Here is a 115343-nt window from a genome sequence, read left to right as displayed (position 1 = left end):
GGCGCCCGCGCTGATCCGGGCGACGCCGAGCGCGGCGAGTTCGGCGACCGACGGCGCGCCGGGGAACACCATCACGTTGACCGGACCGTCGATGCCCGCGACGAGCGCCTCGACCGTCTCCGGGTCGACGGCCCCGGGGACGAAGATCCCGTCGGCGCCCGCGGCGAGGAAGGCCGCGGCCCGTTCCAGGGTGCCGTCCACTCCCCCGGCACCGCGCAGGAAGGTGTCGATCCGGGCGTTGACGAACAGCGGCACGCCCGCCTCGTCGGCGGCCTCGCGGGCCGCGGCGATCCGCTCGGCCTGCTCGGCGACGGGCCTGAGCGGCTCACCGCCCGCCCCGTGCCGCGCGTCCTCGATGTTGACGCCGACCGCGCCTGCGGCGAGCACGGCCCGGACGGTGCCGGCGACCCCTGCCGGCTCCTCGGCGTAACCGCCCTCGATGTCGGCGCTGACCGGAACGCGTACGGCGGCGGTGATCCGGGCGACGGCCTCCAGCGCGCGATCCCGGTCCAGCCGGTCGCCGTCGGCGGCGCCGAGCGCCCAGGCGAGCCCGGCGCTGGTGGTCGCGACGGCCGCGGCGCCGGCCTCGGCCACGACGGCGGCGCTGACCGCGTCCCAGGCGTTCGGCAGGACGAGCGGGCGGCCGGGCACGTGCAGGGCGCGGAAGGCGAGAGCGGACTCGTGCAGCGGGTGCCGAAGCGTCATGGGCCAACCCAAACACCCGCGACGGGGCGGACGCTGGCAGGAATCCGACATGTGCGTCGGCCCGCGCGGGGCGGACGCCGGGGAATGCGACCGGTGCGAGGCACCACGCGGAGCGCACCGGGAGGCTCGGCAGGCTCACCCCGCGACCGTGGGCCGGGTGAGCCGCGCGAGGTGCACGTCGATGGCCGAAACACGGCCGGACAGCGGCGCGTTCAGGTCACACCAGCACATGGCGCCGATCTCCGCGTTGGCCTCGAACGGGCGTCGGACGAGGGCCGGACCGGTGAACAGCGCGCCGTACTCGGCGCGTTGCGCGGGCGCCAGCAGAAACCCCGCCCAGCCGACGAACCGCAACGGCCCGTCCGGCTCCTGCCCGCTCTCCTCCAGCAGTTCGCGCACGGCTGCCCGACGCGGGCTCTCCCCCGGTCGATCGTGCCGCCGGGCAGTTCCCAGTGCCTCCGGAACCGGTCGTGCGCCATGACGACCTCGCCCCGGTGCCACAGCGCCGTCAGCGCCACGGGTGCCGGGGCATCACCGGGGGGCGCACCCTCCGCGCCCCGTGTGAAGGAGATCGGCGCATTGCCGTGACCGTCGAAGGCCGGCGGTCCGTTCAAGGCATGAGGCACTCTGACATCCTTCCCCGGCCCCGTCATGTCCGACCCCGCCCGAGGAGGCGCTCCGGTGCCCTTCGCTGGACACGCGCCGCTCCACCCTCACCTCGTCCGGGCCGGGAGGCGTAATCGCGTTGACAGCCCCGTGGACCCCTCGTACGGTTACAGCGGTTCTGTTGCCGTCGATTGGAGAAGGACGTTGCTCGTCTGAGGTCCTGAGGCACCGCGTCGCACCGGTGAGGTGTGCGCGGCGTACGACCTCGGCGTCCGAGCCGTCCTCCGGCACAGGCCTTTTCCCGTGGCCTCCTGAGTGCCCAGACCTTCGGTTTCCGCCTCGCGGTGTCTCGACACGCGTTCACCCGACCGCACACTCCCCTCGCGAGGCCCTCATGTCCGCTTCCCTCACCTGTACCTCCCTGTCCTTCGCCTGGCCCGACGGCACCGCCGTCTTCGACGGCCTCGACATCGCCTTCGGCCCCGGCAGGACCGGGCTCGTCGGCGTCAACGGATCCGGCAAGTCGACCCTGTTGAAGCTGCTGGCCGGGGAACTCACCCAGGCCGACGGCACGGTCAAGGTGGCCGGCGAGGTCGGCTACCTCCCGCAGAACGTCACCCTCGACACCACCCTCCGCGTCGATCAGGCCCTCGGCATCGCCGCCCGGCGGGCCGCGCTGCACGCCATCGAGGCGGGCGACGTGGCCGAGGAGCACTTCGAGACGGTCGGCGACGACTGGGACGTCGAGGAGCGCGCCCTGGTCACCCTCGGCGAACTCGGCCTCGGCCACATCGGCCTGGACCGCACCGTCGGGGAGGTGTCCGGCGGCGAGTCGGTGCTGCTTCGGCTCGCCGCACTGCTGCTGCGCCGCCCGGACGTCCTGCTGCTGGACGAACCGACCAACAACCTCGACCTGTACGCGCGCCGGCGGCTTTACCAGGCGGTCTCCACTTGGCCGGGCGTGCTGGTCGTGGTCAGCCACGACCGGGAACTGCTCGACCTGGTGGACCAGATCGCGGAGCTGCGCTCCGGAGAGGTCGCCTGGTACGGCGGCAACTTCTCGGCCTACGAGGAGGCCCTCGCCGTCGAGCAGGAGGCCGCCGAGCGGATGGTGCGCGTCGCCGAGGCCGATGTGCGCAAGCAGAAGCGCGAACTGGCCGACGCCCAGGTCAAACTGGCCCGCCGCAAGCGGTACGGGCAGAAGATGTGGGACTCCAAGCGCGAGCCGAAGATCGTCATGGGCGCACGCAAACGGGCCGCCCAGGAGTCCGCGGGCAAGCACCGCATCCTGCACGAGGAACGGCTCGCCGAGGCCAGGGAGCGCCTGGACGACGCGGTGGAGGCCGTGCGGGACGACGACGAGATCCGCGTCGACCTGCCGTACACGGCCGTACCGCCCGGCCGGCAGGTGCTCACTCTGGAGAACCTGGCGATGGCCTACGGAGCGCGGGCCGAGGGCATCCTCGATCTGCGCGGCCCGGAGCGGATCGCGCTCGTCGGCCGCAACGGGGCCGGCAAGACAACGCTGCTGCGGACCGTCGCCGGGGAGCTGGATCCGGCGGCGGGCGAGGCGAGGGCGCATGTCCCGCTGCGGTTCCTGCCCCAGCGGCTGGACGTGCTCGACGACGCGCTGACCGTCGCCGAGAACGTGGCCCGGTTCGCGCCGGGCACCACCAACAACCGGATCCGGGCCCGCCTGGCCCGCTTCCTGTTCCGGGGCGCGCGGGCCGACCAGAAGGCGGCCACGCTGTCGGGCGGCGAGCGCTTCCGGGCGGCCCTGGCCGCGCTGATGCTCGCCGAGCCCGCACCCCAGCTGCTGCTGCTCGACGAGCCGACCAACAACCTCGACATGGCCAGCGTCCGGCAGCTGACCTCGGCCCTGGAGTCGTACGAGGGCGCGCTGCTCGTGGCCAGCCACGACCTGCCGTTCCTCGAGTCGATCGGCATCACCCGCTGGCTGCTGATGGAGGAGGGGGAACTGAAGGAGATCTCACCGGAGGACATCGACGCTTCGGCCTAGGACCTGACGTCTCAGGAGGGCCACAGCCTGACAACGAGGGTTTTGTCCTGACCGGAGCGCCCTGCATGATGGCGGACCGGTGCCGCATCCCCGGCACCGGAAGCCGCACCATCGACCCGACCGATTCGAAAGGCCCCTCGTGCCCAGCAAGAAGGCCCTCGTCCGCCGCCCCAGCCCCCGCCTCGCCGAAGGCCTGGTGACGCACGTCGAGCGGGAGAAGGTCGACGTCGGGCTCGCCGTCGAGCAGTGGGATGCCTACGTCGAAGCACTGCGCACACACGGCTGGGAGACCATCGAGGTCGAACCGGCCGACGACTGCCCGGACTCGGTGTTCGTCGAGGACACCGTCGTCATGTACAGGAACGTGGCGTTGATCACCCGGCCCGGCGCCGAGTCCCGGCGGGAGGAGACCGCCGGCGTCGAGGAGGCGGTCGCCCGCCTCGGCTGCTCGGTGAACTGGATCTGGGATCCGGGCACGCTGGACGGCGGTGACGTGCTGAAGGTCGGCGGCACGGTCTACGTCGGCCGGGGCGGACGGACCAACGCGGCCGGCGTGCAGCAACTGCGGGCCGCGTTCGAGCCGCTGGGCGCGCGCGTGGTGGCCGTACCGGTGAGCAAGGTGCTGCACCTGAAGTCGGCGGTGGCCGCGCTGCCGGACGGCACGGTGATCGGGCACATCCCCAAGGTCGACCGGCCCTCGCTCTTCCCGGGCTTCCTGTCGGTGCCGGAGGAGTCCGGCTCGCACGTGGTGCAGCTCGGCGGCAGCAAGCTGCTGATGGCCGCGAGCGCCCCGAAGACCGCCGAGCTGCTGACCGACCTCGGCCATGAGGTGGTCACGGTGGACATCAGCGAGTTCGAGAAGCTCGAAGGCTGTGTGACCTGCCTCTCGGTACGCCTTCGAGAGCTGTACGCCTGATCGGGCACGCCGCCCGAACAGCCCCGGGACCCGCGGGTCCCGGGGCTGTTCGGCATGGTCCCGGCGCGCTGAGCCAGGCCGCCTGATCAGCACCCTTTACGGTGGCTTAACCTACGGCTTCGTAACCTACGGGTTCGTAGCCTACGATCTCGTAGGTCCCGGCACCGCTCGCCGGGCATCCCCTTCTCCCTTCCTTTGTTCGGCGTCCCCCTGGAGTTCCCGTGACGATCACTTCCCCTCACCTCGGCAGCCCGTCCGTCTGGACCGACGCGCGGCTGCTGTACGCGCTGGAGGAAGTGGTCGAGCAGGAGCTGAACCGGCATCTGAAGGTCGCCAAGGACTGGATGCCGCACGAGTACGTGCCGTGGAGCGACGGCCGCAACTTCCCGGGCCTGTTCGAGGACGGTCAGGCCTGGGACAAGGAGCAGTCCAAGGTCACGGAGGTCGGCCGCATCGCCCTCGTGGTCAACCTGCTGACCGAGGACAACCTGCCCAGCTACCACCACGAGATCGCCTCGCTGTTCGGCCGCGACGGCGCCTGGGGCACCTGGGTGCACCGCTGGACGGCCGAGGAGGGCCGCCACGGCATCGTGATGCGCGACTATCTGCTCACCTCGCGCGCGGTGGACCCGGACAAGCTGGAACAGTTCCGCATGTCGCACATGAGCGAGGGCTTCGAGTCCGACAACCGGCACTCGATGCTGCACTCGGTCGCCTACGTCGCCTTCCAGGAGCTGGCCACCCGGATCTCGCACCGCAACACCGGCCACCAGTCCGGCGACCCGGTCTGCGACCGCATGCTCGCCCGTATCGCGACCGACGAGAACCTGCACATGGTCTTCTACCGCAACCTGCTGAAGGCCGCCTTCGAACTCGCCCCCGACCTGACCATGCAGGCGGTCCGGGACGTCGTGGTGAACTTCCGGATGCCCGGCCACGGCATCCCCGGCTTCGAGCGGGCCGCCGCGCAGATGGCCATCGGCGAGGTCTACAACCTGCGCATCCACCACGACGACGTGCTGCAGCCGGTGCTGCGTTTCCTGAAGGTCATGGAGATCGACGGCCTCGGCCCCGAGGGGCGCCAGGCGCAGGAGGAACTCGGGGTGTTCCTGGGCGGCCTGGACGCGGAGGCCACCAAGTTCGACGAGAAGCTGGCCGCCCGCAAGGCCCGCATGGCGGCGCGCGCCGGCGGCTGACGCCTGCCGGTGCGGGCGGGGGTGGTCAGAGGGAGGTGCGCCTGAGGGCGAGGCGCTCCTTCTCGGACAGGCCACCCCAGACGCCGAAGCGCTCGTCATGGGCGAGCGCGTACTCCAGGCAGGCCGGACGCAGCTCGCACAGGGCGCAGATGCGCTTCGCCTCGCGCACCGAGCTGCCGGGCTCGGGGAAGAAGAAGTCCGGCCCGGTCTGCGCGCACAGAGCCTGTGCCTGCCAGCCGTCGTCGGCCGGGGTGATGGTTTCGAAGTGCATGCCCAGGATCGTGCCGCGCGGCGAAAAACGTTCGATCAACGCGAGGTCAACGCCACCGTCAGGGCCTCCGGCCGCCCCGATGATGCCCCCGACCCGCACGCCCGCGCACGGCGGCGCGCGGAACAAGCGGGAAACCGGGAGAACACATCCGGTCACCCAGGGTGAGGACGGTTCCCGTCCGGCGCGTCGTGGTGCTCCGGCGGCGATTGTCAGTGGGCAATGCCAGACTCGGCAGTGCACAGGACGGGACCTTCCGAGGAGGGCGAACATGCTCACCACCCGTTTCGTCAACGGCGCCCCGAACTGGATCGACATCCAAACCCCCGACATCGACGGCGCCCTGTCCTTCTACGGCGGTCTCTTCGGCTGGCAGTTCCGGTCGGCGGGACCGGACGCCGGCGGCTACGGCTTCATCCAGCTGGACGGCAGGACCGTCGCGGGCGGCATGCAGACCGGCCCCGAGGAGGGCCCGCCGGCCTGGAGGGTGTACTTCCAGAGCGAGGACGCGCAGGCCACCGCCGAGGCGGCCGAACAGGCTCACGGCAGGGTGCTGTCCCAGCCCAGGGACGTGATAGGCCAGGGACACATGGCGGTCCTCGCCGACCAGGCGGGCGTGCCGTTCGGGATCTGGCAGCCCGGCCGGACCAAGGGCGTGGACGTGGCGAACGAACCGGGCGCGCTGTGCTGGGTCGAGCTGTACACGCGGGACATCGCGGCGGCCGCCGCCTTCTATCACCAGGTGCTCGACCTGGAGACGTCGGCCGTGCCCTTCCCGGGCGGGACGTACACCTGTGTCAATCCGGGTGGTGCCGGGGAGGACGCGATGTTCGGCGGTATGGTGCCGCTGGCCGATGCCCCCGCCGAGGCGGAGGCCGGGCCGTACTGGCTGCCGTACTTCGAGGTCGAGGACACCGACGCCGTGGTCGAGAAGGTCCGGCAGCTCGGCGGGACGGTGCGCATGCCCGCGACGAGCCTGGAGGGCGTGGGCCGCATGGCCAAGCTCGCGGACCCGTACGGGGTGCGCTTCGCGGTGATCAGAAGCGAGTCGCCGCAGGGCTGACCCGTCCCGGCCACGGGCCGCGCAGGCGCCGGCCGCCGAGGGCCGAGGCGGTGGAGGCCGGCGACCCGCCGTTGCGCCACGGGTCGCCGGCCGACCGCGGCCCCGTCGTGGCCGTTCGCGCCCACGCGGCGGAGCCGCATGGCGATACCGCCCCGCGCCCCGGGGAGCTGCGGTCGCCGTACTCGTGGGGGCGCCGCAGGTGCGGGGGCGGTCGCACGCCGTCGCCGGCCCCGCCGTGGCTACGCGGACGCGCGGCGTATCAGCGTCGTCGGCAGGATCATTCCGGCGTCCGATGTCGCCCATGTGTGCGATGCGGCCGGTGCGTCTGCCGTGGTCCCCTCCCGGCCGCGCCCACCGGGCAGGCCCCGCAGCAGCAGGCGGGCCATCAGCCGGCCCATCTCCTCGATGTCCTGACGGACCGTCGTGAGCGGCGGGTCGGTCTGTTCGGTGACGGGCACCATGTCGTCGAAGCCGATCACGGCCACGTCCTCGGGCACGCGCCGGCCGTGCTCGCGCAGCACGCGCAGGGCGCCGAGCGCGGTGAGGTCGTTGGCGGCGAACACGGCGTCCACGTCCGGGCAGCGGTCGAGGAGCAGGCGCATGGCACGCTCGCCGCCGGCCGGGGTGAAGTCGCTCTCCACGACCAGCCGGGGGTCGCTTCCGCCCAGGACGTCGTCCATGACGTCCCGGTAGCCGTCGAGCCGGTCCACCGCCGAGGTCTGGTCCAGGGCGCCGGTGAGGTGCGCGATGCGTCTGCGGCCGAGGTCCACGAGATGCCGTACGGCCGTGCGGGCCCCGCCCCGGTTGTCACAGTCGACGTACACCACCTGCGCGTTCCTGCCCGGCGAGCCGTCGGCGCCCTCGCCCCAGCCGGGCCGCCCGCCGAACACGGTGGGGACACCGGCGTCCTGGATGAGCCCGGGCAGCGGGTCGTCCAGATGCAGGGAGAACACCAGCGCGCCGTCCACATGGCCTCCGGCGAGATACCGGGCCACGCGCGCGTGGTCGTCCCGGCCCTCGGTGAGCAGCAGCACCAGCTGGTTGTCGTGGGCGGTCAGCTCCTTGCTGATGCCGCGCAGTTGGAGGGCGAAGAAGGGGTCGGCGAAGACCCGGGTCTCCGGTTCGGCGATGACGACCGCGACGGCGTCGTGCCGCTTGGTGACGAGGCTGCGCGCCGCCTGGTTGGGCACGTACCCCAGCTCCGCCACGGCCTGCCGGACCCGCTCGGCCAGGAGCTCCCGTACCCCGTCCCCGCCGTTGACCACCCGCGACACGGTGGCCCGGGACACCCCGGCCCGTGCGGCCACGGCCTCCAGCGTGGGACGCGACACTCCCTCGGTCACTTCGGGACTCCTCATCGGCGGCTGCCGGTCAGGATAACCGGGCGCCCACCGCCCCACGTGGCACAACAGCGGCCCGCGGGCCCCGGAAGACGGCTCGCGTCGCGTGCCTGCCGCCACCGGCGCATCCTGCACAGCTCGGTCGACGCGGCCCGCCGGCCCCACTGGCCGCTCGCCCGACACCCGCCCCCGCAGCGGATCCGGGACGATCCCCAGGACGTCCTGGAGGTGTCCGTCGACGACGGCGCCCCGTACGAGACGCACCTGAGCGCGCCGCGCGGAGCTGCCCCCGATTCCCCCGGGCCCAAGCACCGCCCGACGGCGGCTTCCTGCTCCTGGGCCCCCATGCGTACTACACACGGCCTGGGCGTGCCCGTACACCGGCTTCCCGCTGCTGCGGACCGGTGCGAGCGGGGCCGTTTCCGGTACGGCGGAAACCGGTGCGCGGCGCGCGGTCTCGCCCTGCGCGGCGGCCGGCTGGTGTCCTTCGGCGGGCACGGGGAGGAGTACGACCGGCTCACCGGCTGCCGGCTCACGGAGGAGAGCGTCGAGATGGTCGCGGAGCGTCACCCGGCCCGGCCTCGACGGCGGCTCGCCCGGCCGCATCCGGGCCGTCTCCCGCGGCCCCGTCTCTGCGTCCGGGCACAGCCGGTTCACCGAGTGGTCCGTCCTCGACCTCACACGAGCCGGGGCTCGCCCGCACGAGGGACCGCCGGTGCCGTACTCCGTGCTCGCTCGCTGCCGGCTAGGACGTCGCCTCGCGTCGCGCACGGCTTGGCTGGACCCGTTTCGGTTCGCCCGGCATCTTCGGGTACTCCGGCGGGTACGGCAGGTCGCCCAGGCCGTGGTCGTGTTCGTCGCGGCGGGCCAGCTCCAGCAGCGCGTCCAGGGAGTAGGCGTGATCGTCCATGTCGGCGTGGACGTCGCCGAGTTCGGCGAAGCGGGCCGGCATGGTGGCGAGGTCGAAGTCGGCGGGGTGAGCCACGCCGACCTCCTCCCAGCGCAACGGAGCCGAGACGGGCGCGTGCGGGCGGGGGCGTACGGAGTAGGCGGAGGCGATGGTGCGGTCGCGAGCCGTCTGGTTGTAGTCGAGAAAGATACGGCGCCCGCGTTCCTCCTTCCACCACTTGATGGTCACGTGGTCCGGCATCCGGCGTTCCATCTCACGGCCGACCGCGATCGCGGCGCGCCGCACCTGGGTGAAGGTCCAGCGCGGTTCGATGGGGACGAAGACGTGCAGGCCACGGCCGCCGGAGGTCTTGGGCCAGCCGCGCAGCCCACCGAACTCGTCGAGCACGGCGCACAGTTCGCGGGCGGCGCGGACGGCGTCGTCGTAGTCGGTGCCGGGCTGCGGGTCGAGGTCGATGCGGAGTTCGTCGGGATGGTCGACGTCGGTGGCGCGCACCGGCCAGGGGTGGAAGGTGAGGGTGCCGTACTGGGCGGCCCACACCACGGCGGCCTCCTCGGTGGGGCACATCTCGTCGGCGCTGCGCCCGCTGGGGAAGGTGATGTGCGCGGTCGGGATCCAGTCGGGCATGCCCTTGGGGGCCCGCTTCTGGTAGAACCACTCGCCGCCGACCCCGTCCGGGTAGCGCTCCAGGGTGGTGGGCCGGTTGCGCAGGGCGCGCAGAATGCCGGGGGCGACGGAGGCGTAGTACCGGGCTAGGTCCAGCTTGGTGAAGCCCCGCTCAGGGAAGAAGACTTTGTCCGGGCTGGACAGCCGTACGGTCCGGCCGGCCACCTCCAGTTCCACCGCAGCACCCATGCGGCCACGGTAGGCGCACCCAGCGCCACTCGCATACCGGGCGCCGGCGGACGTATGCGCGCAGAATCGGACCATGGATCTACCGGTGATGCCGCCCGTGAAGCCCATGCTCGCCAAGTCGGTGGCGAAGATCCCGCCGGGTATGCACTACGAGGCGAAGTGGCTGCGGTCCCGTCCTGACCTGCGTGAATAGCCCGATCGGGCGATCTTCAGGGCACACACGGCTCCACCCATCATGAGATGGGCGGGGCCGCCCTCGCATCTGAGACCACCCCGCGAACGGGTCAGTCGATCAGGTGCTTGAGGAAGTCGGTCACGAACTTCTCGACCTCTTCCTTCGTCGTGCTGTCTTCGACGCAGAGCCGGTCTACGTCCCGGACCCCGGCGTGCTTGAACAACCGGTCCCGGCTGCGGTCGGCCGACACCCGGCTCTTGTGCTGCGGCCCGTCCACCTCGATGACGCCGACACGTCCGCGATAGGTGATCAGGAAATCCGGCTCAAAGGTGTGGCCGGGGACCCGCAACGCGCCGAGCGGCATGATCCCGATGGTGTCGTTGCTGGGAAGCCGGGCTTGCTGTTCCTTGAGTACCTGGTAGACCCGCTGTTCCCACTCGTTCGTGAAGTGGAGGCCGTCCTCGATCGGGTGCCGGGGCTCCAGCCGGACCTTACGGGCATGGTTCGTCTGGTATCCGCCCTTAAGTTCGCGCGCCAACTGCTCCCGCCAGTTCGGGCCCACCCTGGGGATGACCTCGCGGATGTGGACGTCATCGATGTTCCGCCCGCACCCAGCGCCGACGGTCTCGAAGGCTGACTTGATGTCGTTGAGGAGATAGCCGGTGTTGTGGATGAGGTGCGGCTCTAGCTCAAGGATGACTTCCTGGTACTCCCGCTCGAAGGAGTAGGACATCGTCTCTTCGTAGGTGGAGTGCCTCTCGATCCGGACACTTGACACGTCCAGCATCAGAGCGGCTGCCTTCGCATGCCCACGCTGGGCCATAAGCACGGATGCGGCACCGATCATCTCGTCGTCGCTCAGCTCGACGTCACGCGAGCGCACGTCTTCACTCATGGTCGGATTGTCTCATCCTGCACTGACAACCGAGAGGACTCACAAGGCAGTTACTGGGGATCCGAGGCCCGCATGGCCTCGGCCATCTTCTCGGCTGCCTCCACGCGAACCATGCCCAGGTGGACGTACGGGCTCCCTCTGTGCGTGACCACTGGCCGGATGGTTCCCCAGACGCTCTCCGGGATGCCGAGTGAGGCCAAGGCCGCCCGGATCGCCTCAGCGGCGTCGGTGGCCCTGGCCCGGCCCTCCCGGTACGTCTGCATGTCCATCAGTGCACTCCGGCAGCGTGTGAGCGGATCTCGTCGGCGTGCTTGGCGGCCTGCGTAATGTCGCCCTTGTTCTTCGCGGCCGTGAGCTGCCTCCAATTGGCGGCGCACACCTTGCAGTCCGGGGCCGGAGCACAATCGAGCAGCCACGCGTTGAACCCCACCGGCAGGACAATGGGCCTTTCCTGCGTCGTCTTGTGTCTGGCCATGGCATCTCCCCGGCTCGTGTGGCTCCGGTCACGGACCGTAGAGAACCGCGCACCGACCGGTCTACGAAGTTGCACGCGGTTGCACGGTCGGTGCTGGCGCCTTGACCATGCGTGATGACGCCGGAAGGCTCAGGCCGTGCAACCGGCCGCAACCGGCTCGACTGAGGGAGGGACGATGGAACTACGGTTCGTCGGCAAAGATCCGGAGTCTGGAGATCACGGCTGCCCGGCGGTGTGGGTGGACGATGAGACGAAGGATCTGGTCATCCAGGGCGTGAACGCCGACGCCGAGACTCTGGCCAGGACCACGCAGGACAGTCCGCTACCGAATCACGAGGGTGTGATCCGGCTGCCGCAGCGCATGATCCCGCTGCTGAGGGAGGCACTTGATGGCGCAGAGCCTCAGTAACTTCGCCGACCTGATCAGGTCCGTGGAGCACTCGGCCGTGCACCTTGAGACACGGGATGTCTACGCCATCCCGGACGAGGACGAGGGTTTCGCGGCGTGGCAGCAGGGCCACCGGCTCGACCCCGACGACCGCGCGTCCTGGTGGCGTCCCTGGCTCGACCTCGTCCAGGAAGTCACCGCCAAGGGTGTCGTCGTGCGCCGGGCACGGATCGTGTCAGAGCCTGTGAGCGAGTACATCCGGTACGAGCACTCCTTCACGTTCACCAACGTCGCCGCTGGCGAGGAGATCCGCTGGCTCCCGAGACGGCAGGCGTCCGACCTCGCGCTACCCGGGAACGACTTCTGGCTGTTCGACGGCAACCTCGTTCAGTTCAACATCTTTGACGGTGACGGGGGTTGGGTCCACACCGACCAGACGGACGAGCCGGCCGTCGCCCGCCTCTGCACCAGGGCATTCGAAGCCGTCTGGGAGCGAGCCATCCCGCACGAGAAGTACGCCATCAACTAAGAAGCCCGGTGCGCCAGTTCAATGCCCACATCTCCGCTCTCGACCGCCCAGGCTGCGCGCGCGGCCATAGCGTCTCGACTGGTCGCATTAAGGCAGGATGCCGGTCTTACCGGGCTTGAACTGGCACAGCGGTGCGGCTGGCACAAGTCGAAGTCATCCCGCATCGCACGGGCCAAGACCGCGCCGTCTGACGACGACATCCGGGCATGGTGCCGGGCATGTGGCGCCGAAGATCAGGCAGCAGATCTGATCGCCGCCTCCCGTACCGCAGAGTCCATGTACGTCCAGTGGCGGCAGATCCATCGCGACGGGATGCGGCGCGTCCACGAGAAGACTTTGCCGCTGTACCAGCGCACGCGTCATTTCCGTGTCTACGCCTCGAACGTGGTCCCCGGCATGCTCCAGACCGCCGACTATGCGATAGGGCTCCTGCGGTCCATCACGGCCTTCCAGGGCACCCCTGACGACGTAGCTGACGCCGTCCAGGCACGCGTCAACCGGTCCCGCGTGGTTCACGAGGGGGACCATCGGTTCGCGCTCGTCCTCGAAGAGGCGGTGCTCTACTACCGGGTGAGCGACGAAGCGGCTATGGCCGGGCAGCTCCGGTACTTGCTGGAAATCATGTCCCGGCCGAACGTGTCCCTGGGGATCATCCCGTTCTGTGCTCCGCGCCGCCCTGTCTGGCCACTGGAAGCGTTCTACGCCTTTGACGACGCCCAGGTAGCTGTCGAGACGCTGACGGCGGAGGTCAACATCACGGCGCCGGGTGAAGTCCGCACCTATCTCAAGGCGTTCGCCGAACTGTCCGGGATCGCCGTCCATGGCAGGGAGGCGAGGGAGCGCATCAGGCAGGCGATCGCGTCACTCGGCTGATCACCAGTCGCGGGACCCTCCGCAGCCGTCGACCCAACGGCCGCCAACCAGTGCCCACCAACGGCCACGGCAATACGGCGGTGCCGTTGACGCGCAGAACTGGCACGAGCAGTGGACGGCCCCCGTGGGCGACACCGGGCCGTTGGGGACGTGGTCGGTGGTCTGGGCCGGGGAAGGCTCCCAGGGGCGCCCAGAAAGGCCCCTACGGGCCGCGTTGGCTTTCCTGGCCCCTGCCGCCCGGTTGCACGAAGCGTGCGCCGGGCCGTTGTAGTCGGCGAGGCCTCCGCCGTCGGCGTGGTCGAGGTCCCAGGGATGGCCGTCCAGGATCGGGCGACCGCAGCGCGCGCACGGCATGCCGGTGACGTCGCCCAGCGCGGCGCGGGCATCCTGATGACGGCGGTGACCGTGGCGGGGCCGGTGTTCGTCGCAGTAGCGCCGGGGTCGCCCAGGGCCGACCTGCTCGAAGCTCTGGCCGCATGCCTCGCATTGCCTGGTTGTCATACCCTTTCACCTCCTTTTCGAAGATCAAAAGCCCGGAAAAACCGCGAGTGAAAAATCACTTTGAACCGAGCGGGGGTCGCCAATGGATCTTCTACGTGATCACCCCCTCCCCCCAGGGGGTGGCCATAGCGCCTCTGACCTGCAGCGATGCTGCTTGATCGTGTGATGCTCAGTCACCTGGTGCGGCAGGCGACCGAGCCGAGTGGTGCCCGTACCGGTCGCCGTAACGGAGGCGCTACAGGCCCACCTGGAGGCGTTCCCGGCCCGTTCTCAGACCCTGGGCGACACCACCGACGGCAGTCGCCGCGAGCGCAAGCTCCGGCTGATCTTCACCACCGATTCCGGCGAACCCGTCCAGCGCTCGCCCTGGGCAAGGACTTGGCGCAGGATCGTCAAGGAAGCCAGCACGATGGAGGCGATGCCGGATGGGATCACGCTGCACACCCAGCACGGCGAGTCCGTCAAGGTCGTGCAGAAGCGTCTCGGGCACTCGTCGGCGGCGGTCACACTGGACACCTACAGCCACCTGTGGCCGGACTCGGACAGCACGACCCGGCTGGCCGTTGAGCAGGGGCTCGGCGCAATCCTTCAGGGCACACCGCAGCTCGATTCCACTCGCAGCGACTAATCGTCAGTGGCAGCATCCGACGCGGTCACTATGCGTAGTTGGCAGGTGAGACACTATGGATCTACCGGTCATGCCGCCCATCAGGCCGATGCTGGCGAAGCCCGTCAACGCCATCCCAGAAGGCATGCACTACGAGGCGAAGTGGGACGGGTTCCGTTCGATCGTGTTCCGGGACGGGGCCGAGGTCGAGCTGGGCAGCCGTACCGGAAAGCCACTGACCAGGTACTTTCCCGAGCTGGTCGGAGCGCTGCGGGAGCGGGTGCCCAAACGGTGCGTGCTCGACGGGGAGATCGTGATCGCGCGCGGCGGCCGGCTTGACTTCGACGCGCTGACCGAGCGTATCCACCCGGCGGACTCCCGGGTGCGGACGCTGGCCGAGAGGACCCCGGCGTCGTTCGTCGCCTTCGACCTGCTGGCGCTGGACGACCACTCCCTGCTCGACGTTCCGCTGACCGACCGGCGGTCCCTGCTGGAGCGGGCTCTCGCCGAGGCTACGCCGCCGGTGCACATGGCGCCCGCGACGACCGACATCGAGGTGGCCAGGCAGTGGTTCGAGCAGTTCGAGGGCGCCGGGCTCGACGGGGTCATCGCCAAGCCGCTCGCCTTGCGCTATCTGCAGGACGAGCGGGCCATGTTCAAGATCAAGCACGAGCGGACGGCGGACGTCGTCGTGGCCGGGTACCGCTTCCACAAGAGCGGCCCGGTGGTCGGCTCACTGCTGCTCGGGCTGTACGACGAACACGGAAGGCTCCAGCACGTGGGTGTGTCGGCAGCCTTCCCCATGAGGCGGCGGGCCGAGCTGATCGAGGAACTGGAGCCGCTGCGCATGGACGACGTGGCCGGGCACCCGTGGGCGGCCTGGTCGGACGAGGCCGCCCACGAGACGGCCCGGCTGCCGGGTGCGCCGAGCCGCTGGTCGGGCAAGAAGGACCTGTCCTGGGTGCCGCTGAGGCCCGAGCGGGTGGCCGAGGTGGCCTACGACCACATGGAGAACGGGCAGCGTTTCCGGCACACGGCCCGTTTCCGCCGCTGGCGCCCGGACCGCGTGCCGGACAGCTGCACCTACGCGCAGTTGGAGGAGCCGGTGCGGTACGACCTGGCGGAGATCCTCGGCGAGAAGGGCTCTCCCGGCCGACCGCTTCCGTGACTCACGCACTCACGGCTGTACGACGACCTCACGGCTGCATGACGACCTTGACGGCGCCGTCCTGCTTGCGCTGGAACATCTCGTAGGCGTGCGGCGCGTCGGCGAGCGGCAGCCGGTGCGTGGCGAAGTGGTCCACGCCCAGCGGGTCCTCGTCCGTGAGGTAGGGCATGATCTGGTCGCTCCAGCGGCGGACGTTGGCCTGCCCCATGCGCAACTGGATCTGCTTGTCGAACAGGGTGAGCATCGGCATCGGGTCGGCCATGCCGCCGTACACACCGCTCAGTGAGATCGTGCCGCCGCGCCGGACCAGGTCGATGGCCATGTAGAGGGCGCCGAGCCGGTCGATGCTGAAGCGTTCCGCGAAGGGTGCGCTGAGCTTGCGCGGCATGAGCGCGGTGGCCTGCTGGGCGAGCTTGGCGGCCGCGCTGCCGTGGGCCTCCGTGCCGACGGCGTCGATCACGGCGTCCGGGCCCCGGCCGCCGGTCTCGTCGCGGATCGCGTTGACCAGAGCCTTCTCGTCGTCGAAGGCCCTGAGGTCGTACGTCTCCACACCCCGGCGGTTCGCCCGGGCGAGCCGCTCGGGCACCAGGTCCACGCCGAACACCCGCTCCGCGCCGCGCGCCTTGGCGATTCGGCAGGCCATGTCACCGATCGGGCCTAGGCCGAGGACGGCGAGCGTGCCGCCGGGCGGGACGGCGGCGTACTCGACGGCCTGCCAGGCGGTGGGCAGCACGTCGGAGAGGTAGAAGAAACGGTCGTCCGGCGGGCCCTCGGGGACCTTGATCGGGCCGAACTGAGCCTGCGGGACCCGCAGGTACTCGGCCTGGCCACCGGGCACGGCACCGTACAGGCGGGTGTAGCCGAACAGGGCGGCGCCCATGCCCTCGCCGGTGACCTGGGTGGTCTCGCACTGGGTGGGCAGCCCGGTGTCGCACATGAAGCAGTGCCCGCAGGCGATCTGGAACGGCACCACGACCCGGTCGCCGGGCCGTAGGTTCGTCACCTCGGAGCCGACCTCTTCGACGATGCCCATGGGTTCGTGGCCGAGGATGTCGCCCGGGGTCATGAACGGGGTGAGCACTTCGTACAAGTGCAGGTCAGAGCCGCACAGTCCGGTGGACGTGATGCGGATGACGGCGTCCGTGGGCTCCTCGATCCGGGGGTCGGGCACGTCTTCCACCCGTACGTCCCGCTTGCCCTGCCAGGTGACTGCCTTCATGGGCCGTGCTCCCTTGCCTCGCCTGCGCCCCGGATCGCCCGGGCGCATCCGGTGCGCAGTGTCTGCGTCCTGTGTGCGATGGCGGCCGGGTACCCGTGCGTACCTGCGCGAACCCCTTCCCCGGCCCGTTCGGCCCACCGTCCGCGGGCGATCGGAGGCGATCGCAATGGCCAGCAATGACCTGATGGGCGCATAATCGGACAATGCGGACGGGGTGGCAACGGTGGGCATGGGACACAGAGCGCACTCGCGACGCGCCGCACTGACGGCGGCTCTCCTGGCGGCCACACTGACGGCGTCCCTCGCGGCGGGCTGCACCGGTCAGGGCGGGGACGACGCCCGCGCCCCGCACCACACCCCGACGCGGGTCCCACCACCGAACCCCTCGCTCACGGCGGCCGGCTCACCGCTCGCCGTGAAGATCGACAACGTCCCCGCGGCCCGTCCGCAGACCGGACTCGGGGCGGCCGACGTGGTGTACGCCGAGCAGGTGGAGGGCGGCCTGAGCCGGTTGATGGCGGTGTATGCGACCAAACTCCCCCAGGCCGTCGGACCGGTGCGCAGCGTCCGCGAGTCCGACCTGGAGTTGCTGCGCCAGTTCGACCGGCCGACCCTCGCCTTCTCCGGCGCCCAGCGCAAGCTGCTGCCGCTGATCGACAAGGCACCCCTGCGGGCGGAATCGCCCGACGAGGCCCCGGAGGCCTACTACCGGGGCACCGGCAAGGCCGCACCGCACAACCTCTATCTGCACCCCGCCAGACTGCTGCCCGCCGCCCCGGGCAAGACCGCGCTGACGACCGGCTTCCGCTACGGCCCGGCCCCCGCCGGCGGCACACCCGCGACGTCACGCACCGTGCGCTACCCGGCCGCCCGCTTCACCTTCACCTGGTCCCCCGAGCGGAACGGCTGGCTCGTCGCGATGGACGGCACTCCCACGGTGACGACGGACGGCACGCGGATGGCGCCGGCGACGGTCGTCGTGCAGCACGTGAAGATCCGCACGTCCCGGTACCACGACATGCTCGGCAACCACACCCCCTACACCGAGACGGTCGGCTCCGGGCAGGCGGAGGTGCTGCGCGACGGGCGGTCCTTCACCGCCACCTGGTCGCGACCGGCCGCGGCGGACGGTACGACGTTCACGGCGGCGGACGGCAGCCGGATGGACTTCGCCGCGGGCCAGGTGTGGGTGGTGTTCGCTCCGGCGCCGTAGGGCACGGTCGGCTCCGGGCGGCCGACGGCTCGGCGGTCGGCTACGGGCTGCCGACGGCTCGGCCGGTTGCGCAGGTCCTCGGCCGCGTCCGCGACCCGGCGGATCAGTCGAAGACCGAGGCCGCCACCGCCGTGACCGAGGCGGCCGATCCCGGCCGCTTCGACGCCCGCTCCCTCGCCGGCCGCGCCCGCGCGGCGGGAACCCGGTCATCCCGCTCGTCGCCGCGGCGCAACGGGCCGGCACCGGCGCAGACCGGCACGGTGGTGCTGCAGGCCGCCGTGTACTGCGGGGTGCCGGCCGCCGACTCTGCCTTCGCGCCGGCCCAGCGGGTGCCGGCCGAGGAGGAGCCGCCCGAGGGGTGGGGGGCCCGGTCCTGGCCGTATGCCGTCACCCCGCGGTCGGCCGTCCTACCGCGCCCGTCCCGACTCCAGCGCCTCCCGCGCCTGCGCCACCAGCCCGTCCGCTCCGCATGCCCGGGCGAGGTCCAGGCCCCGGTTGAGTTCCGCGACCGAGCCGGCGGCGATGCCGTACTCGACCCGGGCCGCCGCGTGTTCGTACTGGCAGGGTGAGGCCTCCAGGTAGGCGACGGCCTGGCCGGCGAGCCGGACCGCGCGGGGTCCGGTCTCCAGGGCGGCCGCGCAGCGCAGGGCCTCGCCTATGGCGGTTTCCGTGCCGAAGCGCTCGGCCTGCCGGCGGGCGTCCGCGGCGAGTTGGACGGCGCGGGCCGGGTCCTGGCCGGCGAGGGCCTTGGCGAGGTCGATGGACCAGGGTGCGAGGACGGGGTTGTGGCCGCCACGGGAGGCGGCGGTCTTCTCGGCGGCCTCGAGTTCGTTGATGCCCTCCTCGGTACGGCCTACGGCAAGCAGCAGCCGGCCGCGCACGGAGCGGATGTCGGGCAGCACGATCGTGGAGGGGTACGGCGGTGCGAAGCCGTACCGTTCGGCGATCGACCAGGCCTCGTCGACGCGGCCGCGGGCCAGCAGGGTGTCGACGAGTCCGCAGGTGGAGGACCAGTACAGCGGCAGGCCCCGGCCGACGCGTTCGGCGAGGGCCAGACCCTCGCGCAGGGTGGTTTCCGCGTCCTTCAGCCGGCCCTGTCTGCGGTAGGCGAGGCCGAGGAAGGCGTTGGCGAGGGAGAGGTGGCCGCCGCGCCAGCCGGCGCCGGTATAGACGCCGCGGGCCTCGGCGAAGAGGCTCTCGGCGCGGTCGAGCCGGTCGGCGTAGGCGTATGCGCTGCCCAGCATCATCAGCAGCTCCATGCCCCATTCGGGGTCGGTCCAGCCGAGGCCGGGCGCGAGGCGGCCGTTGACGAGGGCCCGGTCGCACAGTTCGAGGACCTCGGCGGCGCTCTCGCCATGGGTCATCGCGTCGAAGCCGCGCAGGATCAGCAGGGCGCGTTCGGCGTTGTCGCGGCCGGCGCAGGTGCGGGCGAGTTCGGCGAGGCTCTGGGAGCGGGCCGGGGAGACGGTCTCGCCGTGGATGCCCTCCCACATGTACTGGAAGGCCTGCAGCCGCATCCGGAGGGGGCCGGCGTCGTGCCTCGCGGCCTCGGCCTCGACCGTGCGGACGGCCTCTTCCAGCTGGTCGTTGTGGAGCAGCGCCTGGGAGAGACGGACGACGGCGCCGACGCGGTCGTCCCCGTCGAGGCCGGGCATGCCGAGCGCGCTCTGCAGGTGGCCGATGGTGACGGCGGGTGCGGTCAGCAGGGTGGCGCAGCCCAGTTCGTAGAGGACGTGTGCGTGGACCTCGGGGCGGGGCGGCTCCTCCAGGGCGCGTTCCAGGCAGCGGCGGGCCGCGTCGGGCGCGCCGACGGCAAGGTGCTCGCGGGCGGCCTCGCGCAGCTGGTCGACGAGTTCCTCGTCGTCGTCCGGGTGGACCTTGAGCAGGTGCCGGGCGGCCTCGGCGGCGCCGCGGCCCAGCTCGGTGATGATCTGGGCGGCGACGCCGTGCATGGCGGTGCGCACGCCCGGCGGGATGGAGTTGTAGACGGCGGTGGCGATCAGCGGGTGGACGAACTCCAGCTCGCCGTCCTCGGGTTCGGTGCCGGTCGCGGGGTCGGGTTCGGTGAGGATGCGGGCGCTGCGGAGGAGTTCGGCGCACTGGCGGGCGATGCCGTCGTTCATGGTGGCGAGGCGGGCGACCATGTCGACGGTGATGTGGGTGCCGAGGATGGCTGCGGCCCAGGCGAACTGGGTGGCCTCCAGACCGAGGCCCTTGAGCCGGTCGACCAGTCCGCCGCCGCGCGCCGCGCGGTTGAGGGCGCGCAGTTCTCCGGCCCGGGCCTCGACCGGCTGGAGTTCGCTGCCGTAGACCTTGGCGAGGAGTTCGACGGTGTCGTAGGGGTTGCCGGCGGTGACGGCCCAGACCTCACGGCAGAAGGCGTCGTCGGCGTGCCGGCCGACGGTGGCACGGGTGAGCCCGGCGGTGGCCTCGGGGGTGAGCGCGCTGAGGGTGCTGACGGGGCGGCCCGCGGCGGCGGCCACCGCGTCGAGGTGGCGGGCGCTGTCCCCGCCGACCTCGCCGGGCCGCCGGGCGACCACGACCAGGACGGGCAGGTCCTCCAGGCGTTCGACGAACGCGGCGAGCCAGCGCAGCGTCTCCTGGTCGGCCCAGTGCGCGTCGTCCACGAGCAGCACGAGCGGCCTTGCGCGGCGGGCGAGCCGGCGCACCGCCGCGACGAGTCCGTCGCAGACGTACTGCGGGTCGGGGCTGCCTTCCTGGGGGTCGACTATGCCGAGGGCTGGGCCCGCGATGTCGTACCAGTCGCCGAGGTATTCGCGGGCTTCCTCGGGCGGTAGGGACAGCAGCGCGGGCTGGAGCAGCCGCCGTACCACGTTGAACGGGACGGATCTCAGGGTCTCGGCGCCACGGGCGGACCAGACCGTGCAGCCGCGGCGTTCGGCGATGCGGCGCGTCTCGGTCAGCAGTGCCGTCTTGCCGAGCCCGGCCTCGCCGCGGAAGACGAGCAGGCTGCCCCCGGACGACTGGCCGGCGCACAGGACGTCGAGGGCCCGTGCGACGGCGGCGATCTCCGCGTCCCGCTCCCACAGGGAGGCCGAGGCGGCCGCCGGCGGACGTCCCTCCGTCATCCCGTTACCTCCCCAGGTCGCCCGAATGACGTACAGACCACGAGCGTAGCCGTCCGGTGGGATGTGTGGTGGCCGGTAGGGGCGCCTGTTGCCCCGCCGGGTGACAGTGGGTGCGGGCAGGCGACGTGCACTCGGCCCGACCAGCCGGTCAGCAGCGGACGGAGCGTCAACATGGCGGGGACGAAGCCGGTTTCCGGCAGTCGTGCGGTGACGCGCGGGCCGACGGTGCGGGCGGTGGCGGCGGGGTCGGTGGGGAACCTCGTCGAGTGGTACGAGTTCGGCGTCTACGGTTTTCTGGCCACGGTGCTGGCGGAGCGGTTCTTCGCCCCGGCGGGCGGCGGCGCGGCCGGGGCGCTGGTGCGGACGTACGCCTCGTTCGCGCTGGCGTTCTTCTTCCGGCCGCTCGGCGCGGTGCTGTTCGGCAGGCTGGGTGACCGGTGGGGGCGGCGACCGGTGCTGATCGGGGTGGTCGCGCTGATGTCGGGCGCGACGGCGTTGATCGGCGCACTGCCGACGTACGACACCGCGGGAGTGCTCGCGCCCTGGCTGCTGACTTCTCTGAGGATCCTTCAGGGACTCGCCGCGGGCGGGGAGTTCGGCGGGGCGGTGGCATTGCTGACGGAGTACGCGCCGCCGGGCCGGCGCGGGCTGTACGGGGCGTGGCAGTCGTTCACGGTGGCGCTGGGCCTGCTCGGCGGGGCGGGGGTGACGGCGGTGACGGCGACGGCGCTCACCGACGCCCAGCTGTCCGCGTGGGGCTGGCGGTTGCCGTTCCTGCTGGCGTTGCCGCTGGGGCTGGTGGCGTTGTGGCTGCGGGCGGGAATGGCGGAGACGCCGTCGTTCCTGGAGCACGGAGCGGGACGGGAGGCGGCGGCCGTGCGGCTCGGGCGCGGGGCGGTCGTGCTCGCGGCGGCGCGGGTGATGGGCTGGGCGGCGGCCGGATACACGTTCCTGGTCGTGCTGCCGTCGTATCTGCAGGTCGCGCTGCACGCGGACGTCCGGCACGCACTGCTCGCCGCGGTGCCGGCCAACGCCGGGTTCGCGGCGGCGATCCTCCCGGCGGGCCTGCTCAGCGACCGGGTCGGGCGGCGGCCGGTGCTGCTCACGGGGGCCGTACTGGTGACGGCCACCTCGTTGCCCCTGCTCCATCTCCTCCGGGATCCCGGCACGTCGAGCGCGGCGAGGGGCTGGGCCCTGTGTGCCGCGGGCGCGGTCGTGGGGCTGATGGCGGGCCCGGGGCCCGCGCTGCTCGCCGAGATGTTCCCGACCCGGGTGCGCTGGACGGGACTCGGGCTCGCCTACGCCCTGTCCAACGCGCTGTTCTCCGGCTGCGCGGGCCTGATCATCACAGAGGCGGTACGGCGCACCGGCAACCCCGACGTACCCGCCTACTACGCGGCGGCGGCCTGCGCGGTGAGCACCGCGGCCCTCCTGACACGCACTGCCGGAGAGGTGAGTTGAAGGTGCTGGTGATCGGGCTGATGTCGGGGACGTCGTACGACGCGGTCGATGCCGCGGCGACGGAACTGCGCCTCGACGGGGATACGCTGGCGCTGCGGCCCCTGGGGATGACGAGCACCCCGTACGGCGACGGTCTGCGCGCGGCCCTCGCGGCGGCGCTGCCGCCGGCCGCCGTGCCCCTCGCCGAGGTGTGCCGGCTCGACACCGGCATCGGGCGGGCGTTCGCGGCGGCGGCCGTCCGAGCGAACCGTGAACTGTGCGCGGGCCGGGCGGAGTTGGTGGCTTCCCACGGGCAGACGGTGTTCCATTGGGTGGAGGACGGCCGGGTGCACGGCACGCTCCAGCTCGGGCAGCCGGCCTGGATCGCGGAGGCGACCGGGCTGCCGGTGGTCGCCGACTTCCGCGCCCGGGACGTCGCGGCGGGCGGCCAGGGCGCGCCGCTGGTGAGCCTGGTCGACCTGCTGTGGCTGCGAGGCAGGCCGGGCAGGCCGGTGGCCCTGAACATCGGAGGCATCGCCAATCTGACCGCCCCCGACGGGACGGCCTTCGACACCGGGCCGGGCTGCGCGCTGCTCGACGCGGCGGTACGGGAGTTCAGCGGCGGGCGCCTCGCGTACGACGTGGACGGCGCGCTGGCCGCGCGTGGCAGGGCGGACCGGCGGTTGCTGGAGCGGCTGCTCGCGGAGCCGTACTACGCGCTGCCGGCGCCGAAGACGACCGGCAAGGAGCTGTTCCACGCCGGGTATCTGCGGACCGCCGGGCTGCTCGACGGCACCCGCCCGGAGGAGGTGCTGGCGACGCTCACCGTACTGACGGCGCGGACGGTCACGGACGCGGTACGGTCCGTCGGCGCCACCGAGGTGATCGCGTCCGGCGGGGGCATGCGCAACCCGGTGCTGGCCGGGACGCTCCGGCGGCTGCTCGACGAGATCCCGGTACGTGCCTCGGACGAGCTGGGGCTGCCCGCCACCGCGAAGGAGGCGTACGCCTTCGCGGTCCTCGGCTTTCTGACCGCCCACGGCCTGCCGGGCACCGATCCACGCAGCACGGGCGCCCGGCACGCCCGTGTGCTGGGGTCGCTGACCCCGGGCAGGAACGGGTTCGGGTTGCCGCCGGCCGCGGCGCGCGGGCCCGAGCGTCTGGTGGTGGAGGCGGACGATACCGGGGCTGCGGGGGAGCGCGGAGCCGTGACAGCCGACGAGTGATGACGAGTGACGGAAAAAACCCGTGGCGAAATGTTCCGGTCCGCGGGATTGGTGACGGATCCTCTCATCCCGCTTTCACCGTCGCCTCATACGGTGGGGACATGACGCAGGTGACTCCTCCCGGGTGGTACCCCGACCCCGGGCAGACGAATGACGGCCCGCCCACCGAGCGCTGGTGGGACGGCAGGGCCTGGACGGACCAGACCCGCCCCGCCGGGACGGCCGCCGCGTGGGGTCCCCCGACGCACTCGCCGGCGCCCGGCGGCCCGCAACCGGCCTACCCGGTACAACCGGCATACCCGGCGCAACCCGCGCAACCGGCCGGACCGGCGTCCTCGGTTCCCGCGGGCTACGGCGCCTACCCGGGTTATCCGGTGTATCCCGCCCAGCCGGCGGCCGGGTCGCGGCGCGGTCTGCGCACCGGCATAGCCGTCGCGGTGGCGGTCGCGGTACTGGCGAGCATCGGAGTCGGCGTGTACGCCCTCTCCAGGGACGGCGGCGGTGACCGCGCCGGGTCGCAGCAGGGGCCGGGAGGCGGGCGCGACGGCGGCCAGGGCGGATCAGGGGGGTCCGGAGGCACGGGCGGTTCCGGTGGCTCCGATGGCCCGGGCGGCGCCTCGCCCTCGCCGAACCGGTCCGAGGCGCCCAAGGTCAAGGGCGGCGGCACGGTGCCGGACCCGGTCAACGGAATCAGCCTGCCGGTGCCCGAGGGCTGGACCGGCGAGACGATCAGCGCCGGTGTGCAGGTGACCTCCGACAAGTCCTACAAGTGCCCGGGCGACAGCTCCAAGACGTGCACCGCGGGCGGCGCCTACACGGCTCCGGCGGTGGCGCTGGGGATCAACGACGACACCGCCGAGAGGGTCGCCAAGGCGGACATCGCGGCCAACGTCAAGCAGTCGTACGGCGGCACCACCTACGGCAGCGTCACCTCGCACGAGGTGCTGGCGTCCAAGGCGGTGACGGTGGCCGGGCAGAAGGGCTATCTGGTGCGCTGGAAGGCGGTCACCAGCAAGGGCGCCGACGGCTATGTGGAGTCGGTCGCCTTCCCCTCCCCCAACGACGCCAAGCAGATCGTGGTGGTGCGCTTCGGCGTGGACGTCGGCCAGAAGGTGTCCGTCATCGACGAGATCCTCAAGGGCATCAGGGTCTCGTCCGGCGGCGGCATCGGCCAGGACATCTGACGGCTTCCGGGAAAGCAGTCGGCCGGGCGGGGCGCCCCTCCGCTCAAGAGGAACCCCACCCGGCCGGGGGTGCGCGCCGCCCCCGTCCCCACGGTGCGGCGCGAGCAGGTCACCGTTCAGTCATCCCGTGAACGGCGGCCTGGGTCCTACGTCAGTCCGAGCGCGGGCAGCACGGTGGCCTCCACGAACCGGACGAGGTAGTCGGCGTCGGCGTACTGACCGCTGAGCACGGGCCGCACGCGCAGGACGCCGAACATCATGGCGGGGACGTACTCCAGCGCGGGATGGCCCGCCCGGACCTCGCCCCTGGCCACACCGCGGTCGAGGATCTCCCGCAGCGCGGCGATCTCCGGGTACACCAGCGCCTCGCGCAGCGCCTCCGCCAGCTCCTGATCCGCCGTCACCGCGTGCCCCAGCGCCTGCATCAGCTTGGTGTCCTTGCCGGACCAGTCGCCCGCGGCCCGTGCGGCCTGGCGCAGGTCCTCGGCGAGCGACCCGGTGTCGATGCCGGCGAAGCGCACCCGCCGACTGGCGCGCAGCGCGGCCGCCACGAACTGGGGCTTGGTCTTCCACTGCCGGTAGAGCGTGGACTTGCTGCACCGGGTGCTGGCGGCGACGCCCTCCATGGTGACGGAGTCGTAGCCGCACTCGCGGATCTGCTCCAGCACGGCGTCGAAGAACTCCCGCTCACGCTCGGGCGTGATCTTGGAGCGGCGCGAGGCGGCGACCGTCTCCGGTCCGTCCGCGGCCTGCGACGTCATGCGGTACTTCCCCTCACTCGTGTGGGCCGGGCCTTCGTGCGGCGCGCTGGAGCGGGGCTCGAGCGGGGCACCAGGCCGTGTCTCCAGTGTGGCGCACATCAATCGATACGCCAGTGTACCGGTACCCAGGCGTATCGGTACACTGGCGTATCGGTACGCAGCCGTATCGATTACTTCCGGGCGCGGCCCGGGCTCGCAGCACCACCACACGCACCACCGTCAGCGAAGGGGCCGGGGGATGAATGCCCGCACCGAGCCTGCAGAGGCAGAAGCGGAGCCGGACGCGACCGCGCGCCCGGCCCTGATACGTGAGTTTCTGCTGGTCGCGGGGCTCTTCCTCGTTTACAAGCTGGGGCGGCGGCTCGCCACCGGGCACACCGGGGAGGCCTTCCGCAACGCCCACCACGTGTGGCACCTCGAACGAGCGGTGCGCCTCCCCGACGAGATCTCCGTGCAGTCCGCTCTGCTGCGCGGCGACGCCCTGGTCCACCTGGCGAACACCTACTACGCGACCGTCCACTTCCCGGCCACGCTGGCCTTCCTGGTCTGGCTGTACCTCAGGCGGCCCGCGCACTACGTGTGGGCCCGCCGGGTGCTGGCGGTGGTCACCACGGCCGCCCTCGTGCTGCCGTTCACGTTCCCGCTGGCCCCGCCGCGCATGCTGGCCGGGACGGGCCTCGTGGACACGGCCCGCGTATACGGGCCGTCCGTGTACGGTCCGCCGTCCAGCGACCACCTGTCCAACCAGTTCGCGGCGATGCCCTCGCTGCACTTCGGCTGGGCGCTGATGGTGGCGATCGGCCTGATCGCGGCCACCCGGTCGCGATGGCGCTGGCTGTGGCTGGCGCATCCGCTGATCACCCTGCTGGTGATCGTGGGTACCGCGAACCACTACTGGCTGGACGCGATCGTCGCGACGGCCATGCTCGCTCTCTCCCTCGCGGCCCTCCAGCCGCGGCGGCGGAGGGCCACCACGGCGGGGCGCGGCATGGACCGGCTCGCCTCCGGGACGTCCGTCCTGGCGGGAGCGGGCCGATGAGCCCCGCCGCCCTGGTCGCCGTGGGCCTGTCGTTGATCTCGGCCGTCGCCTATGCGCTGGCCGCCGTCGCCCAGGAACGCCTCGCCTCCTGCCACACCGGCGCCGGTCTGCCGCGACTGCTGGGCACCGGTGCCTGGTGGTCGGCGGTCGGCCTGAACGCGGCCGCGGCCCTGCTGCACGGCGTCGCCCTCAAGTACGGCCCGCTGACCGCCGTCCAGCCGCTGGGCGCGCTCACCCTGGTCGCGGCCGTGCCGCTCGGGGCGCGGGCTGCCGGGCGGCGGGTCAGCCGCGCGGAGTGGCGCGGTACGGCGCTGACGCTGCTCGGGCTCGCGGGGCTGCTGGTCAGCGCCTCCGGTCCGGCGCCCGCGCGGGTGCTGTCGCTGACCGAGGCGCTGGCGGTCGCCGGTACGACCGCTGCCGCGATCGGCGTGCTGTCCCGGCCCGGCGCCCGGCCGGGACTGCGGCACGCGACCGCGTCCGGGTTCGCCTCCGGTGTCGCCTCGGCGCTGACCCAGACGGTGACCGTTGCGGCCACGGACCGCTCCGGCCCGGTGCTCGGCGCCGAGGTGATCGTGGTCGCGGTGCTCGTCGCCGCGTTCGCCGTCGGCGGCCTGCTGCTGTCGCAGACGGCCTATCGGGGCGGCCTCGGCGCACCGCTGGCCGTGGTCACCCTGACCAACCCGGTGGCCGCGGCGGTGATCGGTCTCAGCCTGCTCGGGCAGGGACTCCGGGGCGGCGCCACCGGCGTGCTGCTGGCCCTGGCCGGGGCGGGCCTGGCCGCCCGGGGCGTGCTCCTGCTGACCCGCGCGGCCCCCGGACCCGAGCGCACCGGGCTCCCCGACGAGCACGAGGGGCACCACCGCCACGACGAGCACGACGGGCACGAGGGGCATCCGGTCGCGGCGGTGCTCGCTCTGGAGCCGGGGACGGCGGCGGTGGAACCGGCACTGAGGCCACGCCGGCCGGAGCAGCCGGGGCATCTCACCGCCCTGTGATCACATACGGCGGCGGCCGGTGCGCGGGAGTGTCCACGTGCACCGGCCGCCGTGGCCGTGCTGTTCGGGTGCGGCTCGCTCAGCCCCAGCCGCGCGCGTCCTGCTTGAGGGCGGTGTCGACGGTCAGGGCCGTCGCCACCACGAGGCTCAGCAGCGGCTCGGGCAGCTGGTAGTGGACCTGCAGGACATAGTTGTCCGCGGTCGTGAACAGGGTCTTGGCGAGACCCTCCCAGGTCTTGGTGATCCGGGCGACCTCGTTGTCCGCGTGGTCGACGATCGCGAAGTTCCAGGCCCGCCAGTTCTCCGCCTTGATCGCGCCGACCTGCTGGCCGTTCGCGTTCATCGCGAAGTTGATCTTGCCGATCATGTTCTTCTGGACGATCTCGCCGACCGGCGAACCGTCCGGACGGGTCACGATCACCCGGGACTTGAAGATCTTCGCGGGCCGGGTCAGCAACAGCTGCGGCTGGCCGTAGGCGTCCCGGATCTCCAGCTTGTGGGTCATGAACTGGTCCAGGCTGGAGACGAAGCGCAGGATCTTCTTCAGCACACCCTGCCCGACCTGCGTGACCGAGCCGATCTCCCGGCCGTTCTGATCCATGACCTTGTACTCGTTGGTCAGCTCGATCAGCTTGGCCTTCTGGTTCACGACCAGGACGGGCTCGGTGAAGAGGGTGCCGCCGCCGGGGCCGCCGGCCGCGACACCGGCCTGTTGCTGCACCTGGCGCTGCACCTTGGCGTCGGGGCCCTGCTGCTGCGGGAACTGGGGGGCGGCGGGCTGCTGGGGAACCTGCCCGGCGCCCTGCTGCGCCGGGTTGGTGTGCTCGGTCCACTGCGTGCCGTCCCAGTAGCGGAGCGTCTGGGACGCCCCGTGCGGATCCGGGTACCAGCCTGCAGGAGTGTTCGATTGCGTGGTCACCGGGGCACACTACCCTGATGTGACCGGTACCTGACCAGTCCGCACGGAGCGGTGTTCATCGCCCGTTCACTCCGTGACGATCGCCGGGTCGCTGACGCCGGGCAGCCCGTTCTCGACGTGACCGGCGAAGCCGCGCAGGAACGCCGGGTCGGCCTCGGAGGTGACGGTCAGGTCGTACCAGCGCCTGCTCGCCGTGAGGTCGACCATCTGCTTCACGGTGGCCCCGGGCCGTAGGCTCACCACGACGGGGCTGCCGCCGTAGCCGCTCACCACCTTCAACTTCACCGTGCCGGAACCCTTGTTGGCGAACGTCAGCTCCAGGCGGTCGCCGGCGTGCCGGGCGGTGACCTCGGGCCCCGCGACCTTGTTGCGGCCCTTGAAGAGGCGCAGGAAGCCGTTCGGGCCGTGCACGGCGAGGTCGTAGAGGCCGCCGGAATAGGCCGAGTTCCAGGTGTCGGACAGCGTTCTGCCGGCCTCGGTGGTGTAGCTCCAGGGGCCGTCGGTGCGGTTGTCCGAGGTGACGAGGAAGGCCGCGCCCGCCCGCGTCCCCGAGGCGAAGGTGAGCGTGAGCTTCCCGGCCGCGGCGTCCACCGAACCGCTCACCACCGGTGCGTACTTCAGCGGGCGGGTGGGCCGGCTGCCGCGCTCCTGCCTGGGCTGGGCGGGGCCGGCGGGCGGGGTGGGCACGTAGTCGGGGTGACGGTCCCCGTCCGGCGGCCGGTAGCCGTCCGTGGACGGCAGCGCGGCCGGCGCGCTGTCCTTGCGGGAGAAGTCGAACGCGCTGGTCAGGTCGCCGCAGATGGCGCGCCGCCAGGGTGAGATGTTCGGCTCGTGCACACCGAAGCGGTGCTCGATGAACCGGATGATCGAGGTGTGGTCGAGGGTCTCGGAGCAGACGTAGCCACCCTTGCTCCAGGGGGAGACGACCAGCATCGGCACGCGCTGGCCGAGCCCGTAGGGGCCGGCGGTGTGGCTGGCGTCACCCTTGAACAGGTCCAGCGAGGGGTCCACCGTCGACTTGCCCTGGGCGGCGGAGGCCGGCGGGAAGGGCGGGATGACGTGGTCGAAGAAGCCGTCGTTCTCGTCGTAGGTGATGAACAGCGCGGTCCTGCCCCACACGTCGGGGTTGGAGGTGAGTGCGTCCAGGACCTGGGAGATGTACCAGGCGCCGTAGTTGGCGGGCCAGTTGGGATGCTCGCTGAAGGCCTCGGGCGCGACGATCCAGGAGACCCGCGGCAGCTTGCCGGACGTCACGTCGGACCTCAGCCGGTCGAAGAAGCCCTCGCCCTTCTTCGCGTCGGTGCCGGTGCGGGCCTTGTCGTAGAGCGGGTCGCCGGGTTTGGCGTCGCGGTACTGGTTGAAGTACAGCAGGGAGTTGTCGCCGTAGTTGCCGCGGTAGGCGTCGTTGATCCAGCCCCAGGAGCCGTTCGCGTCGAGGCCGTCACCGACGTCCTGGTAGATCTTCCAGGAGACCCCGGCCCGCTCCAGGCGCTCCGGGTACGTCGTCCAGCCGTAACCCGCCTCGTCGTTGCCGAGGACGGGGCCGCCGCCCTTGCCGTCGTTGCCGGTGCAGCCCGTCCACATGTAGTAGCGGTTGGGGTCGGTGGAGCCTATGAACGAGCAGTGGTAGGCGTCGCAGACGGTGAAGGCGTCGGCGAGCGCGTAGTGGAACGGGATGTCCTTCCGGGTCAGGTACGCCATCGTCGTCGAGGACTTGGCGGGCACCCACTTGTCGTACTTGCCCTGGTTGAAAGCGTTATGCCCGTCGTTCCAGCCGTGCGGCAGGTCCTGGATGAAGGCCAGGCCCAGGTCGTCGGCGTCCGGGTGGAAGGGAAGGACGTCCTTCGTGCCGTCGGACTGCCTCCAGACGGACCTGCCGTTCTGCGTGACGGGACGCGGGTCGCCGAAGCCCCGGACTCCTCTGAACGAGCCGAAGTAGTGGTCGAAGGAACGGTTCTCCTGCATCAGGACGACGATGTGCTCGACGTCGTCCACCGAACCCGTACGGTGGTGGGCAGGCAGGGCGGCCGCGCGCTGAATGCTGCTGGACAGCGCCGTGAACGCCGTCGTGGCGCCCGCGAGTTGCAGGAAGCGCCGCCGATTGACTTCGGACATGAGTGAGGATCCTCCCATCCTGGCGTACGCGATGCCGTCAGTTGACGGAATCTGCGCGCTGCGAGTGTTCCAAGAGCAGCAAACGTCAGGGAAGGGTCCGGTGGCGCCCATGTGAAACCCGGCGGTCCGTGCGGTGCGGCGCCCCGCGGCCGGCCATGCGGCGGTACGGCTCCGTCATGTCCCGCGCGCATGCCGCCCCCCGGCCCGTTCCGGGCGGTGCGGGACGGAGAAACGGTGATCGGACGACACACCGCCGGCCGGGGGCGCCCGTGCGAGCCCACCCGGCCGGGTGTGCGTGTCTACTGGTAGCAGGGACTCCCACAGAGGATCGTCACCGTGCCGGTCCCAGCGGCCGGCCGGGATGCGGGTTCGTGGGGCGTGACGGCCGGATTCCGGCTGGTCTCCCAGGGCATGGGGGCGGCCACGGCCTGGGGCGCGGCCGATGTGAGGGCCGCGGCGACGAACAGGGCGGCGACGGTGCACTTGCGCAGGCGCACGGGTACTCCTTGACCGGTCGGTGGGGATGGCGGTCTGAGCACGAGGCCGCAGCGGAGGCCGCGGCATCGCCGCTCCCCTCGGCGTCCGCCCGATGCGGTGAGCCGAGGCGCACTCTGCGTCATTCGGGCGAGCAGGAGATCACCGGGTTGGTCTCGGAGCTGATGGACGTGTCCTTCATGAACCCCCAGACCCCGTTGTCCGCTTTCGTCATCAGCCAGCGGTACGGGTGCGGGCCTCCCACGTAGGCCCCCTTGTCCAGCCGGCAGCTGAACCAGCTGTACGTGGTGTACATGTATCCGACGACCTTGCCGGTGCCGTCGAAGTTGTCGTACACCTTCGCGGCGTAGACGTTGTAGCAGTAGTAGGCGTTCGTCTCCAGCGTGCACTGGTGCCGGGCGCTCGCAGAGGCCGTGGGCGCGGTCACGCCCAGGCCCCCCAGCGCGGCGGCGACGGACAGAGCGACGGCCGACGCGCGCAGGCGAAGTCGCATGAAGGTTCCCCCTTGTTCCGCTGCGGTCGTCAGCACTGGGCCGAAACCGGCAGGTTGGCGTATTCGTTGCCCTTGAAGTACACGGCGCTGCTGTAGCCGTCCGCGAACCCGATCCAGATGTCGTTGGTGTAGCCGTGGTCGGTGACGGTCTCGCCGTGGGTCCAGCAGTACGCCTGGTAGGTCTTCCCCGCGGTGAGCGTGGCCAGGTACGCGCCGGCCGTGGCGGGCAGCTTGCGGACGTTGACGTTCTCGTACGGCACGACGTTGTACGTCGCCTCGGCGGGTGCCGCCATGGCGGTGGTGACGGGCGCGGCCACAGCCGCGGCGGTGACGATGCCGATGACGGCGAGCGCGTGAGCACGGCGCATGAGGAGTCCTCCCGTTTCCCGCAGCAGTACGCCCCCTTGACGCACCGCCGCCCTCCGTCCGTCCATGCTGGCCCGGCAGCGGGCGGCCGGGCCAGGTGAGAGGGCAGGGGGGAAGATGGATGATTCGATAACCTTGTCCCTATGGTTCCTGGGGGCAGGCGCCGCCGTTCTGTCCGAGATCCGAGTACTCACCAACTGCGTCTGCTTCTCGCGGTGGCCGAGGAACGGCATTTCGGCCGGGCTGCCGCACGCGCGTTCATCTCACAACCGTCACTGAGCCAGCAGATCCGCACGCTGGAGGAGCGCCTGGGGGTACCGCTGGTCGAACGGGGAGGCGGGGCGGTACGGCTGACTCCGGCCGGCGAGGCGGTCACAGCCGAGGCCAGGGCGGTTCTCGAGGCGATGGACCGGCTGCTGCAGGTGTCCGACACGCACGCGGGAACGGTCAGGGGCAGACTGCGCGTCGGCTCGCTCGGCGCCGAGGCCGCCATGCCGCACGCCAGGGAAGTCCTCGCCCGCGCCCGGGACCAGCACCCCCACCTGGAGATAGACGTGCGCAACCTGGGCTTCGTCCAGCAGTTCGACGCACTGGCCAACGGCGAGGTCGTCGCGGCCTTCCTGCGCGGACCCCTGCCCTCCGGCCTCCAGTCCTGCCACCTCGCCAGCGAGCCGAGGGTGGTGTGCCTCCCGGCAGACGATCCTCTCGCCCGTGAGCAGCGGCTGACCCTTCAGCAGCTCGCTGACCGCACCGTGGTGGACATGCCCCGCCAGGTACCGCGCCAGTGGTGGGACCACCTCACCGCGAACCCACGCCCCGACGGCAGCCCGGTCCGGTACGGCCCGGTGGTCCGCGACACCGAAGCCATGGTGCTGGCAGTGCTGCAGGAACGAGCCATCACCTTCCTCCCGGCGTCGGCGCGCGCCCTGTACCCGCGTCCCGGGCTCGTCTACGTGGACGTTCCCGAACTCGGCACCTCCGACTCCTTCCTGGCGTGGCTCCCGGCCAACCGCGACCTCCCGGGGGTGCGCGCGCTGCGGGAGGCCGCCCGCTTCGTGACGCGGGACGCGCGATGACGCCGTCGCCCCTTCGTCCGGCTACGGGCCTTCCGCCGGGTCGCCGGTGCCCGTGCCACTGGGGTCGGCGCCCTTGGAGACGACGGACACGGATCCGGCGGCACGGGGCGGCGGCCTGCTCGAAGTCGGCGACGCCGTCGGCCGCTTGCGTCGACGGCGCTCGTGAAGACCGCGGAAGGGGAAGGGGTCCGGTGCCTTCGACCCGGCGCCGCCGGTGACCTGAACACCGGCGGTGCCGGGTCAGTCCTCGGGTGCCGGGACCACCGTCAGATGCGTGGCCGTGCCGCGGGGCCGGCGCGGGCGGCGCGCCGGCGGGGCCACCCGGCGGGGCTCGCGCAGGACCATCGTCAGGCGCCGGTGGCCGAGGTCCCGCAGGGTCTGCGGGGTCTCCTCGACGATGCGGCACTCGACGGGGCCCCGGCGCGGGTCGGGGTGGAGCAGCAGCCGGACGGCCCCGTCGAGCCGCGTCGCGGCCTCGCCGACGGCCCGGATCCAGTGCGGCAGTCCCTGACGGTAGGCGGCCTCCATGAGCGGATCCTGGGCGATGTCCCGGCGGACCGCCTGGAGTTCGTGCTCGTGCCCGTACGTCTCCAGCGCGGCGCGCAGGTGGGCCAGCATCGGCAGGCACCAGCCCGGCTCGTGCTCGCCGAGGACGTCACCCGCGTCGGGATGGAACAGGACGAACCGGAGGAAGTTGTCGCCGGGCATGGCCGTCGGATGAGGGCGCACGCCACGGAACAGTGCCTCGAACGCGCCGTTGGCCGTGACCACCTTCCAGCGGTGGTCGACGACCAGGGACGGGAAGGGCAGGGCGTCCAGCAGCGTGGCGTAGTCCTCAAGGTAGGCCTGGGTCTCGCAGGTCTCGGGGACGGGCCGCGGTGCCGGCCACTGCCCTCCTGCCTGATGTGCCATCGGGAGGTCACCCCTCTTGCCTCTGCGGCCTTCACGCGGCGATGTGATCCTGCTGCCCCGCCACAAGCGATGTCAACTATCGTGGCATTTCATGCCGGTTGACGGCTGAAATTCGCCACAGTTGTGGCGAGACCTGGATGTGGGTTCGAGGCACCCGCTACTCTCCGGGAAGTTCACGGCGACCGCTTGCGAGAAGCACGCACGCGTCTGAAACCCTCGAGAGACGTAGGAGTTCTGTCGGTGACGGATGGCTACGAGGATCCGGGCGCCGCGGCGACCGCCCAGCTGCCGGCCGTCGTCGCCCGCGTCACCGCGCTCGCCGACCGGCTCGGCGTGCCGCACGCCGAGGTATTCGACGTCGGGCGGCTCTCCGTCGCCTGCGGTGTGCCCGAGCCGGTGGTCAAGGCTCTGCTCAGCGGGCGGCCGGCGGGCGAACCGGACGTCCAGGCACGCTTTCTGCAGCGCCTGGACCTGCTGCGGCGCACCCGGCTCAAGCCCAACGGCCGCAAGTACACCCAGCAGGAGATCGCCGACGGGGCGGGCATGTCCCGGCAGCAGGCCGGGGCCCTCATCAACGGCGACCGGCGGCCCACGATGGAGCACTGTGACGCGCTGCAGCGCTTCTTCCGGGTGCACGCCGGTTTCCTCACCGCGGAGGATCCCGAGGCGCTGGCGGGCGCGCTGCAGCGCACCGAGCAGGAGCTGCTGCAGAAGCTCGCCGACCGGGAGCGGGCCGCGGCCGCGGCCGCCGAGGACCCCCTGGAGCGGCTGTTGCAGGACCACGGGGTGCGTGGGATCGCCTGGCGCGCCGCCCAGTTGCCCACCGACCAGCACCGGGACAAGGTCGCGGAGTGGCTCGACATGCTTCTGGAGAGCGTCAAACGACCCGAGTCGTGAGCCTGGGGAGGACCGTGGGCATCGCCAGGGAGGCGCGCCGGCTGTGCGACGAGCTGGTGGGCGGACTGGCCCTGCCCCCGCCGGCGCCGCCGCATGGGCTGCACCGCGCGCTGTGCGAGGCGATGAGCGGCCGCCGCGGCCGTCCCGTGCTCTTCCGTACGGCCGTCTTCCCGCCGGGCACGGCGAGCGGGCTGTGGCTGGACCTGGCCGACCGCGACCTCGTCGTCGTGGAGGAACGCACCGCCTGGGAACACCAGTTGGTGATCCTCGGTCATGAACTGTGGCACCTGCAGGCCGGCCATCACGGCCACCGCGTGGACGGTGTCGGCGTCGCCACGCGCCTGCTGGGCGACGACACCGGCGGGGCCGCGCTGCGGGCGGCGGGGCACCGGGGCGCGGCCCGTACCCGCTTCGACGTCGCCGAGGAACGGCAGGCCGAGACCTTCGGCCTGCTGCTCGCCAGCAAGTGCCGTGCTCGGCTCGCCGGTTCGGCGCCGCGCGGCCCGGTGACGCGCGACGGCGTGGCCGACCGCATCAAGGCGTCCCTGGGATATCCGGGCCCCCAGGGCTGAGCCGGGGCACGCGCTGCCCTGCCTCGGGTGGCGCCGCGTTCGCTCGCGTCGCGCATGGCCCGCCCGCCACTCGGCAGGCGCGGGACGCGGTGGGCGGCCCAGCCACGCGGTCGGCGCGCCACGCGGGAAGGCGCGCCGTAGCCGTGCACCACGTGGTGGCGTGGGTGGAGTTCCGCGCGCCCGCCGGGCGCAGCCGTGCGGCGTCTGCCGGGCGTGGCCGCGACACGTCGAAGCCCCTCAGGCCTGCCCTCCGGTACCGCGTGGGGCGGCCGTGTGCCGTCTCTCCGGTGGCCAGGGCTTCGTGCCGAGGATCTCGGTGCGGTCGAGCCTGCGCTAAGCGGGCGAACCGACGTGGAGCCGGACGGCGTTGTCAGTGGTGGGCGGCAAGCTGGAAGCGTGCGCCGTACGACACGGCGTGCGGCGCCGCAGGGCGCGTGACCGTGACGCCTACTCGGGGAGAGCCGACCGATGCCCACCGCCGTACTGACCGACCGCGAGCGCACCGCCGTACAGGCCTACCTGCGGCTGCTGCATACGGTGCGCGCCGCCTTCGACGGGCCACCGGACGGCGATCGGCCCGCCGTGGTCCCGCCCACCGTGCTCGCCGAGGCGGAATCGGCCCTCGCACGGGCGGGACTCGCGGGCAACGAGCAGGAGTTCTTCCGGCTGCTGCGCGAATGGTGCCCGCCCGCCTGACCGGCCGAGCGGGTCCGCCGCCGTCACCCGTGCGCCATGACGCCGGCGGTGACCGCCGTCAGGAGTGCCGCACGACGGCGGCGGCCCGTCGGCGGTGCCGTACGACGGCGGCGGTGCCGGGCCGGACCGTCAGGAGTGCGGTACGACGACGGTGGTGGCCACCACTCCGTCGCGTACGGCCCAGCGGCCGTCGAAGGACCGCAGGCGGCGGTCGCCGACCAGGGGGCCGGGGACCAGGAGTTCGGCGCGGAGGGTGCCGGTCGGCGCGCCGTCGGGTGCCGGGCGGAGGGTGATGTCGGCCTCGGAGAAGTCCAGCCACTTGCGGGTGAGGGGGTACCACGCCTTGTAGACGGACTCCTTGGCGCTGAACAGTATCCGGTCCCAGTGCACGGCGGGCCGCTGACTGGCGAGCAGGGCCAGCCGTTCGGCCTCGGCGGGCAGGAAGACGGAGGCGCCCACGCCGTCCGGGAGCGGCCCGTGCGGTTCGGCGTCGATCCCGAGGGAGGCCAGGTCGGTGGCGCGGACCAGGGCGGCGGCGCAGTAGCCGTCGCAGTGGGTCATGCTGCCGGCCAGGCCGGCCGGCCAGCGCGGGGCACCCCGCTCCCCGCTGACGACGGCCTGCGCCGGCACGCCGAGCTTCTCCATGGCGCGCCGGGCGCAGCCGCGTACGGCCGCGAACTCACGGCGGCGCTTGGCCACCGCGCGCGTGACGAACACCTCCTCCTCCGGGTGCAGCGGGGCGTCCCACAGCGGGTCGTCACGGTGTGCCTCCACGGCTACGACCGACTCCGGGAGCAGCTCCTCGATCACCGGCGTCCTCCTCCATCGGCAGGATGGGGCGCAGCCTTCCCGGGCGCCCGGGGCGCTTGCGCCATTCGCGGGGATATCCCACGGAAACCTCTTCGAAGCGGACTCCGCCGTGCCAGGTGGTGCGGGGGATGTGCAGATGGCCGTACACCATCGTGGCGACGCGGAACCGGTGGTGCCAGTCCGCGGTCAGCTCGGTGCCGCACCACATGGCGAACTCGGGGTGCCACAGGACCTCGGTTGGATGCCGGTCCAGCGGGTAGTGATTGGCGAGCACGGTCGGCAGGTCCGCGGGCAGCGCGGCGAGCCTGCGCTCCGTCTCGGCGACCCGGGCCCGGCACCAGTCCTCACGGGTCGGATAGGGGTCGGGATGCAGCAGGTACTCGTCGTTGCAGACGATGCCCGTGCTCTCCGCGTAGGCCAGGCCCTGGGCCTTGGTGGCGCAGCCGGCCGGCAGGAAGGAGTAGTCGTACAGGAGGAACAGCGGGGCGACGGCGACCGGGCCGCCGGGGCCGTGCCACACCGGGTAGGGGTCCTCGGGTGTGACCACGCCTAATTCCCGGCACACCTCGACCAGATGCTCGTAGCGGGCGACGCCGCGCAGGGTGACGGGGTCGCTCGGGTGGGTCCACAGCTCGTGGTTGCCGGGTGCCCACAGCACCTTGCGGAAGCGGCCCGCGAGCGTACCGAGGGCCCAGCGGATGTCGGCGACGGTCTCCGCGACGTCGCCGGCGACTATCAGCCAGTCGTCGTCACCGCCGGGACGCATCCGCTCCACCAGGGCGCGGTTCTCCGGATAGCTGATGTGCAGGTCGCTGATGGCCAGCAGCTGTCCGGCCCCGGCCGTCGGCTCCACCCCGTGCCCCTTTCGATCATCGACTCGCGGACACCACCAGAACACATTCCCGGACGGCGGACAAGAGGTCCCCGGGCCACGCGCCGGCTCGCGGCCCGCGCGGGACACCCGCCTGGCGCACGGCAGAGGGCTCAGATCTGCTGGATCCCGGCGCCGCACCCGACGAACAGGGGCATCGCCAACGGCATGGCCGCCACCGCCCTCGACCCGGGTGACGCCCTCGGCCTGGCGTTCCTCACGGCCGTGGCCGAACACCGGTACCGCAGGCAAGACCGGCAAGGCGCGCCGGGCCGCCACCGCCGACGGCGAGTTTCCCCGCCCTCGTGCTCATCGCGCTCGGCGTGGTCGTCGGCCTGCTCGTCGCCCTGGGCCTGCCTCACCGGCCGGCGCGGGACTCCCCGCCGTCACGGAGGACTCCGTCCTCTCGGCGCGCTGAGCACCCGCGGCCGGTCGCCCCCGGTCACCGGTGGGCCACCGGCGCCGGGGGCCGCGACACGGCGGGACGGCACCCGGAATCCGTAACGTCCACGTTGCACGCGGGGGCCTTCGAAAGCCGTATGATCGCCCCCAACACCAACGCCCCTCACTTCCCTTCACCGGGCCGTTTGGTGTCCCTTCCTCCCTCCTGCCCGGGCACGGGCCGCTCAGCCCTGCCCGCACACCCGAAAGGCGGCCTGCATGCTCTCTCGCGTACGCGTCTGGCTCAACCGCACGTACGCGGAGAACGTGTTCTTCATGGATCAGCTGCGGAGGAATCCCAGCGACCGCGCGGTGGAGATCCACGCCACGCACGGGGACCCCGACTCCCCCGTGCTGGCCGCCGCCGACACCGCGGACCTTGAGCCGGAGGGCCTGTCCCCGGCCGCCTACGTCGAGTACGCCCTCGACCAGTGCGCCCGGCGCGGCATCGACGTCTTCGTGCCCCGGCTGCACCAGGCGGCGATCGTGGCGCACCGCGCCGAGTTCGCGGCGGCGGGGACGGCACTGCTGGCGCCGACGCCCGAGGCGGTGGCCGTGTTCGAGGACAAGGCCACCGCGTACGAGGCGGTCCGCTCCGTCGGCGTCCCGGTGCCACCCTGGTGGCGGGTGCGGAGCACCGAAGACCTCCTCGCCGCGGTGGGCGAGTTGGAGGCGGCCGGGCACCAGGTCTGCTTCAAACCGGCCGTCGGCGCGGGCGGCGTCGGCTTCCGGGTGATCACGCGTGCCCCCTTCTCGCTGGCCGGCCTCGCCGGCTTCCCCGGCCCTTACGTGCAGCTGGATCTGGTCGTCGAGGCGCTGAGGCGGGCGGAGGAGCCGGTGGACTGGCTGGTGATGCCGCGGCTGGAGCAGCCCGAGGTGTCCGTCGACTGCCTGACCGGGCCGGACAACCGGGTGCGGCTCGCGGTGGGCCGCACCAAGAACGGCCGCCGCCGGGGCTTCACCCTGGACGAGCAGTGGCTGGAGCCGGCCCGGCTGATCGCCGAGGGCTTCGGTCTGCACCACCTGTCCAACATCCAGTTCCGCATGCTCGGCGACCGCCCGGTGCTGCTCGACGTCAACACAAGGCCCGCCGGTGGCCTGCACCAGCTGTCACTCTGCGGGGTGAACGCGCCCTGGGCGGCCGTGCAGTTGGCGCTGGGTGAGGACCCGGGGTTCATCGAGCCGCCGTTCCTCGGGCAGGACTACACGGTGGTGTCGGGACTACGCCCGCTGCTGCCCGCGGAGCTTTCGCGGCGGCGGGTGGAGGAGACCGAGGTGTTGTTGCCGGCGGTGCCTTCGCCTGTGCAGTCGGCTTCGGCGGCTGAGGTTCTGCCCCTGTAGGCCGTACGCCGACTGCCGGGTTGCCGCGGTGCTCGCGCCCGCGCGGCGGAGCCGCATGGCGAACACGGCCCCGCGCCCCTTTCGGGGGCACTTGCCCTCACCGGTATGGACCAATCCCGCCCGTCACCTTGACAGCCGGATTGGTCCATACCACATTCATGTGCGCACCTGTTCCGCACTCCCCTGCACTCCCGAACACCCCATCCCCACAGGGAGGTCGCGTGCGCAACTCACTCGGGCGTTCCAGACGCCGGCTTCTCGCTCTCCTCGCTTCCGCGGCCCTCGCGCTCGGCGGGGCCATCACCCTCCCCGGTACGGCCCACGCGGCCGACATCCTGACCAACCCCGGCTTCGAGTCCGGGGACCTCTCCCCCTGGACCTGCACCGGCAACCTCGGCTCGGTCGTCTCCTCCCCCGCGCACAGCGGCGCCAAGGCGCTGCGGGGCGCGGTGACCCCGAGCGACAACGCGCAGTGCGGCCAGACGGTCACGGTGCAGCCCGACACGACGTACACCCTGAGCGGTTGGGTGCGCGGCAGTCACGTGTATCTCGGCGTGAACGGCGGCGCCTCCACCTGGACGACATCCCCCTCGGAGTACAGCCGGCTCGGTCTCTCCTTCACCACCGGCGCCTCGCAGACCAGCGCCACCATCTATGTGCACGGCTGGTACGCCCAGGGCACCTACTACGCCGACGACATCAGCCTGGACGGCCCGGGCGGCGGAGGCGGCAGTGACACCCGGGCGCCGACCGCGCCCAGCGGGCTCACCTCCACCGGCAAGACCTCCTCGAGCGTGTCGCTGAAGTGGAACGCCGCCACGGACGACGTGGGCGTGACGGCGTACGACCTCTACAGCGGTGACAACCGGCTCCTCAGCGTCTCGGGTACGTCCGCCACGGTGGAAGGGCTGCCCCCGAACACGAGTCACACCTTCACCGTGCGGGCGCGGGACGCGGCCGGGAACACCTCGCCCGCCTCCAACGCCGTGAGCGTGACGACCGACGCGGGCGGCGGTGGCGGCACCGGGTTCAAGCAGGCGGCGCCCTACCTGTACGAGGGCTGGGGCGATCCGCCGAGCCCGGCGACGGTGATGAGCGCGACCGGGGTCAAGTGGTTCACGATGGCGTTCGTACTGGACTCCGGTGGCTGCACGCCGGCTTGGGACGGCAGCCGGGCGCTGACCGGGGGCGTGGACCAGGCGGCGATCGACCAGGTCCATTCCGCGGGCGGTGACATCGTGCCGTCGTTCGGCGGCTGGCAGGGCAGCAAGCTCGGCGCCAACTGCTCCTCCGCGAGCGCGCTCGCCGGGGCCATCCAGAAGGTGATCGACGCCTATGGCCTGAAGGCCGTCGACATGGACATCGAGAACACGGACGAGTTCGAGAACGAGGCCGTGCAGGCGAAGATCCTCACCGCCCTGAAGACGGTCAAGGCCAACAATCCCGGCCTGAAGACCATCGTCACCTTCGGCACGTCCACCACCGGGCCGACGTACTACGGCAACCGGCTCATCGAACAGGCGCAGTCGCTCGGCGCGAACGTCGACGTGTTCACCATCATGCCGTTCGACTTCGGCGGCGGCTCGGACATGTACGGCAACACCGTGAAGGCCACCGAGGGGCTGAAGAACAAGCTGAAGTCCACCTTCGGCTGGGACGACGCGACCGCCTACGCCCACATCGGCATCTCCGGTATGAACGGTCTGTCCGACCAGCAGGAGACGACCACTCCGGCGATCTGGACCCAGATCCGTGACTGGGCGAACTCCCACCACATCGCGCGGCTCGCCTTCTGGGCGGTCAACCGGGACCGGCCGTGCGCGGGCGGCGGCGTGGTGAGCAACTGCTCCGGCATCAGCCAGAACAACTGGCAGTTCTCCTCGATCACGGCCGGTTTCACCGGCTGACGATCGGGGCGGGACGGCGGAGGGCCGCTCGGCGGAGCGGCCCTCCGTGCGTTCAGCGGCCACGGCCGGCCGCGGCGTCCGCTCCCCGAGGGAGGCAACGTCACCGGTACGGCGTCGCCGTCCGCCTCCGCCGTGCCGAGCGGCCGCCCCGGGGCTGGGGTCGGTGGTGTGCGACGCGCTTCTCGATCCGGCGGCGTTCGTCGTGCGCGGAGCTTCCCGGAAAGGCTGGGGGGAGCGCGGGACGGGCCTACCCGAGGTAGGCCAGCCCAGGATGGACCTCGGTGTACCGTTCGACCAGCCGGCGGGCGACGGTGACCGAGTCGACCAGCGGGTGCAGCGCGAAGGCCTTCACGGCTGTCGCACGGGAGCCGGACTCGGCGGCGGCGAGCACCTCGCGCTCGACCGCCTTGACCGAGCAGACCAGTCCGGTGGCGTGGCCGGGCAGCGGGCCGGCGGCCAGGGGGTGGGCGCCGTTCGCGTCGACCAGGCAGGGGACCTCGACGACCGCGTCGGCATCGAGGACGGACAGCGTGGAGCGGTTGCGGACGTTGAGGATCAGGGTGGTGCGTTCGTCGCGGGCGATGGCCCGCATCAGGGCGAGGGCGACCTTCTCGTAGCCGCCGGACAGGTCGTCGGCCTCGCGTTCACCCGCGCCGGCGCTCTCCCGGTTCTCGGCCATGTAAGTCGCCTCGCGCTCGGCACGGGTGCGGTCCCAGGCGAGCAGCGCGGAGACGCCGGGATCGACCGCCTCCTCGTAGAACCTGGCCTGCTGGTCGCGCAGGAAGGCGCCGCGGGTCTTCTCGGCCTCCTGGTAGGCGCGGACCGTCTCCCGGTTGAAGTAGTAGTAGTGCAGGTACTCGTTGGGGATGGCGCCGAGCGACCGCAGCCAGTCGGCGCCGAAGAGCCTGCCCTCCTCGAAGGAGCCGAGCAGCACGGGATCGGCGAGCAGCCGCGGGAGTTCGTCGCGTCCGGCGACGCGCAGCCCGCGCACCCAGCCCAGGTGGTTGAGGCCGACGTAGTCGACGAAGGCCTCCCCGGGGCCGGCGCCGAGAACGCGGGCGATCCGGCGGCCGAGACCGACCGGCGAGTCGCAGATGCCGATGACGCGGTCACCGAGATGGCGGGACATGGCCTCGGTGACCAGGCCTGCCGGGTTGGTGAAGTTGATGACCCAGGCGTCGGGGGCGAGGCGGCCCACGCGTCGGGCGATGTCGACAGCGACGGGGACGGTGCGCAGACCGTAGGCGATCCCGCCAGCGCCGACCGTCTCCTGGCCGAGCACGCCCTCGGCGAGCGCGACCCGTTCGTCGTGCGCGCGTCCTTCCAGACCGCCGACGCGGATCGCGGAGAAGACGAAGCCGGCGCCGCGCAGAGCCTCATCCAGGTCGGTGGTGGCGGTCACGGCGGGTGCGCCGGGGACGTCGGCGGCCTGTTCGGCGAGTACCCGGGTCACCGCGTGCAGCCGGCGTTCGTCCAGGTCGTGCAGGACGACCTCGGTGACCCGCCCCTCGGCGTGGTCGGTCAGCAGTGCACCGTACACGAGCGGCACCCGGAACCCGCCGCCGCCCAGAATCGTCAGCTTCACGCCCGCACCTTTCTTCACGCCTGCACCCTTCTAGCAGACCTTCACCTTGCACGGGCCCGGGGACCCGACGGATTGGGCGGAGACTGCGGAGTCCGTGAGGAGCGTCAGCGAGCGGTGACAGCGCCCTCGCTCGCGGAGCAGGGACGCAAGACCGGCCGGGCCCACGAGGCCGCGGCGCCGGTCGCACCGGGTGCTACCGGCATGAGGGGATGCCAACCCCGTCTTCGTCGACGTGACACCATCCCGACGAAGCGCCGCCGGCTGCCCCGGGATCGGCGTGGGCACGAGTACGACGCCGCGGACGTGCCGCACATCCAGCGGCTGACCACCTCCGGCACCTTCGTGCACGGCAACCACTGGACGTCCCCCTCGGTGTTCGCAACCGGAACGCCGGCCACGGTCGCATCGGACCGCACGACGCCAAGAGTGCGGGTGACGCCTCCGTGGCCGGCTACCGGTTCGGAGCTTCAGCCGGTGAACTCTCTTATGGTGCAGGGACATTCCTTGCTTCAACTCTTGACGACCGGACGCGCGGAGAGCACATTGACCGCATCCTGAGAGCGCTCTCACCCCGTTATGGGAGCGCTCTCACGAACCTCCCGCACAGACCCCGTACCGAGAGGCTTCCCATGAGTGCATCCTCCGGCATACCCAGACCCCGCCCGCTGCGGCGCGCGCTCGTCGCCGTCACGGCCACACTCGGCCTGGCCGCGGCCGCCGCCACGGCCGCCACCGCGCCCGCCGGCGCCACCGCGCCCACACCCCCCTCGGGCTGGACACAGGTCTTCATGGACGACTTCAACGGCGCGGCGGGCTCAGGTGTCAACACCGCCCACTGGCAGTACGACACCGGAACCTCCTATCCGGGTGGCGCAGCGAACTGGGGCACCGGCGAGGTCGAGACGATGACGTCGAACACCAGCAACGTCTCGCTGGACGGGAACGGCAACCTGCTCATCACCCCGCGCCGCGACGCCTCCGGCCACTGGACGTCCGGCCGGATCGAGACGACCCGCACCGACTTCCAGCCCCCGGCCGGCGGGAAGCTGCGGGTGCAGGCCCGGATCCAGATGCCGAACGTCACCGGCGCCGCCGCCAAGGGTTACTGGCCGGCGTTCTGGATGCTGGGCACGCCGTTCCGCGGCGACTACTGGAACTGGCCGAGCGTCGGCGAGCTGGACATCATGGAGAACGTCCAGGGCCTGAACACCGAGTGGGCCACGATGCACTGCGGCACCAACCCGGGCGGCCCGTGCAACGAGACCTCCGGCATCGGCAACTCCACCTCCTGCACCGGCAGCACCTGTCAGGCCGGCTTCCACACCTACGCGATGGAGTGGGACCGCTCGACCAGCCCCGAGGAGATCCGCTTCTACCTCGACGGCGTCGACTTCCACACCGTGAGGGCGAATCAGGTCGACGCGGCGACGTGGGCCAACGCCACCGACCACGGCTACTTCCTCATCCTCAACGTGGCGATGGGCGGCGGCTTCCCGGCCGCCTTCGGCGGCGGCCCGGACAGCGGGACCGAGCCGGGCCATCCGATGGTCGTGGACTATGTGCAGGTCCTGCAGTCCTCGGGCGGTGGGGGCGGCACCACTCCCCCGCCGTCCGGCAACCGGGACGCCTACAGCGCCATCCAGGCCGAGTCCTACGACGGCCAGTCCGGCGTCAGCACCGAAACAGCCACGGACACGGGCGGCGGTCAGGACATCGGGGCACTCGCGAACGGTGACTGGGCGCTGTACAAGGGCGTCAACTTCGGCACGACGGCTGCGAGGCAGTTCTACGCCCGGGTCGCGAGCGGTGCCGCGAGCGGGGTCAGCGGTCTGGTCGAGGTGCGCCTGGACAGTCGCGGCAACGCGCCCATCGGCAGTTTCGCCCTCGCCGACACGGGCGGGTGGCAGTCGTGGCGGACGGTCCCGGCGAACATCAGCGCGGTGACCGGAACCCACGACGTCTATCTCACCTTCACCAGCGGCCAGCCGGCCGACTTCGTCAACGTGAACTGGTTCGACTTCGGTCACTGACGCGAGGAGCACGAAGCGGCGGCGTCCGGGGGTGACCTTCTCGTATGGGTCGATCCCTGGCGTCGCCGCCCTGACGACCGGCAATCCCGTTCCCCGTGCCGGCCTCAGGCCCGCCTGTCCGCCCGCCCACCGGGGCTGCCCGGGCCCGGCGACACCGGGATCACCAGGGTCCCCGTGCCGGACCCGGCGCCCGGCCGGCTCCTCGTCCGCGACGACCTGCTCCCCTCACTCGACCGCTGGATCCGCTCACCTCCGGGTTCGGGAGCCCGGTGAGCCGGCGGCTGTCGCCGAGGTCCGACCAGCCGGCGCCGGGCGGACGGCTAGCGCAGCTCGGCCCGGAACGCCACCGGTGTCTGACCGGTGTGCAGGTGGAAGAACTTGGAGAAGTTCGCCGCGTCGGGGAAGCCCACGGCCACACCGACGCGGCCGATCGGCAGGCCCGTGTGGGCGAGGAGGCGCTTGGCCTCCAGGATGACGCGTTTGTCGATGAAGCCCTTCGGGGTCTCGCCGGTGGCCGCGCGGACGGCGCGGACGAGGGTCCGGCGGGAGTAACCGAGGGCGTCGGCGTAGGCACTGACGCTGTGATGGGTGGGGAAGCCCTGCTCGACGGCGTCCCGGAAACGGGTGAACGTCACGCTCAGGGCGGTGTCGGCGTGCTGCCGGGAGGCCTCCGCGGAGCTGGCCGCGAGGTGGGCGAGGCGCAGCAGGAACGCCGTCAGGGTGTGCCGGAGGACCGCCGTGTGCAGGCTGAGCGGGAGCGTCGCGGTGTCCTCGTACTCGCGGCGCAGCTGGTCGAGGGCGGCCTGGAGTGCGGCCAGCTGCGCGGGGCCGGGCCGCAAAAGCGGCGGGAGGTCGTAGCGGTACAGGCCCGTGGACTCGACGGTGGCGCGCGGCAGGAAGCCGGGCTGCATGGTCAGGACGGTTCCGCGGTACACGGACTCCTGGGAGAACCGGTGGACCTGTCCGGGGCGGATCCACAGCAGGTCGCCGGCTGTGGCCTCGTACTCGGCGAAGTCGATCATGTGCCGTACGGGGCCGCCGGTGAAGAGCATGACCACGTGGAAGTCGATGCGGTGGACTCGGTGCAGGGGGGCGTCGGCGTGCCAGGTGCGGTCGGTCCCCAGGGGGCCGATCTGCATGCCGACGCCGCCGACGGCCAGGTCGGCCGGGAAGGGGAGGGTTCTGATCCCGTCGCCGTCCGTGCCGCCGTCCGTGCCGCCATCGGCGGCTTGGCGTGTTCTGTCAGCCATGTCCTTTTCGTGCCGTCCCTGTCCCGCGATCACTGTCCCAGATTCACCACAGGCTGACACACCCCGACCTTCCCTAGAAAAAGTCAGACTTTTAAGTTTGAACGCGTCCGGTCGGCCACCCCCTACGGAACGAGGATTTCTTGAAGATGACCACGCAGACTTCCGACTGCTTCGAGTGGACCGACCTCGACCGGCGTGCCGTGGATACCGCCCGTCTGCTGGCCGCCGACGCGGTGCAGAAGGTCGGGAACGGCCACCCGGGTACCGCGATGGCCCTGGCGCCCGCCGCGTACACGATCTTTCAAAAGGTGATGCGTCATGACCCGGCCGACCCGGAGTGGGCCGGCCGCGACCGCTTCGTGCTGTCCCCGGGCCACACCTCGCTGACCCTCTACACCCAGCTGTTCCTGGCCGGGTACGAGCTGGAGCTGGCGGACCTGAAGGCGTTCCGCAGGCACGGTTCGAAGACGCCCGGCCACCCCGAGTACGGGCACACCGCCGGTGTGGAGACCACCACCGGTCCGCTCGGCCAGGGTGTCGCGAACGCCGTCGGCATGGCGATGGCCGCCCGCTACGAGCGCGGTCTGTTCGACCCGGAGGCCCCACGGGGCGAGTCCCCCTTCGACCACACCATCTGGGCGATCGTCTCCGACGGCGACCTGCAGGAAGGCGTCTCCGCCGAGGCCTCGTCGCTGGCCGGCCACCAGAAGCTCGGCAACCTCGTGTTCCTCTACGACGACAACCACATCTCCATCGAGGGCGACACCGCGACCGCCTTCTCCGAAGACGTGCTCAAGCGGTACGAGGCCTACGGCTGGCACACCCAGCGCGTCGAGCCCACCGCGGGCGGCGACATCGACGTGCCCGCCCTGTACACGGCGCTGAAGGCCGCCCAGGCCGAGACCGAGCGGCCCTCGATCATCGCGATGCGCACGATCATCGCCTGGCCCGCCCCGAACGCGCAGAACACCGAGGCATCCCACGGCTCGGCGCTCGGCGAGGGCGAGATCGCCGCCACCAAGCGTGTCCTCGGCTTCGACGCCGGGCAGACCTTCGAGGTCACCGACGAGGTCCTGAAGCACACACGCCGGGCCCTGGACCGGGGTGCCGAGGCGCACGCGGCCTGGGACAAGCGGATCGCCGAGTGGCGTGCCGCCCAGCCCGAGAGGGCCGGGCTGTTCGACCGCGTCAGCAAGGGCGAGCTGCCCGAGGGCTGGCAGGACGCCCTGCCGGTGTTCGAGGAGGGCAAGCCGGTCGCCACCCGTGCCGCCTCCGGCAAGGTGCTGCAGGCGCTCGGCCCGGTGCTCCCGGAACTGTGGGGCGGCTCGGCCGACCTGGCCGGCTCCAACAACACCACCATCGACAAGTCCAGCTCCTTCCTGCCGAAGGGCAACCCGCTGCCCGAGGCCGACCCGTACGGCCGTACCGTGCACTTCGGTATCCGCGAGTTCTCCATGGGCGCGGAGCTGAACGGCATCGCCCTGCACGGCAACACCCGCGTCTACGGCGGCACCTTCCTGGTGTTCTCCGACTACATGCGCAACGCCGTCCGGATGTCGGCGCTGATGCAGCTGCCGGTGACGTACGTGTGGACGCACGACTCCATCGGCCTCGGCGAGGACGGCCCGACCCACCAGCCGGTCGAGCACCTGGCCTCGCTGCGCGCCGTCCCGGGGCTGAACGTCGTCCGCCCGGCGGACGCCAACGAGACCGCGATCGTCTGGGCCGAGATCCTGAAGAGGCACGCCACGAACCCCGCCCCGCACGGGCTCGCGCTCACCCGCCAGGGCGTGCCGACCTACGCGCCGGACGAGGACGCGGCCAAGGGCGGCTACATACTGCGCGAGTCCTCGACGGAGACCCCGGAGGTGATCATCATCGCGACGGGCTCCGAGGTGCAGCTGGCCGTGGCCGCGCGGGAGCGGCTGGAGGCCGAGGGGGTCGGCGTGCGGGTGGTGTCGATGCCGTCCGTGGAGTGGTTCGAGGAGCAGCCGCGCGAGTACCGCGAGCGGGTGCTGCCGCCGGCCGTGAAGGGCCGGGTCGCCGTCGAGGCCGGCATCGGTCTGACCTGGTACCGGTTCGTGGGCGACGCGGGACGGATCGTCTCGCTCGAGCACTTCGGTGCCTCCGCGGACGCCACGACCCTGTTCGCCGAATTCGGCTTCACTTCCGAGAACGTCGCCGCCGCAGCCCGCGAGTCGCTCGCTGCCGCGCGCGCCTGATACCGACGCGAAAAGAAAGATGATCCCTGTGACCGAAGCAACCGCGACCCCGGGAGCCCTCAAGCGCCTCGCCGACGAGGGGGTGTCGATCTGGCTTGACGACCTGTCGCGCAAGCGGATCACCTCGGGCAGCCTCGCCGAACTGGTGGCGAGCGGCAGCGCCGTCGGTGTCACGACGAACCCGTCGATATTCCAGGCCGCCATCGGCTCCGGGGAGGGCTATGAGGAGCAGCTCACCGATCTGGCCGTACGGGGTGTCACGGTCGACGAGGCCGTGCGCATGATGACGACCGCCGACGTGCGGGCTGCCGCCGATGTCCTGGATTCCGTCCACACCGCCACCGGTGGTCGTGACGGCCGCGTCTCCATCGAGGTCGACCCCCGCCTCGCGCACGACACCGAGGCCACGGTCGCCGAGGCCAAGCAGCTGGCCTGGCTGGTCGACCGGCCCAACGTGATGATCAAGATTCCGGCGACCGAGGCGGGCCTCCCGGCGATCACCGAGGTCATCGGCCTCGGCATCAGCGTCAACGTGACGCTGATCTTCTCCCTGGAGCGCTACCGCGCGGTCATGGCCGCCTACCTGGCCAGGCTGGAGAAGGCCCGCGAGCGCGGCATCGACCTGTCGGCGATCCACTCGGTGGCGTCCTTCTTCGTCTCCCGCGTGGACAGCGAGATCGACAAGCGGCTGACCGCCCTCGGCACCGGTGAGGCCCTCGCGCTCAAGGGCCGCGCGGCCCTCGCCAACGCCCGTCTCGCCTACGAGGCGTACCAGGAGGTCTTCGCGTCCGACCGCTGGCTGGCGCTCGCCGCGGACAAGGCGAACAAGCAGCGCCCGCTGTGGGCGTCCACCGGTGTGAAGGATCTGTCGTACAAGGACACCCTGTACGTGGACGAACTGGTCGCGCCGGGCACCGTCAACACCATGCCGGAGGCCACCCTGAACGCGGTCGCCGACCACGGCGAGATCAGCGGTGACACGGTGACCGGCGGCTACGCGCAGGCCCGCGCCGACCTGGCCGCCGTCGAGCGGCTCGGCATCTCCTACGACGAGGTCGTCCAGCAGCTGGAGGACGAGGGCGTCGCCAAGTTCGAGGCGGCCTGGCAGGACCTGCTGGGCACCGTTGCGAAGTCCCTGGAGAGCAAGGGAGTTGACGCGTAATGACGAAGCAGGCCCCTGAGGCCCCGGCCGCACAGGAAGAGGTGCGCGTGCCGGTGGCCCCGGCCGCCGACTGGGTGAACCCGCTCCGGGACGCCCGCGACCGCCGACTGCCCCGTATCGCGGGTCCGTCCGGTCTGGTCATCTTCGGTGTGACCGGTGACCTGTCCCGCAAGAAGCTGATGCCGGCCGTGTACGACCTGGCCAACCGCGGCCTGCTGCCGCCGGGCTTCTCCCTCGTCGGGTTCGCCCGCCGGGACTGGGAGGACCAGGACTTCGCGCAGGTCGTGCACGACGCGGTGCGCGAGCACTCCCGCACCCCGTTCCGGGAGGAGGTGTGGCAGCAGCTCGCCGAGGGCATGCGGTTCATCCCCGGCGACTTCGACGACGACACGGCGTTCAAGCAGCTGAAGGACGCCGTCGAGGAGCTGGACGCCTCCCGCGGCACCGGCGGCAACTTCGCGTTCTACCTCTCGGTGCCGCCGAAGTTCTTTCCGAAGGTCGTGCAGCAGCTGAAGAAGCACGGCCTGGCGAACCCGCCGCAGGGCTCATGGCGGCGCGCGGTCATCGAGAAACCCTTCGGCCACGACCTGGCCAGCGCCTGCGAGCTGAACGCGATCGTGCACGAGGTGTTCGAGCCGGACCAGGTGTTCCGCATCGACCACTACCTCGGCAAGGAGACGGTGCAGAACATCCTGGCGCTGCGCTTCGCCAACCAGATGTACGAGCCGATCTGGAACCGCAGCTACGTCGACCATGTGCAGATCACCATGGCCGAGGACATCGGCATCGGCGGCCGGGCCGGCTACTACGACGGAATCGGTGCCGCCCGTGACGTCATCCAGAACCACCTGCTGCAGCTGATGGCGCTGACCGCCATGGAGGAGCCGATCGCGTTCGACGCGGAGGCGCTGCTCACCGAGAAGCTGAAGGTGCTGAAGTCGGTGCGGCTGCCGGAGGACCTCGGCCGGCACACCGTGCGCGGCCAGTACGCGACCGGCTGGCAGGGCGGCGAGAAGGTCGTCGGCTACCTCCAGGAGGACGGCATCGACGCCAAGTCGAAGACCGACACCTTCGCCGCCGTCAAGCTGGGCATCGACAACCGCCGCTGGGCGGGCGTCCCCTTCTACCTGCGCACCGGCAAGCGCCTCGGCCGCCGGGTGACGGAGATCGCGGTGGTCTTCAAGCGGGCCCCGCACTCCCCGTTCGACTCCACGGCCACCGAGGAGCTGGGCTCCAACGCGATCGTCATCCGCGTCCAGCCGGACGAGGGCATGACCGTGCGGTTCGGCTCCAAGGTGCCGGGCACGTCGATGGAGATCCGGGACGTATCGATGGACTTCGCCTACGGCGAGTCGTTCACCGAGTCGAGCCCGGAGGCCTACGAGCGGCTCATCCTGGACGTACTGCTCGGTGACGCCAATTTGTTCCCCCGTCACCAGGAAGTGGAAGAGTCCTGGAAGATCCTCGACCCGATCGAGACCTACTGGGCGGCGCACGGCAGGCCTGCGCAGTACGCGTCGGGCAGCTGGGGACCGAGGGAAGCGGACGAGATGCTCGCACGAGACGGACGGAGCTGGCGCAGGCCATGAAGATCGACCTGACCGACACCACGGCAAGCAAGATCAACAAGGCGTTGGTGCAGGGCCGCCGCGCCATCGGCACCCCGGCCGTGGGCATGGTCCTGACGATGGTCATCGTCACGGACGAGGAGAACGCCTACGATTCCATCAAGGCCGCCGAGGAGGCCTCGCGCGAGCACCCCTCGCGCACCCTGGTCGTCATCAAGCGGCACGCCCGCACCCTGCGCGACCGGACCCACTCGCGGCTGGACGCCGAGGTCCGGGTCGGCTCGGAGGCCGGCACCGGCGAGACGGTCGTGCTGCGCACCTACGGCGAGGTGTCCGACCACGCCGACTCGGTCGTCCTGCCACTGCTGCTGCCGGACGCCCCGGTGGTCGTGTGGTGGCCGGTGGACGCGCCCGACACCCCGTCCAAGGATCCGCTCGGCGCACTCGCCCAGCGCCGGATCACCGACCTGTACGCCGTGGAGCGGCCTCTTGAGGTCCTGGAGGCCCGGGTGCGCAACTACGCGCCCGGTGACACCGACCTGGCCTGGACCCGGCTGACGCCGTGGCGCTCGATGCTGGCCGCCGCCCTGGACCAGGCCCGCGTGAAGGTGACGTCGGCGGCCGTCGAGGCCGAGGCGGACAACCCCAGCGCCGAACTCCTCGCGCGCTGGCTGGAGGCACGCCTCAACGTGCCCGTGGACCGCGTGGTGACCGCCGGACCGGTCGTCACGGCCGTGCGCCTCGGCACCGCGAACGGCGAGATCGTCATCGACCGCCCCGAGGGCCCGCTCGCGCAGCTGTCCCTGCCCGGGCAGCCGCCGCGCACCCTCGCCCTGAAGGTCCGCCTGACCTCCGAACTCATCGCCGAGGAGCTGCGCCGCCTCGACGCCGACGAGATGTACGCCATCGCCCTCCAGGGCGAGGCCACCAAGGAGAACGCCTGACATGTCCGACGCCTCGTCAGACACCCCCAAGCTCATCCGCAGGCCCGAGTGGACGGCCCTCGCCGACCATCGCGCCGAGGGGCAGCCGCACCTGCGCGAGCTGTTCGCGACGGACCCCGGCCGCGCCGAGCGGTACGTCGTCCGGGTCGGCGACCTGCACATCGACTACAGCAAACACCTGATCACCGACGAGACCCTGGCCCTGCTCCGGGAAATCGCCACCGCCACCGGTGTCTTCGCACTGCGCGACGCCATGTTCCGCGGCGAGAGGATCAACGTCACCGAGAACCGGGCCGTGCTGCACACCGCGCTGCGCGCCCCGCGGGACGCCGTGATCGAGGTCGACGGCGAGAACGTCGTGCCGAAGGTGCACGAGGTCCTCGACAAGATGGCCGGCTTCGCCGACCGGGTCCGCTCCGGCGAGTGGACCGGCCACACCGGCAAGCGGATCCGCAACATCGTCAACATCGGCATCGGCGGCTCCGACCTCGGTCCCGCGATGGCCCTCGAGGCGCTGCGCCCGTACAGCGCACGGGAGTTGACGTTCCGGTTCGTGTCGAACGTGGACGGCTCCGACCTGCACGAGGCCACCCGCGACCTGGACCCGGCGGAGACCCTGTTCATCGTCGCGTCCAAGACCTTCACCACGATCGAGACGATCACCAACGCCACGTCGGCCCGCTCCTGGCTCCTGCGGGCCTTCGACGATGGGGGCACCTCCCATTCGAGCGCATTCGGGAACGGGGGAGAGAAGGCCGTCGCCAAGCACTTCGTGGCCCTGTCCACGAACGCGGAGAAGGTGACCGGGTTCGGCATCGACCCGGACAACATGTTCGAGTTCTGGGACTGGGTCGGCGGCCGCTACTCGTACGACTCGGCCATCGGCCTGTCGCTGATGATCGCCATCGGCCCGGACCGGTTCCGGGAGATGCTCGACGGTTTCCGGACCGTGGACGACCACTTCCGTACCGCACCCGCCGAGGCCAACGCGCCTCTGCTGCTGGGGCTGCTGGGCATCTGGTACAACAACTTCCTCGACGCCCAGTCGCACGCGGTGCTGCCCTACAGCCACTACCTGTCCAAGTTCACGGCGTACTTGCAGCAGCTGGACATGGAGTCCAACGGCAAGTCGGTGCAGCGTGACGGCGACCCCGTGGAGTGGCAGACCGGGCCGGTCGTGTGGGGCACGCCCGGTACCAACGGGCAGCACGCCTACTACCAGTTGATCCACCAGGGCACCAAGCTCATCCCGGCCGACTTCATCGGCTTCGCGCGCCCCATCGGCGAGTTGAGCGAGGAACTCCGCGCCCAGCACGATCTGCTGATGGCCAACTTCTTCGCCCAGACCCAGGCCCTCGCCTTCGGCAAGAGCGCCGAGGAGGTCCGCGCGGAGGGCGTGCCCGAGGAGCAGGTGACGCACCGCACGTTCAAGGGTGACCACCCCACCACCACCATCCTCGCCACCGAGCTGACCCCGTCCGTGCTCGGCCAGCTCATCGCCCTCTACGAGCACAAGGTGTTCGTACAGGGCGCGGTCTGGAACATCGACTCCTTCGACCAGTGGGGCGTGGAACTCGGCAAGGTCCTCGCCAAGCGCGTCGAGCCCGCCCTCACCGAGGGCGCTGACGTACCCGGTCTCGACCCGTCCACCACGGCCCTCGTCGCCGCCTACCGCACTCTCAAGAACGCTCAGGAAGTGAACTGACATGCAGCTTGGTCTGATCGGTCTCGGCAAGATGGGCGGCAACATGCGCGAGCGGATCCGCCGCGCCGGCCACACCGTCATCGGCTACGACCGCAACCCCGAAGTCTCCGACGTCAAGAGCCTCGCCGAACTGGTCGAGAAGCTGGACGCGCCCCGCCACATCTGGGTGATGGTCCCGGCCGGCACCGCCACCCAGGGCGTCATCGACGAGCTCAAGGACCTGCTGTCCGAGGGTGACACGGTGATCGACGGCGGCAACTCCCGCTGGACGGACGACGAGAAGCACGCCGCCGAACTCGGCGTCAAGGGCATCGGCTTCGTCGACGCCGGTGTCTCCGGCGGTGTGTGGGGCCTGCAGAACGGCTACGCCCTCATGGTCGGCGGCGACAAGGAGCACGTGGAGCGGGTGAAGCCGATCTTCGACGCGCTCAAGCCGGAGGGCCCCTACGGCTACGTCCACGCGGGCCGGGTCGGTGCCGGGCACTTCTCCAAGATGGTCCACAACGGCATCGAGTACGCCATGATGCAGGCGTACGCCGAGGGCTGGGAGCTGCTGGAGAAGGTCCGCTCGGTGGACAACGTCCGCGAGGTGTTCCGCTCGTGGCAGGAGGGCACCGTCATCCGCTCCTGGCTGCTGGACCTCGCGGTCAACGCCCTGGACGACGACGAGCACCTGGAGAAGCTGCGCGGTTACGCGGAGGATTCCGGTGAGGGACGCTGGACCGTGGAGGCGGCCATCGACAACGCGGTGCCGCTCCCGGCGATCACCGCCTCCCTGTTCGCCCGGTTCGCCTCCCGCCAGGACGACTCGCCGCAGATGAAGATGATCGCGGCGCTGCGCAACCAGTTCGGCGGGCACGCGGTCGAGAAGAAGGACTGACCCGCCGTGGGGGACCTCTTGCTGGTCCGCCACGGTGAGACGGAGTGGAGCCGGTCGGGACAGCACACCAGCTGGACCGACCTGCCCCTCACGGAGCACGGGGAGGAACAGGCCAAGTCCCTCGCCCCGCTCCTCACCGGCCGGACCTACGCCCTCGCGCTGAGCAGCCCGCTGGGCCGCGCGATACGCACCGCCGAACTGACGGGCCTGCCGGGGGTGGTACCCGACCCCGACCTGCACGAGTGGGACTACGGCGGCTATGAGGGCGTCACCACCGCCCACATCCACCGCACACGGCCGGACTGGGACCTGTGGACCGACGGCGTGCCGCCCGGCCCGGAGGGACACCCGGGCGAGTCGCCCGAGGAGATCGGCGCCCGCGCCGACCGGGTCCTGGCCCGCGTCGACGCCGCCCTCGCCGAGGACGCTGGCGACGTGGTCCTCGTCGCCCACGCCCACTTCCTGCGGGTGCTCACCGCCCGCAGGCTGGGCCTGCCGCCCGCCGAGGGCCGCCTGTTCCAGCTGGCGACGGGCACGGTCAGCCGGCTCTCCACGGAGCACGGGCGGCCCGTGATCGCGGAGTGGAACAGACGTCCGTAACCGCCTGGCCGACGGCCCGGGTCACCGCGAGTGACCCGGGCCGCGGTCGTCCCGGGCTCACCGCCTCCTTCCGCCGACCGGCGTGCCGTGCCGCGAGCCGCACCGGTGCGTTCTCGGCGCCGACCCTTCGAGGAAGAGCGGCCGAGGGTCTCGGTGCACGCGCAGGTGCGCCGCGCGCACGGTGTCGCCGGCGGGGGCGGCACCGAGGGAGGGGACGATCCGGACGCTGCCGTCGGTGTCGCTGACGGCGCGGCTGCGCATCGGCCCTTGGGGGCGGCGAGGGCGATGCTTTCCCGGGCGTGCACGCGAGGGCGCTGCGGTGGAAGAGCGGGGTCCGGGCAGGTCGGCGAAGCCGGCCCCCGCTCCGGCGGTTCGGGGTGGCCGGTGGCGCGGAAGAACAGGTGTGTGTCTCCGGGTGCCGTGACGGCGTCGAGCGGGTGTCCCCGGGGCCCGGCGGCGTGGCAGGACGGGGGCGTGAGGGCTTCGGCGCGACGGGCGGCGCCAGCGGGATCCGAGGATTCTACTAACCAGTAGGTCAGCCGTGTCTCCGCGCGGGATGTGAGGAAGACCGCGACGGAGACGCGGGGTTCTGCTTCTACAATCACCGGCAGGCGACCGCGCGTGCCGCCCAGGCGTCCCAGTCCCGAAGGAAACCGATGACGAGCGTCGAAGAACCGCTGCGACCCGTGGGGCGCGCGCGCGACGCGGCCCGCACCAGGGCCGAGATCCTCGACGTGGCGACACAGGAGTTCGCGCGGGCCGGCTACGACGGCGCCCGGGTCGACGAGATCGCCGCCCGCACCCGCACCACCAAGCGGATGATCTACTACTACTTCGGCGGCAAGGAGCAGTTGTTCACCGCCGTGCTGGAGCGGGCGTACGGGGTGATCCGGGAGGCCGAGCAGCAGCTGGACGTGGAGCATCTGGACCCGGTCGCGGCGATCCGGCGAGTGGCCGAGCTGACCTTCGACCACCATGAGCAGCACCCGGACTTCATCCGCCTCGTCAGCATCGAGAACATCCACGGCGCCGAGCACATCGCGGCCTCCGAGAAGCTCGGCGGGATCGGCTCCCCCGCGCTGGACGTGATCCGCCGGATCCTGGCCACCGGGCAGGAGTCCGGGCTGTTCACGGCCGACGTGGACGCGGTCGACCTGCACGCGGTGATCAGCTCGTTCTGCTTCTTCCGGGTCGCCAACCGGCACACGTTCGGCGCCCTGTTCGGCCGGGACCTGGTGGATCCGGCCCAGCGGGAGCACTACCGGACCATGCTCGGGGACATGGTGATCGCCTACCTCACGGCGGAGCGGACCGCCGGCTGACGGTTTCTCGCGCGCGCTCTTGACACCGGGGAACACGGGCGCATACCCCACCCTTCGCAACGGAAAGCGGCGACGGCCGCCTGGATCGGCAGCGCGCCGGGGTACTGCGGCTTCTTCGCCCACGGCAGCGCCGAGGCGCTGATCTTCCCGAACGTCTTCTTCGGCGCCGACGGCCCGGACACCGTGCTCCTGCTGTCGCTCACCCACCTTCGGCGTCGGCGACCGGCGCGGCCGCGAGAAGCATGCGCACCGTCGACCACGCGCGGAGGCCGGTGCGGAAAGCGGTCCCGGCAGGCACCGTCGGGCGCCGATCCGCCGCGCTCAGCCTGTGGGGGCCACCGCCGCGTCGAGCAGGGGCCCGAGTTCCCGTACGACGGTGGTCAGGGGCCGTACGTCCCGTTCGGCGCGGGCGAGGATGATCGCGCCCTCCAGGGTGCTGATCATCAGCGTGGCCAGTGAGTCGGCGCGGGCCGCCGGGACGCCCATGCCGGTGAGGGCCTCGGCGAGCGGGGCCCGCCAGGTCGCGAACGCGGCGGCCACCGCCTCGCGGGTCGAGGTGCCGGCCGAGGCGCAGTCGACGGTGGCGGCGGCGACCGGGCAGCCGGCGGTGAAGCCGTCCGCCGCGTACTCGTCGGTCCACTGGGCGACCATCGCCGCGAACAGACCGCTCGGCCTCGGCTCGTCCAGTCCGGCCAGAAAGCGCGCGATCCGCTTGCCCGCGTACCGCCCGGCCCAGTCGACGGCCTCGTTGACCAGCTGTTCCTTGCCACCCGGGAAGTAGTGCTGGAGGGAGCCGCGCGGTGCCCCGGCGTGCGCGGCGACCTCGCGCATGCCGGTCGCGGTGACGCCGTCGCGGCGGATGAGCTGGGCCGCGCTGAAGACCATCCGTTCCCGCGGTCCCCGCCGTGCCTCAGCCATCGTCGACCTCCGATCCTCGAGCCCACTCTATGACCGGCGTCATAACGCCCGCTACTATGACCACTGTCATAGTCGGCCCGTGAGCGAAGGGCGGCCCCCGTGAACGTCGGTTTCATCGGTCTCGGAGTGATGGGCCGGCCCATGGCACTGCGCCTGGCCCGCGCCGGCACCCCCCTCGTGGTCTGGAACCGGACCCCCGAACGCACCGAACCGCTGCGAGCGGCCGGGGCCGCGGTCGCCGCCGACGCCGACGAGGTGTTCGCGCGGGCGGACGTGGTGCTGCTGATGCTCGCCGACGAGGCCGCGGTGGACGCGGTCCTGGGCCGTGGCACCCCCGCCCTGGCCGCACGCGTCGCGGGACGCACCGCCGTCCACATGGGCACGACCTCCCCCGGGTACTCCCATGCCCTCGAGAGCGACATCCGCGCCGCCGGCGGCCGGTACGTCGAGGCACCCGTCTCCGGCTCACGGGTCCCGGCGGAACAGGGACAGCTGGTGGCCATGCTCGCCGGCGAGGGGGCCGCCGTGGACGCCGTACGGCCGCTACTCACCCCGATGTGCCGGGAGACGTTCGTGTGCGGTCCGGCGCCCGGCGCCCTGCTGATGAAGCTGTCCGTGAACCTCTTCCTGATCACCCTGGTGACCGGACTGGCGGAGGCGTTCCACTTCGCCGAGCGACAGGGCCTGGACCGGCGGCTCTTCCTGGACGTGCTGGACGCGGGACCCATGGCCAGCGGGGTCTCCCGGATGAAGGCGCCCAAGCTGCGCGAGCGGGACTTCGCGGTACAGGCCGCCGCACTGGACGTACTGAAGAACAACCGGCTCATCGCCGAGGCCGCCCGCAAGGCCCACCTGGCCTCGCCGCTCCTCGACGTCTGCCACACCCTGTTCGAGGAGACGGTGGCGCGGGGGTACGGCGGCGAGGACATGGTCGCCGTACTGCGGGCGATCGAGGCGCGGACCGCCGAGGCGCCGTGAGCCCGGCGTCAGCCCGAGGTCAGCGCTTCGGGACGCCGTAGACCCGGTCCACGCGCAGGCGCACCACGAGGCGGCGGTCGCGGACCATCGCGGCCCGGTAGTCGTCCCAGTCCGGGTGCTCGCCGAGCACCTCCCGGTAGAGCCGGATCAGCTCCTCGACGGTCTCGTCGTACGGGTCCCGGGCGACCGGGGACAGCTCGGCCGTGCCCTCGGCGACGGTGTACGCCCAGCGGTCGGCGCTGGTCACGTGGTATGAGGCACGCGGATCGCGGCGCAGGTTGCGGGTTTTGGCACGGTCGTCGGTGACCGAGATCCGGATGATCCGCGCGTCGGGACAGTAGGCGTGGCTGACGTTGGACAACTGGGGGCGGCCGTCGCGCTTGAGGGTGACCAGCACCCCGCCGTGGCCGTCGGAGAGCAGATCGAGCAGCGCGTCCTGCGTGGAGTCCTGGGTCATGACTGGGACAACCCACCGCGGCGGTCCGTGCATTCCCACACCCGGACCAGCAAGTAGACACTGTCTACGCGCGACTGGTAGACAGTGTCTATGACTGAGTCCGACACGGGTCTGCGGGCCCGCCTGGTCGACGTGGGCGTGGAGTTGCTGGCCGCCGAGGGGCTGGACGCCCTCACCCTGCGGGAGATCGCCCGGCGCGCGGGCGTCTCCCACGGGGCACCGCGCCGCTACTTCCCCACCCATCGGGAACTGCTGTCGGCCATCGCGCGGCGGGGCTTCGCCGACCTGGACGACCGGGCGCGGGCGGCGCTCGCGCAGGAACCCGCCACTCCCCGCGCACAAGTCGCCGCGCTGGCCCGGACGTACCTGGAGTTCGCGCTGGACGACCCCGGCATGTATGAACTGATGTTCCGCCACGATCTGCTGGAAGGCCACGACTCGGGGCTGCGGGATACCAGCCTTCCACTGTTCTCCCTCCTCGCGGACCTGGTCGGAGGGGTCCGGCCCGAGGCCGACGCCCGGCAGGTGGCCGGTGCTCTCTGGGCGAACCTGCACGGCATCGCCCAGTTGTGGCGCTGGCGCAGTCTCCAACTCGCCGTCGGATGCGGGGATTTCGGGCCGCTCCTTAATACGGTGCTGGACGCGCACCTCGGTCCCGAGGGCGACCGGTGAACCGGGGGTGGACGCTGGCGAGCAGCGTCGCGGGCGCGGTGGTCGTCGCGCTGGACGGTACGGTCCTCACGGTCGCGCAACCCAGCCTGCAACAGGACGTGCACGCGACGTTCGCCGAGGTGCAGTGGACCAGTACCGCCTATCTGATCGCGGTGGCCGGCCTGCTGGTGTTCGCGGGACGGCTCGGCGACCGCTACGGGCAGCGGCGGATGTTCGCGCTCGGCATGCTGGGGTTCGGCGCGGCCTCGGCGGGCATCGGTCTCGCTCCCGGGGTGGGCTGGGTGATCGCATTGCGGGCGGTGCAGGGCGTGTTCGGGGCGCTGCTGCAGCCGGCCACGCTCGGGATGCTGCGGGCCGCGTATCCGCCGGACCGGCTCGCGACGCCCCTCGCCGTGAGGACCGGCGCGATCGGGCTGGCGGCGGCAGCGGGCCCGCTGCTGGGCGGGGCGCTGGTGTCGGGCCTGGGCTGGCGGGCGGTGTTCCTCGTCAACGTGCTGCCCGCGCTCGCCTTCGGCCTGCCGGCCCTGCTGCGGCCGGAGCCCGGCCCGGCGGGCCCCCGAACCGCGCTGGACGTGCCCGGTGCCGTACTGCTCGCGGTGACGCTGGCCTGTCTGGTGCACACGCTGGCCGTCCGGCCCTCCTCCCCGGTGGGGGCCGGCATCGCCTTGGTCACGGCCGCCGTCCTGGTCCGGCACGAACGGCGGACGGCGAGCCCGCTGCTGCCGCCGGAGGTGATCGGCTCGCGGGCGGTCGGGGCGGCCCTGGGCATCCTGGTCGCCGTGTCCGCGTCCCTGTTCGGCACCCTGTTCGTCGCCACGTACGTGCTGCAGCGCCGCCTCGGCCTCGACCCGTTCCACAGCGCGCTGCGCAGCCTGCCGCTCGCGGTGCTGATGATCGTCGCCGCATCCCTGTGCCCGGTGCTGCTGCGCCGGTTCGGGGCCCGCGGCACGACGGCCGCCGCGACGGCGGCCCTCGCGCTCGGTGTCCTCGTGCTCTCCCGGGTCACCACCACGCCCGCCCTGGCGTGCGGGTTCGCTCTGCTGGGCGCCGGCTTCGGCACGGTGATGGTGGCGGCCACCCACGTGGTCGTGCGGCGGGTGGACGTGGCGGTGGCCGGAGTGGCGGGCGGGCTGCAGCAGACCGCGCTGAACGTCGGCCCCGCCGTGGGCGTGGCCGCGGCGACCGCGCTGCTGGGCGCGGGCACCGGGCCGGCGCTGCTGGCCCTGGCGGCCGTGGCCGCGCTCGGTGTGCCCCTGGCCGGCGCGCTGCCCGGGTCCGGAAGCGTCGCGTCGATCACACACACCGCTGATGAGCGGGTCCCGGGCGGCGTTCCTGCGCGACGATGAAAGGCGGGTGCGGGCCGGCGGGGTGGTCGGAGCGCACCACGCACGACGCGAGCGGAGGAAAGCGATGGGACAGCTGCGACAGGAAGTCGACCCGGGCGAGGCGGGGCTGGACGTCAGGGCGCTGGACCGTCTGGACCAGCACTTCGCCCGCCACGTCGACGAGGGGCGGCTGCCCGGTTACCTGGTGGCCGTGGCCCGCGCCGGCCGGGTCGCCCACCTCACCACGTACGGCCGGCGCGACATCGCGGCCGGGCTGCCGGTCGAGCCGGACACACTGTGGCGGATCTACTCGATGACCAAGCCGGTGACCGCGGTCGCCGTGCTGATGCTGGTGGAGGACGGCAAGCTGTCCCTGGACGACCCGCTCGACCGCCATCTGCCCGCGTTCGCCGACCCGCTTGTGTACGAGGGCGGTTCGGGTGCGCACGTGCGCACCCGCCCCGCCGCGGGCCCCATCCTGATCCGGCATCTGCTCACCCACACCGCGGGCCTGACCTTCGGCTTCTACTACAAGCACCCGGTCGACGCCCTCTACCGGGAGGCGGGTCTGGAGTACTCGGTGCCGCCGGATGCCGGGCTCGCCGAGACCGTCGAGCTGTACGCCCGGATGCCGCTGCAGTTCGACCCGGGCACGCAGTGGAACTACTCGGTCGCCTCGAACGTGCTGGGCCGGGTCGTCGAGGTGGTGTCCGGGCAACCGCTGGACGCGTTCTTCGCCGAGCGGATCCTCGGTCCGCTCGGCATGACCGACACCGGCTTCCACGTCGTGCCCGAACAGGCCGGGCGTCTCGCGGAGTTGTACGGCGAGACCGAGGAGGGCGGAATAGAGCCGGTGCCGGGGCTCCCGGTGCACGGCCGGCCCCGGTTCCTGTCCGGCAGCGGCGGCCTGGTCTCCTCGGCCCACGATTTCCACCGCTTCATGGAGATGCTGCGCCGGGGCGGCGAGCTGGACGGCAGCCGGCTGCTGTCCGCGGACACCGTCGCCCTGATGACCAGCAACCAGTTGCCCGGCCACGCGATCCTGCGCGACTTCGGCGCCCCCGGCCACCGGGAGCCCGGCAACGACGGCCTCGGTTTCGGCTTCAACGTCTCCGTGGTGGTGGATCCTTCCCGCACGCTGGCCCCGTCGAGCCTGGGCACCTACGGCTGGACCGGCGTGGCCACCACCGCGTTCTGGGTCGACCCGCGCCACGACCTCACCGTGCAGTTCATGACCCAGGTCCGCCCGAAGACCCTGAAGGTCTTCCCCGAGCTACGGCGGCTGGTGCACGAGGCGCTGCCGGACTGACCGCGCTACCGCGCCGGCCGCCCGCGACCAGGCGCCGACCGCGCAGATCTCCGTGCCGGTCTCGATCGGCCGAGGGTGGTGCGGGCGGTCGTGCTGGTGCCACCCGTTCCGTCGATGCGGCGGCTCGGTGCGGCGCAGGAGGCGTGCGCCGTGCGCGCGAGCGGCGGTCGCACAGCCGTGGACGACGGCCTCGGGGGTGCGGTGGCCGTCTTCCGGGAGCGGGCGCGGCCGGCAGGCCGTCGGTGGTGATCAGCGGGGAGAGGCGGCGGGCCTCCTCCGGGAAGAACAGACGGCCGGGCGCACCGAGGGCGTTCCGCGGCCGCACCCCCGCATCGAAGGAGGCTCCCCGCTCCGGTGTGGACAGCGGGAACGGACAACCGACCCGGCGCAGCCCGAGGTCCTGCCCGTTCTCCCCCTCGAACCGGCCGAGGGCCTGCCGGGGCTGCGCGCGCCGGGCCGGCTGTTCAGTTCGCCGGAGAACTGCGCCGAGTCCGGCGCCGGCGCACGGACGACCTCACCGGGGCGATGCGGGCGGCAGGGCGGCGCACACCGGGCACCGCGCCCGGCGGGCCGCAATGAACGGGCCGCGCGTCAGGAGCCGTGGGCCACGGCGTCCAGGTGGGGCAGGTGGTGGTCCATCCGCTCCCGCTTGGTCCGCAGATAGGTGATGTTGCTCTCGCACGGCTCGATCAGCAGCGGCACCTGCTCGGCGACCTGGATGCCGTGCCGGACCAAAGCCTCCCGCTTGCGCGGGTTGTTGGACATCAGCCGGACCGAGCGCACCCCGAGGTCCCGCAGGATCTGGGCGGCGACGCCGTAGTCGCGGGCGTCGACGGGCAGGCCGAGCGCCAGGTTCGCCTCCACGGTGTCCAGACCCTCCGCCTGCAGGGCCATCGCACGCAGCTTGGCGAGCAGTCCGATGCCGCGGCCCTCGTGGCCCCTCAAATAGACGACGATGCCGCTGCCTTCGGCGACCACCGCGCGCATCGCCGAGGCCAGCTGGTCGCCGCACTCGCAGTGCTGCGAGCCGAACGCGTCCCCGGTCAGGCACTCCGAGTGCAACCGGACCAGGACGTTCTCGGTGCCGATCTCGCCGTGGACGAGAGCGACTTGCTCGTCACCGCGGTCGTGGTCCAGGTAGCCGATCGCCTGGAATTTCCCGTACACGGTGGGCAGCGGTGTATTCACGACGCGTTCCGCGCCCGAACGCCGCGCGGACTTCTTGCCGAGTACGCCGATGTTTTCTGTCATGATCTGATTCCTAAGCAGAGACGAGAGGCCGTGAAGTGATGAGTGATTCGGGCGCGCGAACGGCGGCATACGGGGTGGTGCCGACGGACACCACGGAAGATGTACGGACGCGGGGGGCGGGCGTTTCAGCACAGGTCGCCGTCCTTCCCGTCGGGAGCTTCGAACAGCACGGCCCGTTCCTTCCGTTGGCGACCGACACGCTGGTCGCCTGTGCCGTGGCCCGGGAGATCGCCGCCGCGTACCCGGTGCACCTCCTTCCTCCGGTGACGGTCTCCTGCTCGCACGAGCACGCGGCCTGGCCGGGGACCGTCAGCATCTCCGCCGTGACCCTCCACGCGGTGGTCAGGGACATCGCCGACTCGCTGCGCCGCTCGGGCGTGGAGGCGCTGGTCGTGGTGAACGGGCACGGCGGGAACTACGTACTGGGCAACGTCGTTCAAGAGGCCTCCGCGCGCGGGGAGCGGATGGCGCTGTTCCCGGCCGCCGAGGACTGGGAGACGGCGCGGGAACGGGCCGGGGTGCTGACCTCGCTGCTCACCGACATGCACGCGGGAGAAATCGAGACCTCCATTTTGCTGCACGCTCACCCCGAATTCGTCCATACTGGTTACGAGTCCGCCGATTTCACCGCCGACGACCGCCGGCATCTACTCACCGTGGGAATGTCCGCCTATACCGAATCGGGCGTCATCGGCCGTCCTTCCCTGGGTTCCGCGGAAAAGGGGAAGGAACTGCTGGCAAGCCTCGTCGAATCCTTCGAGCCGTATGTCGCACTGCTCACCTCGTCCGACGGGCGCGGGTAGTCCGTCCCGGGCGCAAGGCCGGCGTCCGCCGCAGGCGCAAGGCCGGGATCCGTCGCGGCGGCCCCGGCCCGCGGGGCCGCCTGCCGGCGGGCGACGAGAACGACGGCACCGGGCAGGCTCGCCACGAAGCTGAGCACGCCGTACACGACGCCGACGGCGACCCCGGTGCTCGCTCCCAGGCCCGCGGCGCCGAACGCCCAGGCGGTGACGCCCTCGCGGGGGCCGAAGCCGCCGACGTTCAGCGGCAGGCCCATCGCGACGAGGGCCAGGACCGCCAGCGGGAGCAGCACCGCGACCGGCGCGGCGGACCCGGAGACCCGGGCGGCGACCACGAACATCGCGAGGTGGCCGGCGAGGACGACGGCGGAGGACAGCGCGATTCCCGGGCCGCCCCGCGGGGACAACAGGCCCTGGCGCGTCTCGCGGAGGGCGGAGCGGAGGGCGCCTTCGCGACGCGCGGGCGCGCGGTTCAGGCGGACGGCGAGGACGACGGCGAGCGCGCCGGCGGCAGCGAGGGCCACCAGCGGGGTGACGCTGCGAGCCTGCGCACGGACCGGGGACGGCAGGGTCAGCAGCACCGCCGCGCCGACGGCGGTCAGCGCGAGCTGTCCCGCTACCCGTTCCAGCACGACCGCCTTCACCCCGCGCCGGAGATCACCGGCGCTCCGTCCGTGCCGCACCGCCCGGTGCACATCGCCCAGGATCCCGCCGGGCAGGGCCGCGTTCAGGAACAGGGCCCGGTAGTAGTCGGCGACGGCGGGCCCCAGCGGCAGCCGGATGCGCAGCCCCCGGGCCACCAACTGCCAGCGCCACGCGCTGAACACGGTGGTGACCACCCCGATGCCCAGCGCGGCCAGCACCGTCACGGTGTCGATGCGCCGGAGCCCGTCGAGCAGCACACCGGTGCCGAGCCGCCACAGGAGCGCGGTGAGAATGACGACGCCGACGGCGGTGCCGAAGTGGGTACGCAGGGCACGGGAGTTGACGCGGCGGGGCGCGGGGGCCCGTGCAGGGCCGGGCACGTTCGGTTGCGCGGCCTCGGACGCCGGTGACTCCGCCGGCTCCGTGGCGGCACCAAGGGCCGGTGACGCCGTGGCGGCACCGAGGGCCGACGGCGCCAAAAGCGCTGTGGGGGCCTCCCGTTCGCGGCCTGTACCCGGGATCGCGCCCTCGGGAGCGTGGCCGGCACCGGTGATCACCGCCTCGCGAGCACGGGCCGCACCAGCGGTCGCGGCCGCGCGAGGGCGGCCCGTACCGGTGTTCTCCGCGCGCGGGTGTGCCGCGGCGGCGTGGGGCAGATGCCCGTGTGCCGCGGCAGCGTTCTGCACGCGCGCGTGTGCCGCTTCCGTAGGCGTCACGCGCGCGGGCGAGCCGGTCACCGCGGTCCTGGTCCCTGCCGCCCCCGCCCCGGCCCCCACCGCCGCTGCCGCCGCCCGCGCGCTCATGCCGTACGCCCGGCCGGCCCGGGCAGCGCCAGCAGGTCGCTGTGGTGGACGACGGCGCGCAACTCTCCGGCCGCGCAGGCGGCGAGCCGGTCACGCAGGTAGCGTTCGGCGCGGTCGCGCAGTTCCGGCCGCTGTTCGACGGCCGCGCCCACCCAGCCGCGCAGCCACTGCTCGGTCAGCGCACGCTCGTCCGGGCCGAGCCGCCACGGGCTCGGGTGCACCCGTACCGTCGCCCCGCGTTCCGCGAACGCCTCGCTGGTCACGGTGACCGCGTCCGGGCCGAGCAGTCCGGCGCGCCGCTGGTGGGCGTTGAACGCCTCCTCGATCTCGGCGTCCAGCGGGTCGGCCGGGGTGAGTTCGACGCGTCCGGCGACGGACAGCGTGAGCAGCGCTGGGCAGCCGGCCCCGGTACAGGCGTCGGCGAGGGTGGCGGCCTCCTCGCGAGTGAGTACGTCGAGCAGCGCGGACGCGGTCACCAGTGAGGCCCCGGCGAGCACGTCCGGGGTCAGGCGGGCCACGTCACCGCGGCGCGTCTCGACCGTGACGCGGCTGCCGTCGGCGGCGGAGCGCGGGGAGGCCGCGGCGGCGAAGTGCAGCAGGTATGGATCGCGGTCGTGAAGGATCCAGTGCTGGGGGCCGTCCAGGCGGGGCGCCAGCCAACGGCCCATCGATCCGGTGCCGCAGCCCAGGTCGTGCACGACCAGCCCGTCCGCCCGGCCCGGCAGGTCGGCCGGCCGGATCCGCAACGGGTCCAGCAGCTCCTGCGCCCGGCCGGCCGCGTCGGCGCCCTCCCGCAGTTGCAGCCACTCGGGCGCGTACCGCGGCGGCTCCTCGGTGCCGCCGTCCCGCAGCCGTACGGTGGCCCGCTCGCCGGGCCGGACGACGGGACCGGCACCGGCGATGACCGGGGCGGGGGCACCGTCCCCGACGGTCCCGGAGGGAGCGGTGCCGATGGCGGCCGTGGATGCCTCGCCTCCCGAAGCGCCGTCGGACGCACCGGCACCGGCCGTGTCGCCGGACACCGCGCCGTGCTCTCCCCCGCCGGGAACCACACCAGGCCCCCCAGCGACAGCGCCGGCAGCCCCCGTACTCACCGCGTCGGCCGACATCCGCGCCTCCTGGTCACCGGCGACCTCGGCGCCCCGTGCCACCTCGTACTCCTCGCCACCCGTCGTCACGGACTCCGCCTCGCTCGGCCCGGGCTGGGACGGGATCGGTCGGACCGGCCCCCTCGGTCCGGGCTGGGCCGGGATCGATCCGGTCGATGCGGTCTTCGGGGTGCTCATGCCGCCCTCCTCGGTGCTTCGGGGAGTCGCTGGAGGACTCCGGCCAGGCTGCGGGCGGTGGTCGCCCAGCCGTCGAGCGCGGCGCGGCGGCCGCGGGCGGCGGCCTTGAGCCGGCGGCGTACGTCGGGCTCACCGAACCAGCCGCGCAGTTCGGCCGCGAGCGCCGCGGGGTCCTCCGGCGGGACGAGGATGCCGGGCACCCCGCCGTCAGGGGCGCGGCCGACCGCCTCGGGCAGGCCGCCGACGTCGGTGGCGAGAACGGGGATACCGCGGGCGAGTGCCTCGGTGACCGCCATGCCGTAGGTCTCGGCGTAGGAGGCGAGGACCATCAGGTCGGCGGCCGCGTAGGCGGCGTCGAGGTCGGCGCCGGAGCACGGCCCGGTCAGCCGCAGGCGGTCGGCGAGGCCGTACCGGTCGATGAGGGCGCGAAGATGGGCGACGTACTCGGGGTCATGGCCGAGCCCGCCGACACACTCGCAGGTCCACGGCAGGTCCCGTACCGTCGCGAGCGCCTCCACGAGCCGGTGCTGCCCCTTGCGCGGCGTCACCGCGGCCACGCACAGCAGGCGGGAGACGCCGTCGGTGCCGGCCGCGAGGGGTGCGATGTCGGCGCCGGGTGCGGCGATGTGCGCCCGGTCCGGGGCGAGCCCGTGGTGGGAGACGAGGCGGCGGACCGCCCAGTCGCTGGTCGCGATCACCGCGGGCACCGCCCGTAGAACGGCGCGCTCGCGGGCGTCGAGGTCGGCCGCCACGGCCGGGTCGAGGCCGGTCTCGTCGCCGAGCGGCAGGTGGACGAGCACCGCGAGCCGCAGGCGTTGGGCCTCGGGGACGACGATGTCCGGGACCCCGCAGGCGACGAGTCCGTCGAGCAGGACGACCGCGTCGTCCGGCAGGTCACGGAGTGTCCGGGCGAGCCCGTCGCGGGCGGCCCGGTCGGGACGCGGCCAGGTGCCGGGCGCGGCGTGCCGGGTGACCTGCCAGCCGAAGCCGGGCAGGTCGAGGCAGACCCTGCGGTCGTAGGCGTTGCCGCCGCTGGGCGCGGCCGGGTCGTCGACGCCGCCCGGCATGACGAAGTGCACGGTGCGCAGGGACATGGGGATGATTCCGGCGTTCTCGGCGGCGGGCTGCACGGGCACGTAGGTGAGGCGTGCCCTCTCCACGGTGCTCGCGCTCGGCACGGTCTGCGCGGTCGGCGCGGTCGGCGCGGTCGGCGCGGTCGGCGCGGTGGGTACGGCGCGCGCGGTCGCCATGCTCAGGCCGGTGCTCCCCCCACTCAGGCCGGTGCTTTCCACGCTCAGGCCGGTCACAGGTCACGCTCGTAACTCGCCCAGGCGATGTGCGACTCGTGCAGGGTGACCGTGATCCCCCCGAGGCCCTTGGCGCCCTCGCCGAGGGCACCCTTGTGGACGCGTTCGGCGAGCCGGTCGGCGATGACCTTGGCGAGGAACTCGGTGGAGGTGTTGATCCCGGCGAACTCGGGTTCGTCGTCGAGGTTGCGGTAGTTCAGCTCGGCGACGACGGCGCCCAGTTCCTGCGTGGCCAGGCCGATGTCGACCACGATGTTGTCCTCGTCCAACTGCTCGCGGCGGAACGTCGCGTCCACGAGGAACGTGGCGCCGTGCAGTCGCTGCGCGGGACCGAAGACCTCGCCGCGGAAGCTGTGGGCGATCATGATGTGATCGCGGACGGTGATGCTGAACAACGGACGACCCTCCAGGTGCGGCGCGTCTGGTCCCCCTGCCCTTGCCCGCCGGGGGATGCCGTGTAGTACGGCTCTTCGCTTCCCCCCGTTCAGCCCTCTCTCACCCTTTTCTCAGGTCAAGCCCGTCTCGGCGTACCGCACGCGGTGGCACAGGGCGGGGATCTCGCCGGAGGCGAGCTTCGGCATGACGTCCGGGAGTTCCTCGAAGGCGCTCTCCCCCGTGATGAGGGCGTCCAGCGCCGGGTCGGTGAGCAGGTCGAGGGCGAGGGCCATGCGGTCGGCGTAGGTACGTCCGGCGCGGGCGGCCGGGGAGACGGTGCCGACCTGGCTGCTGCGCAGGTTGAGCCGGCGGGAGTGGAAGGCCTCACCGAGCGGCAGGCTGACGCGCCGGTCGCCGTACCAGCTCAGTTCCAACACCGTGCCCTCCGGGGCGAGGAGTTGGAGGGCCCGGTTCAGGCCGGCTTCGGTGGCGCTGGCGTGCACGACGAGGTCGCAGTCGCCGAGGGCGTCGGCGGGTGCGGCGAAGTCGACGCCGAGCGCCTCGGCGGTCTTGGCGCGGGACGGGTCGGCGTCGACGAGCTGCAACCGGACGCCGGGGAAGCGCGCGAGCAGCGCCGCGACCGAGCAGCCGACCATGCCGCCGCCGACCACCGCGATCCGGTCACCGATCAGCGGCGCCGCGTCCCACAGGCCGTTCACGGCGGTCTCCACGGTCCCGGCGAGCACGGCCCGGGCGGCGGGCACCCGCTCCGGCACGACGGTCACGGCGCTCACCGGGACGACGTAACGGCTCTGGTGCGGATACAGGCAGAAGACCGTACGGCCGATCAGCGCAGCCGGGCCCTCCTCGACCACGCCGACGTTCAGGTAGCCGTACTTCACCGGTCCCGGGAAGTCGCCCTCCTGGAACGGCGCCCGCATCGCCGCGTGTTGGTTCTCGGGGACGCCGCCGCGGAAGACGAGGGTCTCCGTGCCCCGGCTGACCCCGGAGTACAGCGCGCGCACGACGACCTCGTCCGCGGCGGGCTCCGCGAGGGTGGCGTCGCGCAGCTCGCCGTGGCCGGGTGAGCGGAGCCAGAACGCGCGGGCCGAGCGGTTCATCCGCATCCTCCTGAACGATCGGGAAGTTGTTCACGTACCGAGAAGTGCACAGGCCGCGCAGAGTACGCGGCATTGATCGACTCTGTCACTCGGCCGGAGGGTGTGCGGTGGCCCTGAACAACACGTATGACGCGAGGCTCCAGCAGGAGACCGCTGTGGGAGCGGGCGTGCAGATCCTGCTGCTGGCCCTGCTCGGCTCGGCGATCGGCCTGGGGCCGGCCGGCTGGCTGACGGGGCTCGCCTTCGCGTTCGCCACCTGGGCTGTCCTGGCCCGGGCGCTGCACCGCTCCCGGCTCAGCTCCTTCGGCCCCGCGAACCGGGTCACGCTCGGCCGGTCGACCCTGGTCGGCGGGGTGACCGCGATGGTCGCGGACTCCTTCCAGAGCGCGCCGCCGGTGACACTGCTGGTCGCCCTGACCGCCGTCGCCCTCCTCCTGGACGGCGTGGACGGCAAGGTCGCCCGTCGCACCGGCACCTCCTCCGCACTGGGCGCCCGCTTCGACATGGAGGTCGACGCGTTCCTGATCCTGGTGCTGAGTGTGTATGTGTCCACGCGGCTCGGCCCATGGGTGCTGCTGATCGGCGGCATGCGCTACGCGTTCGTCGGCGCCGCCCGCCTGGCCCCCTGGCTGAACGCCCCGCTGCCGCCGTCCTTCGCCCGCAAGACCGTCGCCGCGGTCCAGGGCGTCTGCCTGCTGCTGGCCGGCTCCGAACTGCTCCCACACCTGGCGAACCACGCCATCGTGCTGTCGGCGCTGGGTTCGCTGGTGTGGTCCTTCGGCCGGGATGTGCTGTGGCTGTGGCGGAACTCCCGTACGCGCGCCGAGGATGCGGTCTCCGAGCCGAGGGTGCTGGAGCTGGCCGCGCGGTGAAGCGAGGGCGTGCGGAGGGCCCGGGCCGGCTGCCGGTCAGGGCCTTTCTCATGTGTGACGACGACCGTACGGTGGTGACGACCGTACGGTGGTGACGACCGTACGGTGGTGACGACCCTGCGTGGTGACGACCGTGTGGACCCGCCTCGTACGGTCGCGAGCACGCCGAGCACCAACCCGGCGACGGAGGCCATGGGCGGACGAGTCGCTCGAGTCCGTCGCCTCGGTGGTGCTCACCGGGGCGCCCCTTCGAACCGGTGGGCCGCGTCGCATACCAGGTGCGGTCCCGCCTGGGTGAACCGCATGGCCGCGCCGATACCGGGCAACGACCGCTCCGGTCCGCCGGGTGTCCAGCCGAGCGCGAACACGGCGAGGAAGCCGCCCGCGTCGGCCCGCAGCGCCGTATGTCACCGATGGCCAGGCCGTGCCCGGTGGCGGACGGAACGCCCGCCGTGTCGTGGCGGCAGACTCACGACCGGGGCGCCGGCACCAGATCCGGTTCCGCAACCAGGACTCGGGACCACCCCGGACATCCTCGGCGACGGTGGCCGGTACATGGCGATCGCCGACGACGCCGATGACCGCATGCACCTCCTCGCCCACCGGCGCGGCACCGATGTCCCCGCCGAACAGCGGCCGGTGTGCGAGATCCCCGGTTCCGGCCGGGGCTCGTCCACCGCCGTCGACTCCGTGATCAGCTGGGACGACAGCTACCTGACCGCCGTCGATCTCCGCACGGACGGACCCGGGGGAAGCGGCTCGTCGGCAGCGGCACCGGATGCGAATCGACTGGGCGCCGGCCACCCTGGGGCTGGACGCACCGCCCACGCCGGCGTGTTCGACGGCCTGGCCGCCGTGCACGACGTCAACTGTCCCGCCGGGCACCGACTTCCCGTCACCGGGCCGTCGCCGTCACGGGTGAACGCGGACGGCGATCAGGCCGGCCGGGTTCTCCTCCGAAGGTATCTTTCTGTGTCCGTCTGAGGTAGCAGCAGGACCGGTCCGCAGACGGATTCGCCATGGCGGGCAAACACGAAATCGTCGTTCCTTACGAGAAGTTGATCGAAAGGAACGGCAATCGTGCGGATAGGACGCTTGGCGCCCTCGCTCGCGGTGGGGATCATGGCAACGCTGGTCCCCACTCTCGCTCCGACGCAGGCATCCGCGGCAGAGCCGCTGCAGACATTCGAGAACCAGAAGCCGGCGTGGCACCGTTGCGACCCCTCCATGCCCGCCAGCTACCAGTGCGCGACGATCAAGGTCCCGCTCGATTACAGCCGCCCCACGGGCAAGACGATCGGGCTGGCCATCTCACGCCTGAAGACGAGCGTCCCCGGCAAGCGGCACGGCGCGCTCCTCTTCAACCCCGGCGGGCCGGGCGGCGAAGGCCTGGACATGCCAGTCATGATGCGGGAAGTGATGCCCGCCAAGGTCCGCGAGCAGTACGACCTCATCGGGTTCGACCCACGCGGCGTGGGGCGCAGCAGCCCCGTCACCTGCGGCCTGACGGCCGGCGAACAGAACATGGAACACCCCTACAAGCCACAGAAGTTCGGCCAAGACGTCAAGCGAGCCAGGACCGTCGCCGAGAAGTGCCGCGCTAAGAACGGCGACAAGCTCGCGCACATCACCACCCGCAACACCGCCCGTGACATGGACGTCATCCGCGCCGTACTGGGCGAGAAGAAGATCTCCTACCTGGGCTTCTCGTACGGCACCTATCTGGGCGCCGTCTACACGCAGATGTTCCCCGAGCGGACCGATCGCTTCGTGCTGGACAGCGCGGTCGATCCCGGCCGGGTCTGGCGCGGCATGATCCAGGTCTGGGCGGAGGGCACCGAACCGGCTTTCACCCGCTGGACGAAGTGGACCGCACAGCACCACCGCACCTACAAGCTCGGTGACACCCCGGCCAAGGTGAAGAAGACGTTCTGGAACCTGATCGCCCGGGCCGACCGCAAGCCGATCAGGTACGGGGGCGTGAAGTTCACCGGGGACGACATCCGTGCCATGCTGCGCCCCGAGTTCTTCAGTCCCAAGGGCGCGGCCGAGACCGTCGTCGAGTTGAAGAAGGCAGCCGACGGCAGACCACACGCCTCCCGCGGCTCGGCCGCGCCGGACGCCGAGAAGCGCCAGCGCCGCTCCGCGGTTCCCGGCGTACATGTGCCGGAGGACAACGGCTCCGCCGCCTTCTGGGCCGTGGTCTGCGGCGACACCGCGGCCTGGCCGCGGGACCCGGAACAGTACCGACGTGACGCGATCCGGGACAAGGCCAAGTACCCGCTGTACGGCGACTTCGGCTCCAACATCACGCCCTGCGCGTTCTGGAACGAACCGGTCGAGCCCGTCACGGCGGTGGACAACGGGGTCGGCCTGCTCACCGTGCAGAACCAGTGGGATTCCCAGACCCCGCTGATCAGCGGCCTCGGCATGCACCGCGCTCTGAAGGGCTCGCGCATGGTCTACGTCGCGGGCGGCGAGGGCCACGGCGTCTACTCCGACGACCCGCGCTCGTGCGCCAACCGCACGGTCAACGCCTACCTGAGCACCGGAAGGCTTCCGGCGCGGGACGTCACCTGCAAGACGTCCGGTCACCGGAACCCGGGCTTGGGCCACCCCATCATCCCGACGCCGCAGCACGTACCGGGAACGCCCCGCTTCTGAGCACATCGCGGGCTCCGGGCGGTTCTCACCCGGAGCCCGCGATCGACTCCACCACCCAGCCGAACCGCTCGCGTCCGCGCCTTCCCAGCCGAGCGCCAACACGGCGAGGAGGCCGCCCTCGCCGGCCCACAGCGGCAGATGTCCCCATGGCGAGGCGGTGCCCAGCCGCAGGAGCTGCGCACACCGCGGCGAACGCCGGCACGCAGGCCTCTCATCGCCGGGGACGCGCTCGCCGAACCGATCGGACGACGGCCGGCACGAAGTGCTCACCATTGCGGGCTCCGCCGTGCTGTGGAGCAGCAAACACCAAGCACACTTCTGATTTCCGTGACGTCACCATAGAGCCCGTCGTCCGGACCCACACCGTGCAGGTTGGGGGCAAGGCCGTTCCACCGCGAGCATGGACACGAGGTGGGTCCCCCAGGGCACGAGTGTCTCGTGCGGGTGGGGGCATGTCCTCTTGGGGAAGCCCGTCGGGTCGCGATCAGTACTCGTGATCTTAGGGAGAGGGCTGCCCGACGGACGACGATGACGCCGTGGTCGGCCCGAAGCGCGGCCATCATGGCCGGATTTCGTGCTCCGTGGCGAGGACTTGCCTTCATCACACCGTGGCAGCTCGCCGCTCCACCCGACCGTCCGTCAGCTCCCTCAGCTTCTCCCGCGTCTCCGGGTCTGTCGCATACACGATCGTGCCGACCATGCCCCGGGTCAGCAGCACCTTGTACGTGTTGCGGATCAGGCGGTCCACGTCGGCGTCCGGGGTGGACTTCTTGAACACCGGGTCCTTGGAGGCGGTGCGGTCCGTGATCCAGCGGTCGCCGCGCCAGAGCAGATCGGGGCCGATGATGACACCGGACCAGTCGTACTCGAAGCCCTGGGCGGTGTAGACGCACCCGACCTGACCGAAGCCGGCCGGGTCGGTGGCCCAGAGGGCGGCCGGGGGCGCCCCCGAGACGGAGCGGTCGCCGCGCAGGTTCCAGGGGCGGGCCCAGTCACCGATGACGACATCGGGCGGGAGCGGTTCGCCGGGTTTGGGCTCTGGAGACCAGCGCCAGCAGTAGCCGGCGGACATGCGTGCGCCGTAGCCCTGCGCACGGCGGGCCTGGAGGAACGCCTCCATCTCCTGCGGGCTGTCGGCGACCAGCAGCTGCATGCGGTCGTCGGGTTCCCAGACGACCGGCCCGCCGGGCTCGAGGCCGAGAAGGCGGACGACCCAGCGCAGGTAGGCGTCGCTGCCGCCGCAGCGGAACTGGCTGTCCAACGGGACGACGTGGCAGGGGATGTCGCGCTTCGCCGCTGCCGCCTTGATGTCGGCCACGGTGCCCATCTCACCGGGGCGCACCACCTGATGTTCGTCGAGGAAGAAGACGGGCACGTAGGCGACGTCGATGAGTTCGTCGATCTGTGCCCTGCCGGTACGGTGCTCGGCACGCGTGTAGCGGTTGGCCGAGGTTTCCCGGATGCGATGTGCCTCGTCGCAGATCAGAGCACCCAGGCTGTTCTTCTCGGTGGTCATGAAGCTGTTGAAGTACTTGAACAGGTCCTGGACCTCCCGCTTCCGGGATCCGGCGACCTTCCTCATCGTCTTGGTGAACGACTGCGAGCCGGTGGCGTGCAGAGCCGGGACTCCGCGCCGGTACAGCTCGCCGAGTAGTTGGAGAGCGATCACGCTCTTGCCGGTGCCGGGACCGCCGGTGACGATCACGACTTCCTTGCGATCGGCGTGCTTCGCCTTCTCCACCGCGTTGAGCACCATGCGGTAGGCGACCTGCTGCTCGTCGAGCAACACGAACTGCTGCCGCTCCCGCACCTCTTCGGCTGCCACGGACATCAGCTGCTTCGACGGCGCGGTGGCGCCCGCGAGCAGTTCGTCCGCGGCCGGGGCTCCGAGATGCCTGTCGCTCAGCCTGGAACGGAGATGTTCGAGGAAGGCGCCGCGGCGTTCCCCGGTGAAGAGCAGTCCGTGACCGTCGCGTTCTATCTCGCGCAGTCCGGTCACGCCGAACTCCGTGGCGTTGTGCAGGAACGCCACACCGTTGATCCGGTGCCCGTGTTCGGCCACCGCCCCGTTGAAGTTGACCAGGTAGTCGCAGTAGCGGCGTACCTGCTCGATGGGGTTGAGGACCGGGTGGGCGTAGGCATCGACGTGGCACAGGGTCGGGTCGTCCTCATGCGGCAGTGCCTGGCTCCACTGCTTCAGCTCCACCACAACGTACGACGGCTCCCCGGTGACGGGGTGCACGCCGGCGAGCACGACATCGGCGCGCTTGCTGTTCAGCGGGAGCGCGTACTCCAGCATGACTTCCACGTCGCCCAGACCCGCGTCATTGATCGCGGCGGCCAGGACGGGAATGCTGCGCTCCCAGGAACGCACCTCCGAGGTGCCGGGGCGGTAACCGTGCATGTGAGCGAACTGATCGGTGAGGTGCAGGAACAGTGAACCGTCGAGTGCCATGACGGCGACCGTTTTCGCGGACGCGCGGAACAGCAAGGACTTCCCCCAGGCAGCACGAAGAGACTCGTGCGGGTGGGGGCATGTCCTTCGGAACTCCACCGGGGTGGAGCGGAAGCCCGTCGGGCCGCAATGACGATGAAACAGAGATTACCCGGCGGGCCCGATACTGATGTGGGTGGCTACCGGGGCGGCACCGAGTCCGCTGCTGCCCCGTCTCTCTCAGCTCCCCGCTGTCGCTGCCGCGCGCATGCCGCCGCGATGCCGGCGCGCCGGACAGAATGACCTGTCCGACCAGCAGACCTGGAAGACGAGTCACTGGTCAGCCGGCTGGTTGCCGACCCTGTCGCCGCCCCGGGCGTGGAGTCGCACGGCCTTGTGGTCGGCGAAACGTCGTCTGTCGATCGGAAGGACCGCCCGCGCTCCTCGGCGACCCGGCGGAGACAGCCCGCTGCCCCGCCAAGTATCCCGTCTCACCACTGGCCCACTTCGGGGGAGCCCAAGTCGCCCGCTCGTCGGGGACCGCCTCCGCCGGCGGGGGACGGACGATCCGCGCCACGAACCACACGGCTCGTGGCGCGGGCCGTCAACGCCGCGGCGTATGCCGCGCCCCGCCTACCGGACCGGTGCGGATTCCGGCGCAGGGGCGTAGCCGGCGGGCCGGTTCGTGAAGGTGCCCCGGCCCTGGGTGCGGCTGCGCAACCGGGTCGCGTAGCCGAACAGTTCCGCAAGCGGCACGGTCGCGGTCACCGTGGCCGCGCCGCCCCGGGTCTCGGAGCCGCCGACGCGCCCGCGCCGGGCGGCCAGGTCCCCGAGGACCCCGCCGACCGCGTCCTCAGGCACGGTGACCGTGACCTCGGCGACCGGTTCCAGCAGGGCCATTGCGCAGGCGCGCAGGGCCGCGCGGAGGCCGAGCCGGCCGGCGGTGCGGAAGGCCGTGTCGGAGGAGTCCTTCACGTGGGTGGAGCCGTCGGTGAGCGTGACCCGCACTCCGGTCACCGGGTGCCCGCCGAGCGGCCCCTCGGCGAGGGCGTCCCGGCACCCGGCCTCGACCGCGCGCACGTACTCCTGCGGCACCCGCCCGCCGACCACGGCGGACCGGAACTCGAAGCCGGTGGCGCCCGCTTCGGGGCCGAGTGGTTCCACATCGAGTACGACATGGGCGAACTGCCCCGCCCCGCCGTCCTGTTTGACGTGCCGGAACACGAACCCGTGTACGGCGCCGACGACGGTCTCGCGGTAGGCGACCCTGGGACGGCCCACGGTGACCTCCGGTCCCCCGTCGCGGCGGATCTTCTCCGCCGCGACCTCCAGATGGAGTTCGCCCATCCCGGACAGCACGGTCTGCCCGGTCTCGGCGTCGGTGCGCACGACCAGCGAGGGGTCCTCCTCCGCGAGCCTCGCCAGCGCCGTCGCGAGCCGGCCGGTGTCCGTACCGCGCCGCGCCTCGGCCGCCACGGACACCACGGGCTCGGCGGCCACGGGCGGCTCAAGGAGCAGCGGGGCGGCGGGGTCGCACAGCGTGGAGCCGGCCCGGGCCGACTTCACGCCCGCGAGCGCGACGATGTCACCGGCGACCGCGCGGTCGAGTTGGGCGTGCCGGTCCGCCATGACGCGCAGGATCCGCGCCACGCGCTCGGTGCGCCCGGTACCCGGGTCCCACACGGTGTCCCCCTTCTCGATCGTGCCCGAGTAGACGCGTACATAGGTCAGTCGTCCGGTGGCGCTCACGTTCACCTTGAACACGAGCCCCGCGAAGGGCGCTTCGGGATCGGCGGCCCGCGGCTGCTCGGCGCCCTCGTGGACGCCGCGCACGCCGGGCACGTCGAGCGGCGACGGCAGGTAGGCCACCACCGCGTCCAGCAGCGGTTCGATGCCACGGTTGCGGTAGGCGGAGCCGCACAGGACGACCACGCCGTCGCCGCTGCGGGTGAGGTCGCGCAGGGTGGCGGCCAGGGTGGCGGCGGAGAGCGCCTCCCGGTCGCAGAACTCCTCCAGGGCCGCCGGATGGAGTTCTGCCGCCGTTTCCTCCAGCCCTCGACGCCGCCGTACCGCCTCGTCCCGCAGTTCCTCCGGCACCGGCCCCTCCACGGCCGCACCGTCGCCGTCCGCCCAGACCAGGGAGCGCATCCGCACCAGGTCGACCACGCCCCTGAAGCCGTCCTCCGCTCCGATCGGCAACTGGACGACGAGCGGGGCCGGATGCAGCCGTTCCCGGATCGAGTCGACGGCCCGGTCCAGGTCGGCGCCCGCGCGGTCCAGCTTGTTGACGAACGCGATCCTCGGTACGCCGTGCCGGTCGGCCTGCCGCCACACCGACTCGCTCTGCGGTTCGACCCCGGCGACGGCGTCGAACACGGCGATCGCCCCGTCGAGGACACGCAGCGAACGCTCGACCTCGTCGGCGAAGTCGATGTGGCCGGGGGTGTCGATGAGGTTGACGCGGTGACCGTCCCAGGCGCAGCTCACCGCGGCGGCGAAGATCGTGATGCCGCGGTCGCGTTCCTGCGGGTCGAAGTCGGTGACGGTGGTGCCGTCGTGCACCTCGCCCCGCTTGTGGGTGGTGCCCGTCGCGTACAGGATGCGTTCGGTGACGGTGGTCTTGCCGGCGTCGACGTGGGCGAGGATGCCGAGGTTGCGGACGGCGGCGAGGGTGGTGAGGCTGGTGCGCACGGCCCGGGGCCTTTCGGGAAGTCGTCTGGGAAAGGGCAGCGCGATGTCCCGTACGCCGGATGGACAAGGGGGTGCGGCGGCGGCCGGGCGTGTGCCGGGCGGGCGGCCGGGGTGTCAGCGGGGCGTCACGGGCATCCGGTGCCGGCCGCGCAGCGGGCACCGGACGAACGAGGACACGAGGATCACCTCGGTCCGCGAAGGGGGAACGACGACGGCGGTACGGTCACGCACGGCCCGGCTCCCCTCAGTCCTACGCTTCATGAAGCGCGCCACGGTGATGTCCGTGCGGCGCGCGATGCATGAGCGAGTGTAGGAAAGGGATCAGTCGGCGAGTACCGATTTTTCCGCCGGCGTCATCTACCGGACGGCCACTGCCGACGACCGGTTGAGCGACCGCCGCTGCCGACGACCGGTTCAGCGGCCGCCGTCACCCGACGACCGGTTCCAGTGCCCGGGAGAGACGGTGAAGCCACTCCTGTGCCGTCCCCCCTACCCGGGGATGCCTCTCCTGGAAGCCGGCCCAGTCCACATCCCAGCGCAGCAGCACGGCCGGGTGGAGGGCGTCCGTCTCCGTGTGTGCCGTGCCACGGAACACCTCCCGCAGCAGGTGCGGCGGCAGCGATGTGCCGTGGGCCTCTGCGAGGAGCACCGCGTCGTACAGGTCCTTGCCCTGCGCCCGGCCGCCGTCCCGGCCGTCGGTGTGCAGCCACAGCAGCTTCCACGCCAGGGAGAGGCCCCGGCTCGCGGTCCGTACCGCCGTGGGACTTCCGCCGTCACCCCGGGGTATCAGCGTCCACACCGGTGGCTCGGGGAGGCGTTCGTCCCGCGCGAAGTCCAGTCGCACCTCACCGGCCGGCAGTCCTTCCGCGTGCCACGGGATGAGCAGCCGTACTCCCGGCGTGGCGTGGTACGCGTAGGTCCATGCGCCGTCCACGCGGGCGTTCTCCGCGTCGAGGAACACGCCGGGGGCGGCCTGCGGGCGCATGGCCACGCGTTCGAGCAGGTCCAGGTACGGCAGGCTGGTCTCCCCGACGTCCTCGTCGTACAGCCACGACAGTCCTTCGGGCGGAAGGACCGGCCGCCGGCCGCCGGTGTCGAACTCCTCGTAAGTCCACATCTCGTACCGCGCGGCACCGTCGGCGGCCTCGGGCCACTGCTGCACGGTGTCGAGCCGGTCGAGGTACGGATACGGGTCCAGCGGATCGACCCCGACGGCATCTTCCAGGACCACCCAGTCGAGGTCGGCGGGCTCGCGCGCCGCGTCTCCCGTCCACGCCTGCATGACCATGCTTCCGCGCAGCACCAGGCTCCCGCTCCAGGGAGCGTCCGCGACGAGGGCCAGCACATGATCCAGAGCCGCGCGTCGGACCGCAGCCGCCGATCCCGCGGTGTGCGTGTCGGTCTCCGTGCGGGCTGTCTCGCCGGGCCCGTCATCGCCCCGTTGTGCGTTCACGGGGCAGACCGTAACGTCCACCACCGACAACGGCGGGGCGGAGCCAACGCAGCGCGCACAGCGAAGAACCCCATGGCCGCGGCCATGGGGTTCTCGTCGGTGTCCGAGGGGGGACTTGAACTCTCCACTCGGGCACCAGCCCATTAGTTAGCTGACCTGCGGATACGCACCCTGTGAGCCTCCTTCGAGACTGTGCGGGTTGGTCATCCTCACCTGCTGTTTCTGCCCGTTCCTGGCCCCTGTTGGTCATGCGTTGGTCACGTGTCCAACCGGTCAGGCTCTCAGGGCAGCCTGACACCGACATCCCGGTGCTTGGTGTCTCGCACCATGACACGAGAGACGTCATTGTCTGCGACTTCGACACAGCTGTCGGATTTCGTGTAGGAACTCGTGCGCCAATTCGGGTTCGTGGCCAAGGTCCCGCCTCCTAATCGGTCGGCATCCTGTCGTAGTGATGGATTGCAGCGAAAATCAGGTCTCGTACGGCGGTTCCGTATACCGCCGACTGCTTCAAGAGGGCGAACGCTTTAGCGTACAGCTCGATTTTTCGGGGCTGAGTAACGGAAAACTCTGCTGAGAAGGTCTCAACTAGTACGAGCTTGTCATCGAACATCGAGAATGAGTTACCTGGCCAGATGCGGAGGGGCGCAGACCTGGGGACGATGCCGAGGCTCAGCCTGGCCAGCCCCATGACCGACAACAGGCGGTCGAGTTGCCCCTTCATCACCTCTTTCCCTCCGAAGTTGCTGTACAGCGCCTGCTCGCCGAGCAACACGTTGAAGCAGGGAGACGGGCCTTTCGGGTGCCACATGCGGGGGGGCTGCATCGTGACGCCTGCCAGAAGCCACGAACGCTGCGTTTGCTAGAGCAGTGTGCGGAACGGGTTCTCTTCGAGGGGTTCGGGCCGCTCGGTCACGGAAACCGGCGGGCGAACCGACCGCTTCGGTTCCGGCGCAGGCTCCGGGGCGCGATTCGGTTCCGGACGGTAAGCAACCAGGCGGACGACGGTGGACCGCCGCGCCACCCGTTCCGCTGCGGCCGGCGATCTATGTGGATCAGTCCGTGTTGAACGTCCTGAAGTGGCAGAAGGAACGGCAGGACGGAGAGCGTGCACGTCTCGGCTCCGGCTGGGTCGATCATGACCTTGTGTTCGCCCGTGACGGCTTCAAGCTCTACCGGGGCGAGGCCGGAGGCCCGCAGGACCCAGAGAAGGTCTCCGCCCGCTGGCGGACCCTGCGGACGCGACTGAAGCTCCCCGAGACTTCCGGATTCACGACTGGAGGCACAGCAAGGTCACGAACGATCTGGACGCCGGAGAGAACCCCGTAGAGGTCTCCGCCAACGTCCGGCACCACTCGCCGGGCTACACCATGGCCCGGTACGGCCACCCTCGTAAGGACGGAGCGCGCCGACTGGCCGCCTCCGGCGCGGACCGACTCGGCCTGTTATCCCTGGTCTGACCTGGCAACTCTCCAGGCTGTTAGTCACGTGGTTGGTCACGCCACAGTCGGAGAAACAGAAAAACCCCAGGTGAACTGGGGTCTCCGCTGGTTGGTTGGTGTCCGAGGGGGGACTTGAACCCCCACGCCCGATAAAGGGCACTAGCACCTCAAGCTAGCGCGTCTGCCATTCCGCCACCCGGACTAGGTGTCTGCCGCCCGGCCGGGGTCTTCCCCGCGGCGACGAGACAACAATACCAAGGTTTCGGAGTGCGTTTCACCTGCGTATCCGTCCGCCGATCGGGTGGCCCGGACGCCCCGGGCCACCCGATCGGCGACTGTATACCGGTTGCAAGATCCCGCGTACGGAACGTACGGATCGAGGCGGGTGACTCGGGTGAGGCGCCGCGTCATGAGGCGCCGACCGCCGGGCAGCTCCGTCCCGGTCACCGCGGGACGGGGGCACGCCATGGGCAGCGGGTCACGCCGGTGCCGCACGACGGCACCGCAGGCCGCGAACCGGCCGTCTCCCGGCAGGCGTTCGTCAGGTCGCGTTCCGCTCGTGGTAGGAGTGCCGGGTGTGCTCGGTGTGTTCGCGCATCAGATGGGTGGCGCGCTGCTCGTCACGGGCGGTGATCGCGCTGATCAGTTCCCGGTGCTCGATCCATGACCGCCGACCGCGCCGCCGGGCCACGGGCGTGTAGTACCAGCGGACCCGCCGGTCGACCTGGGCGGCCAGTTCGGCGAGGACCGTGTTGCCGGCCAGCTCCATCACCTTGGCGTGGAAGGCCGCGTTGAGGGCGACCGCACGGTCCACGTCCTCGGCCGCCACCGCCTTCTCGCCTTCGGCGCACAGTGCCTCCAGGGCAGCGATGCCGGTGCTGTGGGCGTGCGCGGCGGCCAGCCGGGCCGCCTCCGCCTCCAGAAGCGCGCTCATGCACGAACGCGCCCTGGGCGGGCCGCAGATCGACCCAGCCCTCGGTGCTGAGCCGCTGCAGCGCCTCGCGTACCGGCTGCCGGGAGACACCGAGGTGCCCGGCGAGTTCGCTCTCCACGAGATGCCGGCCGGGCTGCAGGGCGCGCCTGGTGATCAGTTCCAGCAGCGCCTCGTAGACACGGTCACGCAACGGGCCGGGCCGTTCCAGTCTGGGCACGGCTCCCTGCGGCAGTCCGGACGACAACATCGCGGTCCCCCTCCTGAGCCGGCTTTCGTACGCATGGTAGGCGGAGCGGGAAGTGACCGCGTCACGCCGCCCGGCGCGCCCCCGGGGACGGCTTCACGGGCACCGCACGACCTGCCCGGCGTACGACAGGTTGCCGCCGAAGCCGAACAGCAGGACTGCGTCGCCGCTGCGGACGTCGCCCCGCTCGATCAGCTTGGACAGCGCGAGGGGGATGCTGGCCGCTGAGGTGTTGCCGGACTCGGTGACATCGCGTGCGATCACCGCGTTGACCGCGCCGAGCTTCTCGGCGAGCGGCTCGATGATCCGCAGGTTGGCCTGGTGCAGGACGACCGCGGCGAGGTCGGCGGGGTCGATGCCGGCCTTCTCGCAGGCGCGCCGGGCGATGGGGGGCAGCCGGGTGGTGGCCCAGCGGTAGACGCTCTGTCCCTCCTGTGCGAACCGGGGCGGTGTGCCCTCGATGCGCACCGCGTTCCCCATCTCCGGTACCGATCCCCACAGCACCGGCCCGATCCCGGGCTCCTGCCCCGGCCGGCCCGCCTCGACCACGGCGGCCCCGGCGCCGTCGCCGACCAGGACGCAGGTGCTGCGGTCGCTCCAGTCGGTGACCTCCGACATCTTGTCCGCGCCGATGACCAGCGCCCGGGTCGCCGCGCCCGCCCGGACCGCGTGGTCGGCGGTGGCGAGGGCGTGGGTGAAGCCGGCGCAGACGACGTTGACGTCCATCGCGGCCGGCTGCGGGATACCCAGTCGGACGGCCACCCGGGCAGCGGTGTTCGGGGAGCGGTCGATCGCGGTCGAGGTGGCGACGAGGACCAGATCGACGTCGCCCGGCGTGAGGCCGGCGGCGGCCAGGGCCTTGGCGGCGGCGTGCGCGGCGAGTTCGTCGACCGGTTCGTCCGGGCCCGCGATGTGCCGGGTCCGGATTCCCACCCGGCTGCGGATCCACTCGTCACTGGTGTCGACCATGCCGGCCAGCTCGTCGTTGGTGAGTACCCTGGCGGGCTGGTAATGGCCGACGGCGGCGATGCGCGAGCCGTTCATGTCGTGGGTTCCCCCTGTTGCCGTGGGTTGCGGGATCCACCAGTCTGATCAGTGACTCGCGGGTACGGGGGCAGGTGAAGGCACAGGAAACCGGCGCCCGGGTTGTCGGCTTCACTCAGGCCCTCGGACACCCGAGTACTCGTCCCGTGCACAGCTGCGCCGCCTTCTGGACGAGTTCGTCCGTCCCGCAGGCCGGGGGCGCGGCCACCCGCAGCCAGGCGAGGGCGATCAGGTCCCGGCCGCCGGGCGGACTGCTGTCCATCGCATACGGTCCACGCCACGCCTTCCCGATTCCGGTGTGCGCCCGCTCGTCCGGGCAGACGGAGACGACCCCGGTGTGCGCGTACCGAGGAGTGGGCTGCACCCTCACGCTCATGTGCAGGACAATGAGATCGTCCAGGTCACCTCGCCGCACGACAACCCGGTGACCCACGGCAACCTCTGCATCAAGGGCCGTTTCGGCTACCAGCACGTACAGAACCGGGGCTGATCAGAACATGGGACGAGTCACGGAACGACGCAAGGTCCTCCGGATCCGGGAGGGGGCGGTCTCCACCCGGCCGGACACGCTCGTCGCCGAGGAGCCCCTGGAGATCCGGCTGAACGGCAAGCCGCTCGCGATCACCATGCGCACACCGGGCGACGACTTCGCGCTGGCGGCGGGATTCCTGGTGAGCGAAGGTGTGCTGGCCGCCGCGTCCGATCTGCAGAACATCGTCTACTGCGCGGGGGCGACCGCGGACGGTTCGAACACCTACAACGTGGTCGACGTGAAGACCGCGCCCGGCATCGGCCTGCCGGACTTCACTCTGGAGCGGAACGTGTACACGTCCTCCTCCTGTGGACTGTGCGGCAAGGCGAGCCTGGACGCCGTCCGTACGACCGCCCGCTGGCCGATCGCCGACACTCCTCCGGTGCGGGTCACCCCCGAGCTGCTGGCGAGCCTGCCCGAGCGGCTGCGGGCGGCCCAGCGGGTGTTCGACCGGACCGGCGGCCTGCACGCGGCGGCCCTGTTCACGGAGGGCGGGGAGCTGCTGGACACAAGGGAGGACGTGGGCCGGCACAACGCCGTCGACAAGCTGGTCGGGCGGGCGCTGCAGAACGGTGACCTGCCGTTGTCCCGGACGATCCTCCTCGTCTCCGGCCGGGCCTCGTTCGAGCTGGCACAGAAGGCGGTGATGGCGGGCATCCCGGTGCTGGCGGCGGTGTCGGCGCCGTCGTCCCTGGCGGTGGACCTGGCGGCGGAGACGGGCCTGACCCTGGTGGGTTTCCTGCGGGGCAGCTCGATGAACGTGTATGCGGGCGAGGGACGGATCGCCCTGCGGGAGGCGGCCGCCCAGGGCTGACCGGTCCCCCGCGGCACGGTGGCGGGGAACGCCCCCCTCACCGCGGGGCCGCCTCGGTCCTGCGTCAGCGCCGCCCGGCGGCCGTGGCCGCCGCGGCCGCGACCTCGGCGATGGCGGTGGTCAGGGGGACCGACCGGCCGCCCGGGCCGGCGGCACGTGGTCGGGTTCGTGTCGGTGACCGGTACGCGACTGGTGTCCCGGCGGGAGTGCTGCTCGGCGGCCGAGCGCGGGACGAGGATGACAGCGGTCCCCGCCGCGACGCACTCGAACTTCTCCCCGATGGTGCGGATCGGCAGGTCGTCCGGCCGGAGACCGGAGTGCCGAGCCGGGTCTCGCCGTCGAGGCCGGCGGGGCCACCTCCCGTTTCCCGGCGCGCAGCCGCTCGTCAGGGCCGGTGCTCGATGAGCCGATCGTCCGCTTGACCGCCTCCAGGTCGCCCCCCGCGGGCGGTCCGGGCACCAAGGCACCGCCGGGCGGCTGGCTCGGTGACCGCGGGGGTGTTCGAGCCGGCGAGCACGAAGAGCGCCCGGCGGAGCGGAACCCGCTTGCCGGCCCTTCGGCGCGTGCGGGCACTCCGGCGCCTTTGCCGGGTTCGAGGGGGAGGGTGACGACGCGTTCCATCGGACGAACGAGGATCAGGGCGGGGCGCCGCGGGTCGCGCGCGTGGGCCCGGCGTTCATGACGGAGCGCCGGTCCTCGTCAGCCGGCGGTGCCGGAAATCCGGATCAGCAGGCCCATGAACTGATCGCGTTCGGCGGTCGAGAGCGGGGCGAGCAGCTCGTCGTTGGCGTCGCGGGCCGCGTGTTCGCAGCGAGTGAGAAGGCGGGCGCCCTCGTCGGTGAGGGAGACGGCGTTCTTGCGCCGGTCCCGGGGGTCGGGGGCGCGGACCACGAGGCCGGCGGACTGCAGGTCGTTCAGGACGCCGACGACGTCCTTGGGGTCCAGGCCGACACCGCGACCGAGGTCGGCCTGGGCGACCGGGGCGAGGTCGCGGACGGCGGAGAGGACCACGTGGTGCCACATCTTCAGTCCCTCGGCCGCGAGGGCGTCGGCGACCAGGGCGCGGCCCCGTGCGGCGGCCCGGCCCAGCAGCCAGCTGGGGAGGGAGCGGATCGCGGGCAGGGGTGCTTCGGCCATGGCGCCAGCCTATCCGGAAAACCATTGGACTTCCCAACGAACGGGCGATTACCGTTGGGACTCCCCACGACTTCGTGGGTGTTCCCCGTGATCGATCCGCCGGTGTCCCGGCCTGGAGGTTGCCATGCGTCGCGTCCGGTACGAGTCCACGGGTGGCCCGCTCTTCCTCGAGCAGGCCACCGCCCCCGAGCCCGGCCCCGGCGAGATCCTGGTGCGCGTCGAAGCGATCGGGGTCACCCTGCCCGTCGTCCGCAAGGTCACCGAAGCCGCCGAGCCGATCCCACTGGGCGGCGAGATCGCCGGTGAGGTGGTCGCGGTCGGCGAGGGCGTGACCCGCTTCCGCACGGGTGACCGGGTGACCGGGCTCTGCTTCGGCCACGGCTACGCCGACTTCGCCCTGCTGCACGAGGCCATGGCCTCGCCGATACCGGAGGCGGCCACCGCCGTGGACGCGGTCGCACTGGTGCGCAGCGGTCTGGTGGCGCTCGGGGCGCTGGAGGCGGCGCGGCCCGCACCGGGTGAGGCGGTGCTGGTCACGGCGGCGGCGAGCGGTGTCGGGCACCTCGCGGTGCAGCTGGCGCGGGCGCGGGGTGCCGGCCGCGTGGTCGGCGCCGTGTCCGATCCGGGGAAGGCGGACTTCGTCCGCTCGCTCGGCGCGGACGACTGCATTCCGTACAGTGCCGGCAGTTGGGGAGATCCCGTCGACTGTGTACTGGACGCCGTCGGTGGTGACCTGCTCACCCCCGCCCTCGCCGCGCTCGCCCCGCACGGCCGTCTGGTCGCCTACAGCTCGGGAGGCGGCACGGTCCAGGCGTACGACCTGCTGGTGGGCGGCAAGTCGGTGATCGGCTTCCAGATGGCCCTGATCGCCCGCGGCCGGCCGGAGCTGTACGCACAGTGGCGGCGGGAGCTGTGGCGCATGTTCGCCGAAGGCACCGTGCGGCCCGCCGTGCACGGGGAGTTCGCCCTGGAGGACACGGCGAAGGCGCACGCGGTGATCGAGACACGGGCCAATCTCGGCAAGGTCGTCCTGCGCCCGTAAGTGCCCGCACGCTTCTTGTCGGCTGCCCGAGCCCCAACTACCGTCATTGGCGCGCACCTTGGACGTAGAATGTCCGGGTGTCCGGATGTCCAGTCGTCCGGCCGACGAAGGGCAGGTCGCACCGTGCCGTCAGGTCTTCGCGCGCGTCTCGGGTCCGCACTCGTCACCGCCGCCCTCACGGCGACCGCCCTGCTCGTGTCCTTCACCCCCGCGCCACCGGCCGCGGCCCGACAGGCCTCTGGATCATCCGAGTTCACGCAGCACATCCTTTTCAAGGCCTCGCAGGACCCCGGTTACGCCTGCTTCCGGATCCCGGCGATCGTCCGGTCCGCCGACGGCACGCTGCTGGCCTTCGCCGAGGGCCGGGTTCTCAACTGCGGTGACGCGGCCGACATCGACATCGTGCTCAAGCGCTCCACCGACGGTGGCCGCACCTGGGGCCCGTTGCAGGTGGTCAACGAGGGCGCCGGCGACACCCACGGCAATCCGGCGCCGACAGTGGACCGCGACACCGGCCGGATCTGGCTCGCGGAGACGTACAACACGGGCCGTACGGACAGTGCCGGCTGCTCGGTCCCCTGCGACCGCAGCCCGCATCTGCAGTACAGCGACGACGCCGGCCTGACCTGGTCCGCGCCGCGCGATCTGAGCCCCGAGATCCTGCCCTCCGACTGGAACTCCTGGTACGCGACCGGGCCCGTGCACGGCATCCAGCTCACCCGCGGCCGGCACGCGGGGCGGCTGGTCTTCGGGGTCAACACGGAGACGTGGGACGGCAGTCGGGTCACCGCCGACCACGCGGCGCTCATCGTCAGCGACGACCACGGCGGCCACTGGCGGATCGGCGCCACCGACACCTGGCCCGTCGCCGCCGACGGCACCTTCCGCCAGAAGCCGTCCGAACTCACCCTCGCCGAGCGCGGCGACGGCTCGATCCTGGTCAGCGGCCGGGAGCAGGACGGTACCGACCTCGGCCACCGTACCCAGGCCGTCAGCCGCGACGGCGGCGGCAGCTTCACCGGCCCGTTCCACGACCTGCCCGATCTGTACGCCCCGCAGGTTCAGGGCTCGCTGCTGCGGCTGGGCGACCGCCTCCTGCTGTCCTGCCCCGGCGACCCCGACCGGCGCCGCACGATGATGATCCGGTCCTCCTACGACGGCGGCCGCACCTGGGACGGTGTGGACCGCGGCACGGTCGTCACCACGGACTGGTCCGGTTACTCCGACCTGGTCCGCATCGGCCACGACACGGTGGGGCTGATGTACGAAGGAGGTGCGGTGGACGCACGCGACGAGATCCGCTTCGCCCGCTTCACCGAGGACTGGCTCACGCCCCGCAGGGGCCCCGATCCGCTCACCGCCGATCTGGCCCCGCACGCCCGCCCGGCCGCGGTGCTCGGCGGCGCCGCGGAGACGGACGGGGTCCTCGGGGGCGCGCTGGAGCTCGACGGCCACGACGACGCCGTACGCCTGCCGTACCGTGCCGCACTCCCGCTCGGGACAGGGGACTTCACGGCGTCCCTCTGGTTCCGGTACACGGCCACGAGCGGGGAGCAGCCGCTGCTGTGGATGGGCGGGATCGGCACCGGTCAGCCGCAGGTGTGGGTGCGCGGAGAGCCGGCGAACAACCGTGTACAGGGCCTGATCACCGTGCGCGACGGAGCGGCGGCTCCGCGGACCGTGAACGTGCGCACGGATACCGCGTACAACGACGGGCGGTGGCATCACGTGGTGCTGCGTCGCCACGGGAGTACCACCCGCGCGAGCGAATCCGAGCGTGGGGGAGGCCGGCTGTCGATGTCCGTCGACGGCGCACAGTCCTCCGTCGCCGACCTGCCGGGTTCCGTCAGCCGCAACTCCCCCTTCGGTGTGCACATCGGTCAGCGCATGGACGGCCGCGCCTTCTTCACCGGCGCGATCGACGAGGTGCATGTGTGGGACCGGGCGCTCACCGACGAGGAGCTGTCGGACCCGAAGGCGCTGCGGTCAACGAAGGACACGGTCCTGTGGCTGCCCCTGGACCACGTCAGCGGCTGACTCCCCCGCCGCGTTCGGGGTCTCCTCCGGATCACGGGCCCGGCGCTTGGCGATCACCGCGCACACCATCAGCTGCATCTGGTGGAAGAGCATCAGCGGCAGCACGGCCAGGGAGGCATGGGCGCCGAACAGGACGCTCGCCATGGGCAGCCCCGAGGCGAGGGACTTCTTGGACCCGGCGAACTGGATGGCGATCCGGTCCTCCCGGCCGAAGCCGAGCGCCCTGCCGCCGTACCACGTCAGCACGAGCATCACGGCCAGCAGCACCGCCTCGACGGCGAGCAGCGCGGCCAGCCGGACGGGGCTGACCTGATGCCAGATGCCCTGGGCGACGCCCTCGCTGAAGGCGGTGTAGACGACGAGCAGGATCGAGCCACGGTCGACCAGCCCGAGGACCTTCTTGTGCCGGCCGACGAAGCCGCCGATCCAGCGCCGCAGCAACTGCCCTGCGAGGAACGGCACCAGCAGCTGGAGCACGATCTTCACCAGTGAGTCGGTGGAGAACCCGGCCCCGCTGTTGCCGAGCAGGGCGGCCGCGAGCAGCGGGGTGAGGACTATACCGGCGAGGGAGGAGAAGGAGCCGGCGCAGATCGCGGCAGGCACGTTTCCGCGGGCGATCGAGGTGAACGCGATGGACGACTGGATCGTGGACGGCACCAGGGTCAGGAAGAGCAGGCCCTGGTAGAGGGGCTGGGTCAGCAGGACCGGCACCAGACCGCGCGACGCCAGCCCGAGTACCGGGAAGATGACGAATGTGCAGGTCAGCACGGTGACGTGGAGCCGCCAGTGCTTAAGTCCGTCCACTGCCTCCCGGGTGGACAGCCGGGCACCGTAGAGGAAGAAGAGGAAGGCGATCGCGGCCGTGGAGGCGCCCGAGGCCACGTCGGCTCCTGTGCCCCGGGCCGGGAGAAGCGCCGCGAGACCCACCGTCCCGAGCAGCAGCACGATGTACGGGTCGATCGGCATCCGACTCGGCCGGCGCAGGCGTTTCACGGTGCTCCGTTTGCTGTGCGTGTCTGTGCGTGTCAGTGGCTGTCCTGTGGCTCACGCGCCCGCAGGACCCCTCTCCATCGTGCCCCGCCCACCGCCGATCGGGAATCCCGCACACCACTCTGACTGCCATCGAGTTGCGTGATGACCGCGTAGACTGCGTAGCCGTGTACGACCCGACGCAGCTGCGCACGTTCCTGGCGGTGGCGCAGACGCTCAGCTTCACGCAGGCCGCCCGTCGGCTGGGGCTGCGGCAGTCCACGGTCAGCCAGCATGTACGCCGGCTGGAGGACGCGGCCGGCCGCCAGCTGTTCTCCCGGGACACCCACTCGGTGGAGCTGACCGAGGACGGCGAGGCGATGCTGGGCTTCGCCCGCCGGATCCTGGAGGTGCACGAGCAGGCGACGGCGTTCTTCACCGGCACGCGCGTGCGTGGCCGGCTGCGGTTCGGTGCCTCGGAGGACTTCGTCCTCACCCGGCTGCCGGAGATCCTGGAGGGCTTCCGTTACGACCACCCGGAGGTCGATCTGGAGCTGACGGTGGAACTGTCGGGGACGCTGCACGAGCAGCTGGCCGCCGGCAAGCTCGACCTGGTGCTGGCCAAGCGGCGCCCGGAGGATCCCCGCGGTGAGCTGGTCTGGCGCGACGACCTGGTGTGGATCGGTGCCGAACGGCTGCGCCTGGACGCCGACCGGCCCGTGCCGCTGATCGTGTATCCGCCGCCCGGCATCACCCGGGCCCGCGCGCTGGAGGTCCTCGAGCGGCAGGGCCGGGACTGGCGGATCGTGTGCACGAGCGGCAGCCTCAACGGGCTGATCGCGGCCGCTCGCGCCGGCCTCGGTGTGATGGCGCACTCGCGGCGCCTGATCCCGCCCGGCCTGTTCCGGCTGCCCGACCGGGCCGGTCTGCCCGACCTGGGCAGGATCGACTTCGTCCTCGTCCACGGCCGGCGCCGGGCCGGGGCGGAGGACGCCGCGAACGCGCTGGCTGCGGCGATCCTGGCGGGCGGCGAGCGCCTGCGGCGACGGAGCGGCTGACCCGAAGCGGCTCCCGGCCGCCGCCCACCCTCATCACCCGCGGCACGTCCGCCGCCACCCCCACCGCCATCGGCCCGGGGCGTCGACGAGGCCCGTCAGCCACGCTGCGGCTCAGACACCGGCGGGCAGCGGCCACCGCACCCCCGGTACGGTCTTCCTCCCGCGCCGCCCGGCCGGCGGGGGCCTCAGCGCACCGCGCGGTACGTCAGTTGTTTGACCCTGCGCAGGAAGGGGGTGGCCTCCACGTGCTGGACGCCGTCCAGGTGGCCGAGGGGGCCGCTCAGGTAGGCGTACAGACCGGCGGTGTCGCGGACGACGGCGGTGACGGCGATCTGGGAGGGGCCGGCGGTGGCCGAGGCGAAGGCGATCTCGTCGTGGGTGGCCAGGGTCCGGCCGACGGAGTGCAGGGCACCCGGTGTGGTGGTGATCCACAGGACGGCGGCCTTGGGATAGCCGAGGATCTCGGGGTTGTACTCGACGTCGACGTACACCGCGCCGGAGGCGATCAGGGCGGACAGGCGGCGTTTGACGGCGGACTCGGAACGGCCGGTGGCGCGCTGGAGTTCGGGGTAGGTGGCGCGCCCGTCGCGTTCCAGGGCGGCGAGCAGCGGCGCGTCCCCGGGCTCCAGGCGGGCCGGTCCGGGCTCGGGCAGATCGGGGCGCAGGGCGGCGATCTGGTCGTCGTCGAGCGCCCGGAACTTGCGCAGCCAGCCGACCGGGCCGCCGTAGAAGCGGTGCAGGAGTTGCAGGGCGCGGATCTCGACGACGCTCGGGGTGCGCGGCAGCTTGCCGAGGAGGAGGTCGTCGTGGTCGCCGGGGCTGCGCGGCCGGGTCAGGCAGGCGATCTCGGTGCCGCCGGAGGCCAGCCCGATCCAGTAGGTGTCGGGGCGTTTGGCCAGGGCGTCGGCGATGACGGTGGCGCCGTCGGGTGCGCAGCGCAGGCGGAGCATCCACTGGTCCTGGCCGAGGCGGTCCGCGTCACGGAGGACGACGATCCTGAGGCCGCCCTCGGCGCGCAGGCGCCGGTATCGACGCGCGATGGTCTGGTCGGAGACGCCGAGGACGGCGGCGATCCGGCTGAAGGGGGCCCGGCCGTCGATCTCCAGTGCGGAGAGCAGCTTCAGGTCCAGCTGATCGAGCATGTCGGATTCCATCTTCAGCAAGGTATCCCCCGTTGGATTTCCTCGAGTGTGGCTTTCCCGGGCGTCTGATCGGCCGCCGTGTGGCCATGGTAAGCAGCCATACGCGGCCCGTTGCAGGCGAGTCCTGGTACAGGAGAGTCGAGGAGGTGCGCGCAGGGGGACGCTCACGGCCGTGTGCCCGGACCTTCGTGGGCGCCGCCCGACATGACGGTGAGCGGAGTGCGCGGGTGAGGGCGGTCCCGGGCGAGCGTTGCGGGGCCGCACTCGTCCCACGCCAGGGCGCGACACGGTAAGCAGCACGTACAGATTTGGTGGAGATTACGGTACCGAAACTTACCGATCCGTAAGTATTGTGTCCGGCCCTTCCCCATGTGAGGGCATTTCCCGGCCACGTCGGGGAAAAACGTGAGGTTTGCTCGGTTTCCTACCCCCTCCCGCCCGGTGACCGTGTGGGGTAGCTTTCACCGCGCTGTACCGAGCATCACGGCGTGACCAAGCAGCGAGGATCGGGGAGCGGGGTTTGCGCGAGTTCACCAACCCGCCGGTGGCGTCGGCGCCGCCGGTGGGCGGTCTGGCCGACGTCGTCTTCGAGCATGCCCTGACGGACCCGCTGCATGTCGCCCTCGGCCGCAAGGACGCCTCCGGGCAGTGGCGGGACGTGACCGCAGCCGAGTTCCGCGACGAGGTCCTCGCCCTCGCCAAGGGCCTCCTCGCGCGCGGTATCCGCTTCGGCGACCGCGTCGCCATCATGTCCCGCACCCGCTACGAGTGGACCCTGTTCGACTTCGCCCTGTGGGCCATCGGCGCCCAGGTGGTGCCCGTCTACCCCACGTCCTCGGCCGAACAGTGCTTCTGGATGCTGTACGACGCCGAGGTGTCGGCGGCGATCGTGGAGCACGAGGACCACGCCATGACCATCGCCACCGTCATCGACCGGCTGCCGCAGCTGCGTCAGCTGTGGCAGCTGGACGCGGGCTGTGTGCAGGAGCTGTACGACGCCGGGGCGCATCTGGACGACGAGATGGTGCACCGGCACCGGCAGGCGGTCACCCCGGACTCGGTCGCCACGATCATCTACACCTCCGGCACCACCGGCCGCCCCAAGGGTTGTGTGCTCTCGCACGGCAATTTCATGTTCGAGGCGGACACGGTCATCCAGCGGTGGGAGCCGGTGTTCCACTCCAAGAAGGGCGACGAGGCCTCCACGCTGCTGTTCCTGCCGCTGGCGCATGTCTTCGGGCGGATGGTGGAGGTCGCCGCGATCCGCGGCCGGGTCCGCTTCGGGCACCAGCCGCAGCTGCACGCCGCCGCCCTGCTGCCCGATCTGGCCGCGTTCCGGCCGACCTTCATCCTCGCGGTGCCGTACATCTTCGAGAAGGTGTTCAACGCGGCCCGCCGGAAGGCCGAGAAGGAGGGCAGATCGGGGCCGTTCGAGAAGGCGATCGACATCGCGGTGAAGTACGCGGAGGCCGTGGAGGCGAAGGCATGGGGCATCGGGCCCGGCCCCTCGGCGGGGCTCCGCATGCAGCACCAGCTCTTCGACAAACTCGTCTACTCCAAGGTGCGGGCGGCGATGGGCGGCCGCATACGCAACGCGATGTCCGGGGGGTCCGGGATGGACCGCCGGCTCGGGCTGTTCTTCGCGGGCGCGGGCGTGCAGATCTACGAGGGCTACGGCCTGACCGAGTCGACGGCCGCAGCCACCGCCAACCCGCCCGAGCGCACCCGGTACGGCACGGTCGGCCAGGCCATTCCGGGCGTGACCGTGCACATCGCGGACGACGGGGAGATCTGGCTGCGCGGCGGCAACGTCTTCCAGGGCTACCTCAACAACCAGAAGGCCACCGACGAGACCCTGCACGACGGCTGGCTGGCCACCGGCGACCTGGGCTCCCTGGACGAGGACGGCTATCTGACCATCACCGGCCGCAAGAAGGAGATCCTGGTGACCTCCGGCGGCAAGAGTGTCTCCCCGGGCGCGCTGGAGGAGCGGGTCCGCGAGCACCCGCTGGTCAACCAGTGCATCGTCGTCGGCAACGACCGCCCGTACATCGCCGCCCTGGTCACCCTCGACCAGGAGGCCGTCGAGCACTGGCTGGTGATGCGCGGGAAGCCGGGGATGGCCCCGGCCCAGCTGGTGCACGACGCGGACCTGGAGACGGAGGTGCGGCGTGCGGTGGTCGCCGCCAACACCCTCGTCTCGCAGGCCGAGTCCATCCGCACCTTCCGCATCCTGGCCCAGCCGTTCACCGAGGAACACGGTCTGCTGACACCGTCGTTGAAGCTGAAGCGGAAGGCGATCGAGAAGGCGTACGCGAACGAGGTCGACGCCCTCTACCAGGCCTGACACTCCGCCGGTGCCGGCCTCTGCGTCCATGCCTGACGCCTGCGGCGTTCCCCTGTCGCACCGGGTTCATGAGGGTCCGTGGCGGATAAGGGCAACAGCCGGTCGGGGCCGATTGCGCGGCCAGGAATGCATCGTGGCGTGTGATCGTTGACGATGGGAGTACCACCTGTCGACAACCGAAGGATCAAGAAGCTCGTGAGCAGCAAGGTCCCCCCGATCATCCTCAACAACGGCGTCGAGATGCCCCAGCTGGGCCTCGGCGTATGGCAGGTGCCGGACGACGAGGCCGAGCGGGCCGTCGCCACGGCACTGGAGGCCGGGTACCGCAGCATCGACACAGCGGCGATCTATGGCAACGAAGAGGGCACCGGCAAGGCCATCGCCGCGTCCGGCCTGCCCCGCGAGGACATCTTCGTCACCACCAAGCTCTGGAACAGCGACCAGGGGTACGACTCCACGCTGCGCGCCTTCGACGCATCGCTGGAGAAGCTGGGTCTGGACTACCTCGACCTGTACCTGATCCACTGGCCGCTGCCGTCCCGTGACACGTACATCGACACCTACAAGGCGTTCGAGAAGCTGCTCACCGACGGCCGTGTCCGCGCCATCGGCGTGTCCAACTTCCTTCCCGAGCACCTGCGGCGGCTGACCTCGGAGACCTCGGTCGTCCCGGCGGTCAACCAGATCGAGCTGCACCCGCGTCTTCAGCAGCACGACGCCCGCGGGTTCCACGCGGAGCAGGGCATCGCCACGGAGGCCTGGTCGCCGCTCGGTCAGGGCAAGGGTCTGCTGGAGGTACCGGCGATCGTCGCGATCGCACAGAAGCACGGCCGCACTCCGGCTCAGGTCGTGCTGCGCTGGCACGTCCAGCTCGGCAACGTCGTGATCCCGAAGTCGGTGACGCCGTCCCGGATCAAGGAGAACATCGAGGTCTTCGACTTCAGCCTGGACGACGAGGACCTCGCGGCGATCAGCGCGCTCAACGAGGACCGCCGTCTGGGCCCCGACCCGGCCACCTTCGACATGGGCTGACGCCCGCCCGGGCGGCACCGTGCGCCCCGCCGGCCAGCGGGGCGCACGGCTGTGCGGCCGCTCAGCCGGCCCGCGCGTCCGCGTGCACGACCTCGAACTCCTCCAGACCGACCACCGTCACATGTGCCTTGGCCGCGCCCTCGTGCCGGGCCATCGCCTGGCCGGCGCGGGACGCCGCGAGGGAGCGGCGGTCGGTGAAGAGCGTGCCGACCATCCCGCGCCCGCGCTCCCGGTCCAGGAACAGGGCGGCCCTGGCCAGGCCGGACAGGGTCTCGAGGCGGGGCATCACGGTCGCGTGGAACGTGTCGGCGAACAGGTCCGCGTCCGCGGGGTCGAACTCGACCCGGGTGATGCGCAGTCCGCCGCCGATGGTGGGGCGCGGGAGGGTGTGGAAGACCGCGACCTCGTAGTTCTCGACCGCTACGGTTCCCGCGAACGGCTCCAGCAGCGCGGGCCGCCGCTCGCGCATCACCTCGTCGCTGTTGCGCCTGGCCTCCTCGGACTCCCACCAGCTGACCGTGAGCAGTTTGCCGAGGTCACGGTCGATGAAGACGCCTGCCCCCCGGTAGCCGGGCCGTTCTTCGAGCAGGTCGCGGCCCTCGGAGTTGAGGGCCCGGATCGCCGTGTCGAGTTCGGCCGGATCGCCGGTCGCGTACACCGTGCGTACGAACATGACGCCTCGCCTCCCGGTGCGGTGGCCACGGACAAGGCCCTTCCGGAACATCCCCCGGGATCCAGTCTTGCCCGTGTTGCAAATCACCGCAATACGCGCGCTTTTCACCCCCTGGCACCTCAAGGGTTGACGGGACCATGCGACCGGGTTCACCTTGTAGCACACCCGGTAAGGAAAGTTTCCTAACAGAAGGGTCCCCCACAGTGCGTCTTCGAACACTGACCCTCGCCGCGGCCTCCGGGGCCGCCCTGCTCGCCGCCGGAGCCCTCCCCGCGAACGCGTCCGCGGCCTCCGCGCCGAGGCCAGCGCCCACATCCGCCCAGGAGGGCACGGTCAGCGCGGCCGACCTGCTCGCCAAGGTGACGTCCTGTACGCAGATATCCAACGGCAAGTACAAGACCGACGACGAGACCTCGGCCACGATCCCCGTGTGCGGCAAGAACGGCGCGGTGTTCTGGAAGGCCGACATGGACATCGACTGCGACGGCCAGCGCACCACCAACTGCAACGAGAACCGCGACCCCTGGTACCAGGACGACACCGCCTTCCACCAGTCCGACGGAAAGCCGCTGAAGGCCGAGTCCCTGCCGTACGTCGTGGTCCCGAGTTCCAGCGGCATCTGGAACTACGCCGGCGCCGGCATCAAGGGCGGCGGTGTGGTCGCCGTCATCTACAACAACAAGGTGGAGTACGCCGTCGTCGGCGACACCGGCCCCACGAAGATCATCGGCGAGGCGTCGTACGCCACTGCCAAGGCACTCGGCATCGACCCCGACCCGGCCACCGGCGGTGTCGACTCGGGCGTGACGTACATCCTGTTCAAGAACTCCAAGGTCTCCCCCATCGAGAGCCACAGCGCGGCGGTGACCGTCGGGGACCAGCTGGCCAAGCGGTTCATCGAAAACAACTGAGCGACTCGGGCCACGGGTTCGCGGACGGGGTCCGCCATCACTGTCCGGCCGGGCGCGGGAGATACGGGCTTCCCCTCGCCGTCTCCCGCGCCCGGCGCAGACCGCATGGCACCAACGGGTAAGCGCGATCGGCCAGATCAGAGGCCGCGGCGTGCAAGTCGGCACCGTCCGGAGGGAATCCGAGGGCCAGTAGGGGCCCGTCCCCGACCGCCAGCCGCGCCGCCGGCAGGCCGGGAGCAGCCGTCTCCCCCACCTCGACCGCACCGTCCGGCGCCCCGGCGGCGAGATGGTGACGCACCGGGTGCTCGCCGAATCCTTCGAGGAGTGCGGGACGCGGACGGTACGGGGTGTGCCGGTGAGCGTGCACGCGCGGCCGGGGCGGTGCTGAGGGCGCCGTACGCCGGCGGGCGCCGTACGCTCACGGGCAGGTTCGACGTGTGCCGGCCACTGCCGGACGCCGCGCGCCGGCAGGCGGGTTCGGTGGGCGTCGGCGCCCCCGGGAGGGGCCGGTCGTCGTCGCCGCGCCGGGCCCCGCACCGGCGCCGGGGCGGTGGGCCGAGGGGGGCAGCGGCATCGGGCCGTCCGTTTCCCGGCACACCGCGCCCGCCCGTCGCGTGGGGCGCAGGGCTAGACCGGGCGTACCGCCGTGTGCACCGTGTAGGCGCCCAGGACGAACACGTCCGGCCTGAGGTGCACGCTCGCCGGGTCGGACGGGTCGAGAAGGCGGTCGAGGGTGGCCCGGTCCTCCGGGCCGAGTGCGTCGCCAAGGCCGTCGCGCAGGCGGGACAGGGACGCGGCGACGTAGGCACGGGTCCGGTCGGTCACGGGGGCGGGCAGGTCGAGCAGGAAGCTGCGGGTGCGGGCGTGCTTGAGGCCGGCGGCGGCCAGCAGGGCGGGCCAGTCCTCGATCTCCGCGACGGAGCCGGGCAGGTCGGCCCGCATCCGGGTGAACCACTCCTCCTCCAGCGCGTCCAGCCGTGCCTGGAGTCCGGGGCGGCCGATGCCGATGTCCCGGGGCAGGAAGCGGGAGGGCAGACCGCCTTCGAGGAGGGCCAGGGTGCCGCCGGGTGCCACCCGGGCGGCGAAGGCGGCGAGCGCGGATCGCTGGTCGCCGAGGTGGTGCAGGCTGCGGCTGGCCCACAGCAGGTCGGCCGGATACTCCAACTCGTCCAGAACGCCGGGCAGTTCACCGGTAAGCGTGTCGAAGCGGTCGGCCACTCTTTGCCGTGCCGCGCGGGCGCGGGCGTGCTCCAGCAGCGGCTCGGTGCCGTCGACGGCGACGACCCGGGCGCCCGGGAAGGCCTCGGCGAACAGGCACGAGACGACTCCGGGCCCGCTGCCCGCGTCCACGATCAGGCCCGGCTCGGTCACCTCCTTCGCGAGCCAGGCCATGGCCCGTTCGTAGACGGGGGTGAACAGCTCCGCCTGGGCCTCCAGCAGGGGGCCCAGCTCGTTCCAGTCGATGTCGGTGGTGTCGTGTCCGTGTCCGTGCTTGTGGTGGTGAGGGTGGTGCGCCATGGTGGTCAGCCTCTCGTCGGGATGCGGTCAGGGTGCGACGGCACACCGGACTTGAGCAACCCGAGTTGCCGTTACGGCAAAGAACGACCCGGCGGTGCCGCACGAGCCGGCCCGCATGGACAGGGCTCCCACGGTGGAGCACGCGATCCGCCGGGGTCTGACCGGTGAGGGCCGGCCCCGGCGGAGACTCACCGGGCTACGGCAGCGGCGGGTAGGCGTTCTGCATCAGCTGCTGGAACTGGGCGGAGAACCAGTACCCGGACAGCGGGGCGTTCGGCAGGGCGCCGGACAGGTTGTTGCCGTTGCGGGCGTTGCCCGTGTACGCCGGGTCGCACATGCGGTCGAAGCCCTTGCCCTCGTCGTTAGGGACGGCGCTGCTGGAGCCGTCGGACTCGCCCGGAGGCTTCATCCACACGTAGGCGTCTATCCCGGCGGCCGGGTTTGCCTGCGGGCGCTCGCCGAGGCCGGCGCCGGACTGGTTGCACCAGTTGCCGATGTGGATACGGCGGTCGTAACGGCCGCCGTCGACGTAGGTGTCCACGCTGGTCTTGGCTCCCGGTCCGCTCGGGCGGGCGGCGCCGCCCCAGCCGTTGCGGGAGGTGTCGATCAGCATGCCGATGTTCGCGTTGAAGCCGACCGAGACGAGCTGGCTGCGGAACGCCTGGGCGAAGGACAGCTCGTCGGCGTAGCGGTTCCAGTCGACCCACTTCGACTGACGGACCGTGGTGCCGTTGACGCTGTCGGCGATGGTGAAGTGGTCCTCCTTCAGGGCGCTGTAGTTGGCCGTGTTGGTGATGAAGCCGTGCACGTCGTCGACGGTCGCGCCCTCGCTGGTCGCCGCCTGCTCGAACAGGTTGGCGGAGGGGGCGAAGTTGTCGTCCCAGCCGAGCCAGCCGTGGTGGCCGGCGTCGAGGTAGTTGTAGACGTTCGGGATGGCGCCGAGCTTGGCGAGGGCGTAGCCGACACCCTTCACGTAGTTGCCGTTGGCGAGCATGGTGTCGCAGTTGGGGGTGGCGGTGGCGCGGCTGCCGGTGTTGGTGACGAGGTTGGGCAGCGAGTCGATCTCGATGGTGGTGACGATCCTGAGGGAGGCGTACTTGGGGTCGGACAGGATCGCGGCGATCGGGTCGATGAACTGCGTCTTGTACTTGTCGATCTCCGTCGGGCCGAGTTCGCCGTTGGAGGCCAGCGCCGCGCAGTCCCGGCCCGGAAGGTCGTAGACGACCAGTTGGACGACCTCTTCGTTGCCGCCCTTCTGGGCGAGGGCGGCGTCGAGGTGGTCTCGCAGGCCCATACCGCCGTTCACGCCGTTGATCGCCGCGATGCGGTCGAGCCAGACGCCGGTGGGCTGGCTGGAGATGCGTGAGCCGCCCCGCTCGGCGGCGGCCTTGGCCGACCACTCCGGATTCACATACACCTTGGCCCCGGCATAGGGGTTGTCGACCCGGCTGCCGGTGCCGCCGCCGTTTCCACCGCCTCCGCCGCCTCCCCCGCTGCCACCGCCGTCGACGTTGCAGGTGACGCCGTCGAGGGTGAACGTGGCGGGTACGACGTTGGTGCCGCTGTAGGAGCCGTTGAAGCCGAAGCTGATCGAACTCCCGGTGACCAGCGTGCCGTTGTAGCTCTCATTGGCCGCGGTGACGGCGGTACCGCTCTGGCTGATCTTCGCGTTCCAGCCACTGGTGACCTTCTGGTCGCCGGCGTACGACCACTTCACCGACCAACTCGACTTGGTGGCCGCGTTGTTCGTGACGGTGACGGCGACGGTGAAGCCGGTGTCCCACTGGTTCTGCACCTTGTAGTCGACGGTGCAGGGAACGGCGGTGGTGGCGGCGCCGGCCGGAGCGACGGTGAGCGCCGCCCCGGAGGCCCCGGCGACCAGCGCCAGGGCAGCGAGCAGGGACATTCTGGTACGACTCATGAGCGCGGGTTCCTTCTGTCGTCCGTGGGGTCTACGGGTTGACGGCGCGCAGGTGGTCGCGCAGCCCGATACCGAAGGCGGTGGGCGTGCCGTCGTAGGAGGAGATGAGGGACGGGCCGGAGGAGCAGTCCCAGGTGTTCCAGGTCCAGCCCAGGTAGGACAGGTTCCGGTCGTCGAACCACTTCATGACCCGGTCGGCGAACCCGTGCGAGCAGGTGTTCTCGCCGACCTCCCCGGCGATCAGCGGCACTTGGGCCGCGACCGGGGCGAGGGTGGAGTTCCAGCAGCTCTCGTTCGCGCAGGTGTTGAAGTTGTAGACGTGGTAGGCGGCGGCGAGATTGCCGGCCGGGTCGGTGGGCCGGTACGTCAGCCACTGGCTGAGGTCGTTGGAGTAGGCGACCCCGCCGGCCATGATGACGTTCTTCGCGCCCGCGCCGCGGATGCTGTCCACGAGGTCCTGCATACCGGCGACCTCGTACGAGATCCCGGGGCAGGTGCCACCGTCCCGCCAGCACTTCCAGGCGTCCGCCGTGCCGGCGGTCGCCCGGTCCGGGTAGGGCTCGTTGAACAGGTCGAACACGACCGCCTGGTCGTCCTTGAAGGTGCCTGCCACCGAAGCCCAGAACAAGGGGGCGTACCGCATGTCGGGCATCGGTTTCTGGCAGGTGGCGTGCACGTCGGGGCAGCCGGCCGAGTTGCCGGTGTACTGGCCGTAGGACCAGTGCATTTCGAGGATCGGTGTCATGCCGTGCGCCTCGACGCGGGCCGCCAGCTCCTTGACGGCGTTGATGTAGCCGGTGCCCCCGTACTCGGGCTTGATGTGGGAAAGACCCAGCCAGCACTCCTCGTTGAGCGGGATGCGGACCGCGTTTGCCTTCCAGCCGGCGATCGCCCTGATCGCCTCGTCGTCGACCGGACCGTCCCAGATGCCGTAGCCCTGCACGCACATGAACTCGCCCCCGGAGCGGTTCACACCGAGCAGCCGGTGGGTCCTGCCGTCGGCGTCCACGAGCCTGGTGCCCGACACGTGCAGGGCGGGCGCGGTGCCGTCGGACGGGGGTGGATCGGTCGGCGGGGGTGTCATCGGTTCCGGGTCCACGTCGCACGTCGTGCCGTTGAGCTTGAACACCGTCGGCGCGGTATGGCTCCCCGGCCAGGAGGCCAGGAATCCGGCGCTGACGCTCGTGCCGGTGCCGAGCGAGCCGTTCCAGCCCTCGTTGGCCGCCGTCACGGTGACGCCGGACTGGGACCACTTGGCGTTCCAGCCCTGGGTGACCTCCTGGCCGCCCGCAAGGTCGAAGGTGAGCTTCCAACTGCTCAGCGCGGCCTGGTAATTGGTGATCGTGACGGAGCCCTGAAAGCCGCTGTCCCACTGGCCGGTGACGGCGTACTCCACCGTGCACGCGGGCGTGGCTCCCTGGGCCGTTGCCACCGGGAGGACCGCGCCTCCCAGGAGCACGACCGCACCGGCGGCGGCCAGAAGTACTGAACGCGGGGGGTGTCGCATGAGCGACTCCTTGCAGCTGGGCGCGCGACGGGCGCGCCGACTGAATGGAATCGCTCCCACTGGTGCGAAGGAAGGTAGCGCCAAGTGGCGTGGTTGCCCAGGGGAGTCGCCGACTTTTCCTCAACTCGGCCCGTCGAATCTTTTCGACTCTCCAAGCACCTTGACCACTCACAGGCCCGTCCGCACTATGGGAGCGCTCCCACTGGTTCAGGCCTTGACTTCTCTCCAGCCGCACGCCGCAAGGAGGAACCAGCACATGGATCCCGGACGCAGACGCAGAACCGCGCGGCGGTGGTGGACCGCCGCGCTGGTCACGCTCGCCCTGCCCCTGACGATGCTCGCCACCGGAACGACGACCGCGCACGCCGCGGCCGTTCGGTGCAGCGTCGACTACAAGACCAACGACTGGGGCTCCGGCTTCACCGCCGACCTCACGATCACCAACCGCGGGACGGCCGCGATCGACGGCTGGACGCTCACGTACACCTACTCGGGCAGCCAGAAGCTGACCAACGGCTGGAACGGCATCTGGTCCCAGTCCGGCCAGGCGGTCACCGTGAAGAACGCCTCCCACAACGGCACCATCGCCGCGGGGGCCGCCGTCTCCACCGGCGCCCAGTTCGGTTACAGCGGCACCAACACCGCACCCACCTCCTTCGCGGTCAACGGCACGACCTGTGCCGGCGCGCACCAGCCACCGGTCACCGTGCTGACCAGCCCGAGCACAGGCGCGGTCTACACGCGGGGGGACGCGGTCCCGCTCGCGGCGACCGCGGCGGCGGCCGACAACGCGACGATCAGCAGGGTGGAGTTCTACGACGACACCGCGCTGCTCGGGACGGACACGAGCGCGCCCTACACGCTCTCGGCCTCAAATTTGACCGTGGGCAGTCACTCACTGGTGGCGAAGGCGTACGACAGTCTGGGCGCTTCCGCGGCGTCCACACCGGTCGGCATCACGGTCGCCTCCGGACCGGCCGTGGTCGCCTCACCGGCCCAACTCGGCGTCCAGCAAGGAAGATCGGGCACCTTCACGGTGAAGCTGTCGGCGCAGCCGAGCGCGAACGTGACGGTGAGCGTGGCCCGCACGGACGGAAACACGGGTCTGTCGGTCACCGGCGGCGCGTCGCTGACCTTCACGCCCGCCAACTGGAGCACCGCGCAGCCGGTGACCATCACGGCCGACTCCTCCGGCGCCGGCAGCGCGACCTTCACCGCCTCGGCCACCGGCCACACCAAGGCGACGGTCACGGTGACGGAGCTGGCCGCGTCGAAGGCGTACGACGCCCGCTTCCTGGACCTGTACGGGAAGATCACCAACCCGGCCAACGGCTACTTCTCCCCCGAGGGCATCCCGTACCACTCGGTGGAGACGCTGATCGTCGAGGCCCCCGACCAGGGCCATGAGACGACGTCGGAGGCCTACAGCTATCTCCTCTGGCTGCAGGCGATGTACGGCAAGGTCACCGGTGACTGGTCGAAGTTCAACGGCGCGTGGGGCCTCATGGAGAAGTACATGATCCCCACACACGCCGACCAGCCGACCAACTCCTTCTACGACGCCTCGAAGCCGGCGACGTACGCGCCCGAACTGGACACGCCGAACGAGTATCCGGCGAAGCTGGACACGTCGGTGTCGGTGGGACCGGACCCCATCGCCGGTGAACTGAAGACCGCGTACGGCTCGGACGACGTCTACGGTATGCACTGGATCCAGGACGTGGACAACGTCTACGGCTACGGCAACGAGCCCGGCAGCTGCGAGGCGGGCCCCACGGCGACCGGACCGTCGTACATCAACACCTTCCAGCGCGGCGCCCAGGAGTCGGTCTGGGAGACGATCCCCCAGCCGACCTGCGACGCCTTCAGGTACGGCGGCAAGAACGGCTACCTGGACCTGTTCACCGGCGACTCCTCCTACGCCAAGCAGTGGAGGTACACGAACGCCCCGGACGCGGACGCGCGCGCGGTGCAGGCCGCCTACTGGGCGGACGTGTGGGCGAAGGCGCAGGGCAAGGGCGGTGACGTGTCCGCGACGGTCGCCAAGGCGGCCAAGATGGGCGACTACCTGCGGTACGCGATGTACGACAAGTACTTCAAGAAGATCGGTAACTGTGCCGGTCCGTCGGCCTGCGCGGCCGGCACCGGCAAGGACGCCTCGCACTACCTGCTGTCCTGGTACTACGCCTGGGGCGGTGCCACCGACACCAGCGCGGGCTGGGCCTGGCGCATCGGCTCCAGCCATGCCCACGGCGGCTATCAGAACCCCCTCGCGGCGTACGCGCTCAGCTCCTACGCCGACCTCAAGCCCAGGTCGGCGACGGGAGCGAGCGACTGGGGCAAGTCGCTGCAGCGGCAGCTGGAGTTCTACCAGTGGCTGCAGTCGTCCGAGGGCGCCATCGCGGGCGGCGCGACCAACAGCTGGCAGGGCCGCTACGCCACCCCGCCGTCCGGTACGCCGACCTTCTACGGGATGTACTACGACTGGCAGCCCGTCTACCACGACCCGCCGTCCAACCAGTGGTTCGGGTTCCAGGCGTGGTCCATGGAACGGGTGGCCGAGTACTACCAGCAGACCGGTGACGCCACGGCCGAGGCGATCCTCGGCAAGTGGGTGAAGTGGGCGCTGTCCAAGACCACGATCAACCCGGACGGCACCTACCGGATCCCCTCCACCCTCCAGTGGTCGGGCCGGCCCGACACCTGGAACGCCTCGGGTCCGGGAGCGAACACCGGACTCCACGTCACCGTCGCCGACTACACCGACGACGTCGGCGTGGCGGCCGCGTACGCCAAGACGCTCACGTTCTACGCCGCCAAGTCCGGTGACGCCACGGCGAAGTCCACGGCGAAGGCGCTGCTGGACGGCATGTGGAGCAACCACCGGGACAGCCTGGGCATCGCCGTCCCCGAGACCCGCAGCGACTACAGCCGGTTCGGCGACAGCGTGTACGTGCCGAACGGCTGGACCGGCACCATGCCGAACGGTGACGCGATCGACTCCACCTCGACCTTCTCCTCCCTGCGGTCCTTCTACGAGAACGACCCCGGCTGGTCGAAGATCGAGGCCTACCTCAAGGGCGGCGCCGCGCCCGTCTTCACGTACCACCGGTTCTGGGCCGAGGCGGACATCGCCCTGGCCATGGGCTCGTACGCGGAGCTCCTCGAATAAGCCCCGCCGGACGCTCCGCGTGCAGGGCCTCGTCACCCGACGACGAGGCCACGGGCCGGGCGGTCCCCACCCACGCCGGGGGCCGCCCGGTCGTCACGCCCTTCTCGTCACGCCGTGAGCCGGAGTCCGAGGCCACCGGCTGGTGGGGCAAGTAGGTGACAGTGGCGGGAACGAACCCGTTCGTCTGCCCTCAAGCGGACGCGGCTCGCTCGGGACGCGGGAAGCCGGATGCGGCTCAGGACACGCGTGCCGGACTCACCCAGCCCGCGGTGTGCCGGCCCGGCGGCGCGCTCACCCGGATCGGGGGCCGGCCACGGCCTCGGCGAACAGGCGGCGCCCCGAGCGGACTGAGAGAAGTCCTTGGAGCGCTCGATCGCGCAGCGCGGCAGCCGGAGCGGACCGTAGGTTCCAGACGGCCGTGGCCGCGTGGGTGCGGGCGAGGACATGCAGTGCCTCCGCGCGTCGGGCACGCTTCCACGTCGCGAGCCTTGCCTGGGTGTGCGGGGCCGTGTCACGGAGAAGGGAGCTCAGGGTGACGGCGTCCCGCAGGCCGAGGTTGAGGCCCTGGCCACCGACAGGGCTGCACACATGGGCGGCATCGCCGATGAGGATCACCCGTGCCGAGTCGCCGGGTGAGGCAAGCCGGCAGTGGGTACGGAAGGTGCTCACCCAACGGCAACCGGACCAGGTGACGTTCCACCCCCGGGCCTCCGCTTCGCTGACGATCAGGGCGGGGCTTGGCCCGTCCTGCCACGGCAAGCGGTCTTCCCGGCCTCGTGTGAAGGGGTGGTGCACGACAACGCGCGCCCAGCCGTCCAGATGCATGGGCAGCACCACCAGCAGACCCCGGGGCCCGGAGACCATGTGAATACGGTCGAGGGGCAGCGAGGAAGCCCTCACCTCGAGGTCCGCCAGCGCCCACACTCCCGGGTGTGAGTGACCGCGGAAGGCGACGCCCGTCAGGTGCCTGAGCGTGCTGGAGGCGCCGTCCGCCGCGACCACGTACCGCGCTCGCAGTGCTCCCTGCCGGTCGGTGACGACAGTCACCCCACTCGTGTCCTCGCGCAACGACCTGACGGCTGTGACGCGGTGCACGGCCACCCCGGATCGTTCCGCCTCTTGGCACAGGACGCCCTCCGTCGCGCATTGCGGCACAGTGAGGATGTAGGGATAGGCCGAACGCGACTCGGCGGTCCCGAATCCCCCGAGCCGCCTGCGGGCGGACCATATGTCGACTGCACGCACCCGCCGGCCCACAGGCAGCAGCATGTCGGCAAGCCCACTGGGTGCCAGTGCCTCAAGGGTGCGCGCATGAAGGTCCGTTGCCCGCGACTGCGTCACCGGCCCTGGGCGACGGTCGATCACCGTCACCTCGAGACCCGCGCGTGACAGCAGAACGGCCGCCGTCAGACCGACCGGTCCAGCTCCCACGACCAGAACGTCGCATGCGAAGCCGCGTTCCAAAGTCCTCATCCCCGTCGAACCAACAGGCAGAAGTCGGTGAGCCTGCCGCCGACGTTCTTCACCTCTGGTCGGCGTGCACAGTCACAACCCCGGTCAGAGTCGCAGCAGAGGCACCCAGCGCCCTGCCGACTCGTCATACGCGCTGATGCTTTCCGCCGCAATGTGTGTCAGCGTCACCCACTCGTCGTCCGGTTCCCAAGCGCCGCCACTTGTCGATTGAAAGTAGAAGGGGTTGGGCGCCCATGACACCAGCACCCCGGCATCGGTTACCTCTTCAGCCCACCCCAGGAACTCGCGCCCGTCGGCGAAGGTGAAGCCGATCCTGTCCGCGCGCCGCGCACACTGTTCCAGTGCCTGCCGCAACGCCTCCGTCTCCGCCATGCGCGCATGATATGCAGGTGGTGCGCGCCCCGCGAAGGGCACGGAGGTCTCATCCGTCGCGGAACCCTTTGTGGCCGGTGCGGAATTCGGCGCACCGCAGCGCAGCGGCACCTCGCCGAGGAAGGCGGCGAAGGCTCGCCCGGCGGCCGACCTCGCGGCGGCCCTGCGCACCGGCCACCGGGCGCTCCTAGACGGCCGTCGGCTTGCGGAACGCGCGCAGGCTGAAGGACGGGTCCGCGCGGGGCCGGTCCTGGTCGGGGAGCCGGGCCAGACGCGTGGCGAACTCCTCGGTGCGCGGCTCGTCCGGCGGCAGCAGGGTGAACCAGCCGCGGCGCAGGTCGGCGATGGTGCCGCGGGGGCTGCGGCCCTGTCCGACGCCGCGAAACGAGGTCCGGCCCGAGGGCAGCAGCCCGAGCCGGGTGGCGTGCGCGGTGACCGTGGCGGCTGCGTCCGCGGCGGCGCGGCGCGGGCGGGAGGCGAGGACGGCGTCGATGTCGCTGCCGACGTCGTGCGCGGCGGCCTTGTCGACGGTGGTGACGTAGACCCCGCCGGGCCGCAGCACCCGCGCGCACTCGGCGACGACGGCACGGACCTGCTCGGCGTCGTCCAGCAGGTGCAACAGCCAAACGGTGGTGACCGCGTCGACGCTGCCGGTGCGGAAGGGCAGCCGGCCGCTGTCGGCCCGTACGATCGCGCCGGGCAGCCGGGCCGAGGCCATGCGGACCATGGCGGGGCTGAGGTCGGCGCCGGTCACCCGCAGCCCGGGGCGCGCGGCGGCGAGCCGCCGGGTCACGATCCCGGTGCCGCAGGCGACGTCGAGGAGACGGCCGGGGGTGTCGGGTATCAGGGCGAGGAGGGCCTGCGTGGCCGCCGCGGCGCGGACCTCGCCGCCGCGGGAGGCGTCGTAGCGGCCGGCCTCCTTGTCGTAGTCGAGCACACCGCTCAGTGTGCACCGTGGCTTGGGGCGATGTCCTCCACCCTGCGGGCGAGACCGAAGTCCTTCGCGGTGACGACGCCGCCCGCGCTGTGGGTGTTCACGCTGAGGGACACGGTGTTGTAGCCGAGGGTGAGGTCGGAGTGGTGGTCCAGCTCGTCCTGGATGCCGGCGATGTGCATGACCAGCGCCGCCGCCGCGAAGTGCGAGCCGAGCCGGTAGGCGCGGGTGAGCCGGTCACCCTCCGCCGACCAGCCGGGCAGCTCGGCCAGCCGGTCCTCGATCTCCTTCTGCGACAGCGGTTCGACGGCCATGGCCGGGTCTCCCTTCGTGGCGGTGGGTGTCCCCGCGAGGACGCCTCATGCGGCCCGCCTCCGGAGCAGGCGGGTACCTGCTCAGCCTGCCACGTCGGCGGCGGGCGCACTCCGCCGACGCGTCGGCCGCGTCCACAGGGCCCCGTCAGGACGTCGGCCACGCTCACGGGCCCGGCTCGGTCCCGCGTTCACTCCTCGGTCAGGGGCGCCCGCGTCGATTAGGGTCGTCGGTATGACCAGTGTCGCGTCCGGTCCTTCCGTAACCGCGTCCGCCACCGCCGCCGGCAGGGGAGTCGGCCCACACCTGCGCGCCTGGCGGGAGCGGCGCCGGGTCTCCCAGCTGGAACTGGCGGTGCGTGCCGACTCCTCCGCCCGGCACATCAGCTTCATCGAGACCGGCCGGTCCCGGCCGAGCGAGGAGATGGTGCTGCGGCTCGCCGAGCATCTGGACGTGCCGGTCCGCGAGCGCAACGCCCTGTTGCTGGCGGCCGGTTACGCCCCGCACTACCCGGAGACCCCGCTGGACGACCCGGCACTGGGCGCACTGCGCGACGGCATGGAACGCCTCATCCGGGGCTACGAGCCCTATCCCGCGCTGGTGGTCGACGCCGGTTACACGGTCCTCGCGGCGAACCGGGGCATCGCGATGCTGCTGGAGGGCGTGCCGGAGGAGCTGATGACACCGGCGCCGAACGCGATGCGGCTGACCCTGCACCCGCGGGGCCTGGCGCCGCGCATCCGGAATCTGCGGGAGTGGCGCGGGCATCTGCTGGCGCAGATGGAGCGGGAGATCGCCCTGCACCGCTCCGACCGGCTCCGTGCCCTGTACGAGGAGGTGTCGGCCTACCCGGTGCCCGAGGACGCGTCCGGTGAGGAACCGGCCGAGCCCGTCGCGTACTTCGCGCTGCCGCTGCGGATCGAGCACGACGGCCGGGTCCTGTCCTTCGTGTCGTCGATCTCCACGTTCAACACACCGATGGACGTCACGGTCGCCGAACTCGCCATCGAGACGTTCCTGCCGGCGGACCCGCTGACCACCAAGTACCTGCAAGCGCTGGCCGGTTGACCTCCGTACCCGCGAGCACGCCGAGGTCGGGTCCCTCGACCCCGTGTGCGAGGAGGCGTCCCGTGACAGACTGCCCGCGTACTTCGGCGCGTAGGGGAGGGCGTGGCGTGAGTGAGCGGCGGGCTGCGCCCACTGTGGGCCAGGTGGTGCTCGGCAAGCGGCTGCAGGAGCTGCGGGAGGCGGCCGGGCTGAGCCGCGAGGAGGCCGCCCGGGTGCTGCGGGTGGCGTCGGCGACCGTGCGGCGCATGGAGATGGCCGAGGTCGCGCTCAAGATCCCGTACGTGCAGGTGCTGCTGTCCGCCTACGGCGTGGCCGAGGAGGAGGAGGCCGCGTTCGTGCGGCTGGCCGAGGAGGCGAACCAGCCGGGCTGGTGGCAGCGGTTCCACGATGTGCTGCCGGACTGGTTCAGCCTGTACGTCAGCCTGGAGGGCGCCGCCCGGGTCATCCGCTCCTACGAGCCGCACTTCGTGCCCGGACTTCTGCAGACCGAGGAGTACGCGCGGGCGGTGCTGGAGGCCGGGACGATCGGGCAGCGGAAGCCGGAGACGATCGAACGGCATGTGTCGCTGCGCATGGAGCGGCAGAGGCTGCTGGAGCGGCACGATCCGCCCCACCTGTGGGTGATCATGGACGAGACGGCGCTCAGGCGTCCTGTGAGCATGCGGTCCGAGGTGATGCGGGACCAGCTGGACCGGCTCCTGGAGTACGCGGAACGGGACCGGGTCACACTGCAGGTCGCCGAGTTCGCGGCCGGCCCGCATCCGGGGACGTACGCGCCCTTCACGCTGTTCCGGTTCGCCGAGCCGGAGTTGCCGGACATGGTGTTCACCGAGTACCTGACCGGCGCGCTCTACCTGGACTCCCGCCGGGAGGTCGCCGCGCATCTGGAGGTGCTGGACCACATGACGGCCCGGGCGGCCTCCGCCCAGCGCACGGAGAAGCTCCTGCGGGAGTGGCGCGAGAACCTCTGACCCCGGCCGTCCGCGACCCTGGCGCCCGCGCTGCCCCGCTGGAGCACCCGGCGGAGGTGTTCGCCGCGGGCGGCGGGCCGGTGCGGGCCGCGCTCGCCGCGGTGCGCTCCCCCATGCGGGCGACCCCGGGCGGTTGGGGCCGCGTCCGGAGCGGCGGGACTGGGAGCGGCGGGGCGGTCAGGCCGCGCCGCCCTTCGCGTCCCGTTCCTCGTCGACGATCTCCGCGTCCACCACACCCTCTTCGTCGGGGGCGGCACCCTGCTCCTCGGCGCTGCGCTCCCCCGCCGCTTCCCCTCCGGCGGCCGCCGCGTACATGGCCTGCCCCATCTTCTGGCTGACGGTGGCGAGTTTGTCGACGCCGGTGCGCAGGGCGGCGGTGTCCGCGTTCTGTTCCAGCAGGGCCTTGAGTTCCGTGGCCGCGTCCTCGACCTCCCGGCGGGTGTCGGCGGGCACGCGTTCCTGGTTGTCGCGGAGGAACTTCTCGGTCTGGTAGACGAGTTGTTCGGCCTGGTTGCGGGTCTCGGCGGTCTCGCGGCGTTTGCGGTCCTCCTCCGCGTACTGTTCCGCCTCCCGCATCATGCGGTCGATGTCCTCCTTGGGCAGGGCGGAGCCGCCGGTGACGGTCATCTTCTGCTCGCGGCCGGTCGCGAGGTCCTTGGCGGAGACGTGCATGATGCCGTTGGCGTCGATGTCGAAGGCGACCTCGATCTGCGGGACGCCGCGCGGGGCGGGCGGCAGGCCGGTGAGGTCGAAGACGCCGAGCTTCTTGTTGTAGGCGGCGATCTCGCGTTCACCCTGGTAGACCTGGATGCCCACCGAGGGCTGGTTGTCGGTGGCGGTGGTGAAGATCTCCGAACGGCGGGTGGGGATCGTGGTGTTGCGCTCGATCAGCTTGGTCATGATGCCGCCCTTGGTCTCGATCCCCAGGGACAGCGGGGTGACGTCGAGCAGCAGCACGTCCTTGACGTCGCCGCGGATGACGCCCGCCTGGAGGGCCGCACCGACGGCGACGACCTCGTCGGGGTTGACGCCCTTGTGCGGCTCCTTGCCGGTGAGCTCCTTGACCAGCTCGGTGACCGCGGGCATCCGCGTCGAGCCGCCGACGAGGATGACGTGGTCGATCGCGGACAGCTTCACTCCGGCGTCCCGTACCGCCTGGTGGAAGGGTGTCCTGCAGCGGTCCAGCAGGTCGGCGGTCAGCTCCTGGAACTGGGCTCGGCTCAGTTTCTCGTCCAGGTGCAGCGGGCCCTCGGCGGAGGCGGTGATGTAGGGCAGGTTGATCGAGGTCTCGGAGGAGGAGGACAGCTCGATCTTGGCCTTCTCGGCGGCCTCCCGGAGCCGCTGCACCGCCATCTTGTCGGCCGCGAGGTCGATGCCGTACTGCCCCTTGAACCGTTTGACCAGGTGCTCGACGATCCGCTGGTCCCAGTCGTCGCCGCCGAGGTGGGTGTCACCGTTGGTGGCCTTGACCTCGATGACACCGTCGCCGATCTCCAGCAGCGACACGTCGAAGGTGCCGCCGCCGAGGTCGAAGACCAGCACGGTCTGCTCCTCGCCCCGGTCGAGGCCGTAGGCGAGGGCGGCGGCGGTCGGCTCGTTGATGATCCGCAGCACCTTCAGGCCGGCGATCTCCCCGGCCTCCTTGGTGGCCTGGCGCTGGCTGTCGTCGAAGTACGCGGGTACGGTGACCACCGCGTCCGTGACGTCCTCGCCGAGGTAGGCCTCCGCGTCCCGCTTCAGCTTCTGCAGCACCCGCGCCGACAGCTCCTGCGCCCGCAGGCGGCTGCCGTCGATGGTGCCCTGCTCGGGGAAGCGCCAGCCCGTATCGCCCATGTGCCGCTTCACCGAGCGGGCGGTGCGCTCCACGTTCGTCACGGCCTGCCGTTTGGCGACCTCACCGACCAGCACCTCGCCGTTCTTCGCGAACGCCACCACCGAGGGTGTGGTCCGCGCACCCTCCGCATTGGCGACGACCGTGGGCTCGCCGCCCTCCAGGACGGCCACCACCGAGTTCGTCGTCCCGAGATCGATCCCGACCGCACGTGCCATGGTCCGTCCCCTTCCGCCAAGGGCGCCTGCCGCCCTTCCAGCACAGAACGTGCGTGCGGCGCTGTCAATGGACGGGGCCCGGAAACGGCGATGCCGCGTCCCTTGACGGGGACGCGGCACGCGGGGACGGACGAGTGTCAGACCAGCTCGGCCGTCAGGGTGATGGTCGTACCGGTCAGGGCCTGGCTGACCGGGCAGTTCTTCTTGGCGTCCTCGGCGGCCGAGGCGAAGCCCTCCGCGTCCAGGCCGGGCACCTCACCGCGCACGGTGAGGTGGATGCCGGTGATGCCCTCGCCGGGCTGGAAGGTGACGTCGGCGTTGGTCTCCAGCCGGGTGGGCGGGGTGCCGGCGCCGGCCAGGGCGTGCGAGAGGGCCATGGAGAAGCAGCTGGAGTGTGCGGCGGCGATCAGCTCCTCGGGGCTGGTCTTGCCGTTCGCGTCCTGGGCGCGCGAGGCCCACGTGACCGGCTGCCGGCCGATGCCGGAGGAGTCGAAGGTGACGACGCCGTTGCCCTCGAGCAGGTTGCCTTCCCAGACGGTGTGCGCGGTGCGCGTGGTAGCCACGATGGTTCCTTTCGCAAGTGGTCCCGTTTCCGGATTCCCTGTCCCTATCCGATCACATCCGGGCTCATCGCACTCTCAGGACCGGCCCGCGCGGGGTGACGGGAGGTGACTTCCCTGCGGAATGGGCGCGCCGGCGGGCGGCGAGCCGCTCCTCGTCACCGTCGGGGTAGCTCGCGGGCAGGTCCTCGGGCGTGTGAACGGCGGTGCGGGCGCAGCCGGATTTCAGGCGGCCCGCTCCTCCTCCACGCCCGTGGTGAGCGGCACCTGCGGTCCGTCCAGCTCACCCAGCCAGCGGCGCAGTACGCGGTGCACGTGCTCGGCGCCGGTCAGCCGTTCTCCGTCCTCGGAGGGTGCGGACAGGTCCAGCGGGGAGAGCAGGAACGGGCGCGACTGGGCGCCGCCGAGGCCGCCGTGGGAGCCGATCTGCTCCTCGAAGGCGAGGACCTCCCCGTCGGCCGGATCATGGGCGGAGTTCACCATGATGTCCGCGGTGTGCGGGAAGGAGTGGGTGCGGCGGACGGCGTCGGCGGCACCGGGGCCGAAGCGGGCCAGCGGGCCGAAGTCGTCGTCGAGTTCGGCCAGCGGGATCTCGGCGCCGTACGCGCCCAGCACCACGCCGCCGTGTGCCTCGCTGCGCACCAGCAGGAAGCCGATGCCGGGGTGATTGGCGAGGGTGGTGAGCAGGGCGGGGTGGCGGGCGTCGATCTCCTCCTTGGTCATGCGATGCGGCACGTCCGGGAAGGAGACCAGGCCGAGGTTGCCGGAGGCGAGCACGATCGGCTCCGAATCGCGGGAGGAGGGGTGGTGCGCGCCGTTCTCCTCCACGGGCCGGCGCAGTGCGGCCCGGACGGCGGCGCGGGCCTCGGCACCGCTGCGGGTGCGTTCGGCGCGGCGTGGGACGGGCAGTCCGCAACCGGCCCGGACCAGGTCGCCGAGGGTGAGGCCGTAGCGGGCGCGGAAGGTCTCGCCGGGGCTCTGTCCGTGGTCGGAGAGGACGACGATCCGGTAGGGGCGGGGGGCGCGTTCGGCGACCCGCTCCAGGAGGGCGAGGGACCGGTCGAGGCGCTGCAGCACCTTCGCGGCGTCCCGGCTGTGCGGTCCCGAGTGGTGGGCGACCTCGTCGTAGGCGACGAGGTCGGCGTAGACGGCGGTGCGGCCGGCCAGCATGTCACCCATCACCGCGGCGACGACGACGTCCCGTTCGACGACGGTGGCGAAGGCGCGCACGAACGGGTAGAGACCGCCGCGGCCGACGCGCGGGCGCTGTTTCCCGATGCGGGCGCGGGTGGACTGGCCGATCTCGCGGGCCACCTCCGCGACGAAGGACAAAGCGGTGCGGACGGCGTTGGCGGGGTCGGAGAAGTAGGCGAAGTAACCGGCGCGGGAACGGTTCTCCCGGTTGCGGCGGCGGGCCGCTATGGACAGGACGAGGGCCTGTTCACCGGCGCCGCCGCTGAAGAGGTTGCCGCGGCTGGCGCCGTCGAGCGCGAGCAGCCCGCCGTCGCCTGTGCGCCGTACGGCGCGACGCTGCAGCTCGGCGGCGCTGGTCGGTCGATTGCACACCATCACGTCGCCCCGGTCCTTCTCGTACCAGCGGAAGGCCGGCACGTCGAAGGTGCTGCCGTGCAGGATGCCGAGCTGGCTTGCGCCGGTCTGACTTGACCAGTCGGTGTACCAGGGGGTGAGGCGGTGGGTGGGCTGCGTGCGGTCGACCGCCGGTTGTGTACCGACGCCCGTCGGCTGTATGCCCCCGGTGGGCTGAAGACCGCCGAGGCCGTCGGTGGGCTGTATGCCGCCGACGGGCTGTATGCGGTCGCCCGGCGGCTGCGTACCGCCGGCCGTGGCCAGCCAGCGGGCGACGGTCGGCATCAGCCCCTCGCGGACCGCCTCCGTGAGCACGTCGTGGCCCACGCCGTCGAGCTGGACGCA

Annotated in this window: 97 protein-coding genes, 1 tRNA gene and 4 pseudogenes (2 of these 102 cut by a window edge); 50 read left to right on the top strand and 52 right to left on the bottom strand. The window is 71.6% G+C overall.

The window, feature by feature from the left end; all coding sequences use genetic code 11:
- Both ABZ079_RS22125 and ABZ079_RS22120 read right to left on the bottom strand, forming a co-directional pair.
- On the bottom strand, positions 1–705 hold the 5' portion of the coding sequence (locus ABZ079_RS22125; protein ID WP_356941138.1) for an isocitrate lyase/phosphoenolpyruvate mutase family protein. Its footprint begins 135 nt before the window's first position; only the first 705 of its 840 coding nucleotides appear in the window; its start codon is at positions 703–705; its stop codon lies beyond the left edge, outside the window.
- Positions 706–840: 135 nt separating this feature from the next.
- Positions 841–1104, bottom strand: coding sequence for a hypothetical protein (locus ABZ079_RS22120; protein WP_356941137.1), 264 nt, complete (start codon positions 1102–1104; stop codon positions 841–843).
- Positions 1105–1705: 601 nt separating this feature from the next.
- On the opposite strand from ABZ079_RS22120, the gene ABZ079_RS22115 reads away from it, so the two are divergent.
- From ABZ079_RS22115 to ABZ079_RS22105, 3 genes are all read left to right on the top strand, one after another.
- Positions 1706–3331 (top strand): ABC-F family ATP-binding cassette domain-containing protein, encoded by a 1626-nt coding sequence (locus tag ABZ079_RS22115; protein ID WP_356941136.1) that lies wholly within the window; start codon positions 1706–1708, stop codon positions 3329–3331.
- 139 nt (positions 3332–3470) lie between these two features.
- Positions 3471–4247, top strand: coding sequence for a dimethylargininase (gene ddaH, locus ABZ079_RS22110; RefSeq protein ID WP_356941135.1), 777 nt, complete (start codon positions 3471–3473; stop codon positions 4245–4247).
- Positions 4248–4468: 221 nt separating this feature from the next.
- Entirely contained in the window at positions 4469–5443 is a 975-nt protein-coding gene (locus ABZ079_RS22105; protein ID WP_356941134.1) for an acyl-ACP desaturase, read from the top strand.
- Positions 5444–5468: 25 nt separating this feature from the next.
- On the opposite strand, the gene ABZ079_RS22100 is transcribed toward ABZ079_RS22105, so the two are convergent.
- A complete protein-coding gene (locus ABZ079_RS22100) occupies positions 5469–5714 on the bottom strand; it encodes a WhiB family transcriptional regulator (protein ID WP_356941133.1) in 246 nt (81 codons plus the stop codon).
- A gap of 268 nt (positions 5715–5982) precedes the next feature.
- Here ABZ079_RS22100 and ABZ079_RS22095 point away from each other — a divergent pair, with 268 nt between their 5' ends.
- Positions 5983–6774, top strand: a complete 792-nt coding sequence (locus ABZ079_RS22095) for a VOC family protein (RefSeq protein WP_356941132.1) — start codon at positions 5983–5985, stop codon at positions 6772–6774.
- A gap of 239 nt (positions 6775–7013) precedes the next feature.
- Here the strand turns inward: ABZ079_RS22095 and ABZ079_RS22090 are convergent, their stop codons facing one another.
- The 5 genes from ABZ079_RS22090 to ABZ079_RS22070 form a co-directional block, all read right to left on the bottom strand.
- A complete protein-coding gene (locus ABZ079_RS22090; protein ID WP_356941131.1) occupies positions 7014–8117 on the bottom strand; it encodes a LacI family DNA-binding transcriptional regulator in 1104 nt (367 codons plus the stop codon).
- Positions 8118–8859: 742 nt separating this feature from the next.
- Entirely contained in the window at positions 8860–9879 is a 1020-nt protein-coding gene (gene ligD, locus ABZ079_RS22085; protein WP_356941130.1) for a non-homologous end-joining DNA ligase, read from the bottom strand.
- Between the two features lie 284 nt (positions 9880–10163).
- Positions 10164–10949, bottom strand: a complete 786-nt coding sequence (locus tag ABZ079_RS22080) for a hypothetical protein (protein WP_356941129.1) — start codon at positions 10947–10949, stop codon at positions 10164–10166.
- Between the two features lie 50 nt (positions 10950–10999).
- Positions 11000–11218, bottom strand: coding sequence for a hypothetical protein (locus ABZ079_RS22075; RefSeq protein WP_356941128.1), 219 nt, complete (start codon positions 11216–11218; stop codon positions 11000–11002).
- Positions 11218–11424, bottom strand: a complete 207-nt coding sequence (locus ABZ079_RS22070; RefSeq protein WP_356941127.1) for a hypothetical protein — start codon at positions 11422–11424, stop codon at positions 11218–11220. The genes ABZ079_RS22075 and ABZ079_RS22070 overlap by 1 nt, the downstream gene beginning before the upstream one ends.
- 175 nt (positions 11425–11599) lie before the next feature.
- Here ABZ079_RS22070 and ABZ079_RS22065 point away from each other — a divergent pair, with 175 nt between their 5' ends.
- From ABZ079_RS22065 to ABZ079_RS22045, 5 genes are all read left to right on the top strand, one after another.
- Positions 11600–11833 carry a hypothetical protein gene (locus ABZ079_RS22065; RefSeq protein ID WP_356941126.1) on the top strand — a complete coding sequence of 78 codons (234 nt, stop codon included), beginning with the start codon at positions 11600–11602 and terminating at the stop codon, positions 11831–11833.
- Complete coding sequence (locus ABZ079_RS22060; protein WP_356941125.1) at positions 11814–12341, top strand: DUF6879 family protein; 528 nt, start codon at positions 11814–11816, stop codon at positions 12339–12341. Before ABZ079_RS22065 ends, ABZ079_RS22060 begins: the two co-directional genes overlap by 20 nt.
- 21 nt (positions 12342–12362) lie before the next feature.
- Positions 12363–13214, top strand: a complete 852-nt coding sequence (locus tag ABZ079_RS22055) for a helix-turn-helix transcriptional regulator (protein ID WP_356941124.1) — start codon at positions 12363–12365, stop codon at positions 13212–13214.
- Positions 13215–13920: 706 nt separating this feature from the next.
- Positions 13921–14343 (top strand): hypothetical protein, encoded by a 423-nt coding sequence (locus tag ABZ079_RS22050; RefSeq protein WP_356941123.1) that lies wholly within the window; start codon positions 13921–13923, stop codon positions 14341–14343.
- 55 nt (positions 14344–14398) lie between these two features.
- Positions 14399–15490: an ATP-dependent DNA ligase gene (locus ABZ079_RS22045; protein WP_356941122.1), complete on the top strand. Its 1092-nt coding sequence runs from the start codon at positions 14399–14401 to the stop codon at positions 15488–15490.
- Between the two features lie 28 nt (positions 15491–15518).
- Here the strand turns inward: ABZ079_RS22045 and ABZ079_RS22040 are convergent, their stop codons facing one another.
- On the bottom strand, positions 15519–16709 hold the full coding sequence (locus ABZ079_RS22040) for a zinc-dependent alcohol dehydrogenase (protein WP_356941121.1): 1191 nt from the start codon (positions 16707–16709) through the stop codon (positions 15519–15521).
- Positions 16710–16938: 229 nt separating this feature from the next.
- On the opposite strand from ABZ079_RS22040, the gene ABZ079_RS22035 reads away from it, so the two are divergent.
- The gene (locus tag ABZ079_RS22035) at positions 16939–17922 is read left to right on the top strand and encodes a DUF3048 domain-containing protein (protein ID WP_356941120.1); all 984 of its coding nucleotides are present in this window, start codon (positions 16939–16941) and stop codon (positions 17920–17922) included.
- Between the two features lie 103 nt (positions 17923–18025).
- On the opposite strand, the gene ABZ079_RS22030 is transcribed toward ABZ079_RS22035, so the two are convergent.
- Entirely contained in the window at positions 18026–18313 is a 288-nt protein-coding gene (locus tag ABZ079_RS22030) for a hypothetical protein (RefSeq protein WP_356941119.1), read from the bottom strand.
- Between the two features lie 16 nt (positions 18314–18329).
- The gene (locus tag ABZ079_RS22025; RefSeq protein ID WP_356941118.1) at positions 18330–21011 is read right to left on the bottom strand and encodes an AAA family ATPase; all 2682 of its coding nucleotides are present in this window, start codon (positions 21009–21011) and stop codon (positions 18330–18332) included.
- A gap of 171 nt (positions 21012–21182) precedes the next feature.
- Here ABZ079_RS22025 and ABZ079_RS22020 point away from each other — a divergent pair, with 171 nt between their 5' ends.
- The 3 genes from ABZ079_RS22020 (at position 21183) to ABZ079_RS22010 (ending at position 24861) form a co-directional block, all read left to right on the top strand.
- Positions 21183–22472 (top strand): MFS transporter, encoded by a 1290-nt coding sequence (locus tag ABZ079_RS22020; RefSeq protein WP_356941117.1) that lies wholly within the window; start codon positions 21183–21185, stop codon positions 22470–22472.
- 2 nt (positions 22473–22474) lie between these two features.
- The gene (locus ABZ079_RS22015; RefSeq protein ID WP_356941116.1) at positions 22475–23677 is read left to right on the top strand and encodes an anhydro-N-acetylmuramic acid kinase; all 1203 of its coding nucleotides are present in this window, start codon (positions 22475–22477) and stop codon (positions 23675–23677) included.
- A gap of 101 nt (positions 23678–23778) precedes the next feature.
- On the top strand, positions 23779–24861 hold the full coding sequence (locus ABZ079_RS22010) for a DUF2510 domain-containing protein (protein ID WP_356941115.1): 1083 nt from the start codon (positions 23779–23781) through the stop codon (positions 24859–24861).
- 146 nt (positions 24862–25007) lie between these two features.
- On the opposite strand, the gene ABZ079_RS22005 is transcribed toward ABZ079_RS22010, so the two are convergent.
- Positions 25008–25622, bottom strand: coding sequence for a TetR/AcrR family transcriptional regulator C-terminal ligand-binding domain-containing protein (locus ABZ079_RS22005; protein WP_356941114.1), 615 nt, complete (start codon positions 25620–25622; stop codon positions 25008–25010).
- 238 nt (positions 25623–25860) lie between these two features.
- Between ABZ079_RS22005 and ABZ079_RS22000 the strand changes: the two genes are divergently transcribed.
- Both ABZ079_RS22000 and ABZ079_RS21995 read left to right on the top strand, forming a co-directional pair.
- The gene (locus ABZ079_RS22000) at positions 25861–26661 is read left to right on the top strand and encodes a phosphatase PAP2 family protein (RefSeq protein ID WP_356941113.1); all 801 of its coding nucleotides are present in this window, start codon (positions 25861–25863) and stop codon (positions 26659–26661) included.
- Complete coding sequence (locus tag ABZ079_RS21995) at positions 26658–27656, top strand: hypothetical protein (protein WP_356941112.1); 999 nt, start codon at positions 26658–26660, stop codon at positions 27654–27656. Before ABZ079_RS22000 ends, ABZ079_RS21995 begins: the two co-directional genes overlap by 4 nt.
- Positions 27657–27735: 79 nt before the next feature.
- Here the strand turns inward: ABZ079_RS21995 and ABZ079_RS21990 are convergent, their stop codons facing one another.
- From ABZ079_RS21990 to ABZ079_RS21970, 5 genes are all read right to left on the bottom strand, one after another.
- The gene (locus ABZ079_RS21990; RefSeq protein ID WP_356941111.1) at positions 27736–28575 is read right to left on the bottom strand and encodes a phospholipid scramblase-related protein; all 840 of its coding nucleotides are present in this window, start codon (positions 28573–28575) and stop codon (positions 27736–27738) included.
- 66 nt (positions 28576–28641) lie between these two features.
- The gene (locus tag ABZ079_RS21985) at positions 28642–30690 is read right to left on the bottom strand and encodes a phosphocholine-specific phospholipase C (protein ID WP_356941110.1); all 2049 of its coding nucleotides are present in this window, start codon (positions 30688–30690) and stop codon (positions 28642–28644) included.
- Positions 30691–30989: 299 nt separating this feature from the next.
- Positions 30990–31187, bottom strand: coding sequence for a hypothetical protein (locus ABZ079_RS21980; protein WP_356941109.1), 198 nt, complete (start codon positions 31185–31187; stop codon positions 30990–30992).
- Positions 31188–31306: 119 nt separating this feature from the next.
- On the bottom strand, positions 31307–31678 hold the full coding sequence (locus ABZ079_RS21975; RefSeq protein WP_356941108.1) for a hypothetical protein: 372 nt from the start codon (positions 31676–31678) through the stop codon (positions 31307–31309).
- Between the two features lie 29 nt (positions 31679–31707).
- Positions 31708–32046 (bottom strand): SH3 domain-containing protein, encoded by a 339-nt coding sequence (locus ABZ079_RS21970; protein ID WP_356941107.1) that lies wholly within the window; start codon positions 32044–32046, stop codon positions 31708–31710.
- 141 nt (positions 32047–32187) lie between these two features.
- Between ABZ079_RS21970 and ABZ079_RS21965 the strand changes: the two genes are divergently transcribed.
- Positions 32188–33120 carry a LysR family transcriptional regulator gene (locus ABZ079_RS21965; protein ID WP_356941106.1) on the top strand — a complete coding sequence of 311 codons (933 nt, stop codon included), beginning with the start codon at positions 32188–32190 and terminating at the stop codon, positions 33118–33120.
- A gap of 240 nt (positions 33121–33360) precedes the next feature.
- On the opposite strand, the gene ABZ079_RS21960 is transcribed toward ABZ079_RS21965, so the two are convergent.
- The gene (locus tag ABZ079_RS21960; protein ID WP_356941105.1) at positions 33361–34032 is read right to left on the bottom strand and encodes a hypothetical protein; all 672 of its coding nucleotides are present in this window, start codon (positions 34030–34032) and stop codon (positions 33361–33363) included.
- A 240-nt stretch (positions 34033–34272) separates the two neighbouring features.
- Between ABZ079_RS21960 and ABZ079_RS21955 the strand changes: the two genes are divergently transcribed.
- From ABZ079_RS21955 to ABZ079_RS21945, 3 genes are all read left to right on the top strand, one after another.
- Positions 34273–34929, top strand: coding sequence for a helix-turn-helix transcriptional regulator (locus tag ABZ079_RS21955; RefSeq protein WP_356941104.1), 657 nt, complete (start codon positions 34273–34275; stop codon positions 34927–34929).
- A gap of 14 nt (positions 34930–34943) precedes the next feature.
- Positions 34944–35501, top strand: a complete 558-nt coding sequence (locus tag ABZ079_RS21950) for a toxin-antitoxin system, toxin component (protein WP_356941103.1) — start codon at positions 34944–34946, stop codon at positions 35499–35501.
- 468 nt (positions 35502–35969) lie between these two features.
- Positions 35970–36197, top strand: a complete 228-nt coding sequence (locus ABZ079_RS21945; protein WP_356941102.1) for a hypothetical protein — start codon at positions 35970–35972, stop codon at positions 36195–36197.
- A 129-nt stretch (positions 36198–36326) separates the two neighbouring features.
- On the opposite strand, the gene ABZ079_RS21940 is transcribed toward ABZ079_RS21945, so the two are convergent.
- Together ABZ079_RS21940 and ABZ079_RS21935 are read right to left on the bottom strand one after the other, a co-directional pair.
- Positions 36327–37007 (bottom strand): 4'-phosphopantetheinyl transferase superfamily protein, encoded by a 681-nt coding sequence (locus tag ABZ079_RS21940; RefSeq protein ID WP_356941101.1) that lies wholly within the window; start codon positions 37005–37007, stop codon positions 36327–36329.
- On the bottom strand, positions 36955–37860 hold the full coding sequence (locus ABZ079_RS21935; protein WP_356941100.1) for a metallophosphoesterase: 906 nt from the start codon (positions 37858–37860) through the stop codon (positions 36955–36957). The genes ABZ079_RS21940 and ABZ079_RS21935 overlap by 53 nt, the downstream gene beginning before the upstream one ends.
- Positions 37861–38538: 678 nt before the next feature.
- Between ABZ079_RS21935 and ABZ079_RS21930 the strand changes: the two genes are divergently transcribed.
- Positions 38539–39660: an ATP-grasp domain-containing protein gene (locus tag ABZ079_RS21930; protein WP_356941099.1), complete on the top strand. Its 1122-nt coding sequence runs from the start codon at positions 38539–38541 to the stop codon at positions 39658–39660.
- 221 nt (positions 39661–39881) lie between these two features.
- Positions 39882–41567: a carbohydrate binding domain-containing protein gene (locus ABZ079_RS21925; protein WP_356941098.1), complete on the top strand. Its 1686-nt coding sequence runs from the start codon at positions 39882–39884 to the stop codon at positions 41565–41567.
- A 247-nt stretch (positions 41568–41814) separates the two neighbouring features.
- Here the strand turns inward: ABZ079_RS21925 and ABZ079_RS21920 are convergent, their stop codons facing one another.
- Entirely contained in the window at positions 41815–43152 is a 1338-nt protein-coding gene (locus ABZ079_RS21920) for a 6-phospho-beta-glucosidase (RefSeq protein WP_356941097.1), read from the bottom strand.
- A 279-nt stretch (positions 43153–43431) separates the two neighbouring features.
- On the opposite strand from ABZ079_RS21920, the pseudogene ABZ079_RS21915 reads away from it, so the two are divergent.
- Together ABZ079_RS21915 and ABZ079_RS21910 are read left to right on the top strand one after the other, a co-directional pair.
- Positions 43432–43613, top strand: a pseudogene (locus tag ABZ079_RS21915) (hypothetical protein); the annotation flags it as partial.
- A 168-nt stretch (positions 43614–43781) separates the two neighbouring features.
- A complete protein-coding gene (locus ABZ079_RS21910) occupies positions 43782–45182 on the top strand; it encodes a glycoside hydrolase family 16 protein (RefSeq protein ID WP_356941179.1) in 1401 nt (466 codons plus the stop codon).
- A 320-nt stretch (positions 45183–45502) separates the two neighbouring features.
- On the opposite strand, the gene ABZ079_RS21905 is transcribed toward ABZ079_RS21910, so the two are convergent.
- Entirely contained in the window at positions 45503–46432 is a 930-nt protein-coding gene (locus ABZ079_RS21905) for an AraC family transcriptional regulator (RefSeq protein ID WP_356941096.1), read from the bottom strand.
- 146 nt (positions 46433–46578) lie between these two features.
- Between ABZ079_RS21905 and tkt the strand changes: the two genes are divergently transcribed.
- From tkt to ABZ079_RS21865, 8 genes are all read left to right on the top strand, one after another.
- Positions 46579–48654 carry a transketolase gene (gene tkt / locus ABZ079_RS21900; protein ID WP_356941095.1) on the top strand — a complete coding sequence of 692 codons (2076 nt, stop codon included), beginning with the start codon at positions 46579–46581 and terminating at the stop codon, positions 48652–48654.
- A gap of 19 nt (positions 48655–48673) precedes the next feature.
- On the top strand, positions 48674–49816 hold the full coding sequence (gene tal / locus ABZ079_RS21895) for a transaldolase (protein WP_356941094.1): 1143 nt from the start codon (positions 48674–48676) through the stop codon (positions 49814–49816).
- Entirely contained in the window at positions 49816–51405 is a 1590-nt protein-coding gene (gene zwf / locus ABZ079_RS21890; RefSeq protein ID WP_356941093.1) for a glucose-6-phosphate dehydrogenase, read from the top strand. Before tal ends, zwf begins: the two co-directional genes overlap by 1 nt.
- The gene (opcA, locus tag ABZ079_RS21885; RefSeq protein WP_356941092.1) at positions 51402–52328 is read left to right on the top strand and encodes a glucose-6-phosphate dehydrogenase assembly protein OpcA; all 927 of its coding nucleotides are present in this window, start codon (positions 51402–51404) and stop codon (positions 52326–52328) included. Before zwf ends, opcA begins: the two co-directional genes overlap by 4 nt.
- A 1-nt stretch (position 52329) precedes the next feature.
- A complete protein-coding gene (gene pgi, locus ABZ079_RS21880) occupies positions 52330–54033 on the top strand; it encodes a glucose-6-phosphate isomerase (RefSeq protein ID WP_356941091.1) in 1704 nt (567 codons plus the stop codon).
- 1 nt (position 54034) lies between these two features.
- On the top strand, positions 54035–54913 hold the full coding sequence (gene gnd, locus ABZ079_RS21875) for a phosphogluconate dehydrogenase (NAD(+)-dependent, decarboxylating) (RefSeq protein WP_356941090.1): 879 nt from the start codon (positions 54035–54037) through the stop codon (positions 54911–54913).
- A gap of 6 nt (positions 54914–54919) precedes the next feature.
- A complete protein-coding gene (locus tag ABZ079_RS21870; protein ID WP_356941089.1) occupies positions 54920–55513 on the top strand; it encodes a histidine phosphatase family protein in 594 nt (197 codons plus the stop codon).
- 656 nt (positions 55514–56169) lie between these two features.
- The gene (locus tag ABZ079_RS21865) at positions 56170–56835 is read left to right on the top strand and encodes a TetR/AcrR family transcriptional regulator (RefSeq protein ID WP_356941088.1); all 666 of its coding nucleotides are present in this window, start codon (positions 56170–56172) and stop codon (positions 56833–56835) included.
- A gap of 321 nt (positions 56836–57156) precedes the next feature.
- Here the strand turns inward: ABZ079_RS21865 and ABZ079_RS21860 are convergent, their stop codons facing one another.
- Entirely contained in the window at positions 57157–57753 is a 597-nt protein-coding gene (locus tag ABZ079_RS21860; protein WP_356941087.1) for a TetR/AcrR family transcriptional regulator, read from the bottom strand.
- Positions 57754–57852: 99 nt separating this feature from the next.
- Between ABZ079_RS21860 and ABZ079_RS21855 the strand changes: the two genes are divergently transcribed.
- Entirely contained in the window at positions 57853–58731 is an 879-nt protein-coding gene (locus tag ABZ079_RS21855) for an NAD(P)-dependent oxidoreductase (protein WP_356941086.1), read from the top strand.
- Positions 58732–58750: 19 nt separating this feature from the next.
- Here the strand turns inward: ABZ079_RS21855 and ABZ079_RS21850 are convergent, their stop codons facing one another.
- On the bottom strand, positions 58751–59188 hold the full coding sequence (locus tag ABZ079_RS21850) for a PPOX class F420-dependent oxidoreductase (RefSeq protein WP_356941085.1): 438 nt from the start codon (positions 59186–59188) through the stop codon (positions 58751–58753).
- 90 nt (positions 59189–59278) lie between these two features.
- Here ABZ079_RS21850 and ABZ079_RS21845 point away from each other — a divergent pair, with 90 nt between their 5' ends.
- The 3 genes from ABZ079_RS21845 (at position 59279) to ABZ079_RS21835 (ending at position 62494) form a co-directional block, all read left to right on the top strand.
- Positions 59279–59860 carry a TetR/AcrR family transcriptional regulator gene (locus ABZ079_RS21845; protein WP_356941084.1) on the top strand — a complete coding sequence of 194 codons (582 nt, stop codon included), beginning with the start codon at positions 59279–59281 and terminating at the stop codon, positions 59858–59860.
- A complete protein-coding gene (locus ABZ079_RS21840) occupies positions 59857–61206 on the top strand; it encodes an MFS transporter (RefSeq protein WP_356941083.1) in 1350 nt (449 codons plus the stop codon). The genes ABZ079_RS21845 and ABZ079_RS21840 overlap by 4 nt, the downstream gene beginning before the upstream one ends.
- 64 nt (positions 61207–61270) lie before the next feature.
- Positions 61271–62494 carry a serine hydrolase domain-containing protein gene (locus tag ABZ079_RS21835; RefSeq protein ID WP_356941082.1) on the top strand — a complete coding sequence of 408 codons (1224 nt, stop codon included), beginning with the start codon at positions 61271–61273 and terminating at the stop codon, positions 62492–62494.
- A 591-nt stretch (positions 62495–63085) separates the two neighbouring features.
- Here ABZ079_RS21835 and ribA read toward each other — a convergent pair.
- Positions 63086–63745: a GTP cyclohydrolase II gene (ribA, locus tag ABZ079_RS21830; protein ID WP_356941081.1), complete on the bottom strand. Its 660-nt coding sequence runs from the start codon at positions 63743–63745 to the stop codon at positions 63086–63088.
- 38 nt (positions 63746–63783) lie between these two features.
- Here ribA and ABZ079_RS21825 point away from each other — a divergent pair.
- Positions 63784–64530: pseudogene (locus ABZ079_RS21825) on the top strand (creatininase family protein); the annotation flags it as partial.
- On the opposite strand, the gene ABZ079_RS21820 reads toward ABZ079_RS21825, so the two are convergent.
- From ABZ079_RS21820 to ABZ079_RS21800, 5 genes are all read right to left on the bottom strand, one after another.
- Entirely contained in the window at positions 64416–65747 is a 1332-nt protein-coding gene (locus ABZ079_RS21820; RefSeq protein WP_356941178.1) for a lysylphosphatidylglycerol synthase transmembrane domain-containing protein, read from the bottom strand. The pseudogene ABZ079_RS21825 and the gene ABZ079_RS21820 overlap by 115 nt on opposite strands.
- Positions 65748–65989: 242 nt before the next feature.
- The gene (locus tag ABZ079_RS21815; RefSeq protein WP_356941177.1) at positions 65990–66946 is read right to left on the bottom strand and encodes a trans-aconitate methyltransferase; all 957 of its coding nucleotides are present in this window, start codon (positions 66944–66946) and stop codon (positions 65990–65992) included.
- Between the two features lie 329 nt (positions 66947–67275).
- Positions 67276–68529, bottom strand: a complete 1254-nt coding sequence (locus ABZ079_RS21810; protein ID WP_356941080.1) for a glycosyltransferase family 4 protein — start codon at positions 68527–68529, stop codon at positions 67276–67278.
- Positions 68530–68582: 53 nt separating this feature from the next.
- Positions 68583–68981 carry a 6-carboxytetrahydropterin synthase gene (locus ABZ079_RS21805; protein ID WP_356941079.1) on the bottom strand — a complete coding sequence of 133 codons (399 nt, stop codon included), beginning with the start codon at positions 68979–68981 and terminating at the stop codon, positions 68583–68585.
- Positions 68982–69092: 111 nt separating this feature from the next.
- A complete protein-coding gene (locus ABZ079_RS21800) occupies positions 69093–70082 on the bottom strand; it encodes a zinc-binding alcohol dehydrogenase (RefSeq protein ID WP_356941078.1) in 990 nt (329 codons plus the stop codon).
- A gap of 107 nt (positions 70083–70189) precedes the next feature.
- Between ABZ079_RS21800 and ABZ079_RS21795 the strand changes: the two genes are divergently transcribed.
- The 3 genes from ABZ079_RS21795 to ABZ079_RS21785 all read left to right on the top strand — a co-directional run bounded on the left by ABZ079_RS21795 (position 70190) and on the right by ABZ079_RS21785 (position 73618).
- Positions 70190–70954, top strand: a complete 765-nt coding sequence (locus ABZ079_RS21795; RefSeq protein WP_356941077.1) for a CDP-alcohol phosphatidyltransferase family protein — start codon at positions 70190–70192, stop codon at positions 70952–70954.
- 555 nt (positions 70955–71509) lie between these two features.
- The gene (locus ABZ079_RS21790) at positions 71510–71938 is read left to right on the top strand and encodes a hypothetical protein (protein WP_356941076.1); all 429 of its coding nucleotides are present in this window, start codon (positions 71510–71512) and stop codon (positions 71936–71938) included.
- A gap of 138 nt (positions 71939–72076) precedes the next feature.
- Positions 72077–73618 carry an alpha/beta hydrolase gene (locus ABZ079_RS21785; RefSeq protein ID WP_356941075.1) on the top strand — a complete coding sequence of 514 codons (1542 nt, stop codon included), beginning with the start codon at positions 72077–72079 and terminating at the stop codon, positions 73616–73618.
- Between the two features lie 601 nt (positions 73619–74219).
- On the opposite strand, the gene ABZ079_RS21780 is transcribed toward ABZ079_RS21785, so the two are convergent.
- The 8 genes and pseudogenes from ABZ079_RS21780 to ABZ079_RS21745 form a co-directional block, all read right to left on the bottom strand.
- A complete protein-coding gene (locus ABZ079_RS21780) occupies positions 74220–76109 on the bottom strand; it encodes a DUF2075 domain-containing protein (RefSeq protein ID WP_356941074.1) in 1890 nt (629 codons plus the stop codon).
- 576 nt (positions 76110–76685) lie between these two features.
- Positions 76686–78743: an elongation factor G gene (gene fusA, locus ABZ079_RS21775; RefSeq protein ID WP_356941073.1), complete on the bottom strand. Its 2058-nt coding sequence runs from the start codon at positions 78741–78743 to the stop codon at positions 76686–76688.
- 427 nt (positions 78744–79170) lie between these two features.
- Positions 79171–80196 (bottom strand): nucleotidyl transferase AbiEii/AbiGii toxin family protein, encoded by a 1026-nt coding sequence (locus tag ABZ079_RS21770; protein WP_356941072.1) that lies wholly within the window; start codon positions 80194–80196, stop codon positions 79171–79173.
- Between the two features lie 281 nt (positions 80197–80477).
- Positions 80478–80612, bottom strand: a complete 135-nt coding sequence (locus tag ABZ079_RS21765; RefSeq protein WP_356941071.1) for a DUF397 domain-containing protein — start codon at positions 80610–80612, stop codon at positions 80478–80480.
- Between the two features lie 11 nt (positions 80613–80623).
- Positions 80624–81007 (bottom strand): Scr1 family TA system antitoxin-like transcriptional regulator, encoded by a 384-nt coding sequence (locus ABZ079_RS21760; protein WP_356941070.1) that lies wholly within the window; start codon positions 81005–81007, stop codon positions 80624–80626.
- Between the two features lie 745 nt (positions 81008–81752).
- Positions 81753–81840 (bottom strand) — tRNA-Leu (locus ABZ079_RS21755).
- 339 nt (positions 81841–82179) lie between these two features.
- Positions 82180–82819, bottom strand: a pseudogene (locus ABZ079_RS21750) (GntR family transcriptional regulator).
- 93 nt (positions 82820–82912) lie between these two features.
- Positions 82913–83860, bottom strand: a complete 948-nt coding sequence (locus tag ABZ079_RS21745) for a beta-ketoacyl-ACP synthase III (protein ID WP_356941069.1) — start codon at positions 83858–83860, stop codon at positions 82913–82915.
- 317 nt (positions 83861–84177) lie between these two features.
- Between ABZ079_RS21745 and ABZ079_RS21740 the strand changes: the two are divergent.
- Positions 84178–84350: pseudogene (locus ABZ079_RS21740) on the top strand (Fe-S-binding domain-containing protein); the annotation flags it as partial.
- A gap of 7 nt (positions 84351–84357) precedes the next feature.
- On the top strand, positions 84358–85206 hold the full coding sequence (fdhD, locus tag ABZ079_RS21735; protein ID WP_356941068.1) for a formate dehydrogenase accessory sulfurtransferase FdhD: 849 nt from the start codon (positions 84358–84360) through the stop codon (positions 85204–85206).
- Positions 85207–85905: 699 nt separating this feature from the next.
- Here fdhD and ABZ079_RS21730 read toward each other — a convergent pair.
- Positions 85906–86343, bottom strand: coding sequence for a MarR family winged helix-turn-helix transcriptional regulator (locus ABZ079_RS21730; RefSeq protein WP_356941067.1), 438 nt, complete (start codon positions 86341–86343; stop codon positions 85906–85908).
- A 124-nt stretch (positions 86344–86467) separates the two neighbouring features.
- Between ABZ079_RS21730 and ABZ079_RS21725 the strand changes: the two genes are divergently transcribed.
- On the top strand, positions 86468–87385 hold the full coding sequence (locus ABZ079_RS21725; protein ID WP_356941066.1) for a zinc-binding dehydrogenase: 918 nt from the start codon (positions 86468–86470) through the stop codon (positions 87383–87385).
- A 123-nt stretch (positions 87386–87508) separates the two neighbouring features.
- The gene (locus ABZ079_RS21720; protein WP_356941065.1) at positions 87509–89422 is read left to right on the top strand and encodes a sialidase family protein; all 1914 of its coding nucleotides are present in this window, start codon (positions 87509–87511) and stop codon (positions 89420–89422) included.
- Here ABZ079_RS21720 and ABZ079_RS21715 read toward each other — a convergent pair.
- A complete protein-coding gene (locus tag ABZ079_RS21715) occupies positions 89372–90415 on the bottom strand; it encodes a bile acid:sodium symporter family protein (protein WP_356941064.1) in 1044 nt (347 codons plus the stop codon). The genes ABZ079_RS21720 and ABZ079_RS21715 overlap by 51 nt on opposite strands.
- A 164-nt stretch (positions 90416–90579) precedes the next feature.
- Between ABZ079_RS21715 and ABZ079_RS21710 the strand changes: the two genes are divergently transcribed.
- Entirely contained in the window at positions 90580–91449 is an 870-nt protein-coding gene (locus ABZ079_RS21710) for a LysR substrate-binding domain-containing protein (protein ID WP_356941063.1), read from the top strand.
- Positions 91450–91634: 185 nt separating this feature from the next.
- Here the strand turns inward: ABZ079_RS21710 and ABZ079_RS21705 are convergent, their stop codons facing one another.
- The gene (locus ABZ079_RS21705; RefSeq protein WP_356941062.1) at positions 91635–92603 is read right to left on the bottom strand and encodes an Lrp/AsnC family transcriptional regulator; all 969 of its coding nucleotides are present in this window, start codon (positions 92601–92603) and stop codon (positions 91635–91637) included.
- 508 nt (positions 92604–93111) lie between these two features.
- Between ABZ079_RS21705 and ABZ079_RS21700 the strand changes: the two genes are divergently transcribed.
- Positions 93112–94938, top strand: coding sequence for an AMP-dependent synthetase/ligase (locus tag ABZ079_RS21700; RefSeq protein ID WP_356941061.1), 1827 nt, complete (start codon positions 93112–93114; stop codon positions 94936–94938).
- Positions 94939–95133: 195 nt separating this feature from the next.
- Entirely contained in the window at positions 95134–95970 is an 837-nt protein-coding gene (locus ABZ079_RS21695) for an aldo/keto reductase (RefSeq protein WP_356941060.1), read from the top strand.
- A gap of 61 nt (positions 95971–96031) precedes the next feature.
- Here ABZ079_RS21695 and ABZ079_RS21690 read toward each other — a convergent pair whose 3' ends face one another.
- On the bottom strand, positions 96032–96643 hold the full coding sequence (locus tag ABZ079_RS21690) for a hypothetical protein (protein ID WP_356941059.1): 612 nt from the start codon (positions 96641–96643) through the stop codon (positions 96032–96034).
- Positions 96644–96846: 203 nt separating this feature from the next.
- Between ABZ079_RS21690 and ABZ079_RS21685 the strand changes: the two genes are divergently transcribed.
- Entirely contained in the window at positions 96847–97554 is a 708-nt protein-coding gene (locus tag ABZ079_RS21685) for a glycoside hydrolase family 75 protein (RefSeq protein WP_356941058.1), read from the top strand.
- Between the two features lie 627 nt (positions 97555–98181).
- Here ABZ079_RS21685 and ABZ079_RS21680 read toward each other — a convergent pair.
- The 3 genes from ABZ079_RS21680 to ABZ079_RS21670 all read right to left on the bottom strand — a co-directional run bounded on the left by ABZ079_RS21680 (position 98182) and on the right by ABZ079_RS21670 (position 102500).
- Positions 98182–99072: a methyltransferase gene (locus ABZ079_RS21680; RefSeq protein ID WP_356941057.1), complete on the bottom strand. Its 891-nt coding sequence runs from the start codon at positions 99070–99072 to the stop codon at positions 98182–98184.
- A gap of 196 nt (positions 99073–99268) precedes the next feature.
- Positions 99269–100993 carry a glycoside hydrolase family 6 protein gene (locus tag ABZ079_RS21675; protein WP_356941056.1) on the bottom strand — a complete coding sequence of 575 codons (1725 nt, stop codon included), beginning with the start codon at positions 100991–100993 and terminating at the stop codon, positions 99269–99271.
- Between the two features lie 31 nt (positions 100994–101024).
- A complete protein-coding gene (locus tag ABZ079_RS21670; protein ID WP_356941055.1) occupies positions 101025–102500 on the bottom strand; it encodes a cellulose binding domain-containing protein in 1476 nt (491 codons plus the stop codon).
- A gap of 256 nt (positions 102501–102756) precedes the next feature.
- Between ABZ079_RS21670 and ABZ079_RS21665 the strand changes: the two genes are divergently transcribed.
- On the top strand, positions 102757–105672 hold the full coding sequence (locus ABZ079_RS21665; RefSeq protein ID WP_356941054.1) for a glycoside hydrolase family 48 protein: 2916 nt from the start codon (positions 102757–102759) through the stop codon (positions 105670–105672).
- 291 nt (positions 105673–105963) lie between these two features.
- On the opposite strand, the gene ABZ079_RS21660 is transcribed toward ABZ079_RS21665, so the two are convergent.
- The 4 genes from ABZ079_RS21660 to ABZ079_RS21645 form a co-directional block, all read right to left on the bottom strand.
- Complete coding sequence (locus tag ABZ079_RS21660; protein WP_356941053.1) at positions 105964–107145, bottom strand: NAD(P)/FAD-dependent oxidoreductase; 1182 nt, start codon at positions 107143–107145, stop codon at positions 105964–105966.
- 84 nt (positions 107146–107229) lie between these two features.
- A complete protein-coding gene (locus ABZ079_RS21655; RefSeq protein WP_356941052.1) occupies positions 107230–107517 on the bottom strand; it encodes a hypothetical protein in 288 nt (95 codons plus the stop codon).
- Between the two features lie 187 nt (positions 107518–107704).
- Positions 107705–108454 carry a class I SAM-dependent methyltransferase gene (locus ABZ079_RS21650; RefSeq protein ID WP_356941051.1) on the bottom strand — a complete coding sequence of 250 codons (750 nt, stop codon included), beginning with the start codon at positions 108452–108454 and terminating at the stop codon, positions 107705–107707.
- A 5-nt stretch (positions 108455–108459) separates the two neighbouring features.
- Positions 108460–108765, bottom strand: coding sequence for a 4a-hydroxytetrahydrobiopterin dehydratase (locus ABZ079_RS21645; RefSeq protein WP_356941050.1), 306 nt, complete (start codon positions 108763–108765; stop codon positions 108460–108462).
- A gap of 232 nt (positions 108766–108997) precedes the next feature.
- Between ABZ079_RS21645 and ABZ079_RS21640 the strand changes: the two genes are divergently transcribed.
- Positions 108998–109831 (top strand): helix-turn-helix transcriptional regulator, encoded by an 834-nt coding sequence (locus ABZ079_RS21640; RefSeq protein ID WP_356941049.1) that lies wholly within the window; start codon positions 108998–109000, stop codon positions 109829–109831.
- A 107-nt stretch (positions 109832–109938) separates the two neighbouring features.
- Entirely contained in the window at positions 109939–110802 is an 864-nt protein-coding gene (locus ABZ079_RS21635) for a helix-turn-helix transcriptional regulator (RefSeq protein WP_356941048.1), read from the top strand.
- A 177-nt stretch (positions 110803–110979) separates the two neighbouring features.
- Here the strand turns inward: ABZ079_RS21635 and dnaK are convergent, their stop codons facing one another.
- From dnaK to ABZ079_RS21620, 3 genes are all read right to left on the bottom strand, one after another.
- Entirely contained in the window at positions 110980–112851 is a 1872-nt protein-coding gene (gene dnaK / locus ABZ079_RS21630) for a molecular chaperone DnaK (protein ID WP_356941047.1), read from the bottom strand.
- A gap of 137 nt (positions 112852–112988) precedes the next feature.
- Positions 112989–113414: an OsmC family protein gene (locus ABZ079_RS21625; RefSeq protein WP_356941046.1), complete on the bottom strand. Its 426-nt coding sequence runs from the start codon at positions 113412–113414 to the stop codon at positions 112989–112991.
- Between the two features lie 222 nt (positions 113415–113636).
- A protein-coding gene (locus ABZ079_RS21620) for a phage holin family protein (RefSeq protein ID WP_356941045.1) crosses the window boundary here: on the bottom strand, positions 113637–115343 show its 3' portion. The gene runs 507 nt beyond the window's last position; 1707 of the gene's 2214 nt are visible here — the last part of the coding sequence; its start codon lies beyond the right edge, outside the window; the stop codon is at positions 113637–113639.

Origin of the sequence: Streptomyces sp. NPDC006314 (assembly GCF_040613075.1) — a bacterium.
Lineage (GTDB): Bacteria > Actinomycetota > Actinomycetes > Streptomycetales > Streptomycetaceae > Streptomyces.
The sequence above is the reverse complement of the archived record's forward strand: the minus strand, read 5'-3'. Positions and strand labels throughout refer to the sequence as shown.

Bases quoted from the DNA above. Each gene is read 5' to 3' on its own strand.
- ABZ079_RS21835 (WP_356941082.1), top strand. From the start codon at position 61,271: ATGGGACAGCTGCGACAGGAAGTCGACCCGGGCGAGGCGGGGCTGGAC.
- ABZ079_RS21680 (WP_356941057.1), bottom strand. From the start codon at position 99,072: ATGGCGCACCACCCTCACCACCACAAGCACGGACACGGACACGACACC.
- ABZ079_RS21655 (WP_356941052.1), bottom strand. From the start codon at position 107,517: ATGGCGGAGACGGAGGCGTTGCGGCAGGCACTGGAACAGTGTGCGCGG.
- ABZ079_RS22045 (WP_356941122.1), top strand. From the start codon at position 14,399: ATGGATCTACCGGTCATGCCGCCCATCAGGCCGATGCTGGCGAAGCCC.
- ABZ079_RS21860 (WP_356941087.1), bottom strand. From the start codon at position 57,753: ATGGCTGAGGCACGGCGGGGACCGCGGGAACGGATGGTCTTCAGCGCG.
- ABZ079_RS22080 (WP_356941129.1), bottom strand. From the start codon at position 10,949: ATGAGTGAAGACGTGCGCTCGCGTGACGTCGAGCTGAGCGACGACGAG.
- ABZ079_RS22055 (WP_356941124.1), top strand. From the start codon at position 12,363: ATGCCCACATCTCCGCTCTCGACCGCCCAGGCTGCGCGCGCGGCCATA.
- ABZ079_RS21745 (WP_356941069.1), bottom strand. From the start codon at position 83,860: ATGAACGGCTCGCGCATCGCCGCCGTCGGCCATTACCAGCCCGCCAGG.
- pgi (WP_356941091.1), top strand. From the start codon at position 52,330: ATGTCCGACGCCTCGTCAGACACCCCCAAGCTCATCCGCAGGCCCGAG.
- ABZ079_RS21690 (WP_356941059.1), bottom strand. From the start codon at position 96,643: ATGTTCGTACGCACGGTGTACGCGACCGGCGATCCGGCCGAACTCGAC.
- ABZ079_RS21800 (WP_356941078.1), bottom strand. From the start codon at position 70,082: ATGAACCGCTCGGCCCGCGCGTTCTGGCTCCGCTCACCCGGCCACGGC.
- ABZ079_RS22010 (WP_356941115.1), top strand. From the start codon at position 23,779: ATGACGCAGGTGACTCCTCCCGGGTGGTACCCCGACCCCGGGCAGACG.
- ABZ079_RS21675 (WP_356941056.1), bottom strand. From the start codon at position 100,993: ATGAGTCGTACCAGAATGTCCCTGCTCGCTGCCCTGGCGCTGGTCGCC.
- ABZ079_RS21960 (WP_356941105.1), bottom strand. From the start codon at position 34,032: ATGGCACATCAGGCAGGAGGGCAGTGGCCGGCACCGCGGCCCGTCCCC.
- ABZ079_RS21665 (WP_356941054.1), top strand. From the start codon at position 102,757: ATGGATCCCGGACGCAGACGCAGAACCGCGCGGCGGTGGTGGACCGCC.
- ABZ079_RS22040 (WP_356941121.1), bottom strand. From the start codon at position 16,709: ATGAAGGCAGTCACCTGGCAGGGCAAGCGGGACGTACGGGTGGAAGAC.
- ABZ079_RS21975 (WP_356941108.1), bottom strand. From the start codon at position 31,678: ATGCGACTTCGCCTGCGCGCGTCGGCCGTCGCTCTGTCCGTCGCCGCC.
- ABZ079_RS21965 (WP_356941106.1), top strand. From the start codon at position 32,188: ATGGTTCCTGGGGGCAGGCGCCGCCGTTCTGTCCGAGATCCGAGTACT.
- ABZ079_RS21910 (WP_356941179.1), top strand. From the start codon at position 43,782: ATGAGTGCATCCTCCGGCATACCCAGACCCCGCCCGCTGCGGCGCGCG.
- ligD (WP_356941130.1), bottom strand. From the start codon at position 9,879: ATGGGTGCTGCGGTGGAACTGGAGGTGGCCGGCCGGACCGTACGGCTG.
- ABZ079_RS21995 (WP_356941112.1), top strand. From the start codon at position 26,658: ATGAGCCCCGCCGCCCTGGTCGCCGTGGGCCTGTCGTTGATCTCGGCC.
- zwf (WP_356941093.1), top strand. From the start codon at position 49,816: ATGACGAAGCAGGCCCCTGAGGCCCCGGCCGCACAGGAAGAGGTGCGC.
- ABZ079_RS22025 (WP_356941118.1), bottom strand. From the start codon at position 21,011: ATGACGGAGGGACGTCCGCCGGCGGCCGCCTCGGCCTCCCTGTGGGAG.
- ABZ079_RS21985 (WP_356941110.1), bottom strand. From the start codon at position 30,690: ATGTCCGAAGTCAATCGGCGGCGCTTCCTGCAACTCGCGGGCGCCACG.
- ABZ079_RS21730 (WP_356941067.1), bottom strand. From the start codon at position 86,343: ATGGCCGAAGCACCCCTGCCCGCGATCCGCTCCCTCCCCAGCTGGCTG.
- gnd (WP_356941090.1), top strand. From the start codon at position 54,035: ATGCAGCTTGGTCTGATCGGTCTCGGCAAGATGGGCGGCAACATGCGC.
- ABZ079_RS21645 (WP_356941050.1), bottom strand. From the start codon at position 108,765: ATGGCCGTCGAACCGCTGTCGCAGAAGGAGATCGAGGACCGGCTGGCC.
- ABZ079_RS22115 (WP_356941136.1), top strand. From the start codon at position 1,706: ATGTCCGCTTCCCTCACCTGTACCTCCCTGTCCTTCGCCTGGCCCGAC.
- ribA (WP_356941081.1), bottom strand. From the start codon at position 63,745: ATGACAGAAAACATCGGCGTACTCGGCAAGAAGTCCGCGCGGCGTTCG.
- ABZ079_RS22000 (WP_356941113.1), top strand. From the start codon at position 25,861: ATGAATGCCCGCACCGAGCCTGCAGAGGCAGAAGCGGAGCCGGACGCG.
- ABZ079_RS22005 (WP_356941114.1), bottom strand. From the start codon at position 25,622: ATGACGTCGCAGGCCGCGGACGGACCGGAGACGGTCGCCGCCTCGCGC.
- opcA (WP_356941092.1), top strand. From the start codon at position 51,402: ATGAAGATCGACCTGACCGACACCACGGCAAGCAAGATCAACAAGGCG.
- ABZ079_RS22035 (WP_356941120.1), top strand. From the start codon at position 16,939: ATGGGACACAGAGCGCACTCGCGACGCGCCGCACTGACGGCGGCTCTC.
- tal (WP_356941094.1), top strand. From the start codon at position 48,674: ATGATCCCTGTGACCGAAGCAACCGCGACCCCGGGAGCCCTCAAGCGC.
- ABZ079_RS21810 (WP_356941080.1), bottom strand. From the start codon at position 68,529: ATGGCGACCGCGCGCGCCGTACCCACCGCGCCGACCGCGCCGACCGCG.
- ABZ079_RS21905 (WP_356941096.1), bottom strand. From the start codon at position 46,432: ATGGCTGACAGAACACGCCAAGCCGCCGATGGCGGCACGGACGGCGGC.
- ABZ079_RS21785 (WP_356941075.1), top strand. From the start codon at position 72,077: ATGGCAACGCTGGTCCCCACTCTCGCTCCGACGCAGGCATCCGCGGCA.
- tkt (WP_356941095.1), top strand. From the start codon at position 46,579: ATGACCACGCAGACTTCCGACTGCTTCGAGTGGACCGACCTCGACCGG.
- ABZ079_RS22100 (WP_356941133.1), bottom strand. From the start codon at position 5,714: ATGCACTTCGAAACCATCACCCCGGCCGACGACGGCTGGCAGGCACAG.
- ABZ079_RS21970 (WP_356941107.1), bottom strand. From the start codon at position 32,046: ATGCGCCGTGCTCACGCGCTCGCCGTCATCGGCATCGTCACCGCCGCG.
- ABZ079_RS21660 (WP_356941053.1), bottom strand. From the start codon at position 107,145: ATGAGGACTTTGGAACGCGGCTTCGCATGCGACGTTCTGGTCGTGGGA.
- ABZ079_RS21725 (WP_356941066.1), top strand. From the start codon at position 86,468: ATGCGTCGCGTCCGGTACGAGTCCACGGGTGGCCCGCTCTTCCTCGAG.
- ABZ079_RS21845 (WP_356941084.1), top strand. From the start codon at position 59,279: ATGACTGAGTCCGACACGGGTCTGCGGGCCCGCCTGGTCGACGTGGGC.
- dnaK (WP_356941047.1), bottom strand. From the start codon at position 112,851: ATGGCACGTGCGGTCGGGATCGATCTCGGGACGACGAACTCGGTGGTG.
- ABZ079_RS21670 (WP_356941055.1), bottom strand. From the start codon at position 102,500: ATGCGACACCCCCCGCGTTCAGTACTTCTGGCCGCCGCCGGTGCGGTC.
- ABZ079_RS22095 (WP_356941132.1), top strand. From the start codon at position 5,983: ATGCTCACCACCCGTTTCGTCAACGGCGCCCCGAACTGGATCGACATC.
- ABZ079_RS22065 (WP_356941126.1), top strand. From the start codon at position 11,600: ATGGAACTACGGTTCGTCGGCAAAGATCCGGAGTCTGGAGATCACGGC.
- ABZ079_RS22070 (WP_356941127.1), bottom strand. From the start codon at position 11,424: ATGGCCAGACACAAGACGACGCAGGAAAGGCCCATTGTCCTGCCGGTG.
- ABZ079_RS21640 (WP_356941049.1), top strand. From the start codon at position 108,998: ATGACCAGTGTCGCGTCCGGTCCTTCCGTAACCGCGTCCGCCACCGCC.
- ABZ079_RS21930 (WP_356941099.1), top strand. From the start codon at position 38,539: ATGCTCTCTCGCGTACGCGTCTGGCTCAACCGCACGTACGCGGAGAAC.
- ABZ079_RS21760 (WP_356941070.1), bottom strand. From the start codon at position 81,007: ATGTGGCACCCGAAAGGCCCGTCTCCCTGCTTCAACGTGTTGCTCGGC.
- fdhD (WP_356941068.1), top strand. From the start codon at position 84,358: ATGGGACGAGTCACGGAACGACGCAAGGTCCTCCGGATCCGGGAGGGG.
- ABZ079_RS21865 (WP_356941088.1), top strand. From the start codon at position 56,170: ATGACGAGCGTCGAAGAACCGCTGCGACCCGTGGGGCGCGCGCGCGAC.
- ABZ079_RS22020 (WP_356941117.1), top strand. From the start codon at position 21,183: ATGGCGGGGACGAAGCCGGTTTCCGGCAGTCGTGCGGTGACGCGCGGG.
- ABZ079_RS22075 (WP_356941128.1), bottom strand. From the start codon at position 11,218: ATGGACATGCAGACGTACCGGGAGGGCCGGGCCAGGGCCACCGACGCC.
- ABZ079_RS21790 (WP_356941076.1), top strand. From the start codon at position 71,510: ATGGCGATCGCCGACGACGCCGATGACCGCATGCACCTCCTCGCCCAC.
- ABZ079_RS21850 (WP_356941085.1), bottom strand. From the start codon at position 59,188: ATGACCCAGGACTCCACGCAGGACGCGCTGCTCGATCTGCTCTCCGAC.
- ABZ079_RS21705 (WP_356941062.1), bottom strand. From the start codon at position 92,603: ATGGAATCCGACATGCTCGATCAGCTGGACCTGAAGCTGCTCTCCGCA.
- ABZ079_RS22060 (WP_356941125.1), top strand. From the start codon at position 11,814: ATGGCGCAGAGCCTCAGTAACTTCGCCGACCTGATCAGGTCCGTGGAG.
- ABZ079_RS21945 (WP_356941102.1), top strand. From the start codon at position 35,970: ATGCCCACCGCCGTACTGACCGACCGCGAGCGCACCGCCGTACAGGCC.